70 protein-coding genes, 1 tRNA gene and 4 pseudogenes are annotated in these 91830 nt (G+C 70.6%); 34 read left to right on the top strand and 41 right to left on the bottom strand.

Going from position 1 to position 91830, the window contains the following annotated elements:
- Window positions 1-113: 113 nt before the first annotated feature.
- Window positions 114-989, top strand: a complete 876-nt coding sequence (locus tag STSP_RS22245; RefSeq protein ID WP_067280931.1) for a spermidine synthase — start codon at window positions 114-116, stop codon at window positions 987-989.
- A gap of 96 nt (window positions 990-1085) precedes the next feature.
- Here the strand turns inward: STSP_RS22245 and STSP_RS22240 are convergent, their stop codons facing one another.
- The 5 genes from STSP_RS22240 to STSP_RS22220 all read right to left on the bottom strand — a co-directional run bounded on the left by STSP_RS22240 (window position 1086) and on the right by STSP_RS22220 (window position 6860).
- On the bottom strand, window positions 1086-1886 hold the full coding sequence (locus tag STSP_RS22240) for an SDR family oxidoreductase (protein ID WP_067280929.1): 801 nt from the start codon (window positions 1884-1886) through the stop codon (window positions 1086-1088).
- A gap of 146 nt (window positions 1887-2032) precedes the next feature.
- A complete protein-coding gene (locus STSP_RS22235; protein WP_067280928.1) occupies window positions 2033-3460 on the bottom strand; it encodes a GH1 family beta-glucosidase in 1428 nt (475 codons plus the stop codon).
- 138 nt (window positions 3461-3598) lie between these two features.
- Window positions 3599-4513: a carbohydrate ABC transporter permease gene (locus tag STSP_RS22230; protein WP_078067403.1), complete on the bottom strand. Its 915-nt coding sequence runs from the start codon at window positions 4511-4513 to the stop codon at window positions 3599-3601.
- Entirely contained in the window at window positions 4510-5538 is a 1029-nt protein-coding gene (locus STSP_RS22225) for a carbohydrate ABC transporter permease (protein ID WP_067280926.1), read from the bottom strand. Before STSP_RS22225 ends, STSP_RS22230 begins: the two co-directional genes overlap by 4 nt.
- Window positions 5535-6860 (bottom strand): ABC transporter substrate-binding protein, encoded by a 1326-nt coding sequence (locus STSP_RS22220; RefSeq protein ID WP_067280923.1) that lies wholly within the window; start codon window positions 6858-6860, stop codon window positions 5535-5537. Before STSP_RS22220 ends, STSP_RS22225 begins: the two co-directional genes overlap by 4 nt.
- 446 nt (window positions 6861-7306) lie before the next feature.
- On the opposite strand from STSP_RS22220, the gene STSP_RS22215 reads away from it, so the two are divergent.
- Window positions 7307-8362: a LacI family DNA-binding transcriptional regulator gene (locus tag STSP_RS22215; RefSeq protein WP_067280922.1), complete on the top strand. Its 1056-nt coding sequence runs from the start codon at window positions 7307-7309 to the stop codon at window positions 8360-8362.
- 220 nt (window positions 8363-8582) lie between these two features.
- On the opposite strand, the gene STSP_RS22210 is transcribed toward STSP_RS22215, so the two are convergent.
- From STSP_RS22210 to STSP_RS22200, 3 genes are all read right to left on the bottom strand, one after another.
- Window positions 8583-8655: transfer RNA gene (locus tag STSP_RS22210), tRNA-His, on the bottom strand.
- A gap of 93 nt (window positions 8656-8748) precedes the next feature.
- Window positions 8749-9375 carry an oligoribonuclease gene (gene orn / locus STSP_RS22205; RefSeq protein WP_078067402.1) on the bottom strand — a complete coding sequence of 209 codons (627 nt, stop codon included), beginning with the start codon at window positions 9373-9375 and terminating at the stop codon, window positions 8749-8751.
- Between the two features lie 10 nt (window positions 9376-9385).
- On the bottom strand, window positions 9386-10594 hold the full coding sequence (locus tag STSP_RS22200; protein ID WP_067280919.1) for a helix-turn-helix domain-containing protein: 1209 nt from the start codon (window positions 10592-10594) through the stop codon (window positions 9386-9388).
- An 826-nt stretch (window positions 10595-11420) separates the two neighbouring features.
- On the opposite strand from STSP_RS22200, the gene STSP_RS22195 reads away from it, so the two are divergent.
- Together STSP_RS22195 and STSP_RS22190 are read left to right on the top strand one after the other, a co-directional pair.
- Window positions 11421-11945 (top strand): universal stress protein, encoded by a 525-nt coding sequence (locus tag STSP_RS22195; protein WP_067280917.1) that lies wholly within the window; start codon window positions 11421-11423, stop codon window positions 11943-11945.
- Between the two features lie 179 nt (window positions 11946-12124).
- The gene (locus tag STSP_RS22190) at window positions 12125-12694 is read left to right on the top strand and encodes a GPR1/FUN34/YaaH family transporter (protein WP_067280913.1); all 570 of its coding nucleotides are present in this window, start codon (window positions 12125-12127) and stop codon (window positions 12692-12694) included.
- 110 nt (window positions 12695-12804) lie between these two features.
- Here the strand turns inward: STSP_RS22190 and glmS are convergent, their stop codons facing one another.
- Both glmS and STSP_RS22180 read right to left on the bottom strand, forming a co-directional pair.
- Window positions 12805-14622, bottom strand: a complete 1818-nt coding sequence (gene glmS / locus STSP_RS22185) for a glutamine--fructose-6-phosphate transaminase (isomerizing) (RefSeq protein ID WP_067280912.1) — start codon at window positions 14620-14622, stop codon at window positions 12805-12807.
- 81 nt (window positions 14623-14703) lie between these two features.
- Window positions 14704-14961: a hypothetical protein gene (locus STSP_RS22180; RefSeq protein ID WP_067280905.1), complete on the bottom strand. Its 258-nt coding sequence runs from the start codon at window positions 14959-14961 to the stop codon at window positions 14704-14706.
- A gap of 186 nt (window positions 14962-15147) precedes the next feature.
- On the opposite strand from STSP_RS22180, the gene STSP_RS22175 reads away from it, so the two are divergent.
- Window positions 15148-16713, top strand: coding sequence for a purple acid phosphatase family protein (locus tag STSP_RS22175; RefSeq protein WP_067280895.1), 1566 nt, complete (start codon window positions 15148-15150; stop codon window positions 16711-16713).
- A 106-nt stretch (window positions 16714-16819) separates the two neighbouring features.
- On the opposite strand, the gene STSP_RS22170 is transcribed toward STSP_RS22175, so the two are convergent.
- Both STSP_RS22170 and STSP_RS22165 read right to left on the bottom strand, forming a co-directional pair.
- The gene (locus STSP_RS22170) at window positions 16820-18592 is read right to left on the bottom strand and encodes an IucA/IucC family protein (RefSeq protein WP_067280892.1); all 1773 of its coding nucleotides are present in this window, start codon (window positions 18590-18592) and stop codon (window positions 16820-16822) included.
- Window positions 18589-19119: pseudogene (locus STSP_RS22165) on the bottom strand (GNAT family N-acetyltransferase); the annotation flags it as partial. The gene STSP_RS22170 and the pseudogene STSP_RS22165, both read right to left, overlap by 4 nt.
- Between STSP_RS22165 and STSP_RS41285 the strand changes: the two are divergent.
- Window positions 19012-19284, top strand: a pseudogene (locus STSP_RS41285) (hypothetical protein); the annotation flags it as partial. The pseudogenes STSP_RS22165 and STSP_RS41285 overlap by 108 nt on opposite strands.
- On the opposite strand, the gene STSP_RS22160 reads toward STSP_RS41285, so the two are convergent.
- The 8 genes and pseudogenes from STSP_RS22160 to STSP_RS22125 form a co-directional block, all read right to left on the bottom strand.
- Complete coding sequence (locus STSP_RS22160; RefSeq protein ID WP_067280890.1) at window positions 19239-20522, bottom strand: lysine N(6)-hydroxylase/L-ornithine N(5)-oxygenase family protein; 1284 nt, start codon at window positions 20520-20522, stop codon at window positions 19239-19241. The pseudogene STSP_RS41285 and the gene STSP_RS22160 sit on opposite strands and share 46 nt — an antisense overlap.
- Window positions 20506-21948, bottom strand: coding sequence for a lysine decarboxylase DesA (desA, locus tag STSP_RS22155; RefSeq protein ID WP_067280887.1), 1443 nt, complete (start codon window positions 21946-21948; stop codon window positions 20506-20508). Before desA ends, STSP_RS22160 begins: the two co-directional genes overlap by 17 nt.
- Before the next feature lie 141 nt (window positions 21949-22089).
- Entirely contained in the window at window positions 22090-22977 is an 888-nt protein-coding gene (locus tag STSP_RS22150; RefSeq protein WP_067280884.1) for a siderophore-interacting protein, read from the bottom strand.
- Between the two features lie 114 nt (window positions 22978-23091).
- Window positions 23092-24138, bottom strand: a complete 1047-nt coding sequence (locus tag STSP_RS22145; protein WP_067280882.1) for an ABC transporter substrate-binding protein — start codon at window positions 24136-24138, stop codon at window positions 23092-23094.
- 179 nt (window positions 24139-24317) lie between these two features.
- Entirely contained in the window at window positions 24318-25478 is a 1161-nt protein-coding gene (locus STSP_RS22140) for an acyl-CoA dehydrogenase family protein (RefSeq protein WP_067280952.1), read from the bottom strand.
- Between the two features lie 28 nt (window positions 25479-25506).
- Complete coding sequence (locus STSP_RS22135; protein ID WP_067280880.1) at window positions 25507-26451, bottom strand: hydroxymethylglutaryl-CoA lyase; 945 nt, start codon at window positions 26449-26451, stop codon at window positions 25507-25509.
- Window positions 26452-26627: 176 nt separating this feature from the next.
- A pseudogene (locus STSP_RS22130) lies at window positions 26628-28550 on the bottom strand (acetyl/propionyl/methylcrotonyl-CoA carboxylase subunit alpha); the annotation flags it as partial.
- An 8-nt stretch (window positions 28551-28558) separates the two neighbouring features.
- Window positions 28559-30190: a carboxyl transferase domain-containing protein gene (locus STSP_RS22125; protein WP_067280877.1), complete on the bottom strand. Its 1632-nt coding sequence runs from the start codon at window positions 30188-30190 to the stop codon at window positions 28559-28561.
- A 154-nt stretch (window positions 30191-30344) separates the two neighbouring features.
- Here STSP_RS22125 and STSP_RS22120 point away from each other — a divergent pair, with 154 nt between their 5' ends.
- The 3 genes from STSP_RS22120 to tesB all read left to right on the top strand — a co-directional run bounded on the left by STSP_RS22120 (window position 30345) and on the right by tesB (window position 33177).
- Complete coding sequence (locus STSP_RS22120) at window positions 30345-30941, top strand: SACE_7040 family transcriptional regulator (protein WP_067280874.1); 597 nt, start codon at window positions 30345-30347, stop codon at window positions 30939-30941.
- Window positions 30942-31085: 144 nt separating this feature from the next.
- Entirely contained in the window at window positions 31086-32243 is a 1158-nt protein-coding gene (locus tag STSP_RS22115) for an acyl-CoA dehydrogenase family protein (RefSeq protein WP_067280949.1), read from the top strand.
- A gap of 55 nt (window positions 32244-32298) precedes the next feature.
- Window positions 32299-33177 (top strand): acyl-CoA thioesterase II, encoded by an 879-nt coding sequence (tesB, locus tag STSP_RS22110; protein WP_067280871.1) that lies wholly within the window; start codon window positions 32299-32301, stop codon window positions 33175-33177.
- A gap of 113 nt (window positions 33178-33290) precedes the next feature.
- Here the strand turns inward: tesB and STSP_RS22105 are convergent, their stop codons facing one another.
- A complete protein-coding gene (locus tag STSP_RS22105; protein WP_067280868.1) occupies window positions 33291-34079 on the bottom strand; it encodes a phosphatase in 789 nt (262 codons plus the stop codon).
- 154 nt (window positions 34080-34233) lie between these two features.
- On the bottom strand, window positions 34234-35826 hold the full coding sequence (locus STSP_RS22100) for a PucR family transcriptional regulator (protein WP_067280866.1): 1593 nt from the start codon (window positions 35824-35826) through the stop codon (window positions 34234-34236).
- 200 nt (window positions 35827-36026) lie between these two features.
- On the opposite strand from STSP_RS22100, the gene STSP_RS22095 reads away from it, so the two are divergent.
- From STSP_RS22095 to STSP_RS22065, 7 genes are all read left to right on the top strand, one after another.
- Entirely contained in the window at window positions 36027-37502 is a 1476-nt protein-coding gene (locus tag STSP_RS22095; protein ID WP_067280864.1) for a sodium:solute symporter, read from the top strand.
- Between the two features lie 175 nt (window positions 37503-37677).
- Window positions 37678-38682, top strand: coding sequence for an agmatinase (gene speB, locus STSP_RS22090; RefSeq protein ID WP_067280861.1), 1005 nt, complete (start codon window positions 37678-37680; stop codon window positions 38680-38682).
- The gene (locus STSP_RS22085) at window positions 38679-40361 is read left to right on the top strand and encodes a thiamine pyrophosphate-binding protein (RefSeq protein ID WP_067280859.1); all 1683 of its coding nucleotides are present in this window, start codon (window positions 38679-38681) and stop codon (window positions 40359-40361) included. The genes speB and STSP_RS22085 overlap by 4 nt, the downstream gene beginning before the upstream one ends.
- Window positions 40362-40522: 161 nt before the next feature.
- A complete protein-coding gene (locus STSP_RS22080) occupies window positions 40523-41605 on the top strand; it encodes an esterase-like activity of phytase family protein (RefSeq protein ID WP_067280857.1) in 1083 nt (360 codons plus the stop codon).
- Window positions 41606-41820: 215 nt separating this feature from the next.
- Complete coding sequence (locus STSP_RS22075; RefSeq protein WP_067280855.1) at window positions 41821-45582, top strand: ABC transporter ATP-binding protein; 3762 nt, start codon at window positions 41821-41823, stop codon at window positions 45580-45582.
- 145 nt (window positions 45583-45727) lie between these two features.
- Window positions 45728-46132, top strand: a complete 405-nt coding sequence (locus STSP_RS22070) for a hypothetical protein (RefSeq protein ID WP_067280852.1) — start codon at window positions 45728-45730, stop codon at window positions 46130-46132.
- A gap of 165 nt (window positions 46133-46297) precedes the next feature.
- Entirely contained in the window at window positions 46298-47710 is a 1413-nt protein-coding gene (locus STSP_RS22065) for a S28 family serine protease (RefSeq protein ID WP_067280850.1), read from the top strand.
- 75 nt (window positions 47711-47785) lie between these two features.
- On the opposite strand, the gene STSP_RS22060 is transcribed toward STSP_RS22065, so the two are convergent.
- The 3 genes from STSP_RS22060 to STSP_RS22050 form a co-directional block, all read right to left on the bottom strand.
- Complete coding sequence (locus STSP_RS22060) at window positions 47786-48418, bottom strand: hypothetical protein (RefSeq protein ID WP_067280848.1); 633 nt, start codon at window positions 48416-48418, stop codon at window positions 47786-47788.
- 131 nt (window positions 48419-48549) lie between these two features.
- Window positions 48550-50394 carry a glycoside hydrolase family 3 protein gene (locus STSP_RS22055; RefSeq protein WP_067280845.1) on the bottom strand — a complete coding sequence of 615 codons (1845 nt, stop codon included), beginning with the start codon at window positions 50392-50394 and terminating at the stop codon, window positions 48550-48552.
- A 398-nt stretch (window positions 50395-50792) separates the two neighbouring features.
- Entirely contained in the window at window positions 50793-51710 is a 918-nt protein-coding gene (locus STSP_RS22050; protein ID WP_067280842.1) for a LysR family transcriptional regulator, read from the bottom strand.
- A 111-nt stretch (window positions 51711-51821) separates the two neighbouring features.
- Between STSP_RS22050 and STSP_RS22045 the strand changes: the two genes are divergently transcribed.
- On the top strand, window positions 51822-52751 hold the full coding sequence (locus STSP_RS22045) for an EamA family transporter (RefSeq protein ID WP_067280946.1): 930 nt from the start codon (window positions 51822-51824) through the stop codon (window positions 52749-52751).
- 48 nt (window positions 52752-52799) lie between these two features.
- Here the strand turns inward: STSP_RS22045 and STSP_RS22040 are convergent, their stop codons facing one another.
- Entirely contained in the window at window positions 52800-53291 is a 492-nt protein-coding gene (locus STSP_RS22040) for a MarR family winged helix-turn-helix transcriptional regulator (RefSeq protein ID WP_067280840.1), read from the bottom strand.
- A gap of 158 nt (window positions 53292-53449) precedes the next feature.
- Between STSP_RS22040 and STSP_RS22035 the strand changes: the two genes are divergently transcribed.
- Entirely contained in the window at window positions 53450-54400 is a 951-nt protein-coding gene (locus tag STSP_RS22035) for a YhgE/Pip domain-containing protein (RefSeq protein WP_067280838.1), read from the top strand.
- 25 nt (window positions 54401-54425) lie between these two features.
- Here STSP_RS22035 and STSP_RS22030 read toward each other — a convergent pair whose 3' ends face one another.
- The 6 genes from STSP_RS22030 to STSP_RS22005 form a co-directional block, all read right to left on the bottom strand.
- The gene (locus tag STSP_RS22030) at window positions 54426-55226 is read right to left on the bottom strand and encodes a sugar phosphate isomerase/epimerase family protein (RefSeq protein WP_067280835.1); all 801 of its coding nucleotides are present in this window, start codon (window positions 55224-55226) and stop codon (window positions 54426-54428) included.
- A 109-nt stretch (window positions 55227-55335) separates the two neighbouring features.
- Window positions 55336-57030: a hypothetical protein gene (locus tag STSP_RS22025; RefSeq protein WP_232789746.1), complete on the bottom strand. Its 1695-nt coding sequence runs from the start codon at window positions 57028-57030 to the stop codon at window positions 55336-55338.
- Between the two features lie 64 nt (window positions 57031-57094).
- Window positions 57095-57751 carry an IS607 family transposase gene (locus tag STSP_RS22020; protein ID WP_078067399.1) on the bottom strand — a complete coding sequence of 219 codons (657 nt, stop codon included), beginning with the start codon at window positions 57749-57751 and terminating at the stop codon, window positions 57095-57097.
- A 49-nt stretch (window positions 57752-57800) separates the two neighbouring features.
- Window positions 57801-58739 (bottom strand): bifunctional helix-turn-helix transcriptional regulator/GNAT family N-acetyltransferase, encoded by a 939-nt coding sequence (locus tag STSP_RS22015; RefSeq protein ID WP_067280830.1) that lies wholly within the window; start codon window positions 58737-58739, stop codon window positions 57801-57803.
- 201 nt (window positions 58740-58940) lie between these two features.
- On the bottom strand, window positions 58941-59399 hold the full coding sequence (locus STSP_RS22010) for a helix-turn-helix domain-containing protein (RefSeq protein ID WP_067280829.1): 459 nt from the start codon (window positions 59397-59399) through the stop codon (window positions 58941-58943).
- A gap of 150 nt (window positions 59400-59549) precedes the next feature.
- The gene (locus STSP_RS22005) at window positions 59550-60599 is read right to left on the bottom strand and encodes a LacI family DNA-binding transcriptional regulator (RefSeq protein ID WP_067280826.1); all 1050 of its coding nucleotides are present in this window, start codon (window positions 60597-60599) and stop codon (window positions 59550-59552) included.
- 183 nt (window positions 60600-60782) lie between these two features.
- On the opposite strand from STSP_RS22005, the gene STSP_RS22000 reads away from it, so the two are divergent.
- From STSP_RS22000 to STSP_RS21990, 3 genes are read left to right on the top strand one after another with little or no spacing between them, the layout of a single operon-like run.
- Window positions 60783-61940: a Gfo/Idh/MocA family protein gene (locus STSP_RS22000; RefSeq protein WP_067280825.1), complete on the top strand. Its 1158-nt coding sequence runs from the start codon at window positions 60783-60785 to the stop codon at window positions 61938-61940.
- The gene (locus STSP_RS21995; protein WP_067280822.1) at window positions 61937-63097 is read left to right on the top strand and encodes a dihydrodipicolinate synthase family protein; all 1161 of its coding nucleotides are present in this window, start codon (window positions 61937-61939) and stop codon (window positions 63095-63097) included. The genes STSP_RS22000 and STSP_RS21995 overlap by 4 nt, the downstream gene beginning before the upstream one ends.
- A 41-nt stretch (window positions 63098-63138) precedes the next feature.
- Window positions 63139-63933 carry a sugar phosphate isomerase/epimerase family protein gene (locus STSP_RS21990; protein WP_067280941.1) on the top strand — a complete coding sequence of 265 codons (795 nt, stop codon included), beginning with the start codon at window positions 63139-63141 and terminating at the stop codon, window positions 63931-63933.
- Between the two features lie 35 nt (window positions 63934-63968).
- Here the strand turns inward: STSP_RS21990 and STSP_RS21985 are convergent, their stop codons facing one another.
- The 6 genes from STSP_RS21985 to STSP_RS21960 form a co-directional block, all read right to left on the bottom strand.
- Entirely contained in the window at window positions 63969-64481 is a 513-nt protein-coding gene (locus tag STSP_RS21985; RefSeq protein WP_067280819.1) for a DinB family protein, read from the bottom strand.
- Between the two features lie 246 nt (window positions 64482-64727).
- Window positions 64728-65117: a D-ribose pyranase gene (rbsD, locus tag STSP_RS21980; protein ID WP_067280817.1), complete on the bottom strand. Its 390-nt coding sequence runs from the start codon at window positions 65115-65117 to the stop codon at window positions 64728-64730.
- Window positions 65114-66013: a ribokinase gene (locus STSP_RS21975; RefSeq protein ID WP_067280814.1), complete on the bottom strand. Its 900-nt coding sequence runs from the start codon at window positions 66011-66013 to the stop codon at window positions 65114-65116. The genes rbsD and STSP_RS21975 overlap by 4 nt, the downstream gene beginning before the upstream one ends.
- A gap of 29 nt (window positions 66014-66042) precedes the next feature.
- Entirely contained in the window at window positions 66043-68001 is a 1959-nt protein-coding gene (locus tag STSP_RS21970) for an ABC transporter permease/substrate-binding protein (protein ID WP_067280811.1), read from the bottom strand.
- Complete coding sequence (locus tag STSP_RS21965) at window positions 67991-69532, bottom strand: sugar ABC transporter ATP-binding protein (protein ID WP_067280807.1); 1542 nt, start codon at window positions 69530-69532, stop codon at window positions 67991-67993. The genes STSP_RS21970 and STSP_RS21965 overlap by 11 nt, the downstream gene beginning before the upstream one ends.
- Window positions 69533-69543: 11 nt before the next feature.
- Window positions 69544-70557: a LacI family DNA-binding transcriptional regulator gene (locus STSP_RS21960; protein ID WP_067280804.1), complete on the bottom strand. Its 1014-nt coding sequence runs from the start codon at window positions 70555-70557 to the stop codon at window positions 69544-69546.
- A gap of 315 nt (window positions 70558-70872) precedes the next feature.
- Between STSP_RS21960 and recD2 the strand changes: the two genes are divergently transcribed.
- From recD2 to STSP_RS21945, 3 genes are all read left to right on the top strand, one after another.
- On the top strand, window positions 70873-73074 hold the full coding sequence (recD2, locus tag STSP_RS21955; protein WP_067280801.1) for an SF1B family DNA helicase RecD2: 2202 nt from the start codon (window positions 70873-70875) through the stop codon (window positions 73072-73074).
- A 362-nt stretch (window positions 73075-73436) separates the two neighbouring features.
- Entirely contained in the window at window positions 73437-74726 is a 1290-nt protein-coding gene (locus STSP_RS21950) for a citrate synthase (RefSeq protein WP_067280799.1), read from the top strand.
- 942 nt (window positions 74727-75668) lie between these two features.
- Window positions 75669-76712, top strand: coding sequence for a zinc-dependent alcohol dehydrogenase family protein (locus tag STSP_RS21945; protein WP_067280797.1), 1044 nt, complete (start codon window positions 75669-75671; stop codon window positions 76710-76712).
- A gap of 150 nt (window positions 76713-76862) precedes the next feature.
- On the opposite strand, the gene STSP_RS21940 is transcribed toward STSP_RS21945, so the two are convergent.
- Both STSP_RS21940 and STSP_RS21935 read right to left on the bottom strand, forming a co-directional pair.
- Window positions 76863-77063 (bottom strand): helix-turn-helix transcriptional regulator, encoded by a 201-nt coding sequence (locus STSP_RS21940; RefSeq protein ID WP_067280795.1) that lies wholly within the window; start codon window positions 77061-77063, stop codon window positions 76863-76865.
- Between the two features lie 466 nt (window positions 77064-77529).
- Entirely contained in the window at window positions 77530-78501 is a 972-nt protein-coding gene (locus tag STSP_RS21935; RefSeq protein WP_078067398.1) for an AraC family transcriptional regulator, read from the bottom strand.
- A 605-nt stretch (window positions 78502-79106) separates the two neighbouring features.
- On the opposite strand from STSP_RS21935, the gene mmsA reads away from it, so the two are divergent.
- The 3 genes from mmsA (at window position 79107) to STSP_RS21920 (ending at window position 84269) form a co-directional block, all read left to right on the top strand.
- On the top strand, window positions 79107-80609 hold the full coding sequence (gene mmsA, locus STSP_RS21930; RefSeq protein ID WP_067280793.1) for a CoA-acylating methylmalonate-semialdehyde dehydrogenase: 1503 nt from the start codon (window positions 79107-79109) through the stop codon (window positions 80607-80609).
- 163 nt (window positions 80610-80772) lie between these two features.
- Window positions 80773-83409, top strand: a complete 2637-nt coding sequence (locus tag STSP_RS21925) for an alpha/beta fold hydrolase (protein ID WP_067280935.1) — start codon at window positions 80773-80775, stop codon at window positions 83407-83409.
- Window positions 83406-84269, top strand: coding sequence for an ABC transporter permease (locus STSP_RS21920; RefSeq protein ID WP_067280790.1), 864 nt, complete (start codon window positions 83406-83408; stop codon window positions 84267-84269). The genes STSP_RS21925 and STSP_RS21920 overlap by 4 nt, the downstream gene beginning before the upstream one ends.
- A gap of 126 nt (window positions 84270-84395) precedes the next feature.
- Here STSP_RS21920 and STSP_RS21915 read toward each other — a convergent pair whose 3' ends face one another.
- Window positions 84396-85607 (bottom strand): S8 family peptidase, encoded by a 1212-nt coding sequence (locus STSP_RS21915; protein WP_067280788.1) that lies wholly within the window; start codon window positions 85605-85607, stop codon window positions 84396-84398.
- Window positions 85608-86005: 398 nt separating this feature from the next.
- Between STSP_RS21915 and paaA the strand changes: the two genes are divergently transcribed.
- The 7 genes and pseudogenes from paaA to STSP_RS21880 form a co-directional block, all read left to right on the top strand.
- Window positions 86006-87034, top strand: coding sequence for a 1,2-phenylacetyl-CoA epoxidase subunit PaaA (paaA, locus tag STSP_RS21910; protein WP_067280786.1), 1029 nt, complete (start codon window positions 86006-86008; stop codon window positions 87032-87034).
- Window positions 87031-87327 carry a 1,2-phenylacetyl-CoA epoxidase subunit PaaB gene (paaB, locus tag STSP_RS21905; RefSeq protein WP_067280783.1) on the top strand — a complete coding sequence of 99 codons (297 nt, stop codon included), beginning with the start codon at window positions 87031-87033 and terminating at the stop codon, window positions 87325-87327. The genes paaA and paaB overlap by 4 nt, the downstream gene beginning before the upstream one ends.
- Window positions 87328-87345: 18 nt before the next feature.
- Window positions 87346-88173: a 1,2-phenylacetyl-CoA epoxidase subunit PaaC gene (gene paaC / locus STSP_RS21900; protein ID WP_067280780.1), complete on the top strand. Its 828-nt coding sequence runs from the start codon at window positions 87346-87348 to the stop codon at window positions 88171-88173.
- Window positions 88167-88706, top strand: a complete 540-nt coding sequence (gene paaD / locus STSP_RS21895) for a 1,2-phenylacetyl-CoA epoxidase subunit PaaD (RefSeq protein WP_408646343.1) — start codon at window positions 88167-88169, stop codon at window positions 88704-88706. Before paaC ends, paaD begins: the two co-directional genes overlap by 7 nt.
- Window positions 88706-89818, top strand: a complete 1113-nt coding sequence (gene paaE, locus STSP_RS21890; RefSeq protein WP_067280779.1) for a 1,2-phenylacetyl-CoA epoxidase subunit PaaE — start codon at window positions 88706-88708, stop codon at window positions 89816-89818. Before paaD ends, paaE begins: the two co-directional genes overlap by 1 nt.
- A gap of 218 nt (window positions 89819-90036) precedes the next feature.
- Window positions 90037-91239 carry a PP2C family protein-serine/threonine phosphatase gene (locus tag STSP_RS21885; RefSeq protein ID WP_067280776.1) on the top strand — a complete coding sequence of 401 codons (1203 nt, stop codon included), beginning with the start codon at window positions 90037-90039 and terminating at the stop codon, window positions 91237-91239.
- Between the two features lie 353 nt (window positions 91240-91592).
- Window positions 91593-91830 (top strand): annotated as a pseudogene (locus STSP_RS21880) (hypothetical protein); the annotation flags it as partial.

The raw sequence follows: 91830 nt of genomic DNA, 5'->3' as shown, positions 1-91830 counted from the left end.
CCCGCACGCCCCTTCTTGCCGCTCCGCGGCAACCGGCTTCCTGCCGCTCCGCGGCACCAGATGTGGGGCCCCTGCGCGAGGCCCCCCGCCCCCAGGCATCCGATAATGAGCACGTGGCGCGGGCAAAAGGTAAGAAGGCGAGGGGGCGGCGGGATGCCGTGGCGGCCGTCGTGGCCGAGGTCGACGGTGGGCTCGCCGAGCTGATACCCGACCCGGACCGCGTACGGGGCTGGACGCTGCTCGTCGACGGGGCCCCGCAGTCGCACGTCGACCTCGACGATCCCGCGTACCTCGCCTTCGAGTACCAGCGCAGGCTCGGCCACGTCATCGATCTCGTCGCGCCGCCGGGGAAGCCGGTGCAGGCCGTGCATCTCGGCGGGGGCGCCTTCACGCTCGCACGTTACGTCGCCGCCACCCGCCCCCGCTCCACCCAGCAGATAGCCGAGCGCGACGCGGCCCTCGTCCAACTGGTCCGTGGCGAGCTGCCGTTGGATCCCGGCGCCCGTATCCGGGTGCGCTCCGCGGACGCCCGCGCCGTGCTCGCCAAGATCCCTGACGGCTGGGCCGACGTGGTGATCGCAGACGTGTTCAGCGGCGCCCGCACGCCCGCCCACCTCACCAGCACCGAGTTCCTGCACGAGGTGCGCAGGGTCCTCGGACCGGGCGGTTGGTACGCCGCCAATCTCGCCGACGGGCCGCCGCTCGCCCATCTGCGCGGCCAGATCGCGACGGCCGCGGCCGTCTTCCCCGAGCTCGCGCTCGTCGCCGACCCGACCGTGCTGCGCGGCAAGCGCTTCGGGAACGCCGTGCTCGTCGCCTCCAGCCTGCCCCTGCCCGTCGCGGAGCTGACCCGGCGCGCCGCGAGCGACCCGCATCCCGGGCGGGTCGAGCACGGACGGACCCTCGCCGACTTCACCGGGGGAGCGGCCGCGGTGACGGACGCCAGCGCCGTCGCGTCACCTGCGCCGCCGCCGTCCGTCTTCCGCTGAGCGGCGCTCCGCATACGTCCGGGGCCGCATACGTCCGGGGCCGCACACGTCCGGGGCCGGATGCATCCGGGGCCGGATGCATCCGAGGCCGGTCGGCTAGGCGAGCCCGCCGTTGCTCTGCAGCAGCTGGCCGTTGATCCAGCCGCCCTGGTCCGAGCAGAGGAACGTGACGAGGTTGGCGCAGTCCCGTGGCAGCCCGAGGCGTCCCAGCGGGGTGGCCTGTGCCAGGTCCCTCTTCAGCTGGTCGGTCATCCAGCCGGTGTCCGTGGGCCCGGGGTTGATCACGTTCGCCGTCACGCCGAGGTGGGCGAGCTCGCGGGCGGCGGCCAGGGTGATGCGGTCCAGGGCGCCCTTGCTCGCGCCGTACGGGAGGTTGCCGACCGTGTGGTCGCTGGTGAGGGCGATGATGCGGCCGGTCCCGTGCGGGCCGCGGAACCTGGTCGCGTACTCCCTGATCAGCAGCCACGTTGCGCGTGTGTTGACCGCGAAGTGCAGGTCGAAGCTCTCGACGGTGGTGTCGAGGAGCCCCGAGTCGACGGACTCGCAGTGGCAGAGGACGAGTGCGGTGACCTTCCCCAACGCGCCTTCCACTGCGTCGAAGAGCGCCCCGGGCGCGGACGGGTCGCTCAGATCGGCCTCGACCGCCGTCGACCTCGCGCCGAGTTCCGCCAGCCGCTTCGTGAGCCGGCCGGGTGCCTCGGGCTCGGCTCCCCACTGCATGCGCTCGTCGTACGGCGTCCAGTACGTGAACGCCACGTCCCAGCCGGCCTCGGCCAGGCCTTCGGCCACGGACGCGGCGATGCCTTCCGACCGGCCCGCCCCTGTGACGAGCGCCAGCGGGCGTTCGGGAGCCTGGCGGGTCTGGTCAGGATGGCGACCGGTCTGACTGTCCGTCATGCGCGTCCGCTCCCCATGTGTCGTCTCGGCGGTCATCGAGGGCCCATTCTGGTTGCCCGGTATCCGATCGGCACTCGAATATCCGGGCAACCAGGGGCCTCCGTGGCTATGCGTCCGTGGCTATGCCCCGTCCGCCGTCTCCGGGACTAGGCGCCGCCGCCCGCCCCCTCCGACGGCAGAGCCCCCGTCCTCGCCACATCGCCGTACCACCGGGCGCTCGACTTCGGTGTGCGGGCCAGCGTCGCGTAGTCCACGTACACCGCGCCGAACCGCTTCTCGTAGCCGTATGCCCACTCGAAGTTGTCCATCAGGGACCAGAGGTAGTAGCCGCGGACGTCGGCGCCGTCGCTGATCGCCTGGCGTACGGCGGAGAGGTGGCCGTGCAGATAGGCGATGCGCTCCGGGTCGTGGACGCGGCCGTCGGGGTCGGGCTTGTCGTCGTAGGCGGCGCCGTTCTCGGTGATGTAGATCGGCAGGCCCGGTGCCTCGTTGGTGTAGCGCATGATCAGCTCGTGCAGGCCGGTCGGGTCGACGGTCCAGCCCATCTCCGTGCGGTCGCCGGGGGTCTGGTGGAAGGCCACGTCGTCGGCGGCGGGCCAGGGGGAGTGGTCGCTGATGCCGTGGCCGTCCGCGCGCGGCCCGGAGGGGGCGTTCTCGGCGGCCGAGACGAGGGTGGGCGAGTAGTAGTTGAGGCCCAGGGCGTCCAGCGGCTGGTGGATGGCGCCGAGGTCCCCCTGCTGGACGAACGACCAGTCGGTGACGCTGGCCGTGTCGGTGAACAGGGTCTCCGGGTAGGCGCCGTGCAGCATCGGGCCGTGGAAGATCCCGTTGGCGAGGTTGTCGATGCGCCGCTTGGCGTCCAGGTCCTCGGGAGCGTCCGAGACCGCCCTCAGCATCGAGGGGTTGAGGCTCACCGCGACGCTGTTGCGGGCGGGCATCACGCTGCGCAGCGCGGACGTGCCCAGGCCGTGGGCCAGGTTGAGGTGGTGGGCGGCGCCCAGGGCGGCCGCGTGGTCCGTGCGCCCGGGGGCGTGCACCCCGGAGCCGTAGCCCAGGAAGGCGCTGCACCACGGCTCGTTGAGCGTGATCCACTGCTCGACCCGGTCGCCGAGGGCCTCGCCCACGATAGCCGCGTACTCCGCGAAGCGGTACGCCGTCTCGCGCTCCGGCCAGCCGCCCGCGTCCTCCAGCTCCTGGGGGAGGTCCCAGTGGTAGAGCGTGACGGCTGGCTTGATGCCGTGCGCGAGCAGCTCGTCGACGAGGCGCCGGTAGAAGTCGAGGCCGCGCTGGACGGCGGGGCCGCGGCCGGTCGGCTGCACACGCGGCCAGGACACCGAGAAGCGGTACGCGGTGAGGCCGAGGTCCGCCATGAGGGCGACGTCGTCGCGGTAGCGGTGGTAGTGGTCGACGGCGATGTCGCCGGTGTCGCCGCCGAGCACCTTGCCGGGGGTGCGGCAGAAGGTGTCCCAGATCGAGGGGGTGCGGCCGTCTTCCCGTACCGCTCCTTCGATCTGGTACGCCGAGGTGGCGGCTCCCCAGAGGAAGGAGGACGGGAAGGTCAGGGGCTCAGACATGGAAGCGCTCCCATAGGGGGTCGTGGAGACCGACGGGTCTTGAAGGAGGGAAGAGGCGAGGAGGGGAGAGGGGCGGGCTAGGGGCCGGGGCAGCGGTGACCCGGCCCCATGGGTTCAGCCATTGATGGCGGCGAGGGTTCAGCCCTTGATGGCGCCCTGCATGATGCCGCCGACGATCTGCTTGCCGAACAGGAGGAAGGCGATCAGCAACGGCAGAGTACCGAGCAGCGCGCCGGCCATGATCACAGACTGGTCGGGGATGTAGCCGGTGCCGAGCTGCATGAGGGCGACCTGCACGGTGGGGTTCTGCTGGTTCAGCGCGATGATCGGCCAGAGGAAGTCGTTCCAGGCCATCACGAAGGTCAGCAGCCCCAGCACCGCCATCGCCGGCCGCGCGGCCGGGAAGACGACGTGCCACACGATGCGCAGGCTGCTCGCACCGTCGACGCGTGCCGCCTCGATCAGCTCGGTGGGCAGCGCCTGCAGGAGGTACTGCCGCATGAAGAACGTGCCGAAGGCGCTGACCAGGGTGGGCAGGATCACCGTCTGCAGCTGGTTGGTCCATCCCAGGTCGCTCATCCACAGGTACAGCGGCACGATGGCCAGCTGCGGCGGGATCATCATCGTGCCGATGGTGATCAGCAGCAGCGCGCTCGAGAACCGGAACCGCAGCTTGGCGAAGGCGAAACCGGCGAGCGTGGAGAACAGGACCGTACCGACGGTGATGGTCGCGGCGACGAACGTGGTGTTGAACATCGCGGTGCCGAGCCCCGCCTGCTCCCACGCGGTCTCCAGGTTCTTGAACAGGTTCCCGCCGAACCACAGCGGAGGCGGCGTCTGCGCGAGCCGCCGGTCCGTGCGCGAGGCCGCGATCGCCGTCCACACCAGCGGCGCCAGAGAGAACAACGCGAAGACCGTCAGGACGACATAGGTGACGGGGCCCGCGTGCAGCTGCTTGCCCGCGCCCATCACCCGGGGGCGCCGGGAACCCCGTTCGCCCTTCGCGCCACCTTTCTCCTTCGCCTGAGGGAGTGTGAGTTCGCTTGTGGTCATTGGGACTTCCTCAGGCGTCGGGTGAGCAGCATGTTGATCACGGCGACGATCAGCAGGATCAGGAACATCGACCAGGCGATCGCGGACGCCTTGCCGAGGTTGCCGATGATCCAGCCTTGGTCGTACATGTACAGGCCGAGCGTCTGGTACTGGTGCTCGGAGCCGCCCTTGGAACCGCTGACCCCGCCGAACAGCAGCGGCTCACCGAAGAGCTGCGTCGCGCCGATCGTGGAGACGACCACCGTGAACAGGATCGTCGGCCGCAGCATCGGGATCGTCACATGGCGGAACTGCTGCCAGCGGCCCGCGCCGTCGAGGGCCGCCGACTCGTAGAGGTCGGCGGGTATCGCCTGCATCGCCGCGAGGTAAATCAGCGCGTTGTAGCCGGTCCACCGCCAGATCACGATCGTGGAGACGGCGAACCTCGAACCCCAGTCGGACTCACGCCAGTTGATCGGGTCAACCCCGACGAAGTCGAGCAACCAGTTGATCATGCCGCCGTCCCAGGAGTACAGCAGCACGAACACCAGCGTCGCCGCAGCCACCGAGGTCGCGTACGGGGTGAGCATCACGACCCGCCAGACGACCGAGCCGCGCAGCCGGTAGTTGAGCAGGTGCGCGAGCCAGATCGCCATCATCAGCTGCGGCACGGTCGAGATCACGCCGATGACGAAGGTGACCCACAGGGAGTTCCAGAAGAAGTCCGAGGACAGCAGGTTCCTGTAGTTGTCCAGGCCTGCCCAGGTCTGGTTGTCCAGGGCGGACAGCTGCACGTTGTGCAGCGAGTACCAGGCCGTGTAGAGCAACGGAACCAGCGAGAAGGCCCCGAAGATGATGAAGAAGGGGGCGATGAACGCGTACGGCGACGCCTTCATGTCCCAGCGGTACAACCGGCTGCGCCAGGAGTCGGTGCCCGTCGGCGGCGTACCGCGACCTTGAGCGCCCGGGGCCGCGCCCGGCTGCTTGCCAGGCGCGGCGTCGGCGCTCGACGCGGGGTGCGCGAGAGCCTGCTCGGAGCTGGTCACTGGCCGAGCACGTCCTTGATCTCCTTGCTGGCCGCGTCCCAGCCCTGCTCAGGCGTCTTGCCCTTCTGCTCGACCTGCAGGATGCCGATGTCGGTGAGGGCGGTGTTGATCGGCTGGTCCTTGACGCCGAAGTACTGCGTCGGGATGGTCTTCGCCGAGTCCGAGAAGATCTGCGTGATCGGCGCGTCGGAGAAGTACGCCGTGGTGGCGGCCAGCGGCTTCAGGTTCGCGTACGCAGACGGGGTCGACGGGAAGGTCGCCTGCTTGGCGAAGACCTTCGCCTGCTGCTCGGGAGCGGTCAGCCACTTCGCGAGCGCGATGGCCTCCTTCTGGTGCTTGCTCGCCGTCGGCACGCCGATGAACGAACCGCCCCAGTTGGACGCGGTCGGCGCCGCCGCCACATCCCACTTGCCCTTGCCGGAGTCACCGGCCTTCTGCTGGATGTAGCCGATCATCCACGCGGGGCAGGCCACCGTGGCGAACGTGCCGTTGGCGTAGCCCTGGTCCCACGGCTTGTCGAACTGCTTCAGCTTCGCCGACATGTCGCTGGTCGCCACCTCCATGGCGACGTCCCAGGCCTTCTTCACGCCCTCGGACTTGTCCCAGACGACGTTGCCGTCCTCGTCGTAGTACCGCTGGCTCGCACCGCCGAGCGCCGCGTTGTAGACGGAGGAGGCGGAGTCCACGAACTTGGTGCCGCTCGGCGCCTTCTTCATGTACTCCTTGCCGAGACCGACGTACTTGGACCAGTCGCCCTTCCACAGCTCGGCGAGCTTGGTGCGGTCCGTCTCGATGCCGGCCTTCTCGAAGAGGTCCTTGCGGTAACAGATGGCCATCGGGCCGATGTCGGTGCCGAGCCCGATCGTCTTGCCGTCCTTGGTGGTGGCCTGCGCCAGCTTCCAGTCCAGCCACTGGGACTTGTCGACCTCCTTGCCGAGGTCGACGAACTTCTCGGCCTGCGTCTGCACGGCCTCGGTGATGTTGCCGATCTCGATCGCCTGAATGTCGTCGGTACCCGAACCGGCCTGCAGGCGGGTGAGCGTCTTCGGCCAGTACACGTCGGTGCGCTGGGTGACGTTCTCCTTGATGTTGATGTCGGGGTGCAGCTTCATGTACTCGTCGTACAGACCGGCCTGCTTGTAGCCGAACTCGCCGAAGGTGCCGACCGTGAGTGTGATCTTGCCGTTCGCGTCGCCACCGCCGCCAGAAGAGTCCGACGGACCTTCCGAGTCCTCGGCGCAGCCTGCCAGCAGCCCCGTACCGAGCGCGGCCACGGCCGCGAGGGCCACTAGCCGACGGGACCCGCGGGTACTCGTGCGCATTGCGTCCTCCAGTTGCCTGACGTGCCGACCCCCCGGCCAACTGCTCTGTTGGGCCCGTTTGTTCACGCTGCGGCTCGGGCGGGGAACGTGCGGGATATGTAGGTGCCAGGTATTGTGGGAGCGCTCCCACAAGTGATGTCTTGAAGGGTCGCGGCTCGGCGCGGGGGTGTCAAGGGACCGGACAGCGAGATATGTCTTCAGTTATCGGGCTGTTAGGTATCGGGCGGCCGGGCGGTGGCGGACGGACGGCGGACCCGGCCGAGGAGCGTACCGAAGGCCGGACTGAAGGCCGGGCCGAGACCCGGATCGCGGGCCGTGCCGAGGGCTGGACCGAAGGTCGAGGTGCGCGGTGGGTGTGCGGTGGGCCCCGGTCGGCGATCAGTCTGAACGGGGCGTAGATCGGACTGTTAGATTCCTCACCTGGCACGGTGAACGGGAGGCGGGCAATGGCAGCGCACGGAGCGCGGAGCCGGGGTGGCCGGCGGCCGACGCTGGAAGAGGTCGCCGCACGCGCGGGCGTGGGCCGCGGCACGGTCTCCCGGGTGATCAACGGTTCCCCACGGGTCAGCGAGGCGACCCGCGAGGCGGTCGAGGCCGCCGTCGCCGAGCTCGGTTATGTGCCGAACACGGCGGCGCGCGCGCTCGCCGCCAACCGCACCGACGCCGTCGCCATGGTGGTGCCCGAGCCCGAGACCCGGTTCTTCGCCGAGCCGTACTTCTCGGACATGCTGCGCGGTGTCGGCTCACAGCTCGCCGAGACGGAGATGCAGCTGCTGCTGATCTTCGCGGGCAACGACCGCGAGCGCAGGCGCCTGGCCCAGTATCTGGCCGCCCACCGGGTGGACGGCGTGCTGCTCGTGTCCGTGCACGCCGACGACCCGCTGCCCGATCTGCTGGCCCAGCTCGAGATCCCGGCCGTCATCAGCGGCCCGCGGTCCGTCGAGGAGACGCTGCCCTCGGTCGACTCGGACAACTACGCCGGGGCGCGCTCGGCCGTCGAGCACCTGCTGGCGCGCGGCCGCTCGACGATAGGGACCATCACGGGCCGCCTGGACGTCTACGGTGCGCAGCGCCGTGTCGACGGCTACCGGGACGGGCTGCGGGACGCGGGCCACGAGGTGGACGCGGACCTGATCGTGGCGGGCGACTTCACCGAGGAGGGCGGTCACCGGGCGATGGCGGAGCTGCTGCGGCGGCGTCCCGGTCTGGACGCGGTGTTCGCGGGCTCCGACGTGATGGCGGCCGGCGCCCGTCAGCTGCTGCGCGAGGCGGGCCGTCGCATCCCCGACGACGTGGCCCTGGTCGGCTTCGACGACTCGGCGATCGCCCGGCACATGGATCCGCCGCTGACGAGCGTGCGGCAGCCGATCGAGGAGATGGGGCGGGCCATGATCGATCTGCTGCTCGCCGAGATCGCGGACGGCCGCCCGGCGGCGTCCCGGGGCCTGGACCGCCAGCAGGTCGTCCTGCCGACGCAGCTGGTGGAGCGGGCCTCGTCCTGAGGGGTACCTCGTTCTGAGAGGGCACGCCCGCGTGCGAAGGGCGGGTGGATGAGCGGGGCGGACAATGGATGGGCCTCGCGCTCGTCCTGGCTGCCGGGAGGGCAGTCGTCACGCGTCCACCCGGTGTCAAGCCCGCCACCGCAAAGCACGCTCCCAGCAGGCATGCGGCAGCAAGACGAAGGCCCGGCCTGCTCTCGCAGGCCGGGCCTTGATCCTTCAGGGTGAGTGACGGGACTCGAACCCGCGGCATCCTGGACCACAACCAGGTGCTCTACCAGCTGAGCTACACCCACCATGACCGGCGGTTCTCCGTGAGGATTCCCCGACCGGCCGAGAAAAAGTGTACAGGGTCCGGGGCGGTGCTCGCGCCCGCCTTTCCCGGCGCCCTACTGCCGGGGGGCGGCAGGGGCCCCTTCGGCGGGCAGGACGTGCCGGAGCGCGATGGTCTTCGCGGTCTCCGAGTCCGGTCCCGGCTGCGGCACGAAGATCGCCTCCCGGTAGTAGCGCAGCTCGGCGATCGACTCGCGGATGTCGGCGAGCGCCCGGTGGTTGCCGTTCTTCTCGGGACTGTTGAAGTACGCCCGCGGGTACCAGCGGCGGGCCAGCTCCTTCACCGAGGACACGTCGACGATCCGGTAGTGGAGGTACTCCTCCACGCGCGGCATGTCGCGCAGCAGGAAGCCGCGGTCGGTGCCGACCGAGTTTCCGCACAGTGGGGCCTTCCCGGGCTCCTTGACGTGCTCGCGTACGTACGCCAGGACCTGCTCCTCGGCGTCGGCGAGTGTCGTACCGCCCGCCAGCTCGTCGAGGAGACCCGAGGCGGTGTGCATCTGCCGCACCACCTCGGGCATGGTCTCCAGCGCCGCGTCCGGCGGGCGGATCACGATGTCCACCCCTTCGCCGAGCACGTTCAGCTCAGAGTCGGTGACCAGGGCGGCCACCTCGATGAGCGCGTCGTTCGCCAGCGAGAGCCCGGTCATCTCGCAGTCGATCCACACCATGCGATCGTTCATGTGTCTAACCCTACGGCGCGCTCCGCGGGCCGGGCAGACTCGGGCGAGTGGTTGCGTACGTATCCGAGCTGGGCTTGCCCGGCTCCGTGGGCGCCGACGGGGCCGGTCCCAGCCCGTTCGACGCGGCGGGACGCCTGTTCTGCGGCGGCAGCGCGGTCTCCGGAGCCGCGGAGGCCCCGGCGTCCGCCGGCTTCTCGGCCCCGGGCCTGCGGGCCCGGTACGCGGCCCGGTAGGCGGCCGGGGACGAGCCGAGCTGGCGCCGGAAGTGGCCGCGCAGCGCCACGGGTGAGCGGAAGCCACAGCGGCCCGCGACCTCGTCGACCGAGTAGTCGGAGGTCTCGAGCAGCCGCTGCGCCTGCAGCACGCGCTGGGTGATCAGCCACTGCAGGGGAGCGCTCCCGGTGAGCGAGCGGAACCTGCGGTCGAAGGTCCGCCGGCTCATGTACGCGCGCGCGGCCAGGGTCTCCACGTCGAACTGCTCGTGGAGGTGCTCAAGCGCCCAGGCGACGACCTCGGCGAGCGGGTCGGCGCCGATCTCCTCCGGTAAAGACCGGTCGAGGTAGCGCTCCTGGCCGCCGCTGCGGCGCGGCGGCACGACCAGGCGGCGGGCCAGCGCGCCCGCGGCCTCGTTGCCGTGGTCCGAGCGCACGATGTGCAGGCACAGGTCGATGCCCGCCGCCGTGCCCGCGGAGGTGAGGACGTCGCCGTCGTCGACGAAGAGCTCCCGCGGGTCCACGTGGACGGACGGGTAGCGCTTGGCCAGCGTCGGCGCGTACATCCAGTGGGTCGTCGCCGGGCGGCCGTCCAGGAGGCCGGCTGCGGCCAGGACAAACGCCCCGGTGCAGAGCCCGACGATACGGGCTCCCTCCTCGTGCGCCCGGCGCAGCGCCTCCAGGGCGTCCGCGGGGGGCGGCGAGGTGATCGACCTCCAGGCCGGTACGACCACGGTGCCCGCCCGGGCGATCGCCTCCAGGCCGTACGGTGCGGTGAGTTCCAGGCCCCCCGTCGTGCGCAGCGGTCCCTCCTCGCCGGCGCACACCAGCAGGCGGTAACGGGGCACTCCGGCGTCCTGGCGGTCGATCCCGAACACCGAAAGCGGAATGGAACTCTCAAAAATGGGTCCGCCGCTGAACAGCAGCACCGCGACGATCTCCTTGCGGCGGCGCCCGGAGAGCTTCCGGGCTGCACCCTCCGGTGCGGCAGTGGAGTCGTGGCTCATGCTGCTAAGCCCCCCTCGGTGGTCGCGGCTCCCTGTTCGTGTCGGGCTTGTCGCTCCTGCACGTTTCCCCTCGGTCCTGCACGAGTCCCCCGCCGTAAGACAGTCATGATCGAATCTACTGTGTCCAGTGGTGCCGGCGTGACCAGTTCCGCATCCGACGCTATGTCGACATGGCAACTTGGCGTGAAGCATTCGATCACGAAGCGTTGCATTCCGGGAGCGGGCAGGGAAGTGTGCGTGGACTCCGTGGCTGGTCCACGTAGGGTGCGGGGCCCCTCCGGGGGGCTTTCGGTCCTGGTGGAACCCGGGTTGAGGGGCGGTTCGGCCAAGGGGGGTGAGTCCGGGGGAAGTTGGCCGAAAAGAGGTGGGGGCGCGGGCGGGATGCCGGTGGCTCACCGGCGTGTTTTCGCCGGTGTGAGGGGCGCGGGGGTGCGCCCCCTCGCGGGGGCGCTGCGCCTCTGGTGTCCCTGCAGCACCCGTTCCACCCCAGCGGAACGACTGCCCACAACGCGAGCGGCCATGCCTGCCCGTAACGCCGCCCGTCCCCGACCCCCGCCCCGGCCTCGGCCGCGGCTGGGGCGAGAAGCGGGGCGAAGCGGCTGTACGGGGCAGCAACCATTGCCATACGGGCGCGGCTCATGCATGCTCCGGGGAACGCCGTCGCGAGGGCGGCGTGCTCTGGGCAGGAGAGGAGTGCCGCCGTACCCTTGGGGGTATGGGGTTGGGAAGATGATTCCCGGACACAGCTCCGGCGCCAACCACTGTTCCGCCTCGCACATCCTTGACAGCCGACCCTCCCAAGAGGACTTCCTTCGCCGAGACACCGATGGCCGGTCACGAATTCTTTGATCCCGCGGACCGCAAGAGGCAGGTCGCCGATCACACGGCCGACCCCCTCGCGGCAGAGGAAACACGACACCCCTGCGACCCCGCTTTCAAGCACGGCGTCGTCGTCGGCTTCGACGGTTCGACCTCGAGTGAGCGGGCCCTTGCGTATGCGATCGGTATGGCCCGCCGCTCCGGCTCCGGCCTGATCATCGTGCATGTCGCCAACCGGCTGCCGACCACCGTGTGGGCCGGCTGCGAGCCTCCGGTCTTCGTCGACGTCCCGGACCACCGCACCGAGGTGCTCGGCCTCGAGCTCGCCTGTGCGGACTATCTCGCCGAGGTGCCCTGGATCCTCGTCGAGCGCGGCGGCGACATCTGCCACGAGCTCGAAGAGGTCGGCCAGGAGTACGCGGCGGACGCGATCGTCGTCGGCTCCACGCACGGCATCGTCGGCCGCATCTTCGGCTCCGTGGCGGGGCGGCTCGCGAAGCGCGCCCAGCGCCCCGTCGTCGTCATTCCGTAACTTCCCGTTGTCCCAGGTGAGATAGAGCGCGGGCGGCGTCAACTTCCGCGTGTCGACGGGCAATCTACTCATGCGTAGAGGTGATTTGTGCCCTTGTGAAGGGTACATACCGGTCGCCGGGCCCCGCACCGCATCGGGCCGGCGTCACGCAGCACAACTGCACATGAAGGGAGCCCGTTGTGGACAACGACGTCTCTGCGGGAAGCAGCATCTCGACTCTCGGCCATCTCGCCCTCGGTCTCACCCTGTTGGCCTTCGGCCTCGGACATGCCGATGTGATCGACGGCGTGACGGCGTCCGACGCCGTGTCCCTGGCCACCTACGTGGGCGGCGTCGCCCTCTTCGTCGCGGGCCTGCTGGCCCTCCGCGACCGTGACGCGGCCACCGGCACCGCCTTCTCGGCCCTCGGCGCCCTGTGGTTCACCTGGGGCGTCACGGCGGGCGACCAGGTCTCCGGCAACGCCGCCGGACTGTTCATGCTCCTGTTCGCCCTCGTCGCGCTGAGCCTGACGCTGGGCGCCGCGGGCGGCGGCAAGCTCACCCAGGGCACGTACGGGCTGTTCTTCGTCTCCCTCCTCCTTCTCGCCATCGCGGCCTTCGCGGGCAATGACGCCCTCGCCAAGGCCGGTGGCTGGTTTGCGGTGGTGGCGGGCGCGGCGTCCTGGTACGGGGCGACGGCGGCGCTGGCCCACTGGCCCACATCGCTTCCGCGGCGTGCTGCCGGCCGGGGGGTGACGGCCACCGGCTGAGGCAGCCACAGGCCGGGGTCTGGGCAGCCCCGGCCACGAAAGGAGCGACCCCCTGTGTGCTTGGTGGCACACACAGGGGGTCGTTCACGTGCACGGGCGCGCGACGGTGACTACTCCACCGTCACCGACTTCGCCAGGTTCCGCGGCTTGTCGATGTCCCGGCCCAGGGCCAAGGCCGTGTGGTACGCGAGGAGTTGCAGCGGGATGCCCATCAGGATCGGGTCCAGCTCGTCCTCGTTCTTCGGGACCACGATCGTGCGGTCGGCCTTCTCCTGCTCCTGGTGCGCGACCGCGAGGATGCGGCCGCTGCGTGCCTTGATCTCCTCCAGCGCGGCGCGGTTCTTCTCCAGCAGGTCGTCGTCCGGGACGATCGCGACGGTGGGCAGCGCGGGCTCGATGAGCGCGAGCGGGCCGTGCTTCAACTCCGATGCGGGATAGGCCTCAGCGTGGATGTACGAGACCTCCTTGAGCTTCAGGGAGGCCTCGCGGGCCACCGGGTAGCCGCGCACGCGGCCGATGAACAGCATCGACTTGGCGTCGGCGTACTCGTCGGCCAGCTTCTTGATCTCGTCCTCCTGCTCGAGGATCTCGGCGATCTGCGCGGGCAGTTTGCGCAGGCCCGCGATGATCCGCTTGCCGTCGGACACGGACAGGTCGCGGGTGCGGCCGAGGTGCAGGGCGAGCAGCGCGAAGGCGACGGTGGTGTTGGTGAAGCACTTGGTGGACACGACGCAGACCTCGGGGCCCGCGTGCACGTACATGCCGCCGTCGGCCTCGCGGGCGATGGCGGAGCCGACGACGTTCACCACGCCGAGGACGCGGGCGCCCTTGCGCTTGAGCTCCTGCACGGCGGCCAGCACGTCGTACGTCTCACCGGACTGCGAGACCGCGATGTAGAGCGTGTCGGGGTCGACGACGGCGTTGCGGTAGCGGAACTCGGAGGCCGGCTCGGCGTCGGCGGGGATGCGGGCCAGCTCCTCGATCATCTGGGCGCCGATCATGCCCGCGTGGTAGGAGGTGCCGCAGCCGAGGATCTTCACGCGGCGCACGGCGCGCGCCTCGCGGGCGTCCAGGTTGAGGCCGCCCAGGTGCACGGTGGAGAACCGGTCGTCGATGCGGCCGCGCAGCACCCGGTCCACGGCGTCGACCTGCTCGTGGATCTCCTTGTGCATGTACGTGTCGTGGCCGCCCATGTCGTACGACTCGGCCTCCCACTCGACCGTGGTCGGCGAGGCGGTCGTACGGGTGCCCTCGGTGGTGTACGTGCGGAAGTCGTCGGCCTTCAGCGTGGCCATCTCGCCGTCGTCGAGGGTGACGATCTGGCGCGTGTGAGCGACCAGCGCGGCGACGTCCGATGCGACGAACATCTCCTTCTCGCCGATGCCGAGCACGACCGGGGAGCCGTTACGGGCCACGACGATGCGGTCGGAGAAGTCGGCGTGCAGGACCGCGATGCCGTACGTGCCCTCGATCAGGCGGAGGGCGTCGCGGACCTTGTCCTCGAGCTTTTCGGCCTGGGAGCGGGCGATGAGGTGCGTGACGACCTCGGTGTCGGTCTCGGAGAGGAACTCCACACCGTCGGCGGTCAGCTTGGCGCGCAGCTCGGAGGCGTTGTCGATGATGCCGTTGTGGACGACGGCGACCTTGCCCTCGGCGTCCATGTGGGGGTGCGCGTTCTCGTCGGAGGGGGCGCCGTGCGTGGCCCAGCGGGTGTGGGCGATGCCGACCGTGCCCTTGAAGCGGGCCGGGACCTTGGCCTCCAGGTCGCGGACGCGGCCCTTGGCCTTGACCATCTTCAGGCCGGCCGTCTTGGGGGATGTCACGACGATGCCCGCCGAGTCGTAGCCCCGGTACTCCAGCCGCTGCAGGCCCTCGAGCAGCAGCGGTGCCACGTCACGCTTCCCGATGTATCCGACGATTCCGCACATATAAGTCGTCCCTCTGTTTCCCCGTGTCGATGTAGTTGTCGCCCGCGCCGATCCGTAGGCGGTGTCAGCCGCAGGACGGTGTCAGCCGTAGACGATGCGCCGCAGCTGCCTGAGCGTGAGCTCGGGCGGTGCCACGGCGCGGTACTTCAGGTCCGCCTCGATCTGTTCGAAGATCGCCGCGTTCACCAGGCCCTGTGCCTGCAGCTCACGGTGGCGGCGACGGACGTATTCCTCGGTCGTCTCGTCGAAGTAGGCGAGCACGTCCTGGATCACGCGCAGCGCCTCGCCCCGGTTGAGGGGCGTGGACCGCGTCAGATGATCAACAAGTTCGTCGTGCACCCGGTAGATCTTGGGGTATCGGCGACGCTTTCGCAAGAATCCTGCCCGATATCGGGCAGCGATGTGTTGAAACTCCTTTGAGAAACATTGGAACTCTCATGAGCGCCTGTTCGTGAGCCGTCCACCGGGCGTCCGGCGACTGGTCGTCTCGGGAGACGAGTTTCAGTCGCCATGGACATTCCTCGCATGGGAGTACCCGAGAAGCTGGCCGAGCGCATGAGCATGGCCGAGCAGCACGAATACCTGCGCGCCAGATTCTCGCGGCGCTCGATGATCAGAGGCGGCGCCGTCACGCTGGGTGCCGTCACGGGTGGCGCGTTCGTGACGGGTGCCACTGCCCAGGCCGCAGTCCCGACGCAGCGCACCGCCCCCGAGACCGAGACGGTCGACGGCGCCCTCGTCGCCCCCTTCGGCCGCCACCTCGCCTACGGCAACGACCCGCGCACGGAGATCACCGTCTCCTGGCAGGTCCCGGTCGCGGTGAAGAACCCCTTCATCCGGATCGGCGCCCACCCCTGGGACCTCTCCCGCAAGATCGAGGCCGAGGTCCGCACCCTGTACACCCCGGCCGGCGTCGGCGCCAGCGGCGACCACACGCAGTACTACCTGCACGCCAAGCTCGCGAACCTGCGGCCCGGCATGACGTACCACTACGGCGTCGGCCACGCGGGCTTCGACCCGGCCGAGCCGCACCTGCTCGGCACCCTCGGCACCTTCACCACCGCCCCCGCCACCGCGAAGCCGTTCACCTTCACGGCCTTCGGCGACCAGGGCGTCAGCTACCACGCGCTCGCCAACGACAGCCTGATCCTCGGCCAGAACCCGGTCTTCCATCTGCACGCCGGCGACATCGCCTACGGCGACCCGGCCGGTCAGGGCAAGTCCACCGACACCGGCTTCGACTCGCGCACCTGGGACCAGTTCCTGTACCAGACCGAGTCGGTCGCCAAGTCCGTCCCGTGGATGGTCTCGTACGGCAACCACGACATGGAGGCCTGGTACTCGCCCAACGGCTACGGCGGCGAGGAGGCGCGCTTCACGCTCCCCGACAACGGCCCCGACAAGCAGAACCTGCCGGGCGTCTACTCCTTCGTCTACGGCAACACGGCGATCATCTCGCTGGACCCCAACGACGTCTCCTACGAGATCCCGGCCAACCTCGGTATCTCCGGCGGCACCCAGACGAAGTGGTTCGAGGCCCAGCTGAAGAAGTTCCGGACGTCGGACGACATCGACTTCATCGTCGTCTTCTTCCACCACTGCGCGTACTGCACCTCCACCGCCCACGCCTCCGAGGGGGGCGTGCGCCAGGAGTGGGTGCCGCTGTTCGAGAAGTACACCGTCGACCTGGTGATCAACGGCCACAACCACCAGTACGAGCGCACCGACGTCATCAAGGGCGACGAGGTCGCCAAGAAGCTGCCTATCGGCGGTACGGCGTACCCCGAGACCGAGGGCGTGGTGTACGTGACGGCGGGGGCGGCGGGCCGCAGCCTGTACGCGTTCAGCGCCCCGGACTCGTACGAGGGGCACGAGCACGAGGTCGACTCCGTGGCCTCGTTCGTCAACCTCAAGGACGGCAAGCAGAACGAGACGGTCGCGTGGTCCCGGGTGCGCTACCTGAACTACTCGTTCCTGCGCGTGGACGTCACCCCCGCGCCCAAGGGCCGCTACACCACGCTGAAGGTCCAGGGCATCGCCGAGACGGGTGACCGGATCGACCACTTCACGGTGGCGCGCAGGGCCAAGTAGCCCCACGACGGGCGCCCCCGGAGGACCGTACTCCAGGGGCGCCCGCCCGTTCATGGGCCGTCACAGGCCGGATATGGGGTTCTTCAGAAGCCCCGCCATGGGTTCTTCAGAGGCCCGCTATGGGGTTCTTCAGATCGCCCACGAGCTGGAGCGCCCCCGACGGATCGGCCAGGTCGACCATCTGCGCGTTGTTGCGCAGCTGCAGCCGGTTGAGGCAGGACAGGGCGAACTCGGGCGCGAACATGTCGTACTGCCGGAATTTGTCGGCGAGTTCGGGCGTGGACTCCTGGTAGTCCCGTACGCAGTCGGCGACGGCCGTCCAGAACGTGTCCTCGTCCAGCACGCCCTCCGTGACGAGGTTCGCGGCCAGGAAGCGGAAGAAGCAGTCGAAGACGTCGGTGAAGATCGACAGCAGCTTCTTGTCCTCGGGGACCTCGACCCGGATCCGCTCGACCGCGGGCGGCAGCACCGCGTCCGGATCCATGACCGCGATCTCCTCGGCGATGTCCTTGAAGACCGCCCGCTGCACGACGCCGTCCTTCAGGACCAGGATCACGTTCTCGCCGTGCGGCATGAACACCAGGTCGTACGCGTAGAAGCTGTGCAGCAGCGGGGTGAGGTAGGCGCGCAGATAGTGCTTCAGCCACTCCGTGGGCGTCAGGCCGGACTGCTCGATCAGCGCGGCCGCGAAGGAGGCGCCCTCGCGGTCGGTGTGCAGCAGTGACGCCATGGTCGCGAGCCGTTCGCCCTCCTGCAGGGACGGCACGGGGCTCTCGCGCCACAGCGCGGCGAGCATCTTGCGGTACGGCGAGTAGCGGTCGGTCGCGGCCTCGTACTCCAGGTGCCGGTAGCCGACGGCGGCGCGCTCGCGGATGACCGACAGGCCGGTGGACTTCAGCACTTCGTCGCTGTCGATGAGGCCCGCCAGCCAGTCGTTGATCGCCGGGGTCGCCTCCATGTACGCGGCCGAGAGCCCGCGCATGAAGCCCATGTTGAGCACCGACAGGGCGGTTTTCACATAGTGCTTGGCCGGGTCGCTCGTGTTGAAGAACGTACGGATCGACTGCTGGGCCAGGTACTCGTCGTCGCCCTCGCCGAGGCACACGAGGTGGTGCTGGGCGATCTCGGCGGCGAACGTCACCGAGAGCTTGTTCCACCACTGCCAGGGGTGGACGGGGATGAGGAGGTAGTCGTCCGGGTCGAGCCCCTGGTCCGTGAGCGTCTGCGCGAACCGCTTCAGCGTCTCCTCGCCGAGCTCCGACCGCAGCAGCGACTCGTAGTCGAGGCCGACGCCCGCCGTGAAAGCGGCCCGCGAGCGGGGGGCGGCGAGCCACACCAGCCGGACGGGGCTCGCGGTCTCCGGCGCGTACGACAGGTACTCGTGTACGCCGAAGCCGAGCCGGCCGTTGTTCGCGACGAAACAGGGGTGGCCCTCGGTCATGCCCGTCTCGATGGCCTGGAAGTCCGCGCGTGCCAGCTCGGCCGCCGGGACGGTCGGCTTGGTGAGCTTGTAGCAGGTGCCGGAGAGCGTGGAGGAGATCTCCTCCAGATAGACCGGCAGGATGGCGTCGCTCAGGCCGAGCGAGTCCTTCAGCTCGATGAAGAACTCCAGGGCGTGCAGCGGGAGTTCCGTGCCACCCCGGTGGCGGGTGATGGACTCCGGGAACACCTGCCAGTGGTCCAGGCGCAGCCGGCGGGCCGTGAAGCGGTACTCGACCGTGCCGTCGTCGCTTCGGACGGCGTACCGGTCGTCGCCCAGCGGCTCCGGCGTGAAGAGCCGCTCGTGGGCGAACTCGGCGAGCGCTTTGCGGACGAGGAGGCGGTTGGCCCCTGCCCAGCGCTCGGGGGACAGGTGCGCCACGGCGTCGGACAGGGTCATATGGCCACTCCTTGTGCGTCAGCCGGTGCGGACGCCTGGGCACCCGCACGTGCGGCCTCGCGTACTGCTGCTTCTCGTGCTGCTGCTTCTCGTACGACCGCTGCCTCGAACTGCGCGCGTGTGCAGAAGCTCAGCAGCGCCTTCTTCTCGGGCTTCTGGATCTCGCGTTCGGCTTCAAATCCGACGGCCTCGTTCAGCGCATGCACGGCCTTGTTGCGTACGTCGGGTTCGACGACGACGCGCTCCGTCGCCGGGTCGGCGAACAGGTGCTCCATCACCGCGGTGATCACGGCCCGGGTGAAGCCGTGCAGGGGCGTGTCCGTCGGCGCGACCAGGAAGTGCATGCCGGTGTCGCCCGGCTGCGGCTCGTACAGGCCGACGAGCTCGACGTGCGCCGGGTCGTAGCGCTCCATCAGGAACGCGGGCTCGCCGTTGTGCAGGCCGATGAACGCGTCGTGGTGCTCGGCGGCCGCGATGGCCATGTACTCGCGCTCCACGTCCTGCAGTTTCGCGTCCTGCATCAGCCAGAAAGCGGCCTTGGGGTGCGTGACCCAGCCGTGCACCAGTTCGGCGTCGGCCAGCGGGTCCATCGGCCGGACGCTGAACGTGCCGAGGTCGTGTGTGCGGGCGGTGTGGCTCGTGCGGCTCATACGGCGAACTCCTGGAACGCGATGGTCTTCTCGACGGGGTAGTACTCGCGGCCCAGCAACTCGCTGATGATGTAGCTGTTGCGGTAGGGGCCCATGCCGAGGTCCGGGCTCGTGATGCTGTGCGTGTGCACGCCCGCGTTCTGCAGGAAGATCCCGCGGCCGGTGGTGTCGATGGAGTAGTTGCGGGCGACGTCGAAGCGGCCGCGGGAGTCCCAGCGGACGCGGTCGCGCACGGGCTCCAGGAACGCCGGCGTCGCGTACTTGTAGCCGGTGGCCAGGATCAGGCCCTCGGTGCGGATCTCGTAGTCCTTGCCCTGCTCCTCCTGGCGCAGGCCGAGGGTGTACGTGCCGTCCTCGTAGGCCGCGGTGTGCAGCGCCGAGTTGGTGAGGAGCCTGGTGGGGACCGGGCCGCCGAGGCTCTTCTGGTACAGCAGGTCGAAGATCTCGTTGATGAGATCGCCGTCGATGCCCTTGAACAGGCCCCTCTGCTGCGTCTCGAGGCGGTAGCGGGTGTCCTCGGGCAGCGCGTGGAAGTAGTCGACGTACTCCGGAGAGGTCATCTCCAGCGTGAGCTTGGTGTACTCCAGCGGGAAGAAGCGCGGGGAGCGGGTGACCCAGTTCAGCCGGTAGCCGTGGACGTCGATCTCGCTCAGCAGGTCGTAGTAGATCTCGGCGGCGGACTGGCCGCTGCCGACCAGCGTGATCGACTCCTTGCGCTGCAGCTCCTGCTTGTTCTGCAGATAGCGGGAGTTGTGGATGAAGTCGCCGCCCAGTCCCTGGCAGGCCTCCGGGATGTACGGCGGGGTTCCGGTGCCGAGGACGAGCCGGCGGCCGTAGTACGTCTCGCCGCCTGCCGTCCGTACGACGTAGACCTTGCCCTCGTCCTCGTAGGCGACCTCGGTCACCGTCGTGTTGAAGCGGATGGAGGAGAGCTTCGAGGCGGCCCAGCGGCAGTAGTCGTCGTACTCGACGCGCAGCGGGTAGAAGTTCTCGCGGATGTAGAAGGAGTACAGGCGGCCCGATTCCTTCAGGTAGTTGAGGAAGGAGTAGGGCGAGGTCGGGTCGGCGAGGGTAACCAGGTCCGACATGAACGGCGTCTGGAGGTGGGCGCCGTCGAGGAACATCCCCGAGTGCCACTCGAAGTGCGGCTTGGACTCCAGGAACACTCCGTCGAGCTCGTCGATGGGCTCGGTGAGGCAGGCCAGGCCGAGATTGAAGGGGCCGAGGCCGATCCCCACGAAATCGTGGACGTGGGGGCTGGGCTCAGGAAGCGCGGTCAAGGGACTCTCCCAGGTACTGCTCGGCGTGGCCGGCGATCAGATCGAGGACGGCCGCGATGTCGGTGACCGTCGTCTCGGGGTTGAGCAGGGTGAACTTCAGGTAGTGGCGGCCGCCCACCGTGGTGCCCGCGACGATCGCGTCGCCGGAGGCGAACAGCGCCTTGCGGGCGTACAGGTTGGCGCGGTCGATCTCGGCCGGGTCGGTGACGGAGGCCGGAATACAGCGGAAGACGAGCGTGGACAGCTGGGGCTGGACCACGACGTCGAAGCGCGGGTCGGCGGCCAGCAGTTTCCAGCCCTCGGCGGCCAGGTCGCAGACCTCGTCGAAGAGCTCGCCGACCCCGTCGGCGCCCATCACGCGCAGCGTCATCCACAGCTTGAGCGCGTCGAAGCGGCGGGTGGTCTGCAGGGACTTGTCCACCTGGTTGGGGATTCGTTCCTCCACCATGCGGCGCGGGTTGAGGTAGTCCGCGTGGTACGTGGCGTGGCGCAGCGTGGCCGCGTCCCGCACCAGGACGGCGCTCGAACTCACGGGCTGGAAGAAGGACTTGTGGTAGTCGACGGTGACGGAGTCGGCGCGCTCGATGCCGTCGAGGAGGTCGCGGCGGGTCTTCGACACCAGCAGCCCGCAGCCGTACGCAGCGTCGACGTGCATCCACGTGCCGTACTGGGCGCACAGCTCAGCGATCTCCGGCAGCGGGTCGATCGAGCCGAAGTCGGTGGTGCCCGCGGTGGCGACGACGGCCATGGGGACCAGGCCGTCGTGGATGCAGCGCTCCAGCTCGTGGGCGAGCGCGACCGTGTGCATGCGCTTGTTCTGGTCGCAGGGGAGGGAGACGACCGAGTCGGCGCTCAGGCCGAGGAGTTTCGCGGACTTCTTGACGCTGAAGTGGCTGACCTCGGAGGCGAAGATGCGCAGCCGGGCGGTGTCGTGGGCCTTGGCCTCCTCGCGGGCCAGGAGCAACGCCTGGAGGTTGGACTGCGTACCGCCGCTGGTGAACACGCCGTCGGCGGCCGGGCCGAGACCAATCCGCTCGGCGGTCCAGTCGATGAGCTTGCGTTCGATGAGGGTGCCGCCGGCCGACTGGTCCCAAGTGTCGAGGGACGAGTTGACCGCGGACAGGACGGCCTCGCCGAGCACGGCCGGGATGACGACCGGGCAGTTGAGGTGCGCGAGGTAGCGCGGGTGGTGGAAGTAGACAGCGTCGCGGAGGTAGACCTCTTCGAGCTCGTCGAGGACCGCGGTCGTGTCGCCCAGCGGCCGGTCCAGGTCGATTTTCTCGATGACGGGGGTGAGGGTGTCGACGGTGACGCCGGTGAACGGCCGGTCGGTGGTGGCGAGTTTGGCCGCCACCCGCTCGACTCCTTCGGTCACGGAGCGGCGGTACCGCTCCGCGGTCGTGTCATTGAGCAGGTGCGAGCGCATGGGGGTCCTCCGGACGGCTCAGGACAAGGGAAGGGTCGCGACGACGGACTTAGGTTAGCCTAACCTAATTCAGACGCGCGACCCTGCCTCACCTGTCTCTTTTGCGATGTATTCCTGTGGCTGGATGGGGATTTGACGCGACTACGCCTGCTCGCGCAGCTGTTCCTCCGTCAGACCGCGGCGCCAGTAGCCGACGAAGGTGACGCGCTTGCGGTCGAACGCGCGCTCCCGCACCAGATGGCGGCGCAGCGCCTTCACGCACCCTGACTCACCCGCGATCCAGGCGTACGGGGCGGTCGCATCGGGGAGTTGAGCGGCCCGGAGGGCGTCGAGGGCCATGGGGGACCCCTCGACGCCGCCGGTCGCCTCGCCCCCCGTGCCGTGCTCGTCGCGCACGAGCCAGGTGATGTCCGCATCGGCCGGGGTAGTCAACTCCAGGCGGTCTGCGGCGTGCTGGACCTCCAGCCAGACGCGGGCCCGGGTGCCCGGCGGCAGCCACTCCAGGATGGCCGAGGCCGCGGGCAGGGCCGTCTCGTCCGCCCACATCACGACCAGGTCGGTGTCGGCGGGCGGACGGAAACGTACCGCCGTGTTGTCGGCGATCGCCGGGCCGAGGACCAGGACGCGGTCACCGGCCCGGGCGCCGGCCGCCCAGCGCGAGGCGGGGCCGGCCGGGGTGGCGGCCCCTGGCTCCACCCCGTGCAGCGCGAAATCGATGTCGATCTCGTCGACACCGTCAGGCGTGCGTCGCTGGGCGCGCACCGTGTACGACCGCATCACCGCCCGTACGTCGTCGGGCAGTTCACGCCAGGCGTGCCACCAGTTGTCGCCCGCCTCGAGTGGGAGCACGGGCTCGGTCTGGCCCGGGTGCGGCAGGAAGAGCGAGAGGCTCTGGTCGCGGCCACCGGAGGCGAAGGCGTGCGCCTCGCGCCCGGTGAACGTGACACGGACCATGGACGGGCCGAGCCGCCTCGTCCGTACGACGTGCAGTGCGAAGAAACGGAACGGGGCGGCCACGGCTGTCGTCATCTCTGGCTCCTGGAGCGTCGATGAGGGCTATTGAGGTGTGTTCGTCGGACTGCTCGGACCGAGTGGGTCAGCCGGCCCTTCGGACGGTGTCGGCTGACCGGTCGGCTCGGGCGGTCAGCTGACCTTCTTCGCCGTCTCGATGGCCTCGGCGAGGTTCTCGAGGATCGGCGCGCACTTGTCGTAGGACAGGATCGGCTCCGGCGTACGGGCGATGACCTGGCCGGCCTTGACGGCGGGCAGCTTCTTCCAGGTCGCCTCGGTGATGTCGGCCGGCTGGATGGCCTGCGTGCGGTCGTCCATGATGATGATGTCGGCCTTGTACTTGTCGACGTTCTCCCAGCTCAGGCTCTCGAACCAGCCGCCGCTGGCCTTCAGGGCCTTCGCCGACGGCTCGACGATGTTCACGCCGAGCGCCTTGAAGTACTCCAGGTCGATGGAGAGGTTCGAGCCGGAGACGTAGAAGATGTCCTGGCTTGCGGAACCGGCCAGCACCTTGATGTCGGGGTGCGCCTTGGCGGCCTTGCGGAGCCGTGCGGCCGCGTCCTCGAAGCGCTTCTTCGCCGCGGTGACCTTCTCCGACGTCACGTCGGCGCCGAGCGACTCGGCCAGGGCGAACATGCGCTGCAGCGGCTTGTCCATCTGACGGTCGTAGACGGAGATGCCGACGCTCGGGGCCAGCTTGAGGATCTTGGACGCGGACTCCTCGGGGACGTACCAGAGGGTGCCCGCGTCGTCGAACATCGTGGAGATCAGCACGTCGGGGGAGAGGCCCGCGTACTTCTCGATGTTGAACTCGCCCCAGGTGTTGCCGATGACGGTCAGCTTGCTGACGTCCATGTCGCCGGCCTGGACGTCGGCCCTGCCGTCCTGGGTCGTGGTCGGGCCGAAGACGCCCTTGACCTCGATGCCGTAGTCGTAGAGGGCGGCCGCGACACCGGTGAACGCGACGATGTTCGCCGGGGTCTTGTCCAGCTTCACCGTCTCGCCGCGGTCGTCCTTGAAGGTCCAGGGGCCGGACTTCGTGGCCTCGGCTGAAGCGTCCGAGCCGCCGCTCTTCGCGTCGGTGTCGCCGCAAGCGGTCAGCAGGGCGCCGATACCGAGGGCGCCGCCTGCGGCGAGGATGCCGCGACGGGAGAGGTGGGAGGCACGGGCGTTGGGCATGGATGGGCTGCTTTCGTGACGGGCATGGCGCCCCTGGACAAGGTCGAAGGTAGGTTAGCCTAACCTCATTACTTGTCCAGAGGGTGGGGGCGCTTCCGTCCCGTGAGCCCGGCCTCGCCGGCAGTCGGCTATGAGCGGCCGGGGTGCCCGGCCTCAGGCGGGGTGCCCGGCTCTCGGTGTCAGCCCACAAGCCCCAGCTCACGGGCGATCAGCAAGCGCTGGACCTCGCTCGTCCCCTCGCCGATCTCCAGGATCTTGGAGTCCCGCCACATACGGGCCACCGGATAATCGTTCATGAAGCCGTAGCCGCCGTGGATCTGGGTCGCCTCGCGGGCGTTGTCCACGGCGACCGTCGACGAGTAGAGCTTGGCCAGGGCGGCCTCCTTCTTGAACGGCTCGCCGCTGATCAGACGCGATGCCGCGTCCCGCCAGGCGAGCCGGGCCGTGTGGGCCTTCATCTCCATGTCGGCGATCTTGAACTGGATGGCCTGGTTGGCGCCGATCGGGCGCCCGAAGGCGTGGCGCTCCTTCGCGTACTTGACGGACTCGTCCACGCAGCCCTGCGCCAGGCCCGTCGCCAGCGCCGAGATGGCGATGCGGCCCTCGTCGAGGATCCGCAGGAACTGGGCGTATCCGCGGCCGAGTTCACCCAGCAGGTTCGCGGCCGGGACCCGTACGTCGTCGAACGACAGCTCCCGGGTGTCCGACGCGTTCCAGCCGACCTTCGAGTACGGCGGTGCCACCGTGAAGCCCGGAGTGCCCGACGGCACGATGATCGACGAGATCAGCGGCTTGCCGTCGTCTGCGCGGCCGGTGACGGCGGTGACCGTGACCAGGCCCGTGATGTCCGTCCCCGAGTTGGTGATGAAGCACTTCGTGCCGTTGATGACCCATTCGTCCGCCGTCTTGTCCAGGACGGCCGTGGTGCGCGTCGCGCTCGCGTCCGAGCCGCCGTCAGGCTCGGTCAGCCCGAAGGCGCCCAGGATCTCGCCCGAGCAGAGCCGGGGCAGCCACTCCTGTTTCTGCGCCTCGGTGCCGTAGCGGAAAACCGGCATCGCGCCCAGCGAGACGCCCGCCTCGAGTGTGATGGCGACGGACGAGTCGACGCGGGCCAGCTCCTCGAGCGCGATGCCGAGTGCCAGATAATCGCCGCCCATCCCGCCGTACTCCTCCGGGAACGGCAGGCCGAACAGGCCCATGCGGCCCATCTCCCGCACGATCTCGTACGGGAACTCGTGCCGCTCGTAGAAGTCGCCGATCTTCGGGGCGACGACGTCGTGCGCGAACTCCTCGACCGTGCGGCGGAGTTCCTCGTGTTCCGGTGACAGCCGGTGGTCGATCGTCATGGCTGGGACTCCTTGAGCATGGCTAGGACTCCTTGTGGGAGAGGGCGCGCACCGTCCGGGACGGGCTGGGCCGGCTGAGGTGGGCGGCCATCCAGACGCTCGTGGCGACCAGACGGCCGAGGTCGACCCCGGTCTCGATCCCGAGGCCGTGAAGCATCCACACCAGGTCCTCGGTGGCGAGGTTCCCGGTGGCGCTCTTCGCGTACGGGCAGCCGCCGAGGCCGCCCGCGGAGGCGTCGACGGTGGTGACGCCGTGCTGCAGCGCGGCCAGCGTGTTGGCGAGGGCCTGGCCGTAGGTGTCGTGGAAGTGCACACCGAGCGCGTCCGTGGGCACGCCGGACTCGTTCAGCGCGGCCAGCAGTGCCTGCACATGGCCCGGTGTGGCCACGCCGATGGTGTCGCCGAGGCTCAGCTCGTGACACCCCATGTCGAGCAGGGCGCGGCAGACCCGTACGACCTGGGCGATGGGCACCGGGCCCTCCCAGGGGTCGCCGAAGCACATCGACAGATAGCCCCGGACGTGGATCTTCTCCTCTTTCGCGCGGGCCACGACCGGCTCGAACATGGCCAGGGACTCGTCCACCGTCCGGTTCAGATTGGCCTTGGCGAAGGACTCGGTGGCGCTGGCGAACACGGCGATACGGCGGGCGCCGAGTGCGAGGGCCCGGTCGAGGCCGCGCTCGTTCGGCACGAGCACGGGCAGGGCGACGCCTTCCAGGTCCCGTACGCGAGGGAACAGCTGCTCGGCGTCGGCCAGTTGGGGCACCCACTTCGGGTGCACGAAGCTGGTCGCCTCGATGGTGGTGAGGCCCGACTCCGCGAGCCGGCGGATGAAGTCCGCCTTGATCTCGGTGGGCACGGCGGACTTCTCGTTCTGCAGCCCGTCGCGCGCGCCGACCTCGTGGATCCGCACCCGCGCGGGCAGGTCCTGGGCCGGGACGGCCATGGGCAGTCCGGCTGCGGTCATGGCGCCACCTCCTCGGGAGCCGATGACGTCTGGGGTGCGGGTGACTTCTCGGGTGCCGATGACGTCTGGGGCGGCTTCTCGGGGGCGGACGAGTCGCCCAGGGGCCCCGTCTCGGTGGCCCCGGGCGGCGCCGCGGGCGGGGGCGGTTCCTCGGCGGACGGGCCGTGATCAGGCAGCTCGTGCGGGTCGACCACGGCCAGCACTTGGTCCATGGCGACGGTCGAGCCGGGAGTGACGTCCAGCTCCACGACGGTGCCGGCGTGCGGGGCGGAGATGACGTGCTCCATCTTCATCGCCTCGACCACCAGCAGGCTCTGGCCCGCGGTCACCTCGTCGCCGACGGCGACCTTCACCACCGTGACCGTGCCCGGCATGGGTGCCGTGAGGGAGTCCGCTCCCGAGCGGGCCGCGCCGATGAGCGCGGCAGCCACCGGGTCGTGGTCCCGCACGTGCCAGGCGTCCCCGTCGCGGCCCAGCCAGTCGCCCGCCCGGTGGAAGGGGTGCCGGATGCCGTCGAGCGTGACCGTGACGCGGTCGGGCTCGACGGTGTGGGCGCCCCGGGCGACGTACTCGACGGGGTCCAGGCCCGGGATCCGCAGCCAGTGCCTGACCGGGGCCGGTGCACTGCCGAGCCGCCACCCGCTCGGCACCGAGAACGGGTCGGTCCAGCCTCCGCCCCCGGGCTCCAGCGCCGCCTGCCGTACCGCCGCCGCGGCCTCATACACCTCGTCGGGCACCGACTGGTCCACGAGTGCGTCGATCTCGCGCTCCACCAGCCCGGTGTCCAGGTCGCCCTCGACGACGGCCGGATGGGCCAGCAGCCGGCGCAGGAACCCGGCGTTCGTCTGCACGCCCAGCGTGACCGTGCCGGACAGGGCGGCCCGCAGCCTGCGCAGTGCCGTGGCGCGGTCGGGTCCGTGCGCGATGACCTTCGACAGCATCGGGTCGTAGAGGCTGCCGACCTCCGTGCCCTCGCTGAGCCCCGAGTCGGTGCGCACCCCGTCGCCCTGGGGCTCGTGCAGTGCGAGGACCGTGCCGCCGGAGGGCAGGAAGCCGCGGGACGGGTCCTCGGCACAGATACGGGCCTCGATCGCATGCCCGTCGAGCCTGATGTCCTCCTGCGCGTAGGGCAGATGCTCGCCCGCCGCGATCCGCAGCTGCCACTCGACCAGGTCCAGGCCCGTGATCAGCTCCGTCACCGGGTGCTCGACCTGGAGCCGGGTGTTCATCTCCATGAAGTAGTACGCGGACGGGTCGCCGCCCGGGACGATGAACTCGACCGTGCCCGCGCCCCGGTACCCGCAGGACCGGGCCGCCTGGACGGCCGCCTCGCCCATCGCCGCGCGGGTCTTCTCGTCCAGGAGGACGGACGGCGCCTCCTCGATGATCTTCTGATGGCGTCGCTGCAGCGAGCACTCGCGCTCGCCGAGATGGATCACATGGCCGTGTGCGTCCGCCAGGACCTGGATCTCGATGTGCCGGGGCCGGTCGATCCAGCGCTCCACGAGCAGCGTGTCGTCACCGAAGGAGGCGCGGGCCTCGCGTCTGGCGGCCGCGATCTCGTCCAGCAACGCGGACTCGACGCGGGTGAGACGCATGCCCTTGCCGCCGCCGCCCGCCGACGGCTTCAGCAGTACCGGCAGCCCGATCTCGCGGGCGGCCTCGGCGAGTTGGGCGTCCGTGAGGCCGCTGCCCGACGAGCCGGGCACGACCGGCACCCCGGCCGCCTGCACGGTCTCCTTGGCGCGGATCTTGTCGCCCATCAGCTCGATCGCGGAGGCCGACGGCCCGATGAAGACCAGACCGGCGTCCTCGCAGGCCCGCGCGAAGCCCGCGTTCTCGGCGAGGAATCCGTATCCCGGGTGGACCGCCTGTGCCCCGGTCCGCGCCGCCGCCTCCAGCAGCCGCTCCACCGACAGATAGCTCTCCGCCGCGGGCGGCGGACCGATCCGTACGGCCGTGTCCGCCTCCCGTACGTGCCGGGCGCCCGCGTCCGCGTCGCTGAAGACCGCCACCGAGCGCACTCCGAGGGCGCGGAGCGTGCGGATGACGCGGACGGCGATCTCGCCCCGGTTGGCCACAAGAACCGTGTCGAACATTCCCACCCTCACATCCGGAAGACGCCGAAGCCGGCGGCGGTCGAGTCCCTCTCGGGAAGCGGGGCGTTGGCACAGGCGGTCAGGGCCAGCCCCAGCACCTGCCGGGTCTCCAGCGGGTCGATCACGCCGTCGTCCCACAGCCGCGCCGTCGCGTAGTAGGCATTCCCCTGCGACTCGTACTGCGCACGGATCGGGGCCTTGAAGGACTCCTCGTCCTCGGCGGGCCACTCCTCGCCCCGTGCCTCCAGCTGGTCCCGCTTGACGGTCGCCAGCACGGAGGCCGCCTGCTCGCCGCCCATCACCGAGATCTTGGCGCCCGGCCACATCCACAGGAACCGCGGCGAATACGCCCGTCCGCACATCGAGTAGTTGCCCGCGCCGTACGACCCGCCGATCACCACGGTCAGCTTCGGGACGCGCGTGCAGGCCACGGCCGTGACCATCTTGGCGCCGTGCTTGGCGATGCCACCCGCCTCGTAGTCCCGGCCGACCATGAAGCCCGAGATGTTCTGCAGGAAGAGCAGCGGGATGCCGCGCTGGTCGCACAGCTCGATGAAATGGGCGCCCTTCTGCGCGGACTCGGAGAACAGGATGCCGTTGTTGGCGACGATCCCCACCGGATGGCCGTGGATCCGCGCGAACCCGGTCACCAGCGTCTGCCCGAACTCCGCCTTGAACTCGGCGAAGCGGGAGGCGTCGACCACGCGCGCGATGACCTCGCGCACGTCATAGGGGGTGCGGGGGTCCACCGGCACCGCCCCGTACAGCCCGGCCGGGTCCACCTTTGGCTCCACGGCCGGCTCGACCGCCCAAGGGAGCTCCCCGCGCGCGGGAAGGGTCGAGACGATGGTCCGCACGATGCGCAGCGCGTGTGCGTCGTCCTCCGCCAGATGGTCCGTCACACCCGAGACGCGCGCGTGGACCTCGCCGCCGCCCAGCTCCTCGGCCGTGACGACCTCGCCCGTCGCCGCCTTCACCAGCGGCGGGCCGCCCAGGAAGATCGTGCCCTGATTGCGGACGATCACGGCCTCGTCGCTCATCGCGGGCACATACGCGCCGCCCGCCGTGCACGAACCGAGCACCGCCGCGATCTGCGGGATGCCCGCGCCCGACATCCGCGCCTGGTTGTAGAAGATCCGCCCGAAGTGCCCCCTGTCCGGGAAGACCTCGTCCTGCATGGGCAGGAAGGCGCCGCCCGAATCCACCAGGTAGACGCAGGGCAGGCGGTTCTCCAGGGCCACCTCCTGGGCGCGCAGGTGCTTCTTCACCGTCATCGGGTAGTACGTGCCGCCCTTGACCGTCGCGTCATTCGCGACGATCACGCACTCGCGGCCCGAGACCCGCCCGATCCCGGCGATCACGCCCGCCGCCGGAGCGTCCCCGCCGTACATCCCGAACGCCGCCAGCGGGGCCAGCTCCAGGAACGGCGAGCCCGGGTCGAGGAGCGTGTCCACGCGGTCGCGCGGCAGCAGCTTGCCGCGCGCCACATGGCGGGCGCGGGCCCGCTCGCCCCCGCCGAGCCTGGCCTCGGCCAGCCGGGAGCGCAGCTCCTCGCCGAGGGCGTGGTGCGCCGCCTCGTTGACCCGCCAGGCCTCCGACGCGGGATCTGCCGCGCTCGTCAGCTCCGGTGCCTCGTACATCGCGTCGAGCCCCCTTGCCCGTACCGATGAAGCCGGTCGGCCGTCCCGGCAGCCCCACCTGTGCAGGCGCTGGAGCCGCGTGGCCGAAGTTAATGACCGTTAACCATTTCCCTCAGGTTAACGACCGCTAACCTCCCTGTCTAGAATTATCTGCATGGTCACCAGAACCGACGCCCCCACCCGGCGCGAGCAGATCCTCAAGGAGGCCGCCCGGCTCTTCGCCGAGCGCGGCTTCCACGGTGTCGGCGTCGACGAGATAGGGGCCGCCGTGGGCATCAGCGGTCCCGGCCTCTACCGCCACTTCGCCGGCAAGGACGCGATGCTCGCCGAGCTGCTCGTAGGCATCAGCGGGCAGCTGCTGACGGGCGGTAAGCGGCGCGCCGCCGAGGCCGACGGGGATCCCGAGGCGCTGCTCGACTCCCTCATCGAGGGGCACATCGACTTCGCGCTCGACGACCGCCCTCTGATCACCCTGCACGACCGCGAGCTGGACCGCCTCCGGGAGAGCGACCGCAAGCTGGTGCGCCAGCTGCAGCGGCAGTACGTCGAGTTGTGGGTGGAGGTCGTCCGGCAGGTCTATCCGGACTTGGCCGAGCCGGCGGCGCGGGCCTCGGTGCACGCGGTGTTCGGGCTGCTGAACTCGACTCCGCATCTGAGCCGCCCGGGTGCGCTGCCCGGGCGGGCGGCCACGGCGCAGCTGCTGCACCGGCTTGCGCGGGGGGCGTTCGCGGCCGCGGGGAGTGGGGCGTAGGACCCGTTCCTACGTGACGTGCGTCTCTGGACTGTCGCGGTGACTGGCCGGTAACCTGAGTCTGAGCAAGCGCTTAGTCCTGTGTCTGCTGCTTGCCAGTCCGCTGGTTCCGATGGTCGCGAGCCGTAACGAAGGAGCATGTCCGTGCGCCGTACCGTTTTCAATGAGGACCACGAGGCGTTCCGGGAGACCCTGCGTGCCTTCATCGAGGCCGAGGTCGTGCCGGTCTACGACGAGTGGTTCGCGGCCGGCCAGGCGCCGCGCGAGTTCTACTACAAGCTCGGTGAGCTGGGCATCTTCGGTATCAACGTGCCCGAGGAGTTCGGCGGCGCGGGCCTGGACAGCCACAAGTTCGAGGCCGTCCTCTACGAGGAGACCGCTCGCGCGGGCGTCCAGTTCGGCGGCTCCGGCGTGCACGTGTTGCTCGCCCTGCCGTACATCAAGATGCTCGCCACCGACGAGCAGAAGAAGCGTTACCTGCCGAAGTTCGTCACCGGCGAGGAGATGTGGGCCATCGCGATGACGGAGCCGGGCACCGGCTCCGACCTCGCGGGCATGAAGACCACGGCCAAGCTCAGCGAGGACGGCACGCACTACGTCCTCAACGGCGCCAAGACCTTCATCACCGGCGGTGTCCACGCCGACAAGGTCATCGTCTGCGCGCGGACCTCCGCCCCGACCGCCGAGGACCGCCGCTTCGGCATCTCCCTCTTCGCCGTCGACACCAAGTCCGAGGGCTACTCCATCGGCCGCAAGCTGGACAAGCTGGGTCTGCGCACCTCCGACACGGCCGAGCTGGCCTTCGTCGACGTCAAGGTGCCGGCCGAGGACCTGCTCGGCGAGGAGAACAAGGGCTTCTACTACCTCGGTCACAACCTGGCGTCCGAGCGCTGGGGCATCGCCTTCGGCGCCTACGCGCAGGCCAAGGCTGCCGTCCGGTTCGCCAAGCAGTACGTGCAGGAGCGCACCGTCTTCGGCAAGCCGGTCGCGCACTTCCAGAACACCAAGTTCGAGCTGGCCGCATGCCAGGCCGAGGTGGACGCGGCCGAGGCCGTCGCGGACCGCGCGACCGAGGCCCTCGACGCCGGTGAGCTGACGCCCGCCGAGGCCGCCTCCGCCAAGCTGTTCTGCACCGAGGTCGCGCACCGCGTGATCGACCGCTGCCTCCAGCTGCACGGCGGCTACGGCTACATGAACGAGTACCCGATCGCCCGCCTGTACGCGGACAACCGCGTCAACCGCATCTACGGCGGCACCAGCGAGATCATGAAGTCGATCATCGCCAAGGACATGGGCCTGTAGTCCCCGGCAAGGTTCTTGATCAACAGCCGTAACACGGCACCGGCAAACTAGCTGCATGCATCAGGCACTCCAGTCCCTGCTCGATCTGCTCGACCTCGAGCAGATCGAGCAGGACATCTTCCGTGGCCAGTCCCGCGCTTCCCTGGTTCCCCGCGTCTTCGGCGGCCAGGTCGCGGCGCAGGCCCTCGTCGCCGCCGGGCGCACCGTCCCCGGCGACCGGCACGCACACTCCCTGCACTCGTACTTCCTGCGCGCGGGGGACCCCGGCGCGCCGATCGTCTACACGGTCGACCGCATCCGTGACGGGCGCTCCTTCACGACGCGCAGGGTCGTCGCCGTCCAGCACGGGCAGCCGATCTTCCATCTGTCCGCGTCCTTCCAGACGTACGAGGAAGGGCTCGACCACCAGGCGGACATGCCGTCCGCGCCCGATCCGGAGACGCTGCCCACGGCCGCCGAGTCACTGCCGAAGTACGCGGACGTCTTCCGCGATCCCAGCGTCGCCGAGCGGATGCTCGAGGCGCGGGAAGCGGTCGATCTGCGGTATGTCGACGAGCCGCCGTTCGGCACCGTCGGGCAGCCGCGCGAGCCGCGCTCGCAGGTGTGGTTCCGCACCAACGGCAAGCTCGTGGACGATCCGCTGCTGCACGTCTGCCTCGCCACGTACGTCTCCGACATGACGCTGCTCGACTCCGTGCTGCTCGCGCACGGGCGCGGCGGCTGGGCCATCGGCGACGTCGTCGGGGCGTCGCTCGACCACGCGATGTGGTTCCACCGGCCGTTCCGGGCCGACGAATGGCTCCTGTACGACCAGGAGTCGCCCTCCTCGTCCGGCGGGCGGGGCCTCGGGCAGGCCCGGATCTACACGCAGGACGGGCGGCTGGCCATTTCCGTGATCCAGGAAGGGGTTGTGCGGGTGCCGCGGGCGAGGTGAGCTCGGCGGGGGCGGGGCGTCGGCCCCGCACCTCGGCGGCCCGTATGACCGACGGCCTTGGTCACGCGGTCTTGCTCACGCGGTCCCGGGGGTCTTGCTGACGCCCGTCCCGGTCACGTGTCCTCCGTCAGCCCCGCCTGTGCCAGCAGGTACGCCGTCATCGGGTCGTAGTGGCGCGGGCTCGTCACGTGGTCGTCGAGGGGGACCGTGACCTGGACGGTGCCCTCGGCCTCGCCGATGAAGAGGGCCGGGTCGTTGCAGTCCGCGTAGCCGACGGAGTCGATGCCGCGCTGGCCCGCGCAGCCCGCCCAGCCGTGGTCGGCCACCACCAGGTCGGGCAGCGGGCGGCCCTCCCGCTCCAGGCCGTCGAGGATCGCCGCCATCGGTTCGGGGGAATGCGTGTGCCAGAGCGTCGCACCCCGCTCCAGCACCGCGACGTCCGCGAACTGCCAGACGTAGCCCCCGTCCGCCTCCAGGCCCTCCGGGATCACCACGATCTCGCATCCTGCGGCGCGCAGCGCGGTGGCCGTCGCACGGTGCACGTCGAGCAGGCCGCCCGGGTGACCGGTGGCGAACAGTACGCGCTGCTCGCCCGCGGCCGCCTTGCGCAGTCGGGCCGCCATGCGGTCCAGCGCGTCGACCGTGAGCTCCGGGTCGATGGTGTCCTGTCCGTGCCGGTGTCGCGGGTCGTCGACGACACCGCAGCGCTCGGCCATCACGGCGAGCACGTCCTGCTCGTCGGTCCAGCGGTCGCCGAGCTCCAGGCCGAGCCAGTAGTGGCGGTCGCCGTTCGCGAGCTTGCGGTAGTGGGAGAGGTTGTTCTCGCGGGGAGTGGCGACGTCGCCCGCTATGCGGGTGCGGACGAGGTGGCCGACGAGGTCGGCGCGGCTGGGTATCGGCATGCGCCCATTGTGCCGTCGGGCATGCCGGACGGCAGCGGTGTTCCGAGCGGTGGACCGTACTTCCGGTGAACTCTTCGGTGCAGCGGTCGGCCGGGGTCGGGATACGGCCGGCCAGAGTCGCCCGCACCGTCGACAGCGCCGGTGCGGGAGCCCTTCAGAGTCGGCCGAGCGCGAACCACAGCTCCATCCGCACGTCCGGGTCGTCCAGATCGGCATCGAGGAGCGCCGCGCAGCGGGCGATGCGCTGGCGGACCGTGTTGCGGTGGACCGAGAGCGCGACCGCCGTGCGGTCCCAACTGCCGTGCAGGGACAGCCAGGTGCGCAGCGTCCCGGTGAGGGCGGGGCCCTGTGGGCTGTCGGTGAGCGGGGCGAGCAGCACGCGCGCGTGGGCGTCGGCTTCGTCCGGGGGAACCAGCGCGGCGAGACCGGAGCGGTCGCTGTGCGCCACGAGCCCGGTACGGGTGGCCAGCGCCCGTGTCAGGGCCCTGGCCGCCTGCGTGTCGGCCGCCGCCAGCTCGCGTGCGCCGACCGGGGTGCTCACGCCGAGCGTCCACCCCGGCTGAGCGGTGACCTGGCGGTCGGCGGGGACGAGCAGGCGTACGACGTCGCCGTGCGCGTCCACGAGGGGGGTGCCCAGTGCAGCACCCAGCGCTGAGGCGCTGAGGGGGCTGGTGGGGGCCGCCGTACCAGTACCAGTACCGCTGTCTCCGCCGCCTGCCGGTCTCGCGTGCGCCACGACCCAGCGTTCGCCGCCCAGCAGCGGTGCCACCTCCTCCGGGGAGGCGCCCAGCAGCAGCCGGACCAGCGCCGTCGAGCGGGCGGCTCCCGTGGCGCTCTGGTGTTCCCCGGTGAGCAGCGAGAGGAGGACCACGGCGACGCCCGCGATCGTATGGTCGCCGGGTTCGCGGTGGTCCGTGGCGATGCCGAGCGTGAAGCCCTGCCCGCCGCCGAGCGCGTACGCGGTGAGGCTCATGCCGGCCGCGGTGTCGGTGGCCGAGGACGGGCGGGCAGCAGGGCTGCGCTTGCCGGAGGCCGGTCCGGATCCGGGGGCGGCCTCGGGAGTGTCGGTGTCCGCCGAGCCCCCGACCGGCCGTACCACCGCGGCCAGCTCGCACAGGGCGTGCAGCGCCTCGCTGCCGGGCCGGCGTCCGGCCGTCCCCGCCTCCGTCCCGTCCGGAGCGAACAGCGCAGCCCAGCCGCCCAGACGCTGCGCCAGCTGCCGCAAGACCGCCGGTACCGGATCAGTCCGGGCCGCCGCGGTCGCCAGGCCCTGCTGGGCCTCCGTCACCCGGCGAAGTTCCGCGTGCCGGGCCTGGGCCATGAGCCCCCACACGGCCCGGGCCACCGCGCTGAACGTCGTCCGCGGCGGCACCTCGACGAGCGGCAGCCCGTACCGGTCGCAGGCCGCGATCAGGGCGCGCGGCACGGTGTCGTGCACCGGCGCAAGACCGAAGCCGAGCGCCGCGCCGCCCGCCTCGACGATCCGGGACACGTAGTCGTCGAAGTACGATCCGGTCCCCGCGGCCTCCGTGGCGTGCACGCCCGCGGTGAGCAACAGCTCGCCGCCGAGCAGATACGGATAGGGGTCCGCCATCTCGGAGGTGTGGGCCCACAAGATCATCGTGGGCTCGTCCGCGGGACCGGCGATCTGGCGCAGGCCGAGGTCCTCGCGGGCCAGCAGGGCGGCAAGCGGGACCGGCGGGGTCGGTGGGGCGGCGGGGTCCGGCACGATGGACGTTCCCTCCATTCTGTTCCGGAGGAATGGATGAAACGTACACTTCAGCGTCGCATTCCGGCCACTTAGTGTCGTGCCGTCGGCGGCCGCGGGTACGGGCGGATGTCCCCGCGCTCAGTCGCCGGCCGCAGGGCCCGCGAGCCGAGTGCGCCTCGCCGGCCCACCCACACCGACTGCACGACCTGCCACCGAGGTGAGCGAAGGAGGGCGGCATGGCCGTCGACTACACAGTGATCGTGGTCTATCTGGCCGGGATGCTGGCCATGGGCTGGTGGGGCATGCGCCGCGCCAAGTCCAAGAGCGAGTTCCTGGTCGCCGGCCGTCGGCTCGGCCCCGGTATGTACTCCGGCACCATGGCCGCGATCGTCCTCGGCGGCGCGTCCACCATCGGCGGCGTCGGCCTCGGCTACAAGTACGGGCTCTCGGGCGCCTGGATGGTCTTCACCATCGGCCTCGGCCTGCTCGCCCTGTCGATCTTCTTCTCCGCCCGCATCGCCCGGCTGAAGGTCTACACCGTCTCCGAGATGCTCGACCTGCGCTACGGCGGCCGGGCCGGGGTGATCTCCGGTGTCGTCATGTGGGCATACACGCTCATGCTCGCGGTGACGTCCACGATCGCGTACGCCACGATCTTCGACGTCCTGTTCGACATGAACCGGACGCTTGCGATCGTCCTCGGTGGCTCGATCGTCGTCGCGTACTCGACGCTCGGCGGCATGTGGTCCATCACGCTCACCGACATGGTGCAGTTCGTCGTGAAGACCATCGGTGTGCTGCTTCTGCTGCTGCCCATCGCGGTCGTCAAGGCCGGCGGCTTCAGCGAGATGAAGGCCCAGCTGCCCACCGAGTACTTCGACCCGCTGGGCATCGGCGGCGAGACGATCTTCACGTATGTCCTGATCTACACGTTCGGCATGCTGATCGGGCAGGACATCTGGCAGCGCGTGTTCACCGCGCGCAGCGACAAGACCGCCAAGTGGGGCGGCACGGTCGCGGGCACGTACTGCCTGGCGTACGCGCTGGCGGGTGCCGTCATCGGTACGGCGGCCAAGGTGCTCTACCCGAAGCTGGAGAGCGCGGACGACGCCTTCGCGACCATCGTCAAGGACGAGCTGCCCATGGGCGTGCGCGGTCTCGTGCTGGCCGCGGCCCTCGCCGCCGTGATGTCCACGTCCTCCGGTGCGCTGATCGCGTGTGCGACCGTCGCGAACAACGACATCTGGTCGAGGCTGCGGGGCGTGGTGTCACGCAGCGGCGAGGAGCACGACGAGGTGAAGGGCAACCGCGCCTTCATCCTGATCATGGGCGTCGCCGTGGTCTGCATCGCGATCGCCCTGAACGACGTCGTCGAGGCGCTGACCGTCGCGTACAACCTGCTTGTCGGCGGGCTGCTCGTGCCGATCCTCGGCGGGCTGCTGTGGCGGCGCGGCACCGTACAGGGCGCGTTGGCGTCGGTGGTCGTGGGCGGCCTCGCCGTCATCGGGCTGATGTGGGGGTACGGCATTCTCGCGAACGAGCCCGTGTACTACGGCCTGCTGTCCTCGCTCGCCGCGTACGTCGTGGTGTCCCTGGCCACGAAGCCGACCGACGCGGCGGTGCTGGCGCACTGGCGTGAGCGGCTGGCGGGGCGGGGCGGCGAGGCCCCGGCTGAGGCCGAGGCGGCCGCGCCGAGCGCTGCGGGCGCCTGACCCGTACGGCCGGTCCCTTCCCCGGGCGGCCTGCTGACGGATCCCTGCCACCGAGACCGGTACGCGGGACTGTCAGTGGGCCGCGCAACACTTGACCAAGCAGATCCCGTACCACCGGGACCCGCACCACCTGGATCCACACCCCCGGATCCGTACCACGTGGAGGAGTTCGACGATGAGCAGCACCGACTACCCGGTTATCGGCGGCGAGGGCGGCCCACGCGGCCCCGTCGACTCCTCTCGTGTCCCGCGGTACGCCGGTCCTGCGACGTTCGCCCGGCTGCCGCGCATCGACCAGGTGGAGGCCGCCGATGTGGCCGTCGTCGGTGTGCCGTTCGACACGGGCGTCTCGTACCGGCCCGGCGCCCGCTTCGGCGGCAACGCGATCCGGGAGGCCTCGCGGCTGCTGCGGCCGTACAACCCGGCGCAGGACGCGTCGCCCTTCGCGCTCGCGCAGGTCGCCGACGCCGGTGACATCGCGGCCAACCCGTTCAACATCAACGAGGCCGTGGAGACCATCGAGGCCGCCGCCGACGAGATCCTCGGGACGGGCGCGCGGATGATGACGCTCGGCGGCGACCACACCATCGCGCTGCCGCTGCTGCGGTCGGTCGCGAAGAAGCACGGCCCGGTGGCGCTGCTGCACTTCGACGCGCACCTCGACACGTGGGACACGTACTTCGGCGCCGAGTACACGCACGGAACGCCGTTCCGCCGCGCCGTCGAGGAGGGCATCCTCGACACCTCCGCGCTCTCGCACGTCGGCACGCGCGGCCCGCTGTACGGCAAGCAGGACCTGACCGACGACGAGAAGATGGGCTTCGGCATCGTCACGTCCGCCGACATCTACCGTCGTGGCGCGGACGAGGTCGCCGACCAGCTGCGCCAGCGCATAGGCGACCGCCCGCTGTACATCTCCATCGACATCGACTGCCTCGACCCGGCGCACGCGCCCGGCACCGGCACCCCCGAGGCCGGCGGCATGACCTCGCGCGAGCTGCTCGAGATCCTCCGCGGCCTGGCCTCGTGCAACCTGGTGTCCGCGGACGTCGTCGAGGTCGCCCCCGCCTACGACCACGCCGAGATCACCGCCGTCGCCGCCTCGCACACCGCGTACGAGCTGACGACGATCATGTCCCGGCAGATAGCGAAGGCCCGTGAGGAGGGTGAGGGCAAGTGACCCACGACCACGACCTGGAGCTGCGCCCCACGGCCGCCCAGACCGAGGCCGCGCTCAATCCCCCGCCGGGGCGCAACGGCGGCGACCTCGTCATCGAGACCCTGCAGGGCCTGGGCGCCACCACCGTCTTCGGGCTGCCGGGCCAGCACGCGCTCGGCATGTTCGACGCGCTGCGCCGCTCGTCCCTGCGCTACGTGGGGCTGCGCGTCGAGAACAACGCCGGGTTCGCCGCCGACGCGTACGGCCGGATCACCGGTGAGGCGGCGCCGCTGCTGCTGTCGACGGGACCGGGTGCGCTGACCTCGCTGGCGGCGCTGCAGGAGGCGGCAGCGGCGAGCGCTCCCGTGCTGGCGATCAGCAGCCAGATCCCCGTCGCCGGGCTCGGCGGCGGACGCCACGGCTATCTGCACGAGCTGCCCGACCAGCAGGCGTCGTTCCGCGGTGTGGTGAAGTCGGTGCACACGGTGCGTACGCAGTCGCAGATCCCCTCGGCGATCGCCGCGGCCTGGGAGTCGGCGCTGACCGCACCGCACGGGCCGGTCTGGGTGGAGATCCCGCAGGACGTGCTGCTCGCCGAGACGATGCTGCCCGTGGTCACGGCGGTCGACGCGACGCCGCACGACCTGGTGCCGCGCCCGGAACTCACCGCGGTGGCGGCCGACCTGCTGTCGCGCGCCGAGCGTCCGGCGATCATCGCGGGCGGTGGTGTCGTACGTGCGGACGCGTCCGGCAAGCTGCGCGCCCTCGCGGAGAAGATCCAGGCCCCGGTCGTGACGACCTTCGGCGGCAAGGGCGCCTTCCCCTGGGAGCACCCGCTCTCGCTCCAGTCCTGGCTGGAGGACCGGCACACGACCGACTTCCTGGAGGACGCGGACGTCCTGCTGGTGGTCGGCTCGGGCCTGGGCGAACTGTCCTCGAACTACGGTACGTTCAAGCCCCGCGGCCGCGTCATCCAGATCGAGGCGGACCTCGGCAAGCTGGAGTCCAACTACCCGGCGCTCGGCATCCACGCGGACGCGCGCCTGGCGCTCTCGGCGCTGCTCGAGACGGTGGAGGAGCGCCCGGACCCGGCGGCCCCCGAGCGCGTACGGACGCTGCTCGGCCGCGTCCGCGACCGGATCGCCTCCCAGGACCTCACCCTGGAGCAGCGGGTGCTCTCCGCGGTCCGCGCCGCCCTGCCGGACGACACCCCGTCGTTCTGGGACATGACGATCCTGGCGTACTGGGCCTGGTCGGCCTTCGACGCCCGCCGGCCGAACACCATGCACTCCGCCCAGGGCGCGGGCGGCCTCGGCTACGCCTTCCCGGCGGCGCTCGGAGCGGCGGTGGCCGACCCCACCCGCCCGGTCCTGGCGGTCTCGGGCGACGGCGGCGCGCTGTACTCCATAGCCGAACTGGCGACGGCCAGGCAGCACGACCTCAACGTCACCTGGCTGATCGTCGACGACGGCGGCTACGGCATCCTGCGCGAGTACATGACGGACGCCTTCGGCGAGGCCACGGCGACGGAGCTGTCCCGCCCGGATTACGTGGCCCTTGCCGAGTCCTTCGGCGTCCAGGGTGTCCGGACGAGTCCGGAAACCCTGGAGTCCGACCTGGCGAAGGCCCTCGCGGCACCGGGCCCCTCGGTGGTGGTGCTCCCGGCGGCACTGCGGATGTTCGCGCCGACGCACTTCTGACGGCGCGTCAGGCGGCGCGCAAGCGGCGGAGTGCGCCTTGAACTCGACGACGGAGTCTCCTCGTCGAGTTCAAGGGCGCAAGGTCTCTGTGAGAGTGGGGCTTCCCAAGCGTTCACGAGCAGTCCGCCTTCGCTCAACCGGGAGCGCTCTACCGTGACGCCATGCGTCTGAGAACCGTACTCGTCACTGCCACCGCCACCCTGGCCGCGGCCGCCTGTCTGTCCGCCGCCGGGCCTGCCGCCGCCGGGCCCGCCGTCGCCGGACCGGCGATCGGCACCCCCGGAAACTCGCCGTCCAGCAACGCGTGTTCGTCGTCCGTCTCCATAGACGGCTACTCCGACGCCCTGGACAAGACGACCTACAACGGCACCTTCGTCGGCAACTTCTCCGCGCTCGCCGTGGACCGGGACGGTGCGATCGCCGCGCTGTCCGACCGGTCGCAGCTGTTCACGCTGGATCCGGTGACCTACCAGCCGCGTTCCGTGCAGGCCCTCGCGAGCGAGACCGGGGCGGAGCTGGACTCCGAGGGGCTCGTCGTCGACCGTGACGGCAGCCGGCTCGTGTCCTCCGAGACCGAGCCGTCGGTCCGCCGGTACGGGCAGGACGGCACCCTGCTCGACCGGCTCCCGGTGCCGGAGGCACTGCAGGTCGCGCCCGCCGGGCGCGCCACCCGCAACGCCACCTTCGAGGGCCTCACCCTCCTCCCGGGCGGGCACAGGCTCCTCGCCGCGATGGAGGGCTCGCTGAGCGGCGACACGGCCGGCATCGTGCGCCTCCAGACCTGGCAGCGCCACGGCGCCGACGACTTCCGGCTCTCCGCCCAGTACGGCTACCGCACCGATACCGGGCTCGGCGTCTCCGAGGCCACCGCCACGCCCGACGGGCGTCTGCTCGTCCTCGAGCGCGGCTTCACGGCCGGGGTCGGCAACACCGTCCGGCTCTACCTCGCCGACATCCGGCACGCCACCGACACCACCGGCATCGAGGCCCTCACCGGGCAGGACGACGCCGTACGCCTGGCCCGCAAGACCCTCCTCGCCGACCTCGTCGACTGCCCGTCCCTCGGCGCCACCGCCAGGCAGCCGCAGCCCAACCCGCTGCTCGACAACATCGAGGGCCTCGCCGTCACCGGCCGCACCCACGGCGGCGCGCTGCGGTTGCTGCTGGTCAGCGACGACAACCAGAACCCGGCCCAGATCACCCGCTTCTACCGGATGACCGTCCGCCTGCCGCACGGCGGCTGAGACGCCGGACGGCGGCCCGCCGTCGCGACCAAGACCCCGGCCGGGGCCAAGAGCACCACCGTGCACAGCACGACGCGGGGCGACGTAGGACCAAGGGCCGGGGCACCCTCGGTCCTTGGTCCCCTCTCGCCCCCGGAATTGTTGCGGCGGGATGAAATCCGCAGCCCGCGGCGTTGGGATCTTCCGGCGGGACAGGACGAACGGGAGGCGCCGGCGTGGCAGCGGAACAGGGGCGGGACGGTCAACAGGATCCCGGTTGGGCACGGAGCCTCGCCGGGTACGCGTGGCGCTACCCCAAGGACGTCGTGCTCGCGCTCGGCTCGTCGCTCGCCGGTATGGCCGTCATGGCGCTCGTCCCGCTGATCATCAAGGTGATCATCGACGACGTCATCGAGGACAAGACGCGGTCCATGGCCGTCTGGGCGGGCGCGCTGATCGGGGCCGCCGTCCTCGTCTACGTCTTCACCTACATCCGGCGCTACTACGGCGGCCGCCTCGCCCTCGACGTCCAGCACGACCTGCGTACCGAGATGTTCGGGACGATCACGAAGCTGGACGGGCGGCGGCAGGGCGAACTGTCCACCGGGCAGGTCGTCGGACGGGCCACCAGCGACCTCCAGCTCATCCAGAGCCTGCTCTTCATGTTGCCGATGACCATCGGCAACATCCTGCTCTTCCTGATCTCCCTGGTGATCATGGCGTGGCTGTCGCTGCCGCTCACCCTCGTCGCGCTCGCCGTCGCCCCCGCCATCTGGTACATCGCCCGGCACAGCCGCACCCGGCTCCACCCCGCCACCTGGTACGCGCAGGCACAGGCAGGAGCTGTCGCGGGCGTCGTCGACGGGGCCGTCTCCGGCGTACGGGTCGTCAAGGGCTTTGGGCAGGAGGAGCAGGAGACCGCGAAGCTGCGCGACGTGAGCCGGCGGCTGTTCGCCGGGCGGCTGCGCACGATCCGGCTCAACGCCAGGTACACCCCGGCGCTGCAGGCCGTCCCCGCCTTCGGGCAGGTCGCGATGCTGGCGCTCGGCGGCTGGCTGGCGGTGCGCGGCCAGATCACGCTCGGCACGTTCGTGGCCTTCTCCAGCTATCTCGCGCAGCTCGTCGGACCGGTCCGCATGCTCGCCGTGGTGCTGACCGTCGGCCAGCAGGCCCGGGCCGGCGTGGAGCGCGTCCTCGAGCTGATCGACACCGAGCCCACGCTCGAGGACGGCACGGTCGAGCTGCCCGCCGACGCCCCCGCGACCGTCGAGTTCGACGACGTGTCGTTCGCATACGCGGACGGACAGCCCGTCCTCGACGGGCTGTCCTTCGAGATCCGGCCCGGCGAGACGGTCGCCGTCGTCGGCGCGTCCGGTTCCGGCAAGTCCACCGTCTCGCTGCTGCTGCCGCGCTTCTACGACGTGACGCACGGCGCCGTCCTCGTCGGCGGCCGCGACGTGCGCGAACTGACGCTCGAGTCGCTGCGCGCCGCCATCGGGCTCGTACCGGAGGACAGCTTCCTGTTCTCGGACACCGTGCGCGCCAACATCGCGTACGGAAAGCCGGACGCCACCGACGAGGAGATCTTCAGGGCCGCCCGCGCCGCCCAGGCCGACCGGTTCGTCCGCGATCTCCCCGAGGGCTACGACACCAAGGTCGGGGAGCACGGGCTCACCCTCTCCGGCGGCCAGCGTCAGCGCATCGCGCTCGCCCGCGCCATCCTCACCGACCCGCGCCTCCTCGTGCTCGACGACGCGACCTCCGCCGTCGACGCGCGCGTGGAGCACGAGATCCACGAGGCGCTGGCGCATGTGATGGAGGGCCGGACCACCCTGCTCATCGCCCACCGCCGCTCCACGCTCGGCCTCGCCGACCGCATCGCCGTGCTCGACGGCGGACGGCTCGCCGACATCGGCACGCACGAGGAGCTGCAGGAACGCTCGGCCCTCTACCGGCGGCTGCTCACCGACCCGGACGAGCTGGGCGGCGTCTCGCCCGGCCACGCCGTGCCTGCCGAGCAGCCCGAGGACACGACCGTCCGCGACGAGCTCGACGCCGAGTTCGACGCGGAACGCGGCATCACCCCCCGCCTGTGGACGGGCGACCGCCGGCCGCAGGACGCCGCGCTGTCCGGCACGCCCGCCACACCCGAGCTCCTCGCCAAGGTCGAGGCGCTGCCCCCGGCCACCGACACCCCGGACGTCGACGAGGCCCGTGCGGTGACCCCCGAGGAGTCGTACGGGCTGCGCAGGCTGCTGCACGGCTTCGGCAGGCCGCTGCTGTTCGCTCTCCTCCTGGTCGCGGTCGACGCGGGCATGGGCCTGCTGCTGCCGGTGCTGATCCGGCACGGCATCGACGAGGGCGTCACACAGATGGCGCTCGGCGCCGTGTGGGCGGCGGCCGGTCTCGGCCTGGTGACCGTGATCGTCCAGTGGGCGGCACAGATCGGCGAGACGCGCATGACGGGACGGACCGGCGAACGCGTCCTGTACTCCCTCCGTCTGAAGATCTTCGCGCAGTTGCAGCGGCTCGGGCTCGACTACTACGAGCGTGAGCTGACGGGCCGCATCATGACCCGGATGACCACGGACGTGGACGCGCTGTCCACGTTCCTGCAGACGGGCCTGGTCACCGCCTTCGTCTCCGTCGTCACCTTCTTCGGCATCATGGCCGCGCTCCTGGTGATCGACCTCGAGCTCGCCCTCGTCGTCTTCGCGACGCTGCCGCCACTGATCGTCGGCACGTACTTCTTCCGCAAGCAGAGCGTGAAGGCGTACGAACTGGCGCGCGAGCGCGTGTCGGTGGTCAACGCCGATCTGCAGGAGACCGTCTCCGGGCTGCGAATCGTGCAGGCGTTCCGCCGCGAGCGGTCCGGCGGGCGGCGGTTCGCGGAGCGCAGCGACAGCTACCGCCAGGCGCGGATCCGCGGCCAGTGGCTGATCTCGATCTACTTCCCCTTCGTGCAGATGCTGTCGTCCGTCGCCGCGGCCGCCGTGCTGATCGTGGGCGCGGGGCGGGTCGACGCGGGCACCCTCACCACCGGCGCCCTGGTCGCGTATCTGCTCTACATCGACCTGTTCTTCGCGCCCGTGCAGCAGCTGTCGCAGGTCTTCGACGGCTACCAGCAGGCGACCGTCTCACTCGGCCGTATCCAGGAGCTGCTCCAGGAGCCGACCTCGACGAAGGCAGCCGACGAGCCGCTCGACGTGCCGTCGCTGCGCGGCGAGATCGCCTTCGAGGACGTGACCTTCGCGTACGGGGGCGCCGAGGAGGGCGGAGACGCCGAAGAGGCCCTCAGCGGCGTCACGCTGCACATCCCGGCCGGGCAGACCGTCGCCTTCGTCGGCGAGACCGGCGCGGGCAAGTCGACGCTCGTCAAGCTCGTCGCGCGGTTCTACGACCCGACGGACGGCCGGGTGACGGTGGACGGCACCGACCTGCGGGCCCTGGATCTGACCAGCTACCGCCACCGCCTCGGTGTCGTCCCGCAGGAGGCGTACCTCTTCTCCGGGACCGTCCGCGACGCCATTGCCTACGGCCGCCCCAACGCCACGGACGCCGAGGTGGAGGCGGCGGCCCGTGCGGTCGGCGCGCACGACATGATCGCCACTCTCGACGGCGGCTATCTGCACGAGGTCTCCGAGCGCGGCCGCAACCTCTCCGCAGGCCAGCGCCAGCTGATCGCGCTGGCCCGGGCCGAGCTCGTCGACCCGGACATCCTGCTCCTCGACGAGGCGACCGCATCCCTCGACCTGGCCACCGAGGCCCAGGTCAACCAGGCCACCGACCGCCTCGCGGGCAAGCGGACCACGCTCGTCGTCGCCCACCGCCTCACCACGGCGGCCCGCGCCGACCGCGTCGTGGTGATGGCCGACGGCCGGGTCGCCGAGGAGGGCACGCACGACGAACTGCTCGCGCGCGGCGGCCGGTACGCGGAGCTGTGGCGGACCTTCATCGGGGAGCCGGAGGAGACGGTGGAGGCCGGCACGGCGAGGTGAGGCCCGCTGACCTCCGGTCAGTGCCGCCTTCAGGCGCATCCTTTCGCCTCCGTTCGTCTGTACGGCGGCGTGAACGCAACCACAGGCACGGTGTGGCGCGTCCGTTCACCAGTACGGTGGTGCCGACGTGACCAAAGGGGCCTCAGTGGACAGTGGTGCGATAGACCGGCGTTTCCGGCGCCGCGGCGTGCTCGGTACGGCCGTACTGACGGCCGCGGCGCTCCTGGCCCTCGCGGGCCCCGGCACCGGCACCGCCGAAGCCGCCTCCCTCTGCCCCGGCCGCAAGGTCCGCACCCTCCCCTTCTCCACCGGCGACGTACGCGTCTACAAGAACCGCGGCTACGTCTGCGCCGTGACCGTCGCCGAGCGGCCCGGCACGCGCAGGTCGATGTACGTCAGCGTGCAGGCGCGCGGCAGCCGCCCGGTGCGGGACAGCGGCCGCTACGTCCATCACGCGGGCCCGGTCACGGTGCACGCGGGCCACCGCTGCGTATGGATCAAGGGAGCGGTCGGCTCGGGCTCCGTGAGCTCGGGCTGGATCCTCTGCTGAGGGATCTCCGAAGGATTCCCAGATACTCCGAGGACTCCAAGGTATCTCCGAGGTATCACCGAGGGATCTCCCTCTCCTTTCCCTTACATCCCAACATCCCCTGGTGTCAGGGCAGTTGCTCCGCTAGGTTCCGGCGCACATCTGCGTTTCATCAGGGGAGGGTGCATGCGCAAGGCAGTCAGATGGCTGCTGTCGCTCGTGGTGCTGATCGGCACCCTGAGCACGGCCGGTGCCGCCACCGCCGCGGAACCGGCGGCCGCCGACACCGACATCAAGGACCGGCTCCTGGCCGTTCCCGGCATGAGCCTGATAGAGGAGAAGCCCTACGACGGCTACCGCTACTTCGTCCTGAACTACACACAGCCGGTCGACCACCGGCATCCGTCCCAGGGCACCTTCGAGCAGCGCATCACGGTGCTGCACAAGGACACGAACCGCCCGACCGTCTTCTCCACCTCGGGCTACAACGTCTCCACCACGCCCAGCCGTTCCGAGCCGACGCGCATCGTCGACGGCAACCAGGTGTCGATGGAGTACCGCTTCTTCACACCGTCCCGGCCCGACCCCGCCGACTGGTCCACGCTTGACATCTGGCAGGCCGCGAGCGACCAGCACCGCATCTTCAAGGCGCTGAAGCCGATCTACAACCAGAACTGGCTGGCCACCGGCGGCTCCAAGGGCGGCATGACGGCCACTTACTACGAGCGGTTCTATCCGCGCGACATGGACGGCGTCGTCGCGTACGTCGCGCCCAACGACGTGGTGAACAAGGAGGACTCGGCCTACGACGAGTTCTTCGAGACCGTCGGCACCGAGGAGTGCCGCGACAAGCTGAACGCGGTCCAGCGCGAGGCGCTCGTCCGGCGTGAGCCGCTGGAGGAGAAGTACGCCGCGTACGCCGAGGAGAACGGCTACACGTTCGCGACGGTCGGCTCGCTCGACAAGGCGTATGAGGCCGTCGTCCTGGACCTGGTGTGGGGCTTCTGGCAGTACCACCTCGAGGCCGAGTGCGCCGACGTGCCGGACGCGTCGACCGCGACGGACCAGGAGCTCTTCGACTACGTCGACGCCATCTCCGGCTGGTCGTTCTACACCGACCAGGGGCTCGAGCCCTACACGCCGTACTACTACCAGGCGGGCACGCAGCTCGGCGCGCCGACCATCCAGCAGCCCTGGCTGGGCGGCCTGTCCCGGTACGGCTACCAGCCGCCGCGGAACTTCGTGCCGCGGTCCATCCCGATGACGTTCCAGCCATGGGTGATGCGGGACGTCGACAGCTGGGTGCGGCACAACGCGCAGCGGATGCTGTACGTGTACGGGGAGAACGACCCGTGGGGCGCCGAGCCGTTCCGGCTGGGCAAGGGGGCGCGTGACTCTTACGTGTTCACTGCGCCCGGGGCCAACCACGGTGCCCGGGTCGCTGGTCTGACCGAGGCCGACCGCGACCTTGCGACGTCGCGGATTCTTGCGTGGGCGGGGGTTTCGGCCGCGGCTTCGGCCGAGGCGAAGCCGTTGGCCGCGTATGACGCGAAGCTGGACCGTCAGCAGCTCCGGCGCGAGCCGACACTGCGGCCGTAGGCGGCCGCGCCGCCGCCGGTTTGTGGGCAGGCGTTCCGCAGCGCGGAACGACTGCCCACAGGCGGGCGGGCGGCGTCAGAGGCGTACCGCGCAGCCCACCGGCTTCGCGCCGCCGAGCTCGACGTAGAGCGCCGTCGAGGACGGGCACTTGGGGCGGGAGGTGACCGCCTTGGTCACCCGGTACTCGGGGGCCTCCTCGCCCTTGCCGTCGCACGACGTCTCGCGGACCTCCCCGCGCCCCGCCGAGTACACACAGTCCCCGACGATCGTGCGCGGCCCCCCGCCGCCCCCGGGATCCCCGGGGTGCGGCGCCTCGAGGTTGCGCATGCACGCGTACCCCTGCGGCACCGCCCCGTCGCCGTCCTCGTCCAGTGCCGGGCTGTTCTCGCTGATGTGCAGCACGAAGTCCGTGCGCTCAGGACAGGACGGCCCTTCCGACACGCTGCCGTCGTAGCGTGCGACGACCCGCGCCGCCGCCTTCTCGCTCGTGCACGACACCTCGGTGAACGTCTCGCGCCCCCGCGAACTGCACTCGTCGAGGGCGAGGAACACCGCTCCGTACCCCGACGGCCGGGTCGGCGACGGTACCCCGCCGAGCCTGCCGTCCTCCGAACCCGCCTCCGAAGACGGGGACTTCTGACATCCGGTGAGCGCCGCTGCGGCGACCAGCAGCGCGCACACCACCCCCGCGGTCCGCGCGTTGTGCATGACCAACCCCCCATAGATCCATCAAGCGTGACCTGCCGGAACGCGCACACGCCGGATGTGCAGGGGATTTGCGTCTCTTGGGGGTGGTGTGCCGGGTGTCCGGCGTACGTCGCGTACGCCGGACTGCGCAGCTAGTACGACAGTCCGTAGCCGATCGGATACAGCACCTGCGACGGGTCGTCCGTCCGCTGCACAGGAACCGGCAGCCTGCCCTCCGGTTGTGCGCGGCCCGCGATCACCCTTGCCGCGGCGCGGAGTTCCACGTCCGTCCAGGAGTACGCGGCGACGCACGCGCCGACGCCGGGCAGCTGCGCCACGTCGTACGGGTTGCGGATCGCCACCGCGACGACCGGCACGCCGGTGGCGATCAGCGCGTCGACGAGGCTGCGCTGAGAGCTCGTAGCCGAGACGTTGTACGTGCCGACGACCACCGCGTCCTTCCCCCGGGCCGCCGCCACCGCCTCGTCGGTCTTCGCCTGCGAGGGTGCCGTGCCGGTGGAGAGTGCCGTGGCGGAGAAACCCAGTTCGGAGAGCGCGCCCGCGAGTACGGCCGTGGGCGGACCGGTCGTGCCGGAAGGGGAGGCCGGATCCGCGCCCACGACCAGCACGTTCTTGTGGGTCAGGCGCGACAGCGGCAGCAGGCCCTGCTCGTTCACCAGCAGGGTCGTCGTCTCCTCGGCGATGCGGTCCGCCGCCGCGAGATGCGCGTCGGTGCCGACGGTCCGGTGGACGCCCTCATGGGAGACGTACGGGTCCGTGAAGAGCCCGAGCTTCGCCTTCAGCCGCAGGATGCGCAGGATCGACTCGTCGAGCCGCGCCTCCGTCAGCTCGCCGCCCTTGACCGCGTTCAGGACCGCGTTCCAGGCGGTGTCGAGGCTGGGCGGATTCAGCAGCTGGTCGACGCCCGCCTTGAGCGCGAGGACGGGGACGCGGTCGTCGCCGTACTTCTGGCGTACGCCCGCCATGCCGAGCGAGTCCGTCACCACGACGCCGTCGTAGCCGAGCTGTTCGCGCAGGATGCCCGTGAGGATGGGGTGCGAGAGCGTGGCCGGGTCGCCGGACGGGTCGAGCGCCGGGACCATGATGTGCGCGGTCATGATCGAGTCGATGCCGGCTGCGATCGCTGCCCGGAACGGCGGCGCGTCGAGCTGCCCCCACTGCTCCGTGGTGTGCTCGATGACCGGGAAGCCGTAGTGGCTGTCGGTCTCGGTGTCGCCGTGTCCCGGGAAGTGCTTGGACGTCGCGGCGATGTCCGCGCTCTGGTAGCCCTTGACCTGGGCGGCGACCAGTCCGGCCACCGCTTCGGGGTCGGCGCCGAACGACCGTACGCCGATGACGGGGTTGGCCGGGTTGACGTTCACGTCGGCGACCGGCGCGTAGTTCTGCCGGATGCCCATCGCGCGCAGCTCGGCTCCCGCGATCTGCGCGGCCCGGCGCGCGTCGGACCGCGAACCCCGGGCGCCGAGCGCCATCGCGCCCGGGAGCAGCGTCGCGGGCTTGCCCACGCGCGCGACGATGCCGTGCTCCTGGTCGGTGGAGATGAGCAGGGGCAGGCCGCCTGGGAGGGAGAGCCCGGCCTCCTGGATGCCGTTGGACAGGTCCGCGATCTGGTGCGGATCACGGGTGTTGTGCGCCCAGGCGAAGTAGATGATCCCGCCCACGCGGTACTCGGCGATGAGTTCGGCGGCCGTTCTGACCCCGATCTCCTTGAGGTTGGCGTCGATGTCGGCCTGGTCCGGTTCGGTCGCGGAGTGGCCGTACACCCGCATCACGAAGAGCTGGCCGACCTTCTCCTCGAGGCTCATACGGGATATGAGCGCCTTGAGCCTGTCGTCCTGGCCGCTGCCCGCGTTCGCGTCGGCCGCGCCGTCCGCGTCGGCGTGCGCTGGGCCGGCGCCTGCGGTCAGGGCGGCGGCCGCGCCCGCGGTGGCAGCGAGGAGAGTGCGTCTGGAGGTTCCGGAGTGTCTGTACTGCACGTGCGCTCCTTCCGGAGGAGATCCGTGGGATCCATGGAGGGGCGTGGTGGAGAAGGCGATTGAAGGAAACTTCCGCGACGCCACGGATATCCTGACAATTTCTTACAGTCAAGGGTGCGCGCGGGTGCCGGGGCAGGAACGCACCGGGCAAGGGCTACGCAACGAGCGGATTCCCGGGCCGGGATGAGGGGCCGTCACCGGCGCAGTTGGAGGGGGGCGCGCCGGTGACGGCGTGCTGCCGGCCGCAGGCGGTGGAGAGGGGTGGTCAGCGATCGCAGCCAGCAGCGAGGCCGACACCGCTCTGCGGAGACTCATCCGTCAGCATGCCCGTTTGACGCGGGCGCTTGGGCACAGGTTCCCCGTATCGCGGAGATTCCGCGAAGTTGGTGCGCCGGCGCTCACAGGGGCGCGTGTGCCGAGGCGGCAGGCCAGTGGGCCTGCAGGGTACTGACCGTCTCCGCGATCGCGGGCCGCCGCGCCGCCCCGGTCCGCCAGAGCGCGTACAACCGCCGTACGGGCACGGGGTCGAGCCGCACCTCGACGACGCCGTCGGGCAGCGGGCCGCGCCCGAGCCGGGGCAGCAGTGCGATGCCGAGCCCGGCCGCGACGAGCGCCACCAGCGTCGGGTTCTCGTCCGCCTGGTGCGCGATGTCCGGCTCGCAACCGGCCGCGCGCAGTGTGCGGACGAGCCAGTCGTGACAGACCCGCCCCGGCGGCTGGCACACCCACCGCTCCTGCTTGAGGTCCTCGCGGCGTACGGACTGCCGCCCCGCGAGCGGATGCCCGGCCTGTACGAGCAGATCGCACAGGTCCTCGCCGATGACGGCCTGTTCGACGCCGGGCGGGGCGGGCAGCGGCGCGATGTCCCAGTCGTGCGCGACGGCCACGTCGACGGCGCCCTTGGCCACGAGGTCGACGGAGAGATGCGGGTCGACCTCGGTCAGCCGGGCGTCCAGCGCCGGATGGCGCGCGGCCAGATCGGCCAGTACGCGGGGGAGCAGGCCGCGTGCCGCCGAGGCGAACGCTGCCACGGTCAGCCGCCCGGCGGGCAGCCCCCGCCGCTCCTCCAACTCCGTCTCGGCTCGCTCGACGATCGCCATCAACTCACTTGCTGTATCGGCGAGTTGGCACGCCTCGTCGGTGAGCCGGACCCCGCGTCCATGCCGTTCGAGCAGGACCGTCCGGGTCTCCCGCTCCAGCTTCGCCAGCTGCTGCGACACGGCGGACGGGGTGTAACCGAGGGCGGCCGCGGCCGCGCCGACCGTGCCGTGGACGGAGACGGCGTGCAGGGCGCGCAGCCGCTGGAGATCGAGCATGGGGACCTCCTCGAAGTCGGCTCGGGCCGACGCATGCGTAAGCGATACTTCATCCAACCATGAAGGAACTCGCGCTGGTGCTTCACGGTGGTGGCCGACGATGCTCACTGCATGCGTCCCGTACACATCTGTCTCGCCGTCCTCGTCGCCGCCGTCTGGGGCGTGAACTTCACCGTCATCGAGGTCGGCCTCGACCACTTCCCGCCGCTGCTCTTCTCGGCCCTGCGCTTCCTGGTGGCGGCGCTGCCCGCGGTCTTCTTCGTGGGGCGGCCCAAGGTCGCCTGGAAGTGGATCGTGGCGGTCGGACTCGCCCTCGGTGTGGCGAAGTTCGGGCTGCTCTTCGTCGGCATGGACGCGGGCATGCCCGCCGGCCTGTCGTCGCTCGTGCTGCAGATCCAGGCCGTGTTCACGGCCCTGTTCGCCATGGTTGTGCTGGGCGAGCGGCCCGGACGTGTCCGTGTCGCGGGCATGGTGGTGGCCCTCGGCGGCGTCGCGGTCGCCGCGGTGGACGAGGGCGCGTCCGGGCCGCTCCTCGCCTTCGCGCTGGTCATCGCGGCCGCCGCCTGCTGGGGCGTCTCCAACGTCCTGACCCGCAAGGCGTCCCCGCCGGACTCGCTCAACTTCATGGTGTGGGTCAGTACGGTCCCGGTCCTGCCGCTGCTCCTGCTGTCCCTGCTCACCGAGGGCCCGTCCGCGGACCTCGCCGCCCTGCGCTCCCTCGACTGGCAGGGCGCGGGCGTCATCGTCTACGTCGCCTGGATCACCACGGTCTTCGGCTTCGGCGCCTGGGGCTGGCTGCTCCGCCGCCATCCGGCCTCCACGGTCGCGCCCTTCTCGCTCCTCGTGCCCGTCTTCGGGATGTCGGCGGCTGCGCTGTTCCTGGGCGAGCCGGTGAGCCCGCTGCGGTGGTGCGCGGCGGCGCTGCTGGTGGGCGGGGTGGCGCTGACGTCGCTCGCCGGGGCCGGGGGGAGCCGCCAGGCGAAGGCGATTCTTCCGGTGGAGGTCGCACCCCCGGCCAAGTCGCCGGCACTGGCCGAGTAACGGCCTCCTACGAGTGAGGCGTTCACCTGTGCGGAGGCGTCGCCACGCTCAGGCGACGGTGTCGCCTGCTGCCGGCCTGCCGCCGCGGGGGAGTGTCCGGTTGTACCGCTCCAGGTAGGCGGCGAAGCGCACCAGGTCACTCGTGCCCCAGTCGCCCAGGCGGTCGTCGAACATCGCCTGGCGGCTGCGGGCTGCCGCCGCCAGGGCGCTGTACCCGGCCTCGGTCACCTCGAGGATCTGCGCACGGTGGTCGCGGGGGTCCGGCCGGCGCGCGAGCAGGCCCATTCTCAACAGGGCCGAGACCTGCCTGCTGACCGTGGACTTGTCGAGCATGTAATGCGCCGCGAGATCGGTCGCGTTGCAGCCTCGCTGGTCGCTCACGTGCGTCAGGATCGTGTGCGTGACGAGGGAGAGCTCCGGGTGCAGCTGGGCGGCTGCGGCGCGAGCCCGCCGGGTGAGTGCGATCACCTCTCGCGCGATCGCCTGACTGGCGGTCTCCCGGGCGAGGCTCTCCTCGCTCACGTCGCTCACGTCGCTCATAGGCACCCCTCTCGCGACCATCTAGTTGTATGATACAACAGAATGTAGTTGTATGGCCCATCTAGGCGCAGACGCTGCAGGACAAGGCCGGTGACGCGCTCGACATCCGCACGGTCGCCTCGCGCGACGCCGCGGTCTCCCGGCTGCAGGAGCGCGAGGTGTCCGGCGCCTTCGTCCCGAGCGCCGGGCATCCGGAGCTGCTGATCGCCAAGGGCGGCTCCGAGACCACGGCCACCGTCGTGCAGAAGGTGTTCACGCAGGTCGCCGCGGCGGAGCATCGGCCCCTCGAGGTCACCGACGTCGTCTCGCTGGGCGAGAACGACCCGACCGGTCAGGCGCTGTTCTTCCTGCTCGTCGCCGTCAGCATCGGCTCCTATGCGTCGGTGGCCGTCATCGGCGGCGCGGGCGCTGTCCTCGCCACCGGAATCCGGGCGCTCATCGGAGTGGGAACCTCGTTCGTCGTGAGCATCCTCGGGCTGCTCTTCGCAGGCCCCGTCTTCGGCTTCGTCGACCACGACCTCGCCGCAGTCTGGGCTCTGTCCTGGCTGTACTCGCTGGGCATCGTCTGGGTCGGGACCGGCCTGCACACGTTCTTCAAGCGCTGGACGACGCTCAGCATGACGATCATGTTCGTGGCGCTGAACTTCACCTCGTGCGGCGGAATCTTCGAACCGGCGCTCCAGCCGGGGTTCTTCGGCGCTCTGCACGCGTTCTGGAACGGAGCCGGGTTCCTCGAGGCGGCACGGAACATCGTGTACTTCGACGGCCTCGACGTCGGAGGGTACGTCCTGCGGCTCGCGCTCTGGGTCGTGGCCGGAGCGTTGCTCCTCGTTGCCGCCTATGCCTTCGAACGGCGGGGCAAGCGGCCCGCCGCGGCGACTCCCCAGCCCACCGCGGCAGAACCCGCGCGCGCGGACGGCTCCGTACCGCCCGCCGTACCCGCGCCCGCGGCGGTGTCTGCAGCGCAGCGGGCCGCACACCCGTCCGCACGCCCGTCCGGCGTGCAGCGGCTCTCCCCGCAGGCCGCCGCCGCGACCGGATGGAGCCACGCGTACTACCACGGTGATCGGAAGCTGGAGGAGGAACTCGAGGAGAACGCCCCGGCCTAGGTCCGTGGCGTGCCCTGCGAGCCGGTCACGCGGACTCGTTGAGCAGGCGTGCGAGGTGCGTCCTGCCCGGCCCCAGCAGGCCGGGCAGCGGCGCCGCGGCCTCGTACCAGCGCTTCTCGTACTCCCAGCACAGCCAGCCGTCCCAGCCGTTCCGGCTGAGGATGTCCACCAGTTCGGTGAGCGGCAGGACGCCGGCGCCGAGCGGCAGGGGTGTCGTGTCCTCGGCTGACGCGATGTCCTTGACCTGGACGTAGCCGAGATACGGCGACAGCGCGGCGTACGTCTCGGAGGGCTGCTCTCCGCCGAGCCAGGTGTGCATCACGTCCCACAGGGCGCCGAGGCGGCGATGGCCCACCTGGCCGAGGACGCGGGTGGCGGCGGCGCCCGTGCGGTGCGAGTCGTGGGTCTCCAGGAGGATGCGTACGCCCAGGTCGCCGGCGTACTCCACGGCGGTGCCCAGCCGGCGGGCGGCCGTCGCGTCGGCCTCCTCGGCGGTCTGCTTCGTGCCGCCGCCGGGGAAGACGCGGATGAACGGCGCGCCGAGGTCCCGGGCGAGTTCCAGCAGGCCGCGGATCTCCGCGAGCACCGGCTCGTCCTCGCCGGGCGCCGCCACGCGCGCGTACCCCGCGATTCCCAGGATCTGGATGCCGGCCGCCTTGAACTCGGCGGCGACGTCGGCCCGTTCGGTGAGGACGATGCCCGGGTGGACCGGCTCCTCCTCGTGGGCGCGTAGTTCGACGCCGTGGTAGCCGTGCTCGGCCGCGAGCCGTACCACGTCGGGGATGGGAAGCCCCGGCACGCCGAGGGTGGAGAAGGCCAGTTTCACCGTTGTTCACCTCGCTGGGGCGGGCCGGGTGTGCGCGAGGACGGGCATGCCCGACCGGGTTCCATGGGCTCGCCCGGAAGGGCGGGACCCGATCCGGACCCTACCGCTCCTAGCGATGTTGGCCAGTGTTGGCCGACTCGCATGATTCCGGACAGGTGGTCCGGTGACCTCGCGAACGGTCTTCGAGATCGGGGAACAGCACGAGTTGGTCACCTCGGCACGGTCGGGTCTTGCCGCCTCCGTTTGGCGTGCCCGCTGTCCTGGGTGGGCTCGTGGTCCCGCGTGGCCTGGGAACGAATACAGCCTGGCCGGTAGCTCTCCGCTCCACCATCCTCTGGTGGTGGGCGGTCACACCTGGCCGACGCCGGATTCGGTGTCCCAGGCCACGCCGGCCGATCGCCACCGCGGCTGCGTGGTGTCGCGTGACGTTGGTCTTGTTCTGGTCTTGGAGTGGGGTCTTCCAGTGCTGGCCGCCCCACTTGCTGGTGTATGCAGGGTCGACAGCGATGACGACGAGTCCGGCGTGGAAGGTCATGCCGCGCAGGCGTTCACGGAATCGGGCGGTGGGGATACCAGCCACGGTGCGGCGGAACTTCTTGCCTCGCCTGCCTCGCCCCATAGTCTCCCGTCCAACCTGGCGGGCGTCATCGAAGCCGAGGTTCTCCACTGCGATTCCGACGCAGTGGTGCTCCTTCGCGATGGTGATCAGGTTGCTGATCGCTGCCCTCAACCTGCCGTCGCGCTGGCTGGCCGGGCCGGTCAGGTCGAGCGGGATGGTGATGGGCTCGCCGATGGGGTTGCCGTGCTGGTCGAGCACGTAGGCGGCGAGGTGGTCGGCGTTCAGGTCGATGCCGAGCATCCGCTCACCGAACTGCCTGATCTCTTCGGGGCAGGGGAGGACGGCCTTGTCGGCGGACCAGGAGGCATCGAGGTACCAACGGTCCCGGGTCGGCTCGTGGACGAAGTCGTACCGAACGGCACAGTGCGCCTCCACGCGGTCGAGCCATTCTTGGCGCCGGTGGTGGAAGAAGACGGCGCAGGAGAGCTTGTACCTGCCTCTCGGTGCGTTCGCCAGGTGCCTGAGCGGCTCCGGCAGCACGAGTGTCACCGAGCCGTCAGCCGGGTCGACGGTGATGGTGTAGTTGCCGTACGGTGCACCGCTCTCGCCATCGGCGGTGAGGAACAACCGCTCGGCTTCCCACCGCTGACCCCACTCGGCCGCAGTGAGATGGGCCTTCTCCAGGTTGTGCCGGATCCTGGCCAGGCGCCGGCCGCCGACCACAATGCTCGGACGCCCCGCGTCGATCCGCTGCTCAACGCGGGCGAGTCGGGCCTTGAGGACCTGCAGGCGGCGCTGCTTCTGGAAGCGTTCGTTCTGATCGGCGTAGCCGCGCACCTTCCCCTTGCGCTGCCCGCAGGGGACCGCGAGGCGCTTGCTGATGGTGCGGATGGCTCGGCGCAGACTGGCCCGCTCATCGAACAGTACCCGCATCGACAGCTGGTACTGATCCTCGCTTGCCCTGGTCATGGCCCCCGCCCAACGCGAAGAGGACGCCGCGGTCAGTTTCTTCTTCCGCTCCGCACGGCGGGTGTCCTTAGCCTTGACCTTGCCGATACGGATGCGCTCGGCCAGGTCAGCCCGCTGGTGGCGGCCGTTGTGCTCGCCCACCTGGCGCAGAACCTCGGCCTCTTCGCCGGTCAGCGGAAGACGGTCCCGGATACGGGCCCCGGACGGCGCGGCAACGGTGAAGGGGGCCGCGATCATGCGCAGTTCGCGCTTCCTGCGGAGCTTCGGCACGACCACGTCCCCCTTTCCTCGCTAGGTTCCTCAACCGGCAGTCCAGAGCCTATATGTGACCTGCAGTGGCCTACAAATTAGCCTCTTCGAGAGTGGACTTGACGGCCTGAGTGAGGGCGCGGGCCTTCGCCGACCGCGAGCCGTACAAGCGCCCGGAGAAGGAGGTGACCACCGCCAGCGTGTCCCGCACCAGATCATTGCCCTCGCCGCCATCCAGCCCCTCGTCCCCACCGGCGATCTCCAACCGCACACCCCACGACGGCAGTACCACTTCCGCCAGCAGCGCGGTGCCGAACCGGGCCAGCCGCTCCTCGTGTGTGACCAGCAGCGTTGTCACCCTGTCGCCCTGGCAGGCCCGCAAAGCCCGCCGCAGCCCCTTGCGCTTGTCCGACAGGCCGGAGGCCACATCGGTGAACACCCCAGCGATCGGACGGTCGCCGGCTGCTTCCCGCAGCCGCTCCCCCTGCCGCTCCAAGTCCCCCTCGGCCCGCTGCTGATGGGAAGACACGCGCCCGTACAGCACCACCGCCCCCGAACGCTCCACCGGCCGACCTCGACGACGAGCAACCGCATCCAGGTCCCCCACGCGGAAGATCCTCCGGCCGCCTGGTGACCGCCGGTCTTCCAGAACGCCTTCGAGGGTGTAGCGGCGCAACGTCCGCGTCGACACCCCGAGCCGCTTCGCAGCCTTCCCGGCAGAGATCCAATCGTCAGCCTTCTCACTCATGTGAGTGACTATATGACCAACTGTGGCCTACAACTGAATCGACAGTTATCTACCCGTCACCCGGCGTCCCGTGCAGAGCCAGCCGCCAGTCCTGCCCCACCAGATCGGCCCCGAACGAGCGGTGCGGCTTCTCCGCGACCAGGACGAAGCCGTGCCGCTGGTAGATCCGGCGAGCCGCGGTCAGGACGTCGTTCGTCCACAGCACCAGGTCCCGGTAGCCCACGCTCCGCGCGAAGTCGACGCACGCGCGCACCAGCTTGTCGCCGATGCCGAGGCCGCGCGCGTCCGGCTCGACGAGCAGCAGCCGCAGCCGCGCCGTGGCGGGTGCCGCGTCGCGTACGCACATCACGCAGCCCACCGGGCGCCCGTCGAGTTCGGCGATCCACACCCGCTCCAGATACGGGTCGTGGTCCTCGGCGAAGTCGGCGACGATACGGGCCACCAGGCCTTCGTAGTCGGTGTTCCAGCCGTACTCGGCGGCGTACAGCGCGGCGTTGCGCTGCACCATCCAGCCCAGGTCGCCCGGTCCTCGCTCGCGCAGCACCACGTCCTCGGCCCGCGGCGGACGGCCACCGGACAGCAGCTCGCGGACGGTGCGCAGCGCTTCGGCGAGCCTCTGCCGCTCACCGGCCGGCACGGTCGCGAGGAGCGACGCCACGGCCTGGCTCGAACGCTCGTCGAGCAGCGCGGCCGTCTCGCGCCCGCGCGCGGTCAGCGTGACCTGCCGGCGCCGCGTGTCCCGCTCCGACGGGGCCCGTTCGATCAGCCCGTCCTTCTCGAACCTGGCGAGGATCCGGCTCAGGTACCCGGCATCGAGAGAGAGCTCGGCCCGCAGATCGGCGGCTTCGGTACGCGGAGAGTGCGCGAGCTCGTACAGCACGCGCGACTCGGTCAGCGTGTACGGCGCGTACAGGTGGCGGCCGTAGTCCAGCGCGCCGATGAGGTTCGTGTAGAAGCGGTTGAACGAGCGGATGTCGTGCACGGTCATGGGACACCTGCCTCGCGGTCGCCCGTGTCGCCCTGGCTGTGAGGTCGCCTTCGGCGCAGGCGCGAAACCGTTGACTCAGTCAGAGAATACGGTCAGGCGCGGAGGGCCGCTACGGCCTCGACGAGCCCGTCCTATCAGCAGGTCCCGCAAGGTGCTCGGATACAGTACGCATGCGTCGTAGATCACCACGAAGGCCACGGTTCAGATCAGCCCCATCTCCTGGTTCAGGGCCGTGAGTTCGTCTGCCGCCTCACGTCGGGCCTGGTCGTCGCGGCGGCGGTACTCCAGCAAGGACTCGGCCCGGATCCTTCGGTGCGTGCCCACTGTCCGGTACTCGATCTCTCCTGCCTTGAGCAGACCGATGAGAAACGGTCTCGAGACGTTGAGCAGATCGGCGGCTTGCTGCGTGGTGAGCTCCGCGTGCGACGGAACCACCGACACCGCCCGGCCCGCCGCCATATGCGCGAGCACGGTGGCGAGCAGTTCTACGGCTCCCCTGGGCAGGGTCAAGGCGTCCGACTCGCCCTCGACGACCGCCCGGACCACGGACTCGCGCTCATGCTCAGCGAGAAACTTCTTCACTCGCCGCAGCGCGAGAGCCGCGGCCTCGGCCTCCTCCAGGCCGTTTGCACCGTGCCGGTCAACGGCGGATGCTGCCATCGCTAACGCCTCCCACCTGGAATCCTGCTATCCGAAGTATCTGAAATATTCGAAACGATCGCAAGCGTAGGCGCATATGTCCACCCCATGGGTCGGTCGACGGCGGCAACGCCACACACTCCGGTGCCGACGAACCGCTGGCGCCGTTTGTCACCCTCGTGGCGCCGCCGTAGACCCCCGAACCATCAGTTCCCCCTGCACCGTCGCGATCCCGCCCGGCGGCCGCTCCTCCCGCCCCATCGCGATCCGTCCCGCCCGTGCCCCCGCCGCGGCCAGCGGCAGCCGTACCGTCGTCAGGGCCGGCACCGCGTCGATGCTGAACGGCAGGTCGTCGAAGCCTGCCACCGACACGTCGTCCGGGATGCGCAGGCCCTCGTCGCGCAGGGCCGCGCAGGCGCCGAGGGCGACCGTGTCGTTGGCGGCCACGATGGCGGTCAACGAGCGGTCGCGGCGCAGGAGTTCGAGCGTCGCGTCGTACCCGGAGCGGCGGTCGTACGGCCCGTGCACGGTGAGCCGGGGGTCGTCCTCGATGCCGTGCGCGGCCAGCGCGTCGCGGTGGCCTTCCAGCCGGTGCCGGGTGGTGGTGCGCTCCTCGGGTCCCGCGATGTAGGCGATACGGCGGTGCCCGAGCGCGATCAGATGCTCAGTGAGCCGTTGCCCGCCGCCGCGGTTGTCGAAGGTGATCGCGACCGCGTCGGTGCCGGGGACCGGCGGCCGCCCGCAGAGCACCACGCGCGTGCCCGCGTCCGCGAGCCTGCGCAGCTTCGCGGACACCGCTTCGACGTGCGCCGGGTTCTCGACCGCGCCACCGGTGAGGACCACGGCCGCGGCCCGCTGCCGCTGCAGCAGGGTCAGATACGTGATCTCGCGCTCCGGCGAGCCCCCCGTGTTGCACACGACGGCCAGCCGTTCACCGCCCGCGCGCCCGTCCGGCTGCCCCCCGATCTCCGACTGGACCGCGCCCGCCATGATCCCGAAGAAGGGGTCGGCGATGTCGTTGACGAGGATGCCGACCAGGTCTGACGTGGCCGCGGCAAGCGCGCTGGCGGGGCCGTTGAGGACGTAGTCGAGCTCGTCGACCGCGCGCAGCACCCGCTCCCGCGTCTTCGCGGCCACCGGGTAGTTGCCGTTGAGCACGCGGGAGACGGTGGCGGGGGAGACCTGCGCGCGCGCCGCCACGTCCGCGAGGGTCACAGTCATCTGGTCGTCCTCCGGTGCTTGTCCGAGCCCATGTGCACAGGTCGCCCTCCGGTACTTGTACGAGGTACTTGTCCGAGCCGCTGTGCAGAGGCTAGCTTCTTACCCTATAGAAAGCGCTTGCTACGTAGCTGCGGACGCTCGCCGTGCGCGGACAGGGCGTACGGGCCGTACGGAGGGAAACTCGTGACACGCAAGACGGTGCGCATCGCCATGAACGGCGTGACAGGACGCATGGGCTATCGCCAGCACCTGGTCCGCTCGATCCTCGCCATTCGCGAGCAGGGCGGCCTCGACCTCGGCGACGGCACCGTGCTGTGGCCCGAGCCGGTCCTCGTCGGCCGCCGCGAGCACGCGCTGAAGGCGCTTGCCGAACAGCACGGCCTGGACCAGGCGAACATCTCGACCGACCTGGACGCCGTCCTCGCCGACGAGACGATCGACATCTACTTCGACGCCCAGGTCACCTCGGCCCGCGAGGAGGCGATCAAGAAGGCGATCGCGGCGGGCAAGCACATCTACACCGAGAAGCCCACCGCCACCGGTCTGGACGGTGCCCTGGAGCTGGCGCGCCTGGCTGAGGCGGCCGGGATCAAGCACGGCGTCGTCCAGGACAAGCTGTTCCTGCCGGGCCTGCTGAAGCTGAAGCGGCTCATCGACGGCGGCTTCTTCGGCCGGATCCTCTCCATCCGCGGCGAGTTCGGCTACTGGGTCTTCGAGGGCGACTGGCAGGAGGCGCAGCGCCCGTCCTGGAACTACCGGGCCGAGGACGGCGGCGGCATCGTCGTCGACATGTTCCCGCACTGGGAGTACGTCCTGCACGAGCTGTTCGGCCGCGTGAAGTCCGTCCAGGCCCTTACCGCCACGCACATCCCGCAGCGCTGGGACGAGCAGGGCAAGCCGTACGACGCCACGGCCGACGACGCCGCGTACGGCATCTTCGAGCTCGAGGGCGGCACGATCGCGCAGATCAACTCCTCCTGGGCGGTCCGCGTCAACCGCGACGAGCTCGTCGAGTTCCAGGTCGACGGCACCGAGGGCTCCGCGGTCGCGGGCCTGCGCAAGTGCCGCGTCCAGCACCGCAGCGCCACGCCGAAGCCGGTGTGGAACCCGGACATCCCGGCCACCGAGGTCTTCCGCGACCAGTGGCAGGAGGTTCCGGACAACGCCGAGTTCGACAACGGCTTCAAGGCCCAGTGGGAGCTCTTCCTCAAGCACATCTACGCCGACGCGCCCTACCACTGGGACCTGCTCGCCGGCGCCCGCGGTGTCCAGCTCGCCGAGCTCGGCCTGAAGTCGGCGGCCGAGGGCAGCCGCCTCGAGGTTCCGGAGATCGCGCTGTGACCATCCGCCTGCCCGACGCGACCGGCGCCCTGCGCGCCTACGAGCCGCGCACCGAACCCTCCGTGTTCACCCCCGGCGGCGCCCCGCTCGCCTCCCGCACGGTCTTCTCCGCCGCGCACGTGGTCGCCGACCCGTTCGCGGACGTGTCCCCGGACTCCCCGGCGGCCGTCGACTGGGACGCCACCCTCGCCTTCCGCCGCCACCTGTGGTCGCACGGTCTCGGCGTCGCCGAGGCCATGGATACCGCCCAGCGCGGCATGGGCCTGGACTGGGCCGGGGCCGCCGAACTGATCAAGCGGTCCTCCGCCGAGGCCAAGGCCGTCGGCGGCCGGATCGCGGCCGGTGTCGGCACCGACCAGCTCACCGCGCCCGCCACCTCGCTCGACGACGTCGTGGCCGCGTACGAGGAGCAGCTGGCGGTCGTCGAGGAGGCCGGCGTCCAGCCCATCCTCATGGCCTCGCGCGCCCTCGCGGCCGTCGCCAAGGGCCCCGAGGACTACCTGGACGTCTACGGGCGGCTGCTGCGCCAGTCCGCGGAGCCCGTCGTCCTGCACTGGCTCGGCCCGATGTTCGACCCGGCGCTCGAGGGCTACTGGGGCTCGTCCGACCTGGACGCGGCCACCGACACCTTCATCGAGGTCATCGCCGCCCACCCGGACAAGGTCGACGGCATCAAGATGTCCCTCCTGGACGCGGGCCGCGAGATCGGCGTGCGCCGCCGCCTCCCGAAGGGCGTGCGCTGCTACACGGGCGACGACTTCAACTACCCGGAGCTGATCGCCGGCGACGAGCAGGGTTTCAGCCACGCCCTCCTCGGCATCTTCGACCCGCTGGGCCCGCTCGCGGCGGAGGCGGTACGGGTCCTCGACACGGGCGACGTGAAGGGCTTCCGGGCCCTCCTCGACCCGACCGTCGAGTTGTCCCGCCACCTCTTCCAGGCGCCGACCCGCTTCTACAAGACCGGCGTGGTCTTCCTGGCGTGGCTGGCCGGGCACCAGGAGCACTTCACGATGGTCGGCGGCCTCCAGTCGGCCCGCTCCCTCCCGCACTTCGCCCGGGCGTACGAACTGGCCGACAGCCTGGGCCTGTTCCCGGACCCGGCCCTCGCCGAGGCCCGTATGAAGTCCCTGCTCAACGTCTACGGAGTCCAGCAGTGACCGAACCGCTGACCGACCTCAGCCGCTTCAGCATCAACCAGATGACGGTCAAGCAGCTCACGCTGCCCGAGCTGGTCTCCGCGTGCGTCGACCTCGGCGTGCCGGGCGTGGGCCTGTGGCGCGAACCGGTGCAGCAGTACGGCGTGGAGGCGGCCGCCAAGCTCGTACGGGACGCGGGCCTCACCGTCACCACCCTGTGCCGGGGCGGCTTCCTCACGGCGATCGACCCCGTCGAGCGGGCGGAGGCGCTGGGCGACAACCACGCGGCGATCGACGAGGCCGCCACGCTCGGCACGGACACGCTGGTCCTGGTCTGCGGCGGCCTCCCCGCCGGCAGCAAGGACCTCCACGGGGCCCGCGAGCGCATCGCGGACGCGCTCGCCGTGCTCGCCCCGTACGCGGCCGAGCGCGGCGTCCGCCTCGCGATCGAGGCGCTGCACCCGATGTACGCGTCCGACCGCTGCGTGGTCTCCACGCTCGGGCAGGCCCTCGACCTGGCCGAACGCTTCCCCGCCGAGCAGGTCGGGGTCACCGTCGACACGTACCACATCTGGTGGGACGACCAGGCGGCCGCACAGATCGCCCGGGCCGGGGCCGCGGGCCGGATTCACTCCTTCCAGCTCGCCGACTGGACGACTCCGCTGCCGGAAGGCGTCCTCAACGGCCGCGGCCAGATCGGCGACGGCGCGATCGACATGCGGGAGTGGCGCGGCTACGTCGAGGCCGCCGGGTACACCGGCCCCATTGAGGTCGAGCTCTTCAACGACGGGCTGTGGGCGCGGGACGGAAAGGAGGTCCTGGCCGAGACGGCGGAGCGGTTCGTGCGGTACGCGTGACAGGCGTCGCGCCGGGACGGCGGTGACCGGGAGCGTCAGTAGTAACCGGTCTCGCCGTCGAGCAGCTCACGGATGGCGTCCAGGTGACCGGCGTGCCGTGCGGTCTCCTCGATCATGTGGATCACCATCCACCGCAGGTTGGCGGAGGCCGAACGGAAGTCGGGATGGCGGCCCACTTCGTCCAGGGAGTGGGCCGCGATGATCTCGTTGGAGACGGCGCATTGGCGCTCGTACTCATCGAGGAGCTGGTCGAGGGGGGTGCCGTCGACGCGCATGTCGGCGTCCTCCGGGTCCTCCAGGAACTGGGGGCCGTCGGCCGGCCCGCCCAGGAACAGCACCTCGAACCAGGTCTGTTCGGTCCACCGCAGGTGGGAGATGACGCCCGCCATCGTCATCAGCGGAGACGACGGGAGGACGGCGCGGTGCGTGTCCTTGTCCGACAGGCCCTTGCACTTCCACCGCACGATGGAACGCTGCAGGTCAAGCCAGCCGATCAGGGCGGTCCGCTCGTCCGCGGTGAAGGGGGGACGCTCATGGGAAGGCGACATGGACGTCGACGTTACCGAGGCTCCGTCCCGGGCGCAGTTGGTTTTTCGCCGCCTGCGGGCTGGCCGGAATTTTCTTGCGGACCCGTGCAACCCTTCCCGGCGGTCGCTGGTCTACTTGGCGTCAGGACTTCTGGAGGGGGATCTGGGGGGATCGCGGGGTTCTGACATGGGGGTGGGAACGAGGGGGTCTGATCGACGGATCAGGCCCCCTCGAGAGTTTTCCCGGGCAACTCGGTGATGCGGTGGTCAGAAGAAGACGCCGCAGCGCAGCAGCACATTCGCGTACGGCCGCGCCTCGCCGGTGCGGACCACCAGGCGGGCGTCCGCCGACATCGCCTTCAACTCCTCGTGCGCGACCAGCTCCAGCTCGGGGAAGGACGTCTCCAGGAGCCGCGTCGCCGACGGGTTCGCGTCCCGTACCTCGTGTGCGGCGACCGCGCCCTCCACGACCAGTTCGGCCAGCAGGCCGTCCAGTACCTCCGCGAAGGACGGGACGCCGGCCCGGAAGGCGAGATCGACGACCCTCGGGCCCGGCGGGATCGGCATTCCGGCGTCGCAGACGAGGACGCCGTCGCCGTGGCCGAGTTCGGCGAGGGCACCCGACAGGTGGCGGTTGAGAATTCCGGCCTTCTTCACAGAGCTTGTGTCTCCTCAAGGGTGGGGAAGGACGCCTGCGCGCCCTCCCTCGTGACCGCCGCCGCACCCACGCGCACCGCGAAGGCGGCGGCCGTCGGCAGGTCGTCGCCGAGGCCGAGGCGCCAGGCCAGGGCCGCCGTGAAGGCGTCGCCGGCACCCGTGGTGTCCACGGCGGCGACCTGCACTGACGGCACGCGGACGGCCGACTCGCCGTCCGCCACCAGGGCACCCTCCGCGCCCAGCGTGACGACGACCGAGCGCGGGCCCAGGGCCAGCAGGCCGTCCGCCCACTCCTCCGGAGCGTCGCCCGCCGAGCCGCCCAGGATCACGCGCGCCTCGTGCTCGTTGACGACCAGCGGATCGCAGGCCGCAAGCACCTCGGCGGGCAGCGGCGCCGGGGGCGACGGGTTCAGTACGAAACGGCTGCCGTCGGCGAGGCTCCGTACGACCTCGGCGACCGTGTCCAGCGGGATCTCCAGCTGCGCCGAGACGACCCGCGCCGAAGAGAGCAGGACCTTCGCGGCCCGCACGTCCTCGGGCGCCAGGCGGGCGTTGGCGCCGGGCGACACCACGATGCTGTTGTCGCCCGACGGGTCCACCGTGATCAGCGCCACCCCGGTGGGTGCGCCGCCGGTGAGGACGCCGACGGTGTCCACTCCGGCCGCACGCTGCGAGTCCAGCAGCAGCCGTCCGTGCGCGTCGTCCCCGACCCGGGCCAGCAGGGCCGTACGAGCCCCGAGGCGGGCGGCGGCGACCGCCTGGTTCGCGCCCTTGCCGCCCGGGTGGACGGCCAGGTCGGACCCGAGCACCGTCTCACCGGGGCCGGGGCGGCGGTCGACACCGATCACCAGGTCGGCGTTGGCCGACCCTACGACCAACAGGTCGTAGTCGTACATGAACCCTCTCCCTACGCCGGTCGGTTGACTCATCCGGTGAAGCCGTCCACGTTCTGCGACGTGACGACCTTCACCGGCACCTTCACCGTCTCCGAGACCTTCTCGCCCTCGGCCGCCTTCAGGGCGTTCTCGACCGCGATCCGGCCGAGCTCCTTGGGCTGCTGGGCCACCGACGCGTAGAGCGTGCCCGCCTTGACCGCCTTCAGACCGTCCGGGGTGCCGTCGAAGCCGACGACCGCGACCGACGTACCGGCCTTGCTGCCCAGCGCCTTGATCGCGCCGAGCGCCATCTCGTCGTTCTCGGCGAAGACGCCGTCCACGTCCGGGTGGGCCTGCAGCATGTTCGTCATCACGTCGAGGCCCTTGGTGCGGTCGAAGTCCGCGGGCTGCTTGGCCAGGACCTTGATGCCCGGGTAGGCCTTCAGGCCCTCGGCGAAGCCCGCGCCGCGCTCGCGGCTGGCCGACGTACCGGCCTGACCCTGCAGGATGACGATCTCGCCCTGGCCGCCCAGCTTCTCGGCCAGCGTCTTCGCGGCGAGCCTGCCGCCCGCGACGTTGTCGGAGGCGACGAGCGCGGCCGTGTCGGCCTTGTTGACGCCGCGGTCGACGCCGATCACCGGGATGCCGGCCTTGTTCGCGGCCCGCACCGCCGGGCCCGCGGCGTCCGAGTCCACTGGGTTGACGATGATCGAACCGAGGCCCTCGCTGGTGAAGTTCTGCAGCTGGTTTGCCTGCTGGGACGCGTCGTTCTGGGCGTCCGTGACGGTCAGGTCGGCGCCCGCCTTCTTCGCGGCCTCCTGCGCGCCCTCACGGATCTGCACGAAGAACGGGTTGTTGAGGGTCGACAGGGACAGGCCCAGCTTCTGGTTCGCGGGGGACGAGCCGCTGTTGAAGAGGGACATCGCGCCCAGGACGGCCGCAACGAGGACCGCGGCGAGGGCGAACTTCACAGCTTGCGGGCCCTTCTTGCCGGAGGCACCCGCACCACCGGCACCGGCCGCGACCGGCGTCGCCCCGGCCTTGCGCCGCACCGTGTCGAGGAGCACCGCCAGCGCGATGACGACACCGATGACGACCTGCTGCCAGAACGCGGACACCGAAAGGAGGTTGAGGCCGTTGCGCAGCACCGCCAGGATCAGCGCGCCGATGAGCGTGCCGGACGCCTTGCCCGTACCGCCCGCCAGACTGGCGCCGCCGATGACGACCGCGGCGATCGCGTCGAGCTCGTATCCCTGCGCGGCCTGCGGCTGCGCGGAGGACAGACGGGAGGCCAGGACGATGCCCGCGGCGGCGGCGAACAGACCCGACAGCGCGTAGATCGCCAGCTTCTGCTTCTTCACGCGCAGACCGGAGAGGCGGGCCGCCTCCTCGTTGCCGCCGATCGCGTACATGGAGCGGCCGATGTACGTACGGCCCAGGATCAGCGCCGTGATCAGGCCCATCACGATCATGACGAGGACCGGGACGGGCAGCCAGCCGCCGAGCGTGTCGCCGAGGTGCGAGACCGAGTCGGGGAAGGCGATCGGGCTGCCTTGCGAGATCACCAGGGACAGACCGCGGCCGACCGACAGCATGGCCAGCGTCGCGATGAACGGCGGCAGCTTGCCGTACGAGATCAGGACGCCGTTGACCAGGCCGCAGGCGATGCCCGTGGCGATCGCGAGTATCACCGCGATCCAGACCGGCACGCCCTCCGAAGTCGCCGTCCAGGCAAGGACCGTGGCGGAGAGGGCGGCTACCGAGCCGACCGACAGGTCGATGCCCGCCGAGACGATCACGAAGGTCACGCCGAAGGCGAGGATGGCGGTCACGGCCGCCTGGACGCCGACGTTCAGCAGGTTCTGGGTGGTCAGGAAGTCGCCGGAGAGCAGCGACATCGCGATGACCAGGACGATCAGGGCGCTGAGCGCGCCGTTGTCGAGCAGGAGGCGGCGGACCGCCGAGGCGCCACTCGCGCCCGATGTGCTCTTGAGCGTGTCAGTGGCCACGGGGGGCCTCCTTTTCGGTGTTGCCGGTGTTCGTGCTGCCCGAGTTCGTGCTGACGGCGAGCGCCATGACGGCGTCCTGGGTGGCCTCGTCCGCGGAGAGTTCGCCCGCGATCCGGCCCTGGGCCATGACCAGCACCCGGTCGCTCATGCCGAGCACCTCGGGCAGGTCGCTGGAGATCATCAGGACGGCGGCGCCCGCGGCCGTCAGTTCGTTGACGAGCTGATAGATCTCGACCTTGGCGCCGACGTCGATGCCGCGCGTCGGCTCGTCGAGGATCAGCACCTTCGTGTTCGCAAGCAGCCACTTGCCGATGACGACCTTCTGCTGGTTGCCGCCGGACAGGGTGCGGACGTGCTGGCCGAGGCCCGCCATACGGACGCCGAGCTGCTCGGCGATCCGGGCGGCCGCGGTGCGCTGGGCCTTGCGGTCGACCAGTCCGCCGCGGGTCGCCGCACGCATCGTGACCAGACCGAGGTTCTCCTCCACGGAGGCGTCGAGGACGAGCCCCTGCCCCTTGCGGTCCTCGGGGACGAGTCCGATGCCGGCGGTCATGGCCGCGCCCACGTCGTGGCGCGGCACCTGCGCGCCCGCGACGTGCACCGAGCCCGTGTCGTACGGGTCGGCGCCGAAGACCGCGCGGACGACCTCCGTACGCCCCGCCCCCACGAGCCCCGCGATGCCGACGACCTCACCGGCCCGCACCTCGAAGCTCACGTCGTGGAAGACGCCGTCCCGGGTCAGCCCGCGCACGGACAGCAGGGCCTCGCCCGCGTCGGCACGCGCGCGTGGGTACTGCTGCTCGATGCTGCGGCCCACCATCAGCCGTACGAGCTCGTCCTCCGGAGTCGACGCGGGCACCTGGCCGACGCTCTTGCCGTCGCGGAGGACGGTCACGCGGTCGCCGAGAGCGGCGATCTCCTCCAAGTGGTGCGTGATGAAGACGATGCCGACGCCGTCCTCCCGCAGCTGACGCACGATACGGAAGAGCTTGTCGACCTCTTCGGAGGTGAGGACGGCGGTCGGCTCATCCATGATGAGCACACGCGCGTCGAGGCTCAGCGCCTTGGCGATCTCCACCATCTGCAGCCGCGCGATGCCGAGTTCACGCACCCGCGCGCGCGGGGAGACGTTCACGCCGACCCGCTCGAGGAGTACGGCGGCCTCGGCCTCCATCCGCTTCCGGTCGACCATCCCGAAGCGGCGCGGCTGGCGGCCCAGGAAGATGTTCTCGGCGACCGTCAGATCGGGGACCAGGTTGAACTCCTGGTAGATCGTGGCGATACCGAGTCGCTCCGCGTCCTGCGCGGCGTGGATACGGACTTCCTCGCCGTCTACCAGGACGCGGCCGGAGTCCGGGCGGTAGGCACCGGAGAGCATCTTGATGAGGGTGCTCTTGCCCGCGCCGTTCTCGCCGAGCAGGACATGCACCTCGCCGCGGCGGAGATCGAAGTCGACGCCGTCGAGCGCGACGACGCCGGGGAACGTCTTGCGTATCCCTTCGATACGCAGCAACTCGTCCGGGTTGCTCACGCGCTGCTCCTTCATGCTGGGGAGTTCTCTGGGGACTGCTCGCCGCAGGAGCGGCGTACGACGAGACGGGCGGGGAGGGTGACCGACTCGGGAGGGCGGCCCTCGATGCGGTCGACCAGCGCGCGGACCGCGGCCCGGCCCAGTTCGCCGGTCGGCTGGGCGATCGCCGTGATCGGCGGATCGGTGTGCACGAACCACGGGATGTCGTCGAACGCGGCAAGACCGATGTCCTGCGGAACGCGCAGCCCGCGCGCGCGGATCGCATCCAGCGCGCCGAGCGCCATCAGGTTGTCGGCGGCGAAGACGACGTCGGGCGGCTCGGGCAGCGCGAGGAACGCCTCGGTGACGCGGCGTCCGCTGGCAGCCTGGAAATCGCCCTGCCCTATCAGCTCCTCGGGCAGCGGCAGCCCGTGCTCGCGCAGCGCCTCGCGGAACGCCTCGACGCGCTCACTGCCGGTCGTGGTGGCCGCGGGACCCGCGATGATGGCGAGCCTGCGGTGCCCGAGACCGTGCAGATGGCGGACCAGGTCGCGTACGGCCTCGCGGCCGTCGGCCCGTACGACGGGTACGTCGACACCGGCGATCCAGCGGTCGACGAAGACCATCGGCGTGCCCGCTCGCGCCGCCTCCAGCATCAGCGGGGAGCCGCCGTCGGTGGGGGAGACGAGCAGCCCGTCGATACGGCGGTCCAGCAGCGTACGGACGTGGTGGTCCTGCAGGTCGGGCCGCTCGTCGGCATTCCCGATGATGACGCTGTAGCCGAGCGCGCGGGCCGCCTCCTCGACGGAGCGGGCCAGCTCCGTGAAGTACGGGTTGAGCACATCGCTGATGACCAGGCCGAGGGTGCGGGTCTGGTCGGTGCGCAGGGACCGGGCGACGGCGTTCGGGCGGTAGCCCAGCGTCTCGACGGCGGCGAGGACGCGGGCACGCGCATCGGGGCTGACCGACGGGTGGCTGTTGAGCACACGGGACACCGTGGCGACGGATACGCCAGCCTCGGCAGCAACGTCCTTGATGCTCACCATCGCGGTCCCACCTCTCGTGGAATCGATTACACGGAGGATTGGAATCGATTACACGAGGGGAGGGCAAGACCTCGGAGGCGTCGAAATCGGATCGTGATAGATCGCGCTCAGATGAGCGAAAGGACGTCACCGCGGACGTCACCGCCACGGAGCTGCGGTCACCGACGTGGCGGCTCAGGTGACGGGAGGAGCCCCGTTGTCACCCCCCGGCGATACCGTCGGATCATGGCGAGTCGAGGGGCAGGCGGCGGCGCAGGGGCTGAAGGCGGCCGTGCGGTGGGCGCAGGCGGCGGTGCAGGGGCCGAGCCGCGGCGCATGGCGGTGCTCGAGGGGGTTCTCGAGCGGATCACGTACGCCAACGAGGAGAACGGCTACACGGTCGCGAGAGTCGACACCGGCCGCGGCGGCGGCGAACTGCTCACGGTCGTGGGCTCGCTGCTCGGCGCGCAGGTGGGGGAGTCGCTGCGGATGGAGGGCCGCTGGGGCTCCCACCCGCAGTACGGACGCCAGTTCACCGTGGAGAACTACACGACGGTGCTGCCCGCGACCGTCCAGGGCATCCGCCGCTATCTGGGATCGGGTCTCGTGAAGGGCATCGGGCCGGTCTTCGCCGACCGGATCACGCAGCACTTCGGGCTGGACACGCTGAAGATCATCGAGGAGGAGCCGAAGCGTCTGATCGAGGTGCCGGGCCTCGGCCCCAAGCGGACCAAGAAGATCGCCGACGCCTGGGAGGAGCAGAAGGCGATCAAGGAAGTCATGCTGTTCCTCCAGACCGTCGAGGTGTCGACGTCCATCGCGGTCCGGATTTACAAGAAGTACGGCGACGCGTCGATCTCGGTCGTCAAGAACGAGCCGTACCGCCTGGCGGCCGACGTCTGGGGCATCGGCTTCCTCACGGCGGACCGGATCGCCCAGTCCGTCGGCATCCCGCACGACAGCCCGGAGCGCGTCAAGGCAGGCCTGCAGTACGCGCTGTCGCAGTCCACCGACCAGGGCCACTGCTATCTGCCCGAGGAGCGGCTCATCGCGGACGCGGTGAAGCTGCTCCAGGTGGACACGGGCCTGGTGATCGACTGCCTGGCCGAGCTCGCGGCCGACGAGGAGGGCGTCGTACGGGAGCAGATCCCGGCGCCGGACGGAGGCGGCGAGACGGTCACCGCCGTCTACCTCGTCCCCTTCCACCGTGCCGAGGTCTCCCTCTCCGCGCAGCTCCTGCGCCTGCTGAACACCGGTGACGATCGGCTGCCGGCCTTCCATGACGTGGCCTGGGACAAGGCCCTGTCCTGGCTCGCGGACCGTACGGGCGCGGAGCTGGCCCCCGAGCAAGAGGAGGCCGTGCGGCTCGCCCTGACCCGCAAGGTCGCCGTCCTCACGGGCGGCCCCGGCTGCGGCAAGTCCTTCACGGTCCGCTCGATCGTCGAGCTGGCCCGGGCCAAGCGGGCCAAGGTCGTGCTTGCCGCCCCCACGGGCCGGGCCGCCAAGCGCCTCGCCGAGCTCACCGGCGCCGAGGCGTCCACGGTGCACCGACTCCTCGAACTCAAGCCCGGCGGCGACGCGGCGTACGACCGGGACCGCCCTCTGGACGCGGACCTGGTCGTGGTCGACGAGGCGTCCATGCTCGACCTGCTGCTCGCCAACAAGCTGGCCAAGGCCGTGCCGCCCGGCGCCCATCTGCTCTTCGTCGGGGACGTCGACCAGCTGCCCAGCGTCGGCGCCGGCGAGGTGCTGCGCGATCTGCTCAGCGACGGCAGCCCCGTCCCGGCGGTCCGCCTGACCCGTATCTTCCGCCAGGCCCAGCAGTCCGGCGTGGTCACCAACGCCCACCGCATCAATTCCGGCATACCGCCCGTCACGCAGGGCCTGAAAGACTTCTTCCTGTTCGTCGAGGACGACACCGAGGCCGCGGGCCGCCTCACGGTGGACGTGGCGGCCCGGCGCATCCCCGCCACCTTCGGCCTGGACCCGCGCCGCGACGTGCAGGTCCTGGCCCCGATGCACCGCGGCCCGGCGGGAGCGGGGAACCTGAACGGCCTGCTGCAGCAGGCCATCACACCGGCCCGTCCCGAGCTGGCCGAGAAGCGTTTCGGAGGCCGTGTCTTCCGCGTCGGCGACAAGGTGACCCAGATTCGCAACAATTACGAGAAGGGGCGCAACGGCGTCTTCAACGGCACGGTCGGCGTGGTCACCTCGCTCAGCCTGGACGACCAGCGCCTGACGGTGCTGACGGACGAGGACGAGGAGGTTCCGTACGACTTCGACGAGCTCGACGAGCTGGCGCATGCCTATGCGGTGACCATCCACCGGTCCCAGGGCAGCGAGTATCCGGCGGTGGTGGTCCCGGTCACCACGGGGGCTTGGATGATGCTGCAGCGGAACCTGCTCTATACGGCGGTGACGCGGGCCAAGAAGCTGGTCGTGCTGGTCGGTTCCCGCAAGGCCCTCGGACAGGCGGTCCGCACGGTGTCGGCGGGCAGGCGCTGCACCGCTCTGGACTTCCGCCTGGCGGGTCGCTGACGGACAGCGGGCCAGGGCCGAGGGTGTCCGACGGGGATCCGGCAAGCGTCGTTCGAGTCCCGCGAACGACGCTCGGAGATACGTTTCTGCTGAAACTCTCCGCCCCCGAAACCCGCGCTCCGACCGCCCCAACGACCGCGGAACGAAAGGCATACAGAATTTTGATCGATCAAACGAGTCGCAAAGGTCACACAACACTTCCAGAAGCAGGGTGAAGGGGGCAGGATGAGCAGGTTGGCGGCACTCAGTGCCGCTGACAGCCCCAACGGTCGACCCCGAGTGCACTCTCCTGAGCCAAATGGGGGATGGTAGAGACAGTCAGGGCACCTCGAAGATGAGGCACTACGTCGGTGAGGGAAGACGTGAGCGACAACTCTGTAGTACTGCGGTACGGCGACGGCGAGTACACCTACCCGGTGGTCGAGAGCACCGTCGGCGACAAGGGCTTCGACATCGGGAAGCTCCGCGCCCAGACCGGTCTGGTGACCCTGGACAGCGGGTACGGCAACACCGCCGCGTATAAATCCGCGATCACCTATCTGGACGGCGAGCAGGGCATCCTCCGCTACCGCGGCTACCCGATCGAGCAGCTGGCCGAGCGCTCCACCTTCCTGGAGGTCGCGTACCTGCTGATCAACGGGGAGCTGCCGAACGTCGACGAGCTCGCTACCTTCAGGAACGAGATCACGCAGCACACCCTGCTGCACGAGGACGTCAAGAACTTCTACCGCGGCTTCCCGCGCGACGCCCACCCGATGGCCATGCTGTCCTCCGTGGTCAGCGCGCTGTCGACGTTCTACCAGGACAGCCACAACCCGTTCGACGAGAAGCAGCGCTACCTCTCCACGATCCGGCTGCTCGCCAAGCTTCCGACGATCGCGGCGTACGCGTACAAGAAGTCCATCGGCCACCCCTTCGTCTACCCGCGCAACGACCTCGGCTACGTCGAGAACTTCCTGCGCATGACCTTCTCGGTCCCGGCCCAGGAGTACGACCTCGACCCGGTCGTGGTCTCGGCGCTCGACAAGCTGCTGATCCTGCACGCGGACCACGAGCAGAACTGTTCGACCTCCACGGTGCGCCTGGTCGGCTCCTCGCAGGCGAACATGTTCGCCTCGATCTCCGCCGGCATCTCCGCCCTGTGGGGCCCGCTGCACGGTGGCGCCAACCAGTCGGTGCTCGAGATGCTCCAGGGCATCCAGGCCTCCGGCGGTGACGTCGACTCCTTCATCCGCAAGGTGAAGAACAAGGAGGACGGCGTCCGCCTGATGGGCTTCGGCCACCGGGTCTACAAGAACTTCGACCCCCGCGCCAAGATCATCAAGGCCGCCGCGCACGATGTCCTCTCGGCCCTCGGCAAGTCCGACGAGCTGCTCGACATCGCGCTCAAGCTGGAGGAGCACGCGCTCTCCGACGACTACTTCGTCTCGCGCAGCCTCTACCCGAACGTGGACTTCTACACCGGTCTGATCTACCGGGCCATGGGCTTCCCGACCGAGATGTTCACCGTGCTCTTCGCGCTCGGCCGCCTCCCCGGCTGGATCGCCCAGTGGCACGAGATGATCAAGGAGCCGGGTTCCCGCATCGGCCGCCCGCGCCAGATCTACACGGGCGAGGTCCTGCGCGACTTCGTGCCGGTCGAGGAGCGCTGACGGGTCGCTCCGTTTGAGACGGTCACTCCGTTTGAGAGGGCTTACGGTCACTGCAACCGCCCCAGCGAGTGAGCCGAAGGGGGCGCGCCTGTGTCGAGAGACCGAGCGCGCGGAGGCCCCGACGGAGGAGGGGCTGAGCACGGTCGGGCTGTCGACACAGGCTTCTGTGCCCCCGGAGGCGAACCGAGCTCTATAAAAAGGGGAAAGCGCCCCGCTGCCGGTCCCCCCACGGGCCGGTAGGCGGGGCGCTTTCCTGTGTCCCGGTGCGGATTCCCCCCACGGGATCCGGCCGGGCGTCTGTAGGGGCAGCGCCAGCTGCGTCAGGTGTCGCGGGCTCTGTCAGGTGTCAGGGAACCCGTCGATACCTGTTGCGGTCCGCCGGGACGCGTACGCACGGGAGGGCCGCTCATAGCTCCCCGGTGCACGTGTCCCGGCCAACGCTCCCCACGGCTTCGGCGCCATGGGGTACCTCCATCCGGGGACGTCCCCCAAGACGTCCCCCGACATCAGGCACGCCCCCCAAGACGTTCCTGATATCGCCTTCTTAGACTCGCGAGCCCCTTCGATGGTTACGTTCGGACCGCTGTGATCTGCATCTCTTGCACATCTCTTCTGCCTGCGCAAGATCCTCGATACGGCAATCCAGGCCCAAGCGTAAGGATGTTGAAGGGGCTCTGTGAAGACCTGATGGGACCTTACCGGCGGGTCACTGCGAGTTCTTAGGCAGAGCGGCGCGGACGCGACCCGCCGACGCGGTTTGGCGCGCCCCTTCAGGGGCGCGGGGAACTGCGCGACCAGCCACGATGGTGCCGCAGACGACCGACGGGCACATAGCGGCACTTCCAGCGGAGCGCATAGCGTGCGGGCGGTGAGCGCACGACCGCGCACCCGCGCCGGGCTGCGGTCGGGCGCCGGACAGGACGGAAGGACTGGTGGAGGACGATGCGGGCAGTGGTGTTCGAGCGGTACGGGGAGCCGGCCGAGGTGCGGGACGTGGCGGATCCGGTGCCCTCGCTCGACGGGGTGGTCGTCCGGGTCGAGGCCACCGGTCTGTGCCGCAGCGACTGGCACGGCTGGATGGGGCACGACCCGGACGTCGTGCTGCCCCATGTGCCCGGCCATGAACTCGCCGGGGTCCTCGAGGCCGTGGGCGACCGGGTGGCCCGCTGGCGGCCCGGCGACCGGGTCACCGTGCCGTTCGTCTGCGCCTGCGGCAGCTGCGGCGCCTGCGCGGAAGGGGACCAGCAGGTGTGCGAGCGGCAGACCCAGCCCGGCTTCACTCACTGGGGCTCCTTCGCGCAGTACGTCGCGCTGGAGCATGCCGACGTCAACCTGGTGGCGGTGCCGGAGGAGATGTCGTTCGTGACGGCGGCCGGGCTGGGCTGCCGGTTCGCGACCGCCTTCCGTGCCGTCGTCGCCCAGGGCAGGGTGGCGCCGGGCCAGTGGGTCGCCGTGCACGGGTGCGGCGGTGTGGGCCTGTCGGCCGTGATGATCGCGGCAGCCTCCGGTGCGCGGGTCGTGGCCGTCGACATATCGCCCGATGCGCTGGACCTCGCGCGGAAGTTCGGAGCCGCTGAGTGCGTCGACGCCTCGACGGCCGGCGACGTCGCCGAGGCGGTCCGCGAACTGTCCGGCGGTGGCGCCCATGTTTCGCTCGACGCCCTCGGGTCACCGGCGACCTGCGCGGCCTCCGTGGGCGGTCTGCGGCGCCGCGGCCGCCACATCCAGGTCGGTCTGCTCCCGTCCGCCGCCGGAGACCCGGTCGTGCCGATGTCCCGTGTCATCGCCCTGGAACTGGAACTCCTGGGCAGCCACGGCATGCCCGCCCACGCGTACGCCCCCATGCTGGAGCTGGTGCGCGCGGGCGCCGTGCGCCCCGACCTCCTGGTCACCTCCACGATCCCGCTGTCGGAGGCCCCTGCGGCCCTGGCGGCGATGGGCGCGGCGCCGGGCGCGGGGGTCACGGTCGTCGAACCGCAGCGGTGAGGGCCGGGTCGTCGAACTGCAGCGGTGGAGGTGCCGGGCCATCGAACCACAGCGGTGAAGGCCGGACGTTCGAACCCAGCGGTGAAGGCCGGGCCCGGCCGCCGGACGGACGGCACGCGAGGCGGGACACCGCAGGCCCGGCCAGGCAGGTCAATCGGTTCTGCGGTGCCGGTTGCCGGGCCGGGACGCCACCCAGGCGCGCACGGTGTCCGCGTACCAGAAGGGCTTGCCGCTCTCGACATGGTCGGGCGGCGGCAGCAGCCCGTGCTTGCGGTAGGACCGGACCGTGTCCGGCTGCACCTTGATGTGCGCGGCGATCTCCTTGTACGACCAGAGCCTTCGGTCGGTCATCAGTGCACCTCCCTGCGAGCGTCGCAGCAGCAGCCGGGCAGGCCGTCGGGGGAGCTGGACGCGATGCTGGCGATCACTCAGCCTGCGTCTGATGAACGACACCGAGTGAGTGCAGGAGACCAGCTGTGGATCGCATGTGACACAAGGCCTGCGAACACGGGACATGCGTGACAGAAGAGAGGCATTCGTAACACGCGTGACGCACAGCGCCATGAGACGCGGCACGCGAGGCAAGCCGACGTGAGGCACGGCACGGTGCCAGCAGAATGCCGCGATGTGCGGGTGCTGAGACCAGCCTGACGGACGAGCCTGACAGACGAGCCTGGGGGCTGGGCCGACTCGGGCGAGGGCCAGCGATGGCCGGGCAGGCGTAGTGGACCGGGCCTGCTGCGCCAGTTCCGGTCCACCGCTCCCCGCTGCCCTCCGATTCCCCCCGGTCAGAGAGCTGGAAGGCCCCAGCGTGCCGTCAGCGCCGCCCTCCGGTCTTGGAAAAAAGCGCACTGCGCCCCGGTGGCAGCACCAGGCTCGTGGCCTCGCCGGTCAGCCGGTCCGTGCTGGGCGGTCCCGAGCGCTGCGGCCCTCGTCGGTTGCGGGCCGCGGTGAACTCGGCGGGTGTGCATCCGGTCATCGCCCTGAACTCACCGCAGAGGTGCGCCTGGTCGTAGAAGCCGCAGGCCGCCGCCGTATCGGCCTGGCTGTGCCCGGCCACGAGCAGCCGCCGTGCGCGCTGCAGCCGCAGCACCCGGGCGGCAGCCTTGGGTCCGAGGCCGATCTGCTCCCGGAAGCGGTTCTCCAGCTGGCGTACGCTCCAGCCGACCTCGTGGGCGAGGCGGCTGACCGGGATGGTGCCACCGGTGCGGACGAGCGTGTTCCAGGCGCCGATGATCCGGGGCGAACAGGGTGTTGCGGCATCCGCGCAGCGGCCCAGGACCTCGTCCAGCAGGGTGAACCGGGCGCTCCAGGTGCTCAGCCCGGCCAGTGCGGAGACGAGTTCGGGGATGCTGCCCCAGCCGGTGAGCCCGCGCGGTCTGTCGAGGTCGTACGGGTCGACGTGCTGATCGGCCAGCTCGTGCTGTGCGATGCCGAAGAGCGAGAACGCGGCCCAGGGCGCGAGCAGTACCGAGACGCCCGAGAGCCGCCCCTTGTGCTCACCGACCACGGGTACCGTGCCCAGCCCCGCGCACACCGAGACGAGCGAGACGGCGGGACGCCCCGCGGTGGAGATCCGCACCGGCTCCTCGAAGCCGAGCATCAGAGTGACCGCGCCGATCGGTGTCTCCAGCCGGCGCCGCGGACGCTCGAGATCGAACCGGAACCCGCGGTAGCTGATCACGCCAGGCCGCAGCCGCGGGTGTGGCAGCGCCCATGCGGCCTCCCAGGTGCTGGCGGCACGGTGGGCCGGTCGTGGCGCCGTCGCCGCTCCCCTCCCCGTCGTCATGGCGGTACAGCTTCCCGGCCGCCGGAGAAAAGTGTCAAGACGGTAAGGATGTCAGGACAATGCATTGACAGGGTGCGGTGATGCGACTAAACCCAGACGTCGAGAACCATCCCGTCCCCACTCCCCACTCCCCACGAGTCGGCCGACGCCGCCCGCCGCTCCTGCGCCCTCCCTGCTCATCCGAGAGGCGTGTGTACGGTGCAGGCGGAGTGCCGGATCCCTGAACTGCCGGGTCAGGCGCATGCGTCCAGCCGAGGTCGACGACCTCGCCCGCACGCACCGCGCGACGCCCGGCACCGATCGCCTCCGGCGCGGGAGGCCGCTTCGCCCTGGCAGGAGCGAAGTGCGAGCGCCGACTCCCCGCCCGCCACGGCCCCGCGCCGGAGGTTCTCTTCGGCAGCTCCCATGTGTCTACGCCGACCCCGAAATGCCCGACACAGTGTCCGGCGCGCGGCCCGTCCGGGCGTGGTGGGATGTGGGCGTGGCCGAGGCAGGGACCCGCGCGTCGGCCACGCAGGCCCATGAGGAGGGCCACGCAGCCCACAAGGAGTACGACCGGGCCGTCAGGGCCCGACGCCGCCGTCTGTGAAGGTAGGGATCTTGTCATGACGAAGACCGTCCACCACTGGATCGGCGGGAAGACCGTCGAGGGCACGTCGGGGACGTACGGCCCGGTCACCGACCCCGCGACGGGCGCCGTCACCACGCAGGTCGCCTTCGCCACGGTCGACGAGGTGGACGCCGCGGTCGCCGAGGCCAAGGCGGCGTACGCGACGTGGGGCCAGTCCTCGCTGGCGCAGCGCACCGCGATTCTGTTCAAGTTCCGCGCGCTGCTGGACGCCAACCGGGACGCGATCGCCGAGCTGATCACCGCCGAGCACGGCAAGGTGCACTCGGACGCGCTCGGCGAGGTCGCCCGAGGGCTGGAGATCGTCGACCTGGCCTGCGGCATCACCACGCAGCTGAAGGGCGAGCTGTCCACGCAGGTGTCCAACCGGGTCGACGTGGCGGCGATCCGGCAGCCGCTGGGCGTCGTCGTCGGCATCACGCCGTTCAACTTCCCGGCCATGGTGCCGATGTGGATGTTCCCGATGGCCATCGCCTGCGGGAACACCTTCGTGCTGAAGCCGAGCGAGAAGGATCCGTCGGCGTCCATGAAGGTCGCCGAGCTGCTCGCGGAGGCCGGGCTGCCGGACGGCGTGTTCAACGTCGTGCACGGCGACAAGGTGGCCGTGGACCGGCTGCTCGAACACCCGGACGTTGCGGCCGTGTCGTTCGTCGGCTCCACGCCGATCGCCCGCTACATCCACACCACGGCCTCCGCGAACGGCAAGCGCGTCCAGGCCCTCGGCGGCGCCAAGAACCACATGCTGGTGCTCCCCGACGCCGACCTGGACGCCGCCGCGGACGCCGCAGTCTCCGCCGCGTACGGCTCCGCGGGCGAGCGCTGCATGGCCATCTCGGCCGTCGTCGCCGTCGGTTCGACCGGCGACGAGCTCGTCGCGAAGATCAAGGAGCGTGCCGAGAAGATCAAGATCGGGCCCGGAAACGACCCGGAGTCCGAGATGGGCCCGCTCATCACGGCCGCGCACCGCGACAAGGTCGCCTCGTATGTGAAGGGCGCCGCCGACCAGGGCGCCGAGGTGGTGCTCGACGGCACCGGCTACACCGTGCCCGGCTTCGAGAACGGCCACTGGATCGGCCTGTCCCTGCTCGACAAGGTGCCCACGGACGCCGACGCCTACAAGGACGAGATCTTCGGCCCGGTGCTGTGCGTGCTGCGCGTCGACACGTACGAGGAGGGCGTCGCCCTCATCAACGCCTCGCCGTTCGGGAACGGCACCGCGATCTTCACCCGGGACGGCGGCGCGGCCCGCCGCTTCCAGATGGAGATCGAGGCGGGCATGGTCGGCGTGAACGTGCCGATCCCGGTGCCCGTCGGCTACCACTCCTTCGGCGGCTGGAAGGACTCGCTCTTCGGCGACCACCACATCTACGGCAACGACGGCACGCACTTCTACACCCGCGGCAAGGTCGTCACGACCCGCTGGCCGGACCCGTCGGAAGCCCCGGCGGGGGTTGACCTCGGGTTCCCGCGCAACCACTGACGGCTGCGCGCCGGCCGGGCGAGGTGCCCGGCCGGCGCCACGGCACCGAAGGCACGTACCGCGTCTGCGGTACGTGGTCGGTGCGGCGTACCTCCCAAGGAGGGCCGGGGGTTCAGACCGGCGGCTGCCGTGCATGTCGGTGCCTGCCTTTACCGTTGACGGCATGGATCTCCGACTGCCCGAAATGCGCGGGCCGCGGCGGTGGCTGGCCGCCGCGGCCGCTGTTGTGGTGCTCGCCGGTGCCGGGACATGGACGGCCGCCGCCTCGGACGACGCTCCGGCCGTGCACCGCGAGGACCGGACGCTCGACACGGGCGGTGCCAGGATCGACACGTCGTACTTCACCGCAGGTGCCGGCCGTCGCCCGGCCGTGCTGCTGGCGCACGGTTTCGGCGGCAGCAAGAACGACGTGCGGACACAGGCCGAGGACCTCGCCCGCGACGGGTATGCGGTGCTGACGTGGTCCGCCCGCGGCTTCGGCCGGTCCACCGGACCGATCGGCCTGAACGACCCGAAGGGCGAGGTCGCCGACGTCTCCCGGCTGATCGACTGGCTGGCGAAACGGCCCGAGGTGCAGCTCGACACGTCCGGCGACCCGCGCGTGGGCGTCGCCGGCCCGTCGTACGGCGGCGCGGTGTCGCTGCTCGCCGCCGGGTACGACCAGCGGGTCGACGCGATCGCCCCGCAGATCACGTACTGGAACCTCGCGGACGCGCTGTTCCCGAACGGCGTGTTCAAGAAGCTGTGGGCCGGGATGTTCATCAACTCGGGCGGTGGCTGCGAGAGGTTCGACAAGCAGCTCTGCGAGATGTACGAGCGGGTCGCGGAGACCGGCACACCCGACGCCGAGGCGCGGGCACTTCTGCAGGAGCGCAGCCCGTCGGCCGTCGGCGACCGCATCAAGGTGCCCACGCTCATCATGCAGGGCCAGACGGACTCCCTCTTCCCGCTCGGCCAGGCCGACGCCATGGCCAAGGCGATCCGCGCCAACGGCGCGCCGGTCGACGTCGACTGGATCGCGGGCGGGCACGACGGCGGCGACATGGAAGTCGACCGGGTGTACGCGCGCGTGGACGCCTGGTTCGACCGCTATCTGAAGGACGACAAGAACGCCGACACCGGGCCCGCGTTCCGCATCACCCGTACCGGAGGTGTCGACTCCACCGACGGCGAGGCCCAGCTGCGCGGCGCCAGCGGAGACCGGTATCCCGGCCTCGAGAGCGGGTTGCACAGCGTGCCGCTCACCGGCCGCGAGCAGACCTTCGACAACCCCGCGGGCGCCGGGCCGCCCGCCGTCTCCTCGCTGCCGGGACTCGGCGGTGCCGCCGGAGGCCTGTCCCTGTCGTCCCTCGGCGTCGGCGTCTCCCTCGACTTCCCCGGCCAGTTCGCGCGGTTCGAATCGGCGCCGCTGCGCAGCGATCTGCGCATCACCGGCTCTCCGACGGCCACGGTGCACATCGCGTCCACCAGCGACGACGCCGTGCTCTTCGCCAAGGTGTACGACGTGGGGCCGGACGGCAGACAGCAGGTGCTGCCCTCCCAACTGGTCGCGCCCGTGCGGGTCGAGGGTTCCGGCGCCAAGGGCGGCAAGGACGTCACCCTGACCCTGCCGGCCGTCGACCACGAGGTGCAGAAGGGCCACCGCCTGCGTCTTGTCCTCGCCTCGACCGACCTCGCCTACGCCTCACCGGTCAAGACCGCCACATACACGGCGTCCCTCAAGAGCGACCTGAAGGTTCCGACGGCGCCCGGTGTGGCCACAGCGGCCGCTCCGCTGCCAGCCTGGGTGTGGTGGCTGCCCATCGCTGGAGCCGTCGCCGCGCTCGCGCTGCTGCTCACGGGGCGGCGCCGCACCGCGACCCCGCCGCCGGACCCGGACCTCGCCGACGTGCCGCTGCAGATCACCGACCTGAGCAAGCGGTACGCGAACTCGGCCGACCGGTACGCCGTACGGGACCTCTCCTTCCGCGTCGAGAAGGGCCAGGTGCTCGGCCTGCTCGGGCCCAACGGCGCAGGCAAGACGACCACCCTGCGCATGCTCATGGGCCTGATCCGGCCCGACGGCGGCGAGATCCGCGTCTTCGGCCACGCGATCCGCCCCGGTGCGCCGGTGCTGTCCCGGGTCGGCGCGTTCGTCGAGGGCGCGGGCTTCCTGCCGCACCTCTCCGGCCGCGAGAACCTCGAGCTGTACTGGCAGGCCACCGGCCGGCCCGCCGAGGACGCCCACATGGACGAGGCGCTGGAGATCGCCGGGCTCGGCGACGCCCTGCAGCGCGCCGTCCGCACGTACTCGCAGGGCATGCGCCAGCGCCTCGCCATCGCCCAGGCCATGCTCGGCCTGCCGGACCTGCTGATCCTCGACGAGCCGACGAACGGCCTGGACCCGCCGCAGATCCGCGAGATGCGCGAGGTGATGATCCGGTACGCGGCGGCCGGCCGCACCGTCATCGTCTCGAGCCACCTCCTCGCGGAGGTCGAGCAGACCTGCACGCATCTCGTGGTCATGGACCGCGGCAAGCTCGTGCAGGCGGGACGGGTCGACGAGATCGTCGGCTCCGGGGAGACGCTGCTCGTCGGCACGGCCCAGCCGCTAGACGACCCGCTCGTGGAGAAGATCGCCGCTCTGCCGGGCGTGGGCTCGGCGGTGCGCGCCGATGGCGGGCTGCTCGTACGGCTGGAGGGCGCCAGCACACCGCAGCTGCTCGCCGAACTCCTCCGCCTTGAGGTGCCGGTCGAATCGGTCGGGCCACACCGGCGGCTGGAAGACGCGTTCCTGACCCTGATCGGAGGCACCGCATGACCGCGCTCGCCGAACGCACCGAGGTGGCGCACGGGTACCGCGCGGGACGGACGCTGCCGCTGCGCGTCGAGCTGGTCCGCCAGCTGAAGCGGCGGCGCACGCTGGTGATGGGCGCGGTGCTGGCCGTGCTGCCGTTCGTGCTGGTCGTGGCCTTCGCGATCGGCGGCGAGCCGGACGGCCCCGACGACCGGGTGACCCTGATGGACACGGCCACCGCGTCCGGGGCGAACTTCGCCGCGACCTGCCTGTTCGTCTCGGCGGGCTTCCTGCTGGTGATCCCCGTGGCGCTGTTCTGCGGGGACACGGTCGCCTCCGAGGCGAGCTGGTCGTCGCTGCGCTATCTGCTCGCGGCGCCCGTGCCCCGGGCCCGGATGCTGTGGTCGAAGCTGGCCGTCGCGCTGGGCCTGAGCCTCGCTGCGATGGTGCTGCTGCCGCTGGTGGCGCTGGCGGTCGGTGCCGTCGCGTACGGCTGGGGGCCGCTGCAGATCCCGACCGGCGGGGCGCTCGACGCGGGCACCGCGGCCCAGCGGCTCGTGATCGTCATCGCGTACATCTTCGTGTCCCAGCTCGTCACGGCCGGGCTCGCGTTCTGGCTGTCGACGAAGACGGACGCGCCGCTCGGCGCGGTCGGCGGCGCGGTCGGGCTGACGATCGTCGGCAATGTGCTGGACGCGGTGACGGCTCTCGGCGACTGGCGCCACTTCCTGCCTGCGCACTGGCAGTTCGCCTGGGCGGACGTGATCCAGCCGACGCCCGAATGGGGCGGCATGATCCAGGGTGCGTCCGTCTCCCTCACGTACGCGCTGGTGCTGTTCGCGCTGGCCTTCCGCGGGTTCCGGCGGAAGGACGTGGTGTCCTAGGAAGACAGGGGCCTAGGCCTCCCGTCGGCACCCCACCGGCCGGGACTCTGAGGAGCCCCGGCCGGTGGGGTGCCTGGGTTCGGCCGGTCTGGAACAGCGGCTTCTAGAGCTCTGGAACAGCGGCTTCTAGAACAGCGAGTAGAGCAGCCTGTTGGGCGAGCCGGTGCGCGGGTCCGTCACCTTGCCGGTGGTCGCGCCGTTCACCAGCGCGTCGCGTACCTGCGCCGGGGACGCGGTCGGGTGGGTGGCCAGATAGAGGGCCGCGACACCAGCGGTGTGGGGCGTCGCCATGGATGTGCCGCTGATGGTGTTGGTGGCCGTGTCGCTGTCGTCCCACGCCGACGTGATGCTGACGCCCGGGGCGAACAGGTCGAGGCAGGTGCCGTAGTTGGAGAACGACGCCCGCCTGTCGGAGGAGTCGGTGGCGCCGACGGTGATGGCCTCCGGGACGCGGGCCGGGGAGTAGTTGCAGGCGTTCTGCGGCCAGCCGAGGATGTTGCCGTTGCCCGCGGCGATCGAGTAGCTGACGCCGGAGGCTATGGACCTCTTCACGGCGTTGTCGAGCGTCGTGTCCGCGCCGCCGCCCAGGCTCATGTTCGCCACGGCGGGCTTCACGGCGTTCGCGGTGACCCAGTCGATGCCGGCCACGACGCCGGCCGTGGTCCCGGAGCCGTTGCAGTCGAGCACCCGCACCGCGACCAGCTTCACGCCCTTCGCGACGCCGTACGTCTTGCCGCCCACCGTGCCCGCCACATGCGTGCCGTGCCCGTTGCAGTCCTGACCGTTCTGGCCGCCGCCCACCGTGTCGGTGCCGACGCTCGCACGGCCGCCGAACTCGCTGTGCGAGGTGCGGATCCCGGTGTCGATGATGTAGGCGGTGACGTTCGATGCGGTCGTGTTGTACGTGTAGGTCTTGCTCAGCGGCAGATTCCGCTGGTCGACGCGGTCGATGCCCCAGGTCGCGTTGGACTGGGTGTCGTTGATGCGCAGGACCTGGTTCTGCTGGACGTACGCGACCTTGGGGTCTCGGGCGAGCTCGGCCGCCTCGCTCTTCGTCAGTTCGGCGGAGAACCCCTTGAGGGCGCTGCTGTAGACGCGGCCCAGGATGCCGTCGTACTCGGCGGCGAGGTTCCTGGCCGTGGCGGGCGTCGCCGCCTTGGTGGTCGAGCCGTCCTTGAGGACGACGATCCAGCTGTTCGGGACGGCCGTCGCCTCGGGAGCGAGACGCAGGTCGGCGAGGGGCGCGCTGTGCGCGGGAGAGGCGGTGAACTGCAATCCGGCTGCGAGCAGCATGGCGGCGGGCAGAAGGGCCCCGAGCCGACGGACGGTTGCTCTCATAGGAACACCAGACCTTTCATTGACCGGTGGCGCTCAAGTGGGGGTTCGCGCTCAAGGTGTTCTTGTCGTGACCAAGTCAGCGTCAAACGCCCAAGGAGGTCTGGGTGTTGGGGGAGTGCGCGTAGGAGTTGCGGGGCTTATGTGAAACCTGACGTGAGATCAGGTGTGGTCCGATGCCGCAGTGGGCTCGCCTCGTGGCGGGTGCGGGTGCGGGTGCGGGTGCGGGAACGGGGCCGCCGGCCGGGAGGTGGTCGGCGGCCCCGGGCGCCCCGGGGCTTAATCCGCCGCCTTGGGCGCCCGCGCCCCGCCGGGCTTGTCCGGCGAGGAAAAACTCGGCACACTGGAACCATGAACCGAACGAACGGTCGGTTTGTTGAGAGAGCCAGAAGCGGGTGCCGATGACCACGTCAGACTCCGCCTCATCGACCTCGTCCGCCGCGGGCCCCGCCGGCCCCCGCCCGGAGGGACCCGATGAGCAGGACCTCGAGCAGCACTTCGACGCGACGATCGCGAGGGACCAGCGGATCGAGCCGCGGGACTGGATGCCCGACGGCTACCGCAGGACGCTGATCAGGCAGATCGCGCAGCATGCCCACTCGGAGATCATCGGTATGCAGCCGGAGGGCGAGTGGATCATGAAGGCGCCGTCGCTGCGCCGCAAGGCGATCCTGTTCGCGAAGGTCCAGGACGAGGCGGGGCACGGGCTGTACCTGTACTCGGCGGCGGAGACCCTGGGCGCGGACCGCGCGGACCTCACGCAGCGGCTGATCGAGGGACGGCAGAAGTACTCGTCGATCTTCAACTACCCGACGCTGTCCTTCGCGGACGTCGGTGTGATCGGCTGGTTCGTGGACGGCGCGGCGATCTGCAACCAGGTGCCGCTGTGCCGGAGCTCCTATGGGCCGTATGCGCGGGCGATGGTGCGGATCTGCAAGGAGGAGTCGTTTCATCAGCGGCAGGGTTACGAGCTGCTGATGACGATGATGCGCGGCACCGACGCGCAGCGGGAGATGGTGCAGGACGCGGTGGACCGCTGGTGGTGGCCGTCGCTGATGATGTTCGGCCCGCCGGACGACGCCTCGCCCAACTCGGCGCAGTCCATGGCGTGGAAGATCAAGCGGCACAGCAACGACGAGCTGCGGCAGCGCTTCGTGGACATGACCGTCCCGCAGGCCGAGAAGCTCGGCGTGACCCTGCCCGACCCGGAGCTGCGGTGGAACGCCGAGCGCGGCCACCACGACTTCGGCACGCCGGACTGGTCAGAGCTGCAGCGGGTGATCTCCGGTGACGGACCGTGCAACGCCCAGCGGATGGAGCGGCGCCGGACGGCCCACGAGGAGGGCGCGTGGGTGCGGGAGGCGGCGAGCGCGTACGCGGCCAAGCAGGCCAAGCAGAGCGAGCGAGCCCGGAAGGGGGCGGCGGCATGAGTGACACCGTCAAGGGCGACTGGCCGCTGTACGAGGTGTTCGTGCGCGGCAAGCGCGGGCTGAACCACGTCCACGTGGGCTCGCTGCACGCCGCGGACGACCGGATGGCCCTCACCCACGCGCGTGATCTGTACACGCGGCGCAACGAGGGGGTCTCGATCTGGGTGGTGCGCTCCGAGCACATCGCCGCCTCCACACGCGACGAGAAGGACCCGTTCTTCGCACCCAGCGCCGACAAGGTCTACCGCCACCCGACCTTCTACGACATCCCCGACGACGTCCCGCACATCTAGTCCCATCGAGGAGCAGGCATGAGTGACGATCACGTCTACATGACCCTCGCCGAGGGACACGAGGACGACGCCCGCTGGGCGTACGGGACCGGTTTCGAGGACCCCCTGCACGGCGTGGACACCACCGTGCCCGAGGGTGTCGACGCCGCCGGACTGGCCGCGTGCTGCCTGGCGCTGGGCGACGACGCGCTGGTCAGCGCGCAGCGGCTGGCCGAGTGGTGCACGCGTGCCCCCGAGCTTGAGGAGGAGGTGGCGCTGGCCAACATCGGGCTCGATCTGCTCGGCCAGGCCCGCCTGCTGTACGCACGCTGCGGGCAGGTGGACGGCACCGGGCGCGGCGAGGACGCGTACGCCTACTTCCGTGACCCCGGCGATTTCCGCAACGTCCGCCTTGCCGAACTGCCGTGCGGTGACTTCGCGTTCTCCGTCACCCGGCTGCTGGTGCTCTCCAGCTGGCGGCTTGCACACTTCGCGCAGCTCACGGCCTCGCCCGACCCCGTCCTCGCGGCGATCGCGGCCAAGGGCGTCAAGGAACTGGCGTACCACCGGCAGTACGCGGCGGAGTGGGCCGTCCGCCTGGGCGACGGCACCGAGGAGTCGCACCGGCGGATGCGCAGGGCCCTGGAGCAGGTCGCCCCGTACATCGGTGAGTTGTTCACGGCGTACGACGTGCGCGACGAGGTCGTCGCCGTCCTGCGCCAGGTCACGGAGGCGGCCGGACTTCCCATGCCGGTGTACCGGCCCCTGCCCGGCGCCGGCCGCGACGGCGACCACACCGAACACCTGGCCCCGCTGCTGGTCGAACTCCAGAGTTTGGCCCGCGCCCACCCGGAGGGGACATGGTGACCACCGGAGGGGACATGGTGACCACCGTGTCGGCCGAGGCACGGCGGGCCCGGCGCATCGCCGAGCAGGTGCCGGACCCCGAGCTGCCCATGCTCACCCTGGCCGACCTCGGCGTTCTGCGGGGGGTCGAGATCACCGAGGACGGCACGGTGGTCGCCGGTCTCACGCCCACCTACTCCGGCTGCCCGGCGATGGCCGAGATGCGCGCCGGCGTGGCCGCGCGGTTGCGGCAGGCCGGATTCGACCGGGTCGAGATCCGTACCGTCCTGGACCCGCCGTGGACCAGCGACTGGATCACCCCCGCGGGCCGCCGCAAGCTCGCCGAACACGGCATCGCGCCCCCCGGCGCCGCACCCCGCCGCTCCACCGGCCCCGTTCCGCTCGAACTGTCGGCCACCCGACGGTCCGTCACCTGCCCGCGCTGCGGCTCGGCGGACACGGAGGAGACCTCCCGCTTCGCCGCCACCTCCTGCAAGGCCCTGTGGCGCTGCCGCTCCTGCCGGGAGCCGTTCGAGTACGTCAAGGAGATCTGATGCACGACACGACGGCCCCGGCCCCGCCTGCCCGGCCGGCGCACGCCCGCCGCCGCCCGGCCTTCCACCGCCTGCGGGTCGCCGCCGTCCAGCCCCTGTGCGAGGACGCAGCCGCCGTCAGCTTCGACGTCCCCGCCGAGCTCGCCGAGGAGTTCGCCTTCGCGCCCGGCCAGGCCCTCACGCTGCGGCGCGAGGTCGACGGCCGCGACGAACGCCGCTCGTACTCGATCTGCTCCCCGGCCGGGTCGACGCCCCGCATCGGCGTACGCGTCGTGCCGGGCGGGCTGTTCTCGTCGTGGCTCGTGCACGACGTACGGCCCGGCGACACCGTCGAGGTGATGGGGCCGACGGGCGCGTTCACGCCCGACCTCACCCGCTCAGGTCACCACGTCCTGATCGCGGCCGGGTCCGGCATCACGCCCATGCTCTCCATCGCCGAGTCCGTCCTCGCCGCCGACGACACTTCCCAGGTCACGCTCTTCTACGGCAACCGGCGCACCGACACGGTGATGTTCGCCGACGAGCTCGCCGACCTCAAGGACCTCTATCCGGCCCGCTTCCAGCTCGCCCATGTCCTCTCCCGCGAGCCCCGCGAGGCCGACATCCTGACCGGACGCCTCGACGCCGACCGCCTCGCCACCCTGATCGACGCCCTCGTCGACATCGACGACACCGACCACTGGTGGCTGTGCGGCCCGCACGGCATGGTCAGGGACGCCCAGCGGGTCCTCGCCGGCCTCGGAGTCCCCGGCGACCGCGTCCACCAGGAGCTGTTCTACGCCGACGACGAGCCCGTGCAGCCGGTGCGCCACGAGGACGCGGCGGTCGAAGGGCCCGTCAGCCAGGTGACCATCACCCTCGACGGGCGCTCCACCACGGCCGCGCTCTCCCGCGAGCACACCATCCTCGACGGCGCCCAGCGCACCCGCCCCGACCTGCCCTTCGCCTGCAAGGGCGGGGTCTGCGGCACCTGCCGCGCGCTGGTGACCGAAGGCAAGGCGGACATGCGCCGCAACTTCGCCCTCGAACCCGCCGAGGTCGACGCCGGGTACGTCCTGACCTGCCAGTCGTTCCCGGTCTCCGACGAGCTGACCGTCGACTTCGACAGCTGACCGTCGACTTCGGCAGCTGAGACGCGGCCGGGCGCAGCGCACGCCGAGGCGCGGCTGACAGAGCGTCGCGGGGCGGGGACCGGCCGGTTCCCACCCCTGCCGGGTCACCGAGCGGAAGTACGGCACCGGTGTGAGACTGCTGATGTCGCGGACCTGGACAGACGGACGGACCAGACCGACAGGCCGCGTGACGTCTGGCGTACCTGCAGGTGGGAGACATGGGAGACGACGTGCCGGCATCAGTGGCCGGGGAGAGGCTTCTGGAGGAGTTCCTCGCCGATCCCCGGAACGCGGCCCTGGACCTGTCCACGGCCGTCAGCCGGTGCGCCACGGCCGTCGGCCTGGACCGGGCCGTGGTCTATCTCGCGGATGTGCAGCAGCGGCACCTGATATCCCTGACGGACGTGTCGCCGGCTCTCCCGATCGACGCATCGCTCGCCGGATGGTCGTACCGCACGCTTTCGCTGCGCGTGGAGGAGTCCTCCACGGGCGGCGTGACCGTGTGGCTGCCGATGGTGGACGGCGCCGAGCGGCTCGGCGTGCTCGCGACGTACACCATGTCCCTGGACGCGGAGCGGCTGCGGCACTGCCGGGCCCTCGCCGCCCTCTTCGCGATGATGATCACCTCCCGGCGGGCGTACCGGGACAGCTTGGTGCAGCGGACCCGCATCGAGCCCATGCAGCTGCCCGCCGAGCTGCTGAGGGCCGTGATGCCGCCCCGCACCATAGGCAACGTCCACGCCATATCCACCGCCGTGCTCGAACCCGCCTACGAGATAGGCGGCGACGCCTTCGACCACGCGCTCAGCGAGACGACCCTGCACGCCGCGATCCTGGACGCCATGGGCCACAACATGGCATCGGGCCTCACCACGGCCGTCACCCTGGCGGCCTGCCGCAACGGCCGCCGGACTGGCGCCGACCTTCCCGAGCTGGTGGAGACCGTCGACCGCACGCTCGCCGAGTGGCTTCCCGACCAGTTCTGCACGGGCGTCCTCACCCAGCTCGACCTCATGAGCGGCGCCCTGCGCTGGTGCAACTGCGGGCACCCGCAGCCGCTGCTCATCCGCAACGAGCGCCTGGTGCACGGGGCCCTGGAACGCCCCGCCGACCCGCCCATGGGCCTCCCCGCCGCATTCCTGGACGCGCCCCGCCAGGTACACGAGATCGACCTCGAGCCCGGCGACCGCGTCCTGCTCTACACCGACGGCGTCACCGAGGCCCGCACCCAGGCCGGAGCGGAGTTCGGCCTCGATCGCTTCGCCGACTCCATCATCCGCGCCACCGCGGCGGGCGAACCCGCCCCGGAGACCCTGCGCCACCTCATCCACGGGATCCTGGACGCCCAGGACAACCGCCTGCGCGACGACGCGACGATCCTGCTCCTCGAGTGGCGACCACCTCAGGCGCTCCCGTCGTAGGGCTCGGCGGAGCCGGTCCGGACGAGACCCGGACCGACGGCTGACAGGCGGTCAGGAGCGGCCGGAAGACCGGCACGCTCGACCGGACGGGGGACAGCGGACGGCTCGTCAGCCACGGACGGCGGCACGTACCCCCTTACCCCATCGTGATGACGCATCAGGGGCCGCTACGTGCTGCCAAGCGGGTAATAATTCCGCCTCAACCACTCGATGGGCCCACTTAGTAGCTCAAATGCGGCCTTCTCCGGTGGTGCGGAGCCGCAATCCCGCTGAGGGTGATCACGTCGCTACTGCGATCCGAAGAGCCGGCGCCGGGTCGGCCGTCGCAGTCGTGGCGAAAGGAATCTCTCCCCATGCGAATTACCCGCACCCTGTTCGCCTCGGCCGCAGTCACCGCGGCCCTCGCGATCGCCGCTCCCGCCGCGAATGCCGTCACCGTGGCCGAGCTCTGGACGTCGCACACCGCCTCCTCCTATGGCGACGACGACTACGACAAGAAGGACGACAAGAAGGACGACTACGGCAAGGACGAGGACAAGAAGGACGACTACGGCAAGAGAGACGAGGACAAGAAGGACTACGACAAGAAGG

The sequence above is a fragment of the Streptomyces jeddahensis genome, from assembly GCF_001642995.1.
Taxonomy (GTDB): Bacteria; Actinomycetota; Actinomycetes; order Streptomycetales; family Streptomycetaceae; genus Streptomyces; species Streptomyces jeddahensis.
Note: the sequence above shows the minus strand (reverse complement) of the source record. Positions and strands in the feature narration are given on the sequence as shown.

Excerpts from the sequence above, each read along its gene's own strand:
- STSP_RS22240 (WP_067280929.1), bottom strand. The coding sequence starts at position 1,886 with ATGACGGACAGTCAGACCGGTCGCCATCCTGACCAGACCCGCCAGGCT.
- STSP_RS22235 (WP_067280928.1), bottom strand. The coding sequence starts at position 3,460 with ATGTCTGAGCCCCTGACCTTCCCGTCCTCCTTCCTCTGGGGAGCCGCC.
- STSP_RS22230 (WP_078067403.1), bottom strand. The coding sequence starts at position 4,513 with ATGACCACAAGCGAACTCACACTCCCTCAGGCGAAGGAGAAAGGTGGC.
- STSP_RS22220 (WP_067280923.1), bottom strand. The coding sequence starts at position 6,860 with ATGCGCACGAGTACCCGCGGGTCCCGTCGGCTAGTGGCCCTCGCGGCC.
- STSP_RS22215 (WP_067280922.1), top strand. The coding sequence starts at position 7,307 with ATGGCAGCGCACGGAGCGCGGAGCCGGGGTGGCCGGCGGCCGACGCTG.
- orn (WP_078067402.1), bottom strand. The coding sequence starts at position 9,375 with ATGAACGATCGCATGGTGTGGATCGACTGCGAGATGACCGGGCTCTCG.
- STSP_RS22200 (WP_067280919.1), bottom strand. The coding sequence starts at position 10,594 with ATGAGCCACGACTCCACTGCCGCACCGGAGGGTGCAGCCCGGAAGCTC.
- STSP_RS22195 (WP_067280917.1), top strand. The coding sequence starts at position 11,421 with ATGGCCGGTCACGAATTCTTTGATCCCGCGGACCGCAAGAGGCAGGTC.
- glmS (WP_067280912.1), bottom strand. The coding sequence starts at position 14,622 with ATGTGCGGAATCGTCGGATACATCGGGAAGCGTGACGTGGCACCGCTG.
- STSP_RS22175 (WP_067280895.1), top strand. The coding sequence starts at position 15,148 with ATGGGAGTACCCGAGAAGCTGGCCGAGCGCATGAGCATGGCCGAGCAG.
- STSP_RS22170 (WP_067280892.1), bottom strand. The coding sequence starts at position 18,592 with ATGACCCTGTCCGACGCCGTGGCGCACCTGTCCCCCGAGCGCTGGGCA.
- desA (WP_067280887.1), bottom strand. The coding sequence starts at position 21,948 with ATGCGCTCGCACCTGCTCAATGACACGACCGCGGAGCGGTACCGCCGC.
- STSP_RS22150 (WP_067280884.1), bottom strand. The coding sequence starts at position 22,977 with ATGACGACAGCCGTGGCCGCCCCGTTCCGTTTCTTCGCACTGCACGTC.
- STSP_RS22145 (WP_067280882.1), bottom strand. The coding sequence starts at position 24,138 with ATGCCCAACGCCCGTGCCTCCCACCTCTCCCGTCGCGGCATCCTCGCC.
- STSP_RS22135 (WP_067280880.1), bottom strand. The coding sequence starts at position 26,451 with ATGACCGCAGCCGGACTGCCCATGGCCGTCCCGGCCCAGGACCTGCCC.
- STSP_RS22125 (WP_067280877.1), bottom strand. The coding sequence starts at position 30,190 with ATGTACGAGGCACCGGAGCTGACGAGCGCGGCAGATCCCGCGTCGGAG.
- STSP_RS22120 (WP_067280874.1), top strand. The coding sequence starts at position 30,345 with ATGGTCACCAGAACCGACGCCCCCACCCGGCGCGAGCAGATCCTCAAG.
- tesB (WP_067280871.1), top strand. The coding sequence starts at position 32,299 with ATGCATCAGGCACTCCAGTCCCTGCTCGATCTGCTCGACCTCGAGCAG.
- STSP_RS22105 (WP_067280868.1), bottom strand. The coding sequence starts at position 34,079 with ATGCCGATACCCAGCCGCGCCGACCTCGTCGGCCACCTCGTCCGCACC.
- STSP_RS22100 (WP_067280866.1), bottom strand. The coding sequence starts at position 35,826 with ATGGAGGGAACGTCCATCGTGCCGGACCCCGCCGCCCCACCGACCCCG.
- STSP_RS22095 (WP_067280864.1), top strand. The coding sequence starts at position 36,027 with ATGGCCGTCGACTACACAGTGATCGTGGTCTATCTGGCCGGGATGCTG.
- speB (WP_067280861.1), top strand. The coding sequence starts at position 37,678 with ATGAGCAGCACCGACTACCCGGTTATCGGCGGCGAGGGCGGCCCACGC.
- STSP_RS22080 (WP_067280857.1), top strand. The coding sequence starts at position 40,523 with ATGCGTCTGAGAACCGTACTCGTCACTGCCACCGCCACCCTGGCCGCG.
- STSP_RS22065 (WP_067280850.1), top strand. The coding sequence starts at position 46,298 with ATGCGCAAGGCAGTCAGATGGCTGCTGTCGCTCGTGGTGCTGATCGGC.
- STSP_RS22060 (WP_067280848.1), bottom strand. The coding sequence starts at position 48,418 with ATGCACAACGCGCGGACCGCGGGGGTGGTGTGCGCGCTGCTGGTCGCC.
- STSP_RS22050 (WP_067280842.1), bottom strand. The coding sequence starts at position 51,710 with ATGCTCGATCTCCAGCGGCTGCGCGCCCTGCACGCCGTCTCCGTCCAC.
- STSP_RS22045 (WP_067280946.1), top strand. The coding sequence starts at position 51,822 with ATGCGTCCCGTACACATCTGTCTCGCCGTCCTCGTCGCCGCCGTCTGG.
- STSP_RS22040 (WP_067280840.1), bottom strand. The coding sequence starts at position 53,291 with ATGAGCGACGTGAGCGACGTGAGCGAGGAGAGCCTCGCCCGGGAGACC.
- STSP_RS22020 (WP_078067399.1), bottom strand. The coding sequence starts at position 57,751 with ATGAGTGAGAAGGCTGACGATTGGATCTCTGCCGGGAAGGCTGCGAAG.
- STSP_RS22015 (WP_067280830.1), bottom strand. The coding sequence starts at position 58,739 with ATGACCGTGCACGACATCCGCTCGTTCAACCGCTTCTACACGAACCTC.
- STSP_RS22010 (WP_067280829.1), bottom strand. The coding sequence starts at position 59,399 with ATGGCAGCATCCGCCGTTGACCGGCACGGTGCAAACGGCCTGGAGGAG.
- STSP_RS22005 (WP_067280826.1), bottom strand. The coding sequence starts at position 60,599 with ATGACTGTGACCCTCGCGGACGTGGCGGCGCGCGCGCAGGTCTCCCCC.
- STSP_RS21990 (WP_067280941.1), top strand. The coding sequence starts at position 63,139 with ATGACGGTCAAGCAGCTCACGCTGCCCGAGCTGGTCTCCGCGTGCGTC.
- STSP_RS21985 (WP_067280819.1), bottom strand. The coding sequence starts at position 64,481 with ATGTCGCCTTCCCATGAGCGTCCCCCCTTCACCGCGGACGAGCGGACC.
- STSP_RS21975 (WP_067280814.1), bottom strand. The coding sequence starts at position 66,013 with ATGTACGACTACGACCTGTTGGTCGTAGGGTCGGCCAACGCCGACCTG.
- STSP_RS21960 (WP_067280804.1), bottom strand. The coding sequence starts at position 70,557 with ATGGTGAGCATCAAGGACGTTGCTGCCGAGGCTGGCGTATCCGTCGCC.
- recD2 (WP_067280801.1), top strand. The coding sequence starts at position 70,873 with ATGGCGGTGCTCGAGGGGGTTCTCGAGCGGATCACGTACGCCAACGAG.
- STSP_RS21945 (WP_067280797.1), top strand. The coding sequence starts at position 75,669 with ATGCGGGCAGTGGTGTTCGAGCGGTACGGGGAGCCGGCCGAGGTGCGG.
- STSP_RS21940 (WP_067280795.1), bottom strand. The coding sequence starts at position 77,063 with ATGACCGACCGAAGGCTCTGGTCGTACAAGGAGATCGCCGCGCACATC.
- STSP_RS21935 (WP_078067398.1), bottom strand. The coding sequence starts at position 78,501 with ATGACGACGGGGAGGGGAGCGGCGACGGCGCCACGACCGGCCCACCGT.
- mmsA (WP_067280793.1), top strand. The coding sequence starts at position 79,107 with ATGACGAAGACCGTCCACCACTGGATCGGCGGGAAGACCGTCGAGGGC.
- STSP_RS21925 (WP_067280935.1), top strand. The coding sequence starts at position 80,773 with ATGGATCTCCGACTGCCCGAAATGCGCGGGCCGCGGCGGTGGCTGGCC.
- STSP_RS21920 (WP_067280790.1), top strand. The coding sequence starts at position 83,406 with ATGACCGCGCTCGCCGAACGCACCGAGGTGGCGCACGGGTACCGCGCG.
- STSP_RS21915 (WP_067280788.1), bottom strand. The coding sequence starts at position 85,607 with ATGAGAGCAACCGTCCGTCGGCTCGGGGCCCTTCTGCCCGCCGCCATG.
- paaA (WP_067280786.1), top strand. The coding sequence starts at position 86,006 with ATGACCACGTCAGACTCCGCCTCATCGACCTCGTCCGCCGCGGGCCCC.
- paaB (WP_067280783.1), top strand. The coding sequence starts at position 87,031 with ATGAGTGACACCGTCAAGGGCGACTGGCCGCTGTACGAGGTGTTCGTG.
- paaC (WP_067280780.1), top strand. The coding sequence starts at position 87,346 with ATGAGTGACGATCACGTCTACATGACCCTCGCCGAGGGACACGAGGAC.
- paaD (WP_408646343.1), top strand. The coding sequence starts at position 88,167 with ATGGTGACCACCGGAGGGGACATGGTGACCACCGTGTCGGCCGAGGCA.
- paaE (WP_067280779.1), top strand. The coding sequence starts at position 88,706 with ATGCACGACACGACGGCCCCGGCCCCGCCTGCCCGGCCGGCGCACGCC.
- STSP_RS21885 (WP_067280776.1), top strand. The coding sequence starts at position 90,037 with ATGGGAGACGACGTGCCGGCATCAGTGGCCGGGGAGAGGCTTCTGGAG.